Origin of the sequence: Azospirillum sp. BE72, assembly GCF_031455875.1 — a bacterium.
Lineage (GTDB): Bacteria > Pseudomonadota > Alphaproteobacteria > Azospirillales > Azospirillaceae > Azospirillum.
This window is the reverse complement of sequence record NZ_JAVDTO010000014.1, coordinates 57,672-173,014: the sequence shown is the minus strand read 5'-3', so window position 1 is coordinate 173,014 and position 115,343 is coordinate 57,672. Positions and strand designations below refer to the sequence as shown.

Below are 115,343 nucleotides of genomic sequence, written 5' to 3'. Positions count from 1 at the left end.
CGCGCTCTGCACCGCCGGCTTCGGCGCAGCCACGGCGGCAACCGGCTTCTTCAACACGCGCAGCGCCACGGCCGTCACGATTGTGCCGACCACCAGGGCGACGACATAGCCCAGCAGATGCGTGACCGCGTTCGGGATGGGCAGCACGAAGATGCCGCCATGGGGAACCTTCAGCTCCGCCCCGATCACCATGGAGATGGCACCGGTCAGCGAGGCGCCGATCATCAGCGCCGGAATGACGCGCAGCGGGTCGCGGGCGGCGAAGGGGATTGCACCCTCGGTGATGAAGGCGATGCCCAGAACGGCGGCGGCATTGCCGGCCTCGCGCTCTTCGGCGGTGAAGCGGTCGGCGAACAGCTTGGTGGCCAGCGCCAGCCCCAGCGGCGGGACCATGCCGGCGGCCATGGCGGCGGCCATCGGGGTGTAGACCTGGGACGCGATCAGGCCGGTGGAAAAGGCATAGGCTGCCTTGTTGACCGGACCGCCCATGTCGAAGGCCATCATCGCGCCGATCAGCAGGCCAAGCAGGATGGCGCTGCTTCCCTGCATGCCCTTCAGCCAGGCGCTCATCCAGGCCAGGGCTTCGGCGACGGGGGTGCCGACGACGTAGATCATCAGCAGGCCGGTCAGCAGCGAGCCCAGCAGCGGCAGGATCAGAACCGGCTTCAAGCCTTCCAGATTGCGGTGCAGCTTGATGTGCCGGTTGAGGAAGGCGGTGCCGTAGCCGGCGATGAAACCGGCGACGATGCCGCCCAGGAAGCCGGCGCCGATGCTGCCGGCCAGGATGCCGCCCACCATGCCGGGGGCAATGCCGGGCCGGTCGGCGATGGAATAGGCGATGTAGCCGGCCAGCGCCGGAACCATCAGGGCGAAGGCCCCCTTGGCGCCGATCTGGAACAGGGCATAGCCCAGCGTCCCGGCGTTGGATTCCTCATAGACGTAGATGCCGCCCAGCGCGAAGGCCAGCGCGATCAGCAGGCCGCCCGTCACCACGAAGGGCAGCATGAAGGACACGCCGGTCATCAGGTGCTTGTAGGGGCCGGTGCGCTGGCCCGACCGCTCCGCCTTGCCGGCGGCGACCGCATCGGCCAGCGGAACGGCCCCGCCCGCCGCACCGCCGGGGGCGCCATGCAACTTGGCCTCGGCCAGGGCACGGGTGACCAGCGCCTTGCCGTCGTTGATGGCGGGCTTGGTGCCGCTCAGGAACACGCGCTTGCCGGCGAAGCGGGACAGGTCGATCTGGGTATCGGCGGCGATCAGGACGATGTCGGCGTCGCGGATCTCCTCGTCGGTCAGCGTGTCGCGCGCCCCGACGGACCCCTGCGTCTCCACCCGGACCTTATGGCCCAGCGCAGTGGCCGCCTGCTGGATGCCCTCCGCCGCCATGAAGGTGTGGGCGATGCCGGTCGGGCAGGAGGTGATGGCGACGATCCGGCGCGGTCCCGCGGCGGACACCGCCGCAGACGCGGCGCCCAGCGCCCGTTCCAGCACCGCCGCCGGGCCGGCCAGCACCTCGTCGAGCGAGGCGGCGCTGCGCTTCAGCGCGGCGAAACGCCCCTCGTCGAGGTCGCCGCTGCCGACCAGGATGACGCCATCAGCCTTGGACGGCGCCGCGGGGTCGAGCGGGGACTGGATGCCGAGGCTGGTGCGGATCTCCACCTGGATGCCATGGCCCAGCGAGGCCGCGGCCTTGCGCAGGGCTTCGGCCGCCAGAACGGCCTGGGTGGTGAGATCGCCCGCCGCGATCACGGCCAACAGGTTCGCCATCGTTTCCTCCTGGCGGGTTCGATCCCGCCCCTGTCACTGTGTTGAGTCCACTGTGTTGAGTTTCGTCCAATGCCATCCGGCGGCAGAAATCAATCGGGCGACGTCAGCGCCACCTGTGCGGCCAGCGACCGCACCGTCGCCGGATCGGGCAGATTCGGGCCGAAACAGCCCAGCTTGGCGGCGGCGAAGGCCACCGACAGGCGCGCCACATCCTCCAGTCCGCCATTCATCTGGAAGGCGGCGATCAGCCCGGCAACCATCGCGTCGCCTGCCCCGACGGTGCTCAGCGCCGTCACCGGCGGCAGACGCCCGTGCAGCGCGCGCTCGCCGCTGACGAACAGCGCGCCGTCCGCCCCCAGCGAGACCACCACCACCGCCACGCCGCGCCGCTGCAGGCCGCGCGCCGCCTCCAGCAGGTCCGCGTCGGTCGGCAGCGCCCGCCCGGCCCAATCCTCCAGCTCGTGGCGGTTCGGCTTGATGCAGTGGGGCAGCGCACCGGTGGACGCCAGCGCCGCCGTCAACGGCGCCCCGCTGCTGTCCAGCACCACGCGGGCGCCGGCCGCCGTGAAATCGGCGGTCAGCCCGGCATAGGCGTCGGCCGGCAATCCGTCGGGCAGGCTGCCGGCCAGCAGGACCGGCGTCCCCGGCTCCAGCAGTCCCAGCACCGTCTCGCGCACCCGGCCGAGAGCGCCGGCATCGGCGCTCAGGCCCGGCAGGTTGATGTCGGTGGTGTCGTTTGCCGCGAGATCGGCGATCTTGATGTTGACGCGCGTCTCTCCCGGCAGCCGCAGGAAGGCGTCGGCGATGCCCTTGGCCTGGAACATCGCCTCGAACGGCGCAGAGTTTCCGCTGCCCAGCAGGCCGGTGGCGATCACCGGCGTTCCCCAGTCGGCAAGGCAGCTGGCGACGTTCACGCCCTTGCCGCCGGCGTTGTGGCGCACCGCCTTGGCCCGGTGAACGCTGCCGGGCTTCAGCGCCTCCACCGTGATGGTCTGGTCGATGGCCGGATTCAGCGTGACGGTGACGACGGGTTTCGTCATGACGCACCTCCCTCCAGCGCCCGCACCTCGTCGGAGGATTCGCAGTCCAGCGCGCGCCGGGCGAGATCCTGCAGACCGGCAAGGTCGCTGTCGCGCAGCCGGTCCTTGACGCCGGGGATGTCGCGCGGGGTCATCGACAGCTCGCGCACACCCAGCCCCGCCAGCAGGGCGGCACCGAACGGGTCGCCGGCGATGCCGCCGCAGACGCCGACCCAGCGGCCATGCTTCTCGGCCCCGTCCACCGTCATGCGGATCAGGCGCAGCACCGACGGATGCAGGCTGTCGGCCTCCGCCGCCAGTTCGGGATGCTGGCGGTCGATGGCCAGCGCGTACTGCGTCAGGTCGTTGGTGCCGATGGAGAAGAAATCGACATGGCGGGCGAGCACGTCGGCCTGGATCGCCGCGGCCGGCACCTCCACCATGATGCCCAGCGGCACCGCCGGCGCGTCCAGCTCCGCCCGGATGCGGTCGCAGACGGCGCGCAGGGTCTCGATCTCGCGCAGGGTGGTGATCATCGGAAACATGATCAGCAGCGCGCCCTCGCGGGCGTGCTTGGCAGCGCGGTAGAGGGCGCGCAGCTGCGGTTCCAGCAATTCCGGATGACGCAGAAGCAGGCGGGCGCCGCGCACGCCGAGGAAGGGGTTCTCCTCATGCGGCAGATGCAGGTGCGGCACCTGCTTGTCGCCGCCGATGTCGAGCGCGCGGACGATCAGCGGACGGCCGTCCAGCGCCTCCAGCATGGCGCGGTAGGTCTCGTACTGCTCCTCCTCGCTGGGGGCGTCGCCGCGCTCCAGGAACAGGAACTCGGTGCGCATCAGGCCGACGCCCTCGGCACCCTGGGACAGGGCCATGGCCACCTGATCGGGCCGGTTGACGTTGGCGCCGATCTCCACCGTGTGGCCGTCACGGGTGCGGGCGGGCAGGCCGCGCCGCTCCTCCTGCTGGGTCTTCCTGACGCGTTGCTCCTCGATCCAGCCATGGGCGGCGGCGAGGTCGGCTTCCGACGGGTCCAGGTACAGGCGGCCGGACTGGCCGTCGAGGATGGCTGTGGTGCCGTTGGCAAGCCCGGTCACCGCAGCGCCGCCCGCCACCATCGCCGGCAGGCCCAGAGTGCGCGCCAGGATCGCGGTGTGGGAGGTCGGGCCGCCCTGCGCCGTCGCCAGCCCGATGACGCGGCCCATGTCGAGCGCCGCGGTGTCGGACGGCGACAGGTCGTCGGCGATCAGGATGCAGGAGCTGTCCGGCAGGTCGCGGATCGAGCCGCCGCGCAGGTCGGGGTCGATGCGGGTCAGCACCCGGCGGCCGACGTCGCGCAGGTCGGCGGCGCGGGCGGCCAACACCGGGTTGGGGTTGGCGGCCAGCGTCGCAGCGCTGCGTTCCACCGCCTCGTTCCACGACCAGCCGGGGCCGTGCCCCTCCACCATCAGCTGGCAGGCCAGCGTGATCAGGTCGGTGTCGTTCAGCAGCTCCGCCTGTGCCGCGAAAATCCCGGCCTCGGCAGGCCCAAGGCGGCGGGCGGTGTCGTCGGCCAGCGCCTTCAACTGCTGGCGGGTCAGGTTCAGCGCCTCGTGCAGGCGGTTGCCGCCCTCCAGCAGCGGGGCCGGGCGGTCGGGCACGGTCAAATCGGCCTTCGGCATGACATGCACCGGACCGATGGCAAGGCCGGGGCTGGCGCCGATGCCGGCGACCACGGGCATCTCGCGCCCTGTCGCGGCCGGCGGGGTCCAGCCCTGCACCACCGCCTTCGCCTTGCGCGCCGCGGCGGCGGCGTCCGCTTTCTCGCGCGCGCTCAGGCCCGTGATGGTCGCGCGCAGGCGGTTCAGCACCGCGCGCGCATCCGGGCCGTCGGCGGAGACGGTGATGCGGTCGCCGGGCCGCAGGCCCAGTTGCAGCAGGGCAACCAGCGTCTTGCCGTCGGCCACCTCGCCGCCATGGCGGATGCGGACGCGGCCGGCGGCGGCGCGGGCGGTCTCCACCCAGGTGGCGGCGGGGCGGGCATGCAGACCGGTCGGGTAATCGACCACCCACTCGAAGGTCTCGGCGAGGTCGCCCGCCTCCGACGCGGGAGCGGCAGGCATCGCGGACTCGTCCGACAATGCTGCGACCAGATCGGCCGGATCGGTGGTGGTGAACAGCGCGCCCAGCCGCTGCTCGTCCTGCATCAGGCGGGTCAGGCGGCGCAGGATGGCGATGTGGGCATCGGACTGCGCGGCGATCGCCACGACCAGCCGGGCCGTTTGCCCCTCGTTCCAGACCACGCCGTCCGGCACCTGCAGGATGGCGATGCCGTTGCGGCGGACCAGATTGCGATCGTCCACCATGCCGTGCGGGATGGCGACGCCATGGCCGAGGAAGGTGTTCGCCACCGTCTCCCGCCGGATCATGCTGTCGGCATAGGCGGGATCGATGCAGCCCGCGGCGATCAGAAGCTGCGCCGCCTCGCGGATCGCCGCCTCCTTCCCGGCCGGGGCGGCGCCCAGGCGGACCAGATCCGGGGGAAGGCTAAGGGGGTGCGTGTCGGTGGCCATGGCGACCGTCTCCTCCGCATGTTCTTGTGTGGTCTCTTGAGAGCGAGTGAAAACGATTACAGTCCGGCTGTCAACGCTTGTTGCGTTGCAGCATATAGACTTTTCCGGATGAGCGGCTTGTCAGCCGCACGAAAATGGGGGATGTTCAGTCGAAGGCACTGGAAACGTTTTCAGTAAGCTCGCCAAAACTTGCCGCGCTCTGGTCATCACCAGCCGGCGCCGCTAAGGTTGCCCCCTCATTCGGGGGCATCCGCCACACGATCGGTCTGCACATGAGCGTCTCGGGAAAAACCGCCAGCATCAAGGATGTGGCCCTGGCCGCCGGGGTATCGGTCGCCACCGTGTCGCGCGTGCTCGGCAACGGCCCGGTCAGCGAAGCGCTGCGCAAGCGGGTAGAAGACGCGGTGCGCGCCACCGGCTACCGCCCCAACCTGTCGGCGCGGCGGCTGCGCTCCCAGCATTCGCAGACCATCGGGCTGGTGGTGTCGGACATCCGCAACCCCTTCTTCACCGCCGTCAGCCGCGCGGTGGAGGATGCGGCCTACCGCGCCGGCATGCGCGTCATCCTGTGCAACAGCGACGAGAACCCGGAGCGCGAGGAGCTGTACCTCCGCCTGATGCAGGAGGAGCGGATCACCGGCCTGATCTTCGCCCCCACCCGCAGCACGCTGGACCGGCTCGACGGGCTCGACCTGGATTTCCCCGTCGTGCTGATCGACCGCAACGCGCCGACCGGGCGGCACGACGCGGTGGTGCTCGACAATCCGCGCGCCGCGGCGATGCTGGTCGAGCATCTGCATGCCCAGGGCTATCGCCGCATCGCCGGCCTGTTCGGCAACACCAGCACCACCGGCCAGGAGCGTCACGACGGCTATCGCGCCGCCATGGCCGCCCGCGGCCTGACCCCCGCCGCGCGTTTCCTCGCCCCCTATGCGGACGCGGCGGAGGAGGCGGTGGTTGACTGGATGGCCGAATCAGACCGGCCGGAAGCCTTCGTCGTCAGCAACAGCCTGTTCCTGATGGGCGTGGTGAAGGCCGCCCGGCGCCTCGGCCTGTCGATCCCGGACGGGCTCGCGGTCGCCGGCTTCGACAACGAACCCTGGACCGAACTGGTCGGCCCCGGCCTGACCGTGATCGAGCAGCCGGTGCAGGACATCGGCCGGTCCGCCATGGCCCTGCTGTTCGAACGGCTGGAGGCGCCGGACCGCCCCAGCCGCCGCCTCGTCCTTGGCGGCACCTGCATCGTGCGCGGGTCCACCGCCGCCAGGATGGCTCCCGTGATGAACCCCCGGCTGACCGACGCGGACTGAGCGTCCGCTCGTTACTGCCCATCGGCACTTCGGACATGGATCGAAGGTTCCATTTCACCGCCCTCCCAACCCCTGGGGCGGAGCGCGGCGGCGCGCTTGCTTCACCGGCTGTGCGCAGCAGGCGCAGGTCCGGGGTAATCCCTCCGCTTTGAAATTGGTGTCATCGATAATCGAGATCCGAAAGATACGTCGGGACTCCGGTAAATCCCCAACGAACGCCCAATAAAAAATACCCTTGCGGTGTGTTGGAAGAACAGTTCCGAAAGCGGCGTTGACCATCGCCGCGGTCTCCTATTACCGTTCGGTGTGCAAATGCGAAAGAACAAACCCGCTCAAGACTGAATAACGCTGTCGGAGAGAGTTTGTTTCTTCACGAGAAAATATTCGAGATCAGCGGATTTTTTGTTGGCTATGCCAGCAATGTTCGCGCAGGACCCGGCGTGACCGGTTCCTTGACTGAACTTCCGGGCCACCGAAAGGGATGAACCGTCCACCGCATGTGCCCATCGCCGCAGCCTCTGGGGAGGGGCCGGCGCCAAATCCCGGACAAGAGCCGCGACGCCGCCGGGATGACGCGGGACCGACGCTTCAGGGGACACCAACGGGGGTGAGAGCGTAATGCAAAATGGTTCCACCGGTCAGTCTGCGGCGGCAGAACCGGCCCGGCGCAGCTTTGCGCGGGATGGCGTCGCCACCATTCTCGTCACCGCCGCCACGATGGGACTGGGCCTGCTGACGGGCGTCCTGGTCGCCCGCACGCTGGGACCGGACGGCCGGGGGGCGCTGACCGCGGTGCTCACCACGGCGCAGTTGCTGGGCTGGCTGTTCGGCATGGGCTGCGGCAAGGCGGTGACCTATGCGCTGTCCCGTGACCCGTCGGCCGGCGGGCGGCTGCTGACCACCTGGACGCTGATGCTGCTGCCGGTCGCTGCGGCGGCGGTGCTGGCGGGCTACCTGCTGCTGCCGACCCTGCTGGCGGCCCAGCCGGCTGAGACGCTGGAGCTGGCCCGCCTCTATCTGCCGATGATCGCGCTGGCTCTGCTGTCGGAACTGACGATGGGGCTGGTCCTCGGCGACCAGGATTTCCGCAGCTTCAACGCGCTGAACTTCCTCCAGCCGGCTGGGGTCGCCGTCTCCTATGCCGTGCTGTGGGCCATCGGCCTGTTCACGGTCGAGACCGCGGTGATCGCCCAGGCGGCGATGAGCACGCTGGTGCTGGTCGCGGCCCTGCTGCTCCTGCTGCGGCGCCACGGCCTCGGCCGGCCCGACCTTGCGCTCGGCCGCAGCACCGCCTGGTACGCGATGCGCACCCACGGCGACGTGGTGGGGGGCGTCATCACCCAGCGGCTGGACCTGCTGATCATCCCGGCCTTCCTGCCGGCGGCGCAGGTCGGTCTCTATGCGCTGGCGACCAGCCTGTCCTGGCTGATCGTCAACCTGTCGAGCGCGCTCGCCACCGTGGTGATGCCGGCGGCCACCCGGCGCGGCCGGTCGGGACGCGATCTGGTCCTGAACAGCCTGCAGGCGACCTTCGCCGTCGGCGGGGTGCTGGGGGGCGGGCTGTTCCTGTTCGCCGACATCGCCATCGGGCTGGTCTACGGCCCCTCCTTTGCCGACAGCGCGCTGCCGCTGCGGCTGCTGCTGCCGGGCGCGGTGCTCTATGCCGCGGCGTCGATCCTGCTGAACGGCCTCTATGCCGAGAACCGGCCCTTCACCGCCACCCTGGCCAACCTGCTGGGCATGGCGGTCACGGTGGGCGGCCTGCTGCTGTTCCTGCGCAACGGCGGGATCCTGGCGGCGGCGATCGTGTCCACCGTCGCCTATGCGCTGGTGTTCGTCGCCGCGGCAGCGCTCTACCGGCGGGCCACCGGCCTGCCCTGGCGGGCCTTCCTGCCGGACCCGGCACTGCTCGCCTCGCTGCCACGCCACCTGCTGAACAAGCCGCCGCCGGCCGCCGCCACCGCGGCCGGGCCAACTGGCAAATAGCCCGGCCGGCAAACAACCCGGCGAAAAGCCTGAACCCGGAATTTGAGGAAACCCACAATGCGACTGTCGCTCTTGACGCCCGAATATCCGCCCGGCGAAAAGCTCGGCGGTATCGCCACCCACACCCACACGATGGCGCGCGCACTGACCCGGCTGGGCCATGCGGTGCAGGTGGTGACGCCGTGGAAGGCAGGCGGTCCGGCGGCGGGCACCGCGATCGAGGACGGGGTGACGGTCCAGCGCGTCGATCCCGGCCCGCGGATTCAGCCGATGCTTGACCGCTTCCGCACCAACCGCCGTCTGGCCGACGCCGTGCGCTCCTTCAATCCCGACGTGGTCCATGCGGCGGAGTTCGATGCCGACGCCTGGTGGCTCACCCGTTTCAGCACCATCCCGGTGGTGACGCGGCTCGCCACCCCGACCGGCCTGGTGGTGGACACCAACACCGGCAGCTGGGGCCCGCACACCCACCTGCTGAACGCGCTGGAGCGCGACCAGACCAAGCGCAGCGCCGCGATCTACGCCTCCACCCGCGCCATCGCCCGCCGGGTCGCCGACTACTGGCACATCGCGCCGGAGCTGATCCAAGTCATCCCCAACAGCATCGACCTCGCCGCGGTGAAGGCCGCCGGGGCCGGCCAGCCGCCCATTCCCCTGCCGGGGCGCTTCATCGCCTTCTTCGGCCGCCTGGAAGGGCGCAAGGGCATCGCCGCCCTCGGCCGCGCCGTCCCCGCCGTGCTGGCCGCCAACCCCGACCTGCATCTGGTGATGGTGGGCGGCGAGGACCCGGCGAGCGCCGCCGTCATCGACCAGTTCCGCCGCGACGTGGCCCCGGTCGCCGACCGCGTTCACTTCACCGGCGCCCTGCCGCGCGAAGACGCGCTGGCCGTGGTGGCGCGGGCGGAACTGGCCGTCGTGCCGTCGCTATGGGAGAGCTTCGGCTTCGTCGTGGTGGAGGCGATGGCGCTGGGCGTGCCGGTGGTGGCCAGCGACTGCGGCGGCTTCCCCGAGATCATCGAGAACGGCCGCTCCGGCTGGCTGGTCCCGCCGGGCGAAGCGGCCCCGCTGCGCGACATGCTGATCGCCCGGCTGGCCGACCCCGCCGGCCTGAAGGCGGCGGCCGATGCCGGGCTGGAGCGCGCCAAGGTCTTCGATGTGGACACGGTGGCCGCACAGGTCGCCGCCCTGCTGGAGCATGCCAAGGCGGAGCGCACGCAGGCAGCCAACTCCGGCATCTACAACAACGGCTACCGCCGCCATTTCCGCCCCGATCACCCGACCACCCCCTTCTACCGCATCTATGACGAGAAACGGCGAGCGGTGGCGGCGGAGCTGGAGCGGGCGCCGCGGATGCGCATCCTCGACGTCGGCGGCGGCTATGGCCGCATCACCGGCCCCTTCGCCGAGCGCCACGACGTGACCCTGGTCGACATCTCGCACGAGATGCTGGCCGAGGCGAAGGAGCGGTTCCCTGCCCTGGCGGTGCAGCAGGCCGACGCCCGCAAGCTGCCCTTCCCCGACGACAGCTTCGACCTCGTCATCGCCATGGACCTGCTCTGCCACCTGCCGGACCTTGAGGCCGGCGTGCGCGAACTGAAGCGGGTGGTCAAGCCCGGCGGACGCATCGCCTGCGACACCACCAACGCCAACCCGCTGTGGGTGATCGCCTATCCCCGCTACTACCGCTGGCGGCCGGACCGGCTGCTGGCGACCATGCGCTGCCACGGCGTCCTGCCGGAATGGAAGGCGCTGGTGCGCCACCACTGGGCGCCGGAGATGCGCAAGGCCATCGCCGCCACCGGCCTGACCCTGCAAAAGACCGATCATTTCGGACCGCCGGGTGTGGCGAAATGGCACCTGTGGTGGTGCAAGCGCGGCGGCAACGGGCCGGAGGGACGCGCATCGTGACGAAACCGCCCCTGCTCCTCTTCCTCGCCCATGGCGGCGACCCGCACCGCGTCGCCATGGCGCCGGTGCTGGCCGCCGCAGCGGACCGCGCCGGCTGGGCCTTCGACCTCTATTACGACGGGCGCCGCAGCGGCCGCCATTTCGGCGGCTGGGAGGACGGCAACCGCACCGAGGCGACCGGCACCGGCAGCCTGATGGCCGGCGGGCGGCACCTGGATCACGCGCTGTGGCTGACCACCCGCTACCGCGTCGTGGCGCTGGGCGATCCCGCCTCGCCGCTATGGCCGGTGGTGGAGGCCGGCGGCGAATGCGCCCTGCGCAGCACCGACCCCGCCGCCCTCTACGAGGCCGCCTTCCGCCTGCTGGAGCAGCCGCTGCCCGCCGAGGTCGCGGTGCTGGACATGGCGCCGCAGACCCCGCTCGGCATCGTCGCCGCACCCTTCCTTTACCCGCGCCTACTGGCCGAACCGCGCCTGGGCATCGACGCCAGCGCCGACGCGGGCCTGCGCGAGCGGCTGGAGGCCTTGGGCGCACGTCGCTTCGTCGGCCTCTGCGTCGACCCGGTGCGCGCCCGCCACTTCCCCGGCGGCCTCGACGCCGTGGAAGGCAAGGTGGCCGGCGAAAGCTATGCCAGCTTCAGCGCCGGCCTCGCCCACCGCCATGCTGATTGGGGACGCGGCACCCTGCTGGGCGACCCGGACCTGATCGCGGCGCAGCTGCCGCTGGCGGCGGCCAAGCGCCTGCTGCCGCTCTACGGCCGGCCGCAGACCGACGTGATCGACCGCGCGGCGGACCTGATCCGCGCCGGGGCCGACCCGGTCTATGGCCGGCAGTTCGACGACCACGACTTCTTCGCGCTGGGCCGGCTCGGTCGCGGTCTTCAGATCGTCGATCCCGACCCGCCCTTCGCCAGCGCCGCCGCGGTGCCGCTGCGCATCCCGGAGCCGCCGCAGCCTTTCACCGATTACGAGCCCGACGACGCCACGCTGCGCCGTTGGGCGGCGGAAGGGCGGGTGCTGACCACGCTGGTGCTGTGGTCGGGCATGATCCGCGAGCTTCACTGCATCCCGCGCATCCTCGATCTGGTGGCGGCGACCGGCCTGCGCTGCGGCCTCGTGGTCACGGTCGACAGCCTGACCCAGTCCAGCCCCGCCGACCTCGCCCTGCTGGCGGTGCCTGAGGAGCGCGGCGGCGTGCTGGGCCGGGTGGAGCTTCTGCTGGGCAGCACCGGCCGCGGCGTCTGCGCCGAAGGCGAAATGCAGGCCGAAGAACTCGCCCGCCTGCTGGCCGATGCGCGGGCAGAGGTGGCGACCATGCTGCCGTCCGGCCTGATGCCGCGGGGCTGGTGGCCGCTGGTCGACTCCCCCCTGGTGCCCGGCAGCACGCCGCGCCTGCATTGGGAGGAAGGCCGCCCGGTCCTGCGCATCTCCCCCCGCCCCCGCCCGTCGGAAACGCCGGCCTCCAGTGCGGAGAATGCCGAGACCGGAGCCGCCGCGCCGCGCAGCGCGCCCACCGCTCCCCGAACCGCCGCCCCGGCGCTGGACGCCCGGCGGATGATCGGCAACGCGCTGCGCCGCTACCGGCTCGACCGCTTCTACGAGGCGTGGCGACCCTACGACGACGCCCGTCCCGGCCCGGTCCGGCCCGACATCGCCGCCGCCGTGCGGTCCGCCGGCTTCGACTACATGTGGACCAAGGCCGGTTTCGGCAGCGCCGTGCCGGCCCTGGTGGACGGCGACTTCGTCGCCCTGCCCTTCACCGCCGGCGACTGGGACGGCTGGTCGCCCTTCTACACCATCCGCAACACCGCCCAGGTCCGCTCTGCCGAACGCCGGCTGACTCGCGGCGGCAAGCCGGGATGGCTGGCGTCCAACATCGATTCCATCCTGTGGATGCTGCCCGGCGAGGTTCTGGAGAAGGGCCGCGCGCTGTTCCAGGTCGCCCAGCTCGTCGCCGGGGGCGGCGGGACCGGCAAGCTGGTCAACGTCACGCCCAACACCGTCGCCCGCTACGCCCGCATCCTGGCGGAGGCGGAGGCGAAGACGGGAGAGCGGGCCGCCGGACATCCCAGACAGGTTCCGCCGCCCGTCCAGCCGTCCGGCACGTCCGGAGCCGCGCACGACATCGCCGCATCCAACGCTGCCGCATCCAACGCCGCATCCGCCAAAACCGCAAAGGACCCGGCCGAGGTCGGCTGAGCCGCCGCCCGTCCCACCCATCGGTCTTTCCCGCGCACAGTCAGTCGAGATAGAGGAGTTCAGCCCATGGAAGCACCGGAACACCGCCTGCCATCCGGCGCGGCCGGTTTCGCCTCCGGTCTGGTCGCACCGCCGGTCGGTTCGGGCGCCGACAAGGTCGACGTCAAGCGGCTGGCTCAGACCCTCTGGCGCCAGAAATGGCTGATCCTGGGCATCACCGCGGTCCTATGGCTGCCGGCGGTTCTTCTGATCAACTCCATGACGCCGCTCTACAGCGCCTCCACCGTGGTGGTGATCGACCCGCACCCGAACCGGGTCATCAACATCCCCTCGGTGTCGGAGCCGATGGGCATCTATCAGGACACCGTCAACACCGAGGTCGAGATCCTGCGGTCCCGCGATCTCGCCCGCCGGGTGGTGGAGGCGCTGAACCTCGGGCAGGAACCGGAGTATGCGGCGACCGCCGACAAGCCCGGCCCGCTCACCCCGCTGCTGGAGGACGGCCGCGCCCTGCTGATCGACGTGGCCGGCGCCCTGCCGGAGCCGCTGTCCGCCATGCTGACGCCACCGCCCCGCCCCGCCGCCCCCACCGGCGACGCGGCCGAGGTGGAAAGCGCCCGCCTGATCGACGCCTTCCAGAAGAACCTGCGGGTCAGCCCCGGCGTGCAGTCGCGCGCGATCCGCATCACGGTGGAGGCCAAAGACCCGCAGTTGGCCGCCCGCGCCGCCAATGCGGTGGCCGACGCCTATATCGCCATCCAGGTGGAGGCGAAGCGCAACGCCACCCAGCGCGCCAGCGAATGGCTGCAGAGCCGGCTGGACGAACTGCGCCAGGACATGACCGCCACCGGCCGCGCCGCGGTCGACGCGATGCGGTCGGAAACCGGCATGGTGAAGGGCCGCGACGCCCCGCTGGTGAACGAGGAGATGTCGGCCCTCAACGCCCAACTGGCGGAGGCGCGGTCCGCCCACGCCAACGCCCAGGCCCGGCTGCGCCAGTTGCAGGCCGTTCGCCCCGGCAACCCGGAATCGCTGGTCGGCGCCGACATCGGCGGCGATCCGCTGATCACCGGCCTGCGCCAGCGCCAGGCGGCGCTCAGCGCCCAACTGGCGGAGTTGCGCGCCCAATATGGCGACCGTCATCCGGCGCTGACCCGTCCGGCCGCCGAACTGCGCGACCTGAACGCGTCGCTCGCCACCGAAGTCGACCGCGTGGTCCGCGGCCTGCGCGGCGAGGTGGAGCAGCAGGTCGCCAGAATCCAGGACCTCAGCCGGCGGCTGGAAGGCCTGCGCACCGAATCCTTCGACACCCTCCAGGCCGACGTCCGTCTGCGCGAACTGCAGCGGCAGGCCGATGCCTCCGACGACAATTACCGCCGCGCCGTCAACCGCCTGAAGGAGACACAGGTGCTCCAGGCGCTGGAGATGACGCCGGACGTGCGCATCGTGTCATCGTCCTCAGTGCCGACGGGTCCGGTCGGGCCGGGCAAGACGGTGCTGGCCGGGCTGGCCGCGGTCGTCTGCGGCGCCATCGCCACCGGCATCGCACTGGTGCGCACCATGGGCCAGCGCGGCGTCTACAGCTCCCATCAGGTGGAGGCCCTGCTGGGCCTGCCGGCGGTCGGCATCGTGCCGCTGCTGGGCCGGGCCAAGCGGGGACGCGGCGCAAACTCCACCCGCGAGGCCGCCCGCGACCCCTATGCGGAGACCGGCAGCGGCGATTTCGCCGAAGCGGTCTGGCGGCTCTGCGCCCGGCTGCGGCTGGTCCGCACCGGTGCCGAAACGGCCACCGCCAAGGGCGGCGAGGTCATCATGCTGACCTCTTCCGTCGCGGGCGAGGGCAAGACGACGATGGCGGTGGCGCTGTCCGCCTTCCTGGCCGAAGCCGGCCGCCGCGTGGTGGTGGTCGATTGCGACACCCGCCGGCCCAACGTCCACCGCCTGCTGGGCAACGGCCGGCCGCCCAAGGGCCTGACCGACCTGCTGGACGGCGACGCCACGCTGGATCAGGTGGTGCATCTGGACGAGCGCCGCCGGGTGGCGGTGATCGCCGCCGGCCGGCCGGTGGACCGGCCGCAGACCCTCCTCGGTTCCCAAGCGATGCTGTCGCTGCTGGTCGAACTGTCCGAACGCTACGACGTGATCGTGCTCGACACGCCGCCGGTGCTGTCGGTGTCCGACGCGCTGATCCTGGCGCCGCTGGCCGACCGCATCCTCTATGTCGTGCGCTGGGCGCGCACCGCCTCCAGCCTCGCCGGCGCCGGCATCAAGCAGGTCCGGCAGGTCGGCGGACGGGTCAGCGGGGCGGTGCTGTCGATGGTCAACGCCCGCGAACACGCGAACCTCGAATATGGCGCCCGCCCGCCCAGCGGCCGCTCCTACCGCCTGCGCCGCATCGCCTGAGCGGCCGGTTTCCAGCCTTTCGTGAAGGCCTGCCCCTTGCCGGAGAACCCACCATGAAAGTCGCGATCGTCCATTACTGGCTCGTCGGGATGCGCGGGGGTGAGAAGGTTATCGAAGCCCTGTGCGAGCTGTATCCGGAGGCCGACGTCTTCACCCACGTCTATCGGCCGGAGCGCATCTCTCCGGTCATCCGCAGCCACCGGGTCACCACCACCTTCATCGACCGGCTGCCGATGGCCCACCGGATGTACCAGAAATACCTGCCGCTGATGCCGCTGGCGCTGGAACAGCTCGACCTCAGCGCCTACGACCTGGTGATCAGCAGCGAATCCGGCCCGGCCAAGGGCGTGCTGACGCGGCCCGACGCGCTGCATGTCTGCTACTGCCACACGCCGATGCGCTATGTGTGGAGCGGCTATCACGACTATCTGTCGTCGGCGGGCCCGGTCATCCGGCCGCTGATGCCCTACGCCATCCACCGCCTGCGGCAGTGGGATCTGGCGACCGCCGCGCGGGTCGACCGCTTCATCGCGAACTCCGAGACGGTGGCCCAGCGCATCTGGCGGGTCTACCGCCGCGACTCCACCGTCATCAACCCGCCGGTGGAGACCCGCCGCTTCGCAACCGCCCAGCCGCCCGGCGACCATTACCTGTTCGTCAGCCAGCTGGTGTCCTACAAGCGCGCCGACGTGGCGATCGAGGCCTTCAACCGCATGGGCCGCAAGCTGGTCGTCGTCGGCGAGGGCGAGGAGTTCCGCCGGCTGAAGCAGATGGCCGGACCGACGGTGGAACTCCTCGGCCACTGCTCCGCCGAGGAGCTGGACCGGCAATATGCCGCCTGCCGCGCCCTGGTCTTCACCGCCAACGAGGATTTCGGCATCGTGCCAGTGGAGGCGATGGCCGCCGGCCGGCCGGTGATCGCCCTGAACCGCGGCGGCGCCACGGAAACGGTGAAGGACGGCCTGTCCGGCCTGTTCTTCGACCAGCAGACGCCCGAAGCGCTGATCGAGGCGGTGGAGCGGTTCGAGGCGCAGGAACGCCGCTTCAACCCAGCCGTCATCCAGGCCTATGCCGCCCGCTTCGACCGGGCCGTGTTCAAGACGCGGCTGCGCGAGACCGTCGACAGCTGGATGAACGGCGAGGAACCGTCGCTGGCCCCGGCACGGGCCGCTGTCCACGGCGCCCGCGGGCGGGAGCTGGCCCCGGCATGAGCGAGACCATGAGCACCACGGCCATTTCCCGTCCCAGCGCCCTGGTCCCTATCGACCCCGACGCGACCGAGCGCCTCGGCGTCACCGTGATCGTCCCGACCTACCGCCGGCCGGACCAGCTGGCCGGGTGCCTCGACGGGCTGGTCCGGCAGACCCTGGCGCCCGCCCAGGTGATCGTCACGGTGCGCGACACCGACCCCGCTTCCGCCGAGGTCGCCCGCCGCTACGAGGGCGCGCTGGCGATGCAGGTCGTCGAGATCGAGGTGCCGGGACAGGTTGCGGCCATCAACCGCGGCATGGACCATGCCCGCGCCGACATCGTCGCCATCACCGACGACGACGCGGTCCCCCATCCAGACTGGGTGGAGCGCATCGAGGCCTGGTACCGCACCGATCCCAGGATCGGCGGCGTCGGCGGACGCGACCATGTTTATCACGACGGCGTGCCGGAAACCGGCGAGAGGCGGATCGTCGGCCGGCTGCAATGGTTCGGCCGCGTCATCGGCAACCACCATCTGGGCGTCGGCCCGGCGCAGGACGTCGATGTCCTGAAGGGTGCCAACTGGAGCTTCCGCCGAGCCGCCATCACCGACGAACGGCTGAACACCCGGCTGCGCGGCAGCGGCGCCCAGGTCCGCAACGAGGTGGATTTCTGCCTACGGCTGTCCCGCCGCGGCTGGCGGCTGGTCTACGATCCGCTGGTGGCGGTCGACCATTTCCCGGCTGTCCGCTTCGACATCGACCAGCGCGGATCCGACCATTTCCACCCGCTGGCGCAGGAGAACGCGACCTACAACGACACCATCGCCCTGATGGCCCATTTCACCCCGGCCAACCGCATGGTCTTCGCCGCCTGGGCCTTCCTGGTCGGGACCTGCGAGTTTCCCGGAGCGGTGCAATGGGCGCGGCTCGCCCTGCGCGGCGACCGGCATGCCGGGGCGAAGCTGGGCGCCACCCTGCGCGGCCGGCTGGCCGGGATGCGCGATTGGCGGGAGTCGCCGGCATGACCTTCGCCACTGCCGGCGCCGCCGCGGGGATCGACCAGCCCCGGCTGGGCCACCACCAGGGTGGGGACGGCCTGCCGTCCGTCGCCAGGATGGCCCCCGCCCTTTTCTGGTTCGTGGTGGCGATACCGGTGCTGATGGGCAAGGCCGGCCTGCTGGAGATCATCTTTCCGATCGGCGCGCTCGCCACCGGCGCCCTGCTGGTGACGCGCGACCCCGCCCGCTTCGCCGCCTTCACATGGTGGCTGTGGTTCCTGACGCCGGAGGTGCGCCGGCTGGTCGACTATCAGGCGGGGTGGAGCGTGATCAGCCCAGTCATGGTGACGCCCTTCGCGGTCGGCGCCATGACCTGTCTGGTGATCGCGCAGTATCTGCCGATGCTGCGCTACCGCGCCTATTTCGGCTTCGTGCCGGTGATGATCGGGCTGTTCTACGCCTACGTCAACGGCGTCACCCAGGCGGGCATGGCGGCGGCGACCTTCGCGCTGCTGAACTGGCTGGTGCCGGTGGCGCTTGGCCTCTATGTCGCCCTGCACTGGCCGATCTATCCGCAGATCCGCGACGCGGTGCTGCGCGCCTTCGTGCTGGGGATGACGCTGGTCGGCGGCTACGGGCTGATCCAATATTTCGTCATGCCGCCCTGGGACGCGCGCTGGCTGATCAATGTCGGCATGACCAACCAGGGCCTGCCGCTGCCGATGCAGGTGCGGGTGTTCAGCACGCTGAACTCCTCCGGCCCGTTGGCCTTCCTGCTGGTGACCGGGTTGGCCGTGCTTCCGGCGGCCCGCGGTATCCTGGTGCCGATCGCCGGCGCCCTGGCGCTGGGGTCGCTTCTGCTCAGCCTCGTCCGCGCCGCGTGGCTGGCGGGGCTGTTCGTCTTCGTCTGGCTGCTGCTGACCATGCCCGGACGACACCGGCTGCGGCTGGTGGCGGTCGGCTGCGGGCTGGTGCTGTGCTCCCTGCCGCTGCTCAGCGTGCCGATGGTCAATCAGGCCATCGTCAAACGGTTCGACACGCTGAACTCGATGGAGAACGACCGCAGCTATCAGGAGCGGCAGGAGTTCTACGGCCGCTTCCTGATCCAGGCGCTGACGGAGGTGCGCGGTGCCGGGCTCGGCACCGTCGACACCGCGACCAAGCTGACCAACGAGGACGGCCATCTGGGGGCCATGGCCTATTTCGACAGCGGCATCCTGCGCGTGCCCTACGAACTGGGCTGGCCCGGCACGCTGGGCTATGTCGCGGGCATCGTCACGCTGATGGTCGGGCTGTTGCGCCGGGGCGGCGCCCCGCCGGATCCCTTCGCCCGCTGTGCCGAGACCGCCGCACTGACGATCCTCGGCTGCATGGTGTTCGAACACACGCTGGTGAAGGTCACGGGCGTCGGCTTCTGGTTCTTCCTGGGCATGGGCATGGCCGCGAAGAATTACGGGCTCGCCAGCCTGCAACCCGCCCCGCAACCGGCGGCACTCCCAGGCGAACCGCGCCCCGAGGACATGCGCTCCAAGGACGACCGCCCCGAGGAAGAGCGCCAGGAGGACAATCGATGGACGGAAGCCTGACCTTCCCCGCGGAGATGCGGGAGGCCAGCGTGCTCCAGCTCGGGCTGGGCTGGTTCCCGGAAACCCATGGCGGGGCGGAGAACATGTTCTACCACCTCGCCCGCCACCTGCCGCAGCAGGGCATCGCGTTCTCCGGGCTGGTGCTCGGCAACACCTCCGCCACGCTGGACAACGGCGCCCGCATCGACAGCTTCGCCCCGCCGACCGCCTCGCTGCCGCGCCGCGTGGCGGCGGCGCGCACCGCCATCGCCGCGGCGCTGCGCCGGCAGGCCCCCGACCTCGTCGCCTCCCATTTCGCGCTGAACACGGTGGGGGCGCTGCCCGCCCTGCGCAACCGCCCGCTGGTCGTCCATTTCCACGGCCCTTGGGCGCTGGAAAGCGCCGCGGAAGGGGCCGGCGCCCTGTCGGTGCGGCTGAAGTTCCTGGTGGAGCGGCTGGTGTATCACCGCGCCACCCGCTTCGTCGTGCTGTCCCGCTCCTTCGGCACCATCCTGGCCGAGCGCTACGGCGTGCCGCCCGACCGCATCCACCGGGTGCCGGGCGGGGTCGAGGCGGACCGCTACGACCTTCCCGACAGCCGGCAGCAGGCGCGGGCGCGTCTTGGCTGGCCGCAGGGACGTCCCGTGATCCTGACGGTCCGCCGTCTGGTGAAGCGCATGGGGCTGACCGCCCTGGTGGATTCCATGGTGGAACTGCGCCGCCGGGTGCCCGACGCGCTGCTGGTCGTCGCCGGCCGCGGCCCGGAAGCGGCGGCGCTGCAGGACCGCATCGGCGCGCTTGGGCTGGAGGAGCATGTGCGTCTGCTCGGTTTCGTCCCCGACGCGCAGCTGCCGCTGGCCTATCGCGCCGCCGACCTGTGCGTGATGCCGTCGCAGGCGCTGGAGGGCTTCGGCATCACCGCTCTGGAATCGCTGGCCTCCGGCACGCCGGTGCTGGTCACCCCCGTCGGCGGCCTGCCGGAGGTGGTGGAGGGTTTGGACGGCGACCTCGTGCTGGCGGGGACCGACGCGCGCGCCATCGGCATCGGACTGGCGGAGGCGCTGACCGGCGTCCGCCGGCTGCCCGACGCCGACGCCTGCCGGTCGCTGGTGCGCACCCGCTTCGACTGGCCGGTGATCGCCGCCCGCACCGCCGCCGTCTACCGCGACGCCCTGTAATGAGCACCATCGTCATACTCTGCGACCATGCCCATCCCAGCGGCGGGCTGGCCAAGGTCGCCATCGCCGGGGCGGTCGGGCTGGCGCGGCGCGGCCATCGGGTGCATGTCTTCTCCGCCGTGCCGCCCATCGACCCCGCCCTGCTGATCGACGGCATCACCGTCCATTGCCTGGAACAGCCGGACCTGAAGGGCAACGCCGACCGCGTGCAGGCGGCGCTCCGCGGCATCTGGAACCGGGAGTCGGCCCGCGCGCTCGACGAGTTGCTTGCCCGCTGCCCGGCCAACGATACGGTGATCCACATCCATGGCTGGGCCAAGGCGCTGTCGCCCAGCGTCTTTCCGGTCTGCCGCCGCTCCGGCCTGCCGGTGCTGCTGACCCTGCACGACTATTTCCCGCTCTGTCCGAACGGCGCCTTCTTCGTCTTTCCCGAGGGCGTCAACTGCCCGCACCGGGCGCTGTCCGCCGGCTGCCTCGCGACGGACTGCGACGCCCGCGCCCGGCATCACAAATGGTGGCGGGCGGCCCGGCATGCGGCGGGCGCACTGGCCGGCGGCTTCACCGGCGGCATGGCGTTGGTGACGCTCAGCGACCGCCAGCGCGCGGTGATCGCGCCACATCTGCCCCCCGGCACCGTCACCCTGCCCATCCCCAACCCGGTGGAGGTGGCGGACGAGATTCGTGACCGCGGCCCCGCTCCCGTCGCGGACAGCCGCCATGTGCTGTTCGTCGGCCGCCTGTCGCGCGAGAAGGGCGCCGCCCTGCTGGCCGAGGCGGCGGCGCAGGCCGGAGTTCCGGCCCGTTTCGTCGGCGACGGCGACGAGACCGAGGCGGTCCGCCGCTTGAACCCGGAGGCCGAGCTGGCCGGCTGGCTGCCGCCCGGCGCGGTGCTGGAGGAGGTCCGGCGGGCACGGGCGTTGGTGGTGCCGTCGCTGTGGTACGAAACCTTCGGGCTGGCCGCCTACGAGGCGCTTGCCAACGGCGTTCCCGTGATCGTCAGCGACAATTGTGCGGCGGCGGAGGCGGTGCGGCCGGGCGGGAACGGTTTCCTGTTCCGCAGCGGCGACGTCGCCGACCTCGCCCACTGTCTGCGCCTGCTCTCCCATGATGGCGAGGTGGCGCGGATGGGCCGCGCCGCCTATGCCGACTATTGGCGGGCACCCTTCACGCTCGACCGCCATCTCGACCGTGTGGAGGAGGTCTACCGCGCCGCCCTCAGCGGCGGACTGGCTGCGATGGCCCGGCTCGACACCAGCCCGCCGCTGGGCGCGGCGCGGGCCTGCGCCCCATGACGCCCCCTCCCCCGCTTGTCCCCCCCATCGGCAGGCGCATCGGCAGGCGCCTGCTGCTGGCCGCGGCGCTCGCCTTTCCCGCCGCCGCGCAGGCAGCACAGGACAAACCGTTGCGCCCCCGTCCCGATCCGTCGCCGTCAACCGATCCCGCCCTGTCGATCCGCGACCGCGGCGCCATCGGCGACGGGCGCAGCCATCCGCTGTCCGAACGCTACAAGAGCTTGGAGGCGGCGCGGCGCGTCCATCCGCATGTCCGCTCGCTCGACCAGGAATGCGACTGGGCCGCCCTGCAGGGTGCCGTGCTGGAGCTGTCGCGGTCGGGCCATGGCGGGACGGTGATGGTGCCGCCCGGCCATTACCGGCTGGACGGTGAGATCGTCCTGCCCAACCTCGACGGTTATGACGAGGCCTTCAACGAGGTGGAGATCGTCGGTGCCGGCATGCGCGCCTCGCTGCTGTCCTGGCCGGAGGATCTCGGCCCCGGCCGCTTCGGCATCCGGGCGGGAAGCCGGCTGGCGGCTCGTGACGGCACTTTGACCGACAACGACGGCTACCAGCGCAGCCGCATCGCCCATCTCAGCCTGCAGGGACCGAAGCCCGGCAACCGGCCGGGCGACCCGCCGCCGGGCATGGGCGGGGTGGCCCTGACCTCCCGCTTCGTGTTGGAACGGGTGGGGGTGTTCGGCTTCCGCGCCGGGGTGGATGTCTGGCGCGACCATTCCTCTCTGATCTCCTGCCAGCTGACCAAGAACCACATCGGCGCCTATTGGTCGGCGGGGACGGAGAGCTTCGGCGATCATCTGTTCCTCGACACCGACCTTGCCGGCAACACGCTGGCCTCCATCGCCGTGGCGCCGGAGAACGGCATCGACCATTCCAGCTTCATCTCCTGCCATTTCGGCTTCTCGCCCTACGGCATCCTGGCGGAGGATGGAGCTCCGAAGCGCACCTTCCTGTCGAACAACAAGTTCCTGGACTGCGCCTTCGAGGCCTGCGGCAACGGCTGGATCCATGGGCCCCTGGCGGAGATGTACGGCAACAGCCTGATCGGCTGCAGCGGTTCGCTCCTGCCCCGATACCGGCTGGCGAAACAGCCGACGGCCGGCCTGATCGTGGTGCGCTCGCTGGAGCGTAACCGGTTCACCGGCGGCACCGCCAGCTTCGGCGACGGCACCAACGACCGCGCCGCCGACATCCAGACCGCCGCCATCGTCGCCGCCAGCGCCGTCGGCAACCGGTTCGACGATGCCGACCGCCTGATCCGCCTCGGCCGCGACGGGCTCGCCCCCGCCTTGTCGGTCACCGGAACCTGCCGCGCCAACCGGTTCGAGGCGCAGGACTGTTCCGGCGAGTTCCGCAAGGTCGGCACCGGCGGCGTCGATGCCGGCAATCTGGTGCAGCGCGACTATGACCGCGTCCGCCGCCTGGAACCGGACCGCCCGGCCGACGGCGTCGCCCTCACCTCCGCCTCTGCCGGGGGTGTCGTCCCCATCGCCACCACCGGCGCCGCCCCGGTCGGCAAGACCCGCGGCGCCATCCGCATGGGAACCGTCCTGCGCCCCGCCGGCGCCATGCCGCACCGGGTGGACCCGGGGCCCGGTTCCGCCGCACCGGTGGGCATCGCCGTGGTGGACGCACCGGCGGGCAGCGACAGCGTGATGGTCGACCTGCGGCTGGAAGTCAGGTGAGGCGGTCGTCCCTTAGGACGTCGATCTGACCAGCGTGCCGCTCAACCCCACTCCACTGGCAAGCGGCCCCATCGCTTCCAGAAGATCCACATACTGGCCCGCCGTCACCGGCCAGTCGTGGCGTTCGGCGATGCGGCGGCCGGCTTCCCCCATGCGGCGGCGCTCCTCCGGATCGGCGGCCAGACGGCGCATCGCGCCCACCAGCGCGTCCTGCGCATCCGGGTCGTCCAGCACGACGGCCGCGCCGTCCTCCAGCAGCCAGCTGGCGCCGGCAAGCCGCGTGGTGACGACCGGCAGGCCGCTCGCCGCCGCCTCCAGCAGGACCAGCCCGAACGGCTCGTAGCGGGTCGGGAAGACGAACAAGTCGGCCGCCCGCATCAGCGCCGCCACGTCGCGCCGGTGGCCGAGGAAGCGCACGCGGTCCTCCACCCCCAGTGACCGCGCCATCGCCGGAAAAGGTCCGCCGCGCTCGTCTCCCACCACTGCCAGCGACAGGTCCGGCACCTCGGCCAGGGCGCGCAGGATGCCATCCAGATTCTTGCGGTCGCTGCGGGCGTCGCCGACGAACAGCGCCACCGGACGGCTGGGCGGCAGTCCGAACACGGCCGGGTCAGGCGTGCCGGGCCGGAATTCCGCCACGTCGACGCCGTTGTCGATCACCGCCAGCCGGGCCGGGTCGATGCCGTCCCGGCGCAGCTCCTCCGCCACCGTGCGCGACACCGCCACCAGCCGGCCGGCGCGGCGGAAACTCCAGCGCTCGAAGCCGACATTCAGCAGCGTGTAGAGCGCCCGGTACAGCGACAGCGGCGACAGACCCTTGCGCACGGGATGGGTGGGCGAGCGCATCCAGGCCGAATGGACGAAATGCACGGCGTTGACGTCCGACCGCGCCCAGCTGACGAAGCCGTTCACCACCACACGGTCGATCCCCGCCCGCCTTGCCCGCGCCAGCGCGCGGCTCGCCCGCCAGGCGAACAACTGGTCTTTTGCCAGCTGCGTCGGCACCCCGCCGCCGTCGACCGGCACCCAGCGCAAGCTGGGATGGCGCGCCAGTTCGTCGGCAACCTCCGTCGCGATGGCGACCACCTCGTGCCCGCGGCGCAGAAGCTCCTCCACGACGACGGCATTCACCCGGCCCTGCCCGTCATGACGGACGATCTTCTGCGTGACGACGGCAATGCGCATCGCGCTTCCCCTGCTCGGCTGTATCGACGGTATCGGCGGCGGTTCACCCCGGAGTGGACCACGGAGCCGCCGCGCACACCAAACAAACGAAAGAGACCAATTGCGCTCAACAGGCGTAAGTCTGCCGTCACGCGACCCAAGTCTTTCAACAGTCGAAGAAATCGCCCAGACCAAATCGATATTTTCGGAAGAGTCAAAGATGAGTCAAAGACATGTCCCATCTTTGACTCTCCAAACTGTGGCGATGACCTGTCAAGACTCCCGAACGAACAGGGTAACTCAATCGATACAGTTAGCCCGATCTTGTACTTGCTTAATCTTTGGTTAATGGGAGTCGTGCCGATGGCGATCACCGGGTCCAATCTCATCGATGTCACCTTCGCGATCGACGCGTGGGGTCAGGAAGCCGGCGGCGTCTGGCCGCATCTGGCGCTGAAGCTGGACGGCGCGACCATCGGACAGGCGACGGTGAGCAGCGCCAGCGCCGGGCGCTACACCATCAGCGCCAAGGTCGCCGCCGGGACCGCGCACAACCTGCAGCTCGTCTACGACAATGACGGGATGGCGGGCGGCGCCGATCGCAACCTGTTCGTCCGCGCCGTCTCCGTGAACGGCGCCCCGATCGCCATGACCGACCCGTCGGTGACCTACGACAAGGGCGCGGTCGACGGCCGCGACGTTGTGAAGGGTCAGGAAGCGATGTATTGGGGCGGCGCGCTGAACGTCCCGCTGCCGGCGGCCCTGTTCCCGGCGCCGGATGCGGTCACCGCCGAGCCCGCCGCGACCAAGGCCTTCAGCGTCGTCGTCAACGCCTGGGGCAAGAGCGCCGGCGGCGTGCCGCCGCACTTCAAGCTGCTAGCCGACGGCAAGGTGGTGGGCGAGGCGAAGGTGTCCGCCACCGCGCAGACCGCCTACAAGTTCACGGTCGACCTCGACCCGGCGCTCGCGCACAAGATCCAGGTCCAGTACGACAACGACGCCGTCGTCAACGGCCAGGACCGCAGCCTGTATGTCGGCTCCGTCGTGGTGAACGGCCACAGCGTCTCCTCCACCGCCGCCGGGGTCACCTATGACCGCGGCGCGCTGGACGGCAAGGACGTCGTCGCCGGCCAGCAGGGGCTGTGGTGGAACGGCACGCTGAGCGTCCCCGTCACCAAGGCGATGCTGGGCGGCACCACGACCGCGCCCGTCACGCCGCCCCCCACCACGACGCTGCCGAAGAACGAGCATACCGCCAGTGCCGGGGTCAGCAGCGACCGCCCGCCGCTGAAGTCGGACGTGTCCGCCATCTCCTGGGGCGCGGACCGCGGGCTGGCGCCGCAGCACCTGTTCTGGGAATCGGTGCCGGACTATGCCAGCTCCACCCACCTGAAGGAGACGCGCGACGTCGCCGCCGACCATCTGGCCGACGGGGTGATGCCGCTGATCGGCCTGCAGCTGTGGGAGGACACCTTCGAATACTCGCAGACCGGCGGCGAGTTCGCCAATCTCGGCGGACACAAGGCCTGGGTCTCCTGGGTCAAGGCGCACCAGCAATATCTGGGGCGCGACGCCGACGGCAACATCCTCAATTCCGACAGCGGCAACCCCTATGGCTGGGGCTATGTCAGCCCGCTGATGCCGCTGGATGCCAAGGACGCGCCGGCCGGCTGGACCGGCGGCACCGCCCATTACGGCGACTGGATGGCCGACAAGCTGGGCCGCCTGTCCGCCCTGACCGGCACCCGCGGCTATGAGCTTGCCGACTTCTTCGACGGCAGCCCGCATTCCGGCGTGATGGACTTCTTCAACACGCGGATGATCGCGGAATTCAGCGCCAAGACCGGCATCAAGGTCTCCGGCACCACCTTGGCGCAGCAGGCCGACTACATCGTCGCCAACCATCCGACCAAGTGGCTGGACTATTTCGTCGACGGCTGGGCCGACAGCTGGAAGGCGCTGGACGAGGCGATCGTCAAAAACACCGGCAAGGCGGCATGGCTGACCACGCAGGTGTCCTTCACCCCGGCGGCGATGCGCGAATTCGCAGGCGTCGACGCCCGGGTGATCGCCGAGAAGATGAACGAGGACGACATCCTGTTCAACGTGCAGACGCTCGAGCGCTTCACGATGCAGCACAAGCAGGCGCCGGCCTCCTACGAGCAGGCGATGCTGGGCATCCACGCCGCCCGCGCGCCGGACGCCCATTTCGGCCATATGATGTCCTCGTCGGAGGATGATTACTGGGGTGCGGTCAACAGCCTCTACACCGGCGTCACCGGCACGGCGCGCGAGGAGCTGGGCTGGGGCCGCCTGGAGCAGACCTGGCTGCAGAGCGGCTGGACGATGATCGCCGACGACCAGGGCGGCGTGCGCCGCGCGGCGGAACAGTGGTCGCGCAGCTATCACGATTGGGGCGAGGTGAAGCAGCCCTGGCTGGACATGCTGCGTGACATCGTGCCGACCCGCCCCTTCGGTCCGGCGCTCTATTACAGCGCCAATGCCGAAAAGGCGATGAACGCGCTGGAACCGGCCGGCAACTCCATCGGCAACGCCTATCTGGGCGAGCTGCTGACGCCGATCACCAAGCTGCACGATGCCGGCGTGACCTTCGGCTATTACGTCAGCGACGCGGCCCTGCCGGCGATGACCAAGGCCAGCGCGCCCAGCGCCTGGATCATCCCGCAGGCGACCTACAACGGCAAGAACCTGTTCAGCGATGCCGAGATCGCCGCATTGAAGGCCAAGGCCCCGGTGCTGATCGGCGACGAGGCGCTGACCTACAAGCACCCGCTGACCTTCACCGACAAGGATCCGGACGCCCAGATCACCGGCTACGGCTTCTACGACCAGAAGGACCGGCTGATCGTGGTCGCGTCCGACCGGGTGGACTTCAACGACACCGCCGCACGCAAGTCGGTGGCGACCCATGTGGAACTGCAGCTGGCCAACGGCCACTACACAGTCCAGGACCTGATCCACAACACCAGCCAGAGCTTCGACGTGGTGAACGGCATGGGCAGCTTCGACACCACCATCGACCGCTGGGACACCGGCGTCTACGCCATCACCCAGGACATGGTGGCGTAAGAGGGCGCCATAAGGCTGAACCGGACGGTTCGGGATGGGGACGGGGGCTCGCTTCGGCGGGGCTCCGTCCCGGCTTTTTTTCCGGCGCCCGAATTTTCCGGCTGGCGGCGGCTGTTTAAGAGTCTATATTATCTTCGCAGATGGGCGGTAATGGAACGGCCCTCAAAGTCGCGGTTTCTAATTGAAATTGCTTTTTAAAAATGTTCCTCTTGCAATACAGACGCGTTCTTTCAGCCAGTTTGTCTATGCCCCCTCTCCACAAGTCGTCATCCACTGGCGCTCCGCGCGACTTGACGGGGTTATCACTTCCCATATCCGGTGCAAAAAAGCCCCATTACTGTTCGCCTTCCAGGGCCGGGCTTCTCCTGCCGGGATGAAACTCTCTCCCTCTGAACCTAGAAGCCTTCCAAAAGTGATGAAGACAATGCCGTGAGTGCCGGATCATAGTTTGATCCAAATTCGATCGGACGAACACGCACCCACCGATACAACGTGCATCGTCCATCGATTTCGCACATCGCGCCGGTTCAGTGCGGCGGCAGTCGACGGAGCAATCGCGACGGCTCGAACGGGGAGCCGAAGGCAAATCGCCGGACAGAGAAACCGGCAGCCTAAATCGCCGCACCGCCCTTGCCACCCTACCGTACAGCGTCGGGGGGAGGAGCCCTTGCGGTCCGGCCGCGCGATGATGCTGCCCGCCATATCGTCCATTCCTGGGGGAGACGGACATGCCCGATCGCATTCGTGTGATTGTCCACAATCAAAGCCGATTGCTGCGTGAATCCATCCTGAACATCCTGGATGATTGCTTCGAGGTCATCGATCCGCAAAGCCGGCTTGCCACGGGGCTGTCCCCGAAGACAGCATGGAACGGGCGGGCGAACGGAGCGGGCGACCGCTATGCCGGCGGATTCTCCGCCGGCGGGGCGGTGGTCACGCTGGAACCGCCGGCGGGCGACAGCGGCACCGGGCGGGCCGGCGAACGGACTGCGGACATCGTGCTGTTCGATCTCGCCTCGTTGAAGACCGACGCCTGGAACTTCCGCAGCTGGTACGGCGAGGACGCCAAGCTGGCGATGATCGCGGACGAGTTCTCGGCCCACCACATGCGGATGGCGCTGCGTTTCGGCGTGCGCGGCTATCTCCTGAACCGGATGGCGCCGGCCGCCTTCGTCCTGGCCCTGCGCCTGATCCATGCCGGCGAACCGGTGGTGCCGGAGGAATGCTTCGACTATTTCTCGCCCACGGCACTCCGCCGCGGCGGCGAGGACGGGTCGGCGGCCCAGCATGAATCCGAACTTCTGGGCTATCCCGGCCTCTACCCGCGCCATGCACGCATCCTGAAACTGATCATGGACGGATGCAGCAACAAGGAGATCGCGCGCGAAATGCTGATGACCGAGGATCTGGTCAAGCTGCACGTGCGCCACATCATGCAGACCATCAACGTCCGCAACCGCACCCAGGCCGCCCTGTGGGCCGCCCAGAGCGGCATCATCCAGGAGATGGAGTATTTCCTGGAGCGGACCGTACCCTAGGACCCGCTCCTTCGAAGCGTAACCTTGCGGGTTGGGGGCGCGTCGGCTATGCACCCTGCATGAGCGCCGACGCCTTTCCCGAATCCATCCGCCCCCATGCCGCCCCGCCCTCGGCATCCGAGGTGCGCCGTGCCACCGGCGTCGGCGCCATCGCCATCCTGCTGTGGTCGACGGCGGCACTGCTTACCTCGCTGTCCAGCGCCATGCCGCCGCTGCAACTGGTGGCGGTCACCTTCGGGCTGGCCTTCCTGACCGGCAGCACCATCGCGGCGGTGCGCGGACGCAGCGTGCTGGGCGCGATGCGCCAGCCGCTGCCGGTCTGGCTGGTCGGGGTCGGCGGTCTGTTCGGCTACCATGCCTGCCTGTTCCTGGCCTTCCACCTCGCGCCGACGTCGGCCGTCGAGGTCAATCTGCTGAATTACCTCTGGCCGCTGTGCATCGTGCTGTTCTCCGCCCTGTTGCCCGGAGAAAGGCTGAAGCCCGGCCACGTCGCAGGTGCGCTGTGCGGGCTGGCCGGCACGGCGCTGATCGTGTCGGGGCGCGGCGGCGGTCTGCACCTGGATGGCGGCAATCTGGCCGCCTACGGCGCGGCCCTGGCGGCGGCGCTGATCTGGGGCGCCTATTCGGTGCTGTCGCGCCGCTTCGGCTCCGTCCCGACCGAGGCGGTGAGCGGCTTCTGTCTCGTCACCGCTCTGCTGGGCCTGACCGGGCACCTGCTGTTCGAGGAGGCGACCGTCTGGCCGCAGGAGATGCTTGGCTGGCTCGTCCTGCTGGCGCTCGGCATCGGACCGGACGGGCTGGCCTTCTTCGTCTGGGATCACGGGATGAAGCGCGGCGACATACGGGCGCTGGGCGTGCTGTCCTATGCCGTGCCGCCGGCCTCCACCCTGCTGCTGATCCTGTTCGGTCAGGCGAGCGGCGGCTGGACGGTCTGGGCCGCCTGCGCGCTGATCGCCGGCGGGGCGGTGATGGCCAGCTGGGACATGATCCGCGGCAAGTGACCTACCCGACCGGCCGGTCCCCCCGCGCCTCCGCCAGCAGCCATTGCCGGAAGGCGGCGAAGGGCGGGTGGTTGGCCTTGCCGCGGGGGTGGACCAGGTAATAGGCCCGCGCGCTGCGGTGGGGCCGGTCGATGGCCGGGACCAGGGTGCCGTCTTCCAGCTCGGCGCGGACCAGCAGGGTCGGCAGCAGCGCGACGCCCAGCCCGGCCTCCGCCGCCTGGGCGGTCGTGGCGAATTGTTCGAACACCATGCCGGCACCGGGACGGGGCGCGAGGCCCTGGGCCGACAGCCACTCGTTCCAGGCATCGGCGCGGGTGCTGGTGTGCAGCAGCGGCAGCGACGGCAGGTCCGCCGGCTCCGTGACCGGATGCGCCTCAAGGAACCTGGGGGAGCAGACCGGCAGCACCTCCTCGTCCAGCAGATGGTCGCAGACGGCGTCGGGCCAGTCGCCGAACCCGTAATGGATGGCGGCGTCCAGGTCGTGCAGACGGAAGTCGAAGGGCGCCAGCTTGGTGGTGAAGTGGATGGTCACCTGCGGGTGCGCCGCCTGGAAGGCCGGCAGCCGCGGCACCAGCCAGCGCGTGCCGAAGGTCGGCAGGATGGCGAGGTTCAGCACGCCGCCCTTGGGCGCCGCGATGGTCCGCACGGTGGCCGCCGCGATCTGGCGCAGCGCGTCGCGGATCGGATCGGCATAGAGCGCGCCGGTCGGGGTCAGGCTCACCCGCTGGCCCTTGCGGGTGAACAGCGCGGTGCCGATCTGCTCCTCCAGCGCCTTGACCTGCCGGCTGACGGCGCCTTGCGTCAGCGACAGCTCCGCCGCCGCCGCGGTGAAGCTGCCGGTGCGGGCCGCCGCCTCGAAGGCGGTCAGCATGCTCATGGAGGGGAGAAGGCGGCGCTGCAGATCCATGACCGCTTCATTACCAAAGCTCATGACGGCAGGAAAGAAAGTCGTTTGCGCCCTGGCGTGCGGCACGGCACGGTCGGTATCCTGGAGATATCCGGAAAATTCCCATAGGCAGGGCGGGGCGGCATCGCGATGAAGACCGGTGGTCAGTTGATCGTCGAAGCGCTGGAGGCGCAGGGCGTGCGGCGGGTGTTCGGCGTTCCGGGCGAGAGTTATCTCGCCGTGCTGGACGCCCTGCACGACAGCCCGATCGAGATGGTCGTCGCCCGCCACGAAGGCGGCGCGGCGATGATGGCGGAAGCGCAGGCGAAGCTGACCGGCCGTCCCGGCGTCTGCCTCGTCACCCGCGGCCCCGGCGCCACCAACGCCGCCTCCGGCATCCACGTCGCCCAGCAGGACGAGACGCCGCTGGTCGTGCTGGTCGGCCAGATCGAGCGCGGCATGCGCGGCCGCGACGCCTTCCAGGAGGTCGATTACGGCAAGCTGTTCGGCGGCATGTGCAAGTGGGTCGCCGAGATCGACAGCGCCGACCGCGTGCCGGAAATGATCTCCCGCGCCTTCCACACCGCGATGGCTGGCCGGCCCGGTCCGGTGGTGCTGGCCCTGCCGGAAGACACGCTGACCGAGACCGCCGACGTCGCCGCCGCCCCGCGGGCGGAGCCGGTCGACAGCGCCCCCACCCCCGCCCAGCTGGCCGCCTTTGGCGATCTGCTGGGCAAGGCGGAACGGCCGCTTCTGGTCGTCGGCGGTTCCCGCTGGACGGAGGAGTCGGTCGCGGCGCTGCAAGTCTTCGCTGAGAAGCTGTCGCTGCCGGTGGCGGTCACCTTCCGCCGCCAGATGCTGTTCGACCATTGCCACCCCCTCTATGCCGGCGACATCGGGCTGGGCATCAACCCGAAGCTGGCGGCGCTGGTCAGGGACAGCGACCTGCTGATCCTGCTGGGCGACCGCTTCTCCGAAGTGCCGTCGCAAGCTTACGAACTGCTGGGCATCCCCGATCCCGGCAAGACGGTGGTCCACATCCACCCGGGTGCCGAGGAAATCGGCCGCGTCTATCGCCCGGCACTCGGCATGGTCGCCACGCCGGCCGCCTTCCTTGAGGCGACGGCCGGCGTGCCCGTGACGGGCAAGCCCGGCTGGGCCGCCCGCGCCGAAGCAGCGCACGCCGCCTACCTGGCCTGGAGCACCCCGCCCGACTCCCTTCCCGGCGACGTGCAGATGGGCCGCATCATGGCTTGGCTGGACGAGCGGCTTGAGCATGACGCCGTCTTCACCAACGGCGCCGGCAACTACGCCACCTGGATTCACCGCTTCCACCGCTTCCGCCGCTTCGGCACCCAGGTGGCGCCCGTCTGCGGCTCCATGGGCTACGGCCTGCCCGCCGCCATCGCCGCCAAGCTGCAGCACCGCACCCGCGACGTTCTGTGCTTCGCCGGCGACGGCTGTTTCCAGATGACGGGGCTGGAGTTCGGCACCGCCGTGCAGGAAGGCGCCGCCGTGATCGTGCTGCTGGTCGACAACGGCATGTACGGCACCATCCGCATGCACCAGGAGCGCGAGTATCCCGGCCGCGTATCCGGCACGATGCTGAAGAACCCGGATTTCGCCGCCTTCGCCCGCGCCTATGGCGGCCATGGCGAGACGGTGGAGACCACCGACCAGTTCGCCCCGGCCTTCGAGCGCGCCCGCGCGTCCGGCCTGCCGGCGATCATCCACATCAAGCTCGACCCCGAAGCCCTAACCCCGAGCCGGACGCTGTCCGAAATCCGTGCGGCGGGCAAGGGGAAGTGATTTAAGGAACCCTGCCCTCTCCCGTCCCGGGAGAGGGAGGGGCCCCACGAAGTGGGGAGGGTGAGGGGCCGGACAAGAATTGAGAACCGCAAGGTTCCTTGGATCGCCCCTCACCCTTCCCACCGCTTCGCGGCGGGCCCCTTCCCTCTCCCGGGACGGGAGAGGGACCATCTAACGCCTCGCTTTTTTATCCAAGGAGCCACCCGGTGCAGCACAGCGATATCCTCTCCCGTTTCGGCCTGACCTCCAGCGGAGCCGGGCTGACCGCCCGGTCGCCGGTGGACGGCGCCACGCTCGCCACGGTGGCGGAGACCGCGCCGTCGCAGGTGTCGGACATCGTCGCCAACGCCGCCCGCGCCTTCGAGGCGTGGCGCTCGGTTCCGGCCCCGCGCCGCGGCGAGCTGGTCCGCCTGCTGGGCGAGGAGCTGCGCGCCGCCAAGGAGGATCTCGGCCGTCTGGTTTCGCTGGAAGCCGGCAAGATCTACCAGGAAGGCCTGGGCGAAGTGCAGGAGATGATCGACATCTGCGACTTCGCCGTCGGCCTGTCGCGCCAGCTCTACGGCCTGACCATCGCGTCGGAGCGTCCGGGCCACTCCATGCGCGAGACGTGGCACCCGGCCGGTCCCTGCCTCGTCATCTCCGCCTTCAACTTCCCGGTGGCGGTGTGGTCGTGGAACGCGGCGCTGGCGTTGGTCTGCGGCGACCCGGTCGTCTGGAAGCCGTCGGAGAAGACCCCGCTGACCGCCGCCGCCTGCCAGATGATCTTCGACCGCGCCGTCGCCCGCTTCGGCGATGCGCCGGCCAACCTGTCCCAGGTCGTCCAGGGCGGCCGTGAGATCGGCGAGGCTCTGGTCGCCCACCCCGGCTTCCCCATCGTCTCGGCCACCGGTTCCACCCGCATGGGCCGCGAAGTCGCCAAGGTGGTGGCGGAGCGCTTCGGCCGCTCGATCCTGGAGCTGGGCGGCAACAACGCCATGATCGTGGCGCCGTCGGCCGACCTCGACATGGCACTCCGCGCCATCCTGTTCTCCGCCGTCGGCACCTGCGGCCAGCGCTGCACCACGCTGCGCCGGCTGATCGTCCACCGCTCGGTCAAGGACCAGCTGCTGCCGCGCCTGAAGGCGGCCTACGCTTCCGTGTCGATCGGCAGCCCGCTGGAGTCCGGCGTGCTGATGGGACCGCTGGTCGATGCCGACGCCTTCAAGGCGATGCAGCGCGCGCTGGAGTCGGCGAAGGCCGAGGGCGGCACGGTGACCGGCGGCGAGCGCACGCTGACCGACCGCTTCCCCGATGCCTATTACGTCACCCCGGCCATCGTCGAGATGCCGGCCCAGACCGACGTGGTCCGGCACGAGACCTTCGCGCCGATCCTCTATGTCATGACCTACGACACGCTGGACGAGGCCATCGCGCTGCAGAACGGGGTGCCGCAGGGCCTGTCCTCCTGCATCTTCTCCACCGACGTCCGTGAGACGGAGCGCTTCCTGTCGGCCGGCGGGTCCGACTGCGGCATCGCCAACGTCAACATCGGTCCCAGCGGTGCGGAGATCGGCGGCGCCTTCGGCGGCGAGAAGGAGACCGGCGGCGGCCGCGAATCCGGCTCCGACGCCTGGAAGGCCTACATGCGCCGCCAGACCGCGACGGTGAACTACTCCTCGGCGCTGCCGCTTGCCCAGGGCATCAAGTTCGAGATCATGGGCTGATCGTATCTGTCCCGCGGCGTCATCGCCCCTTGCGACCGGCACCGCCCGGCGCGACACTTCCGCCATGAACGGTCGGGAGCAAGGGGCGATGGCGGACGCGGCAGCTCATACGCTTCTGGCGCGCCTGCAGGCCCTGCGGGCGGCGCCGGAACCGCTGGCGGCGCTGCTGGCCGATCTGCGCGGGATCGAGCATGGCGGCGATCCGCGCTTTGCCATGACACTCGACCATTATCTGGAAAGCTGGCTGGGCAGCCAGCCGCGCGAGGTGTTCCGGCTTGCCGGTCCCCGCCTGCTGATCCTCGCCCCGGCCGAGGCCGCCCCGCTGCTCGATGCGGGGGCCAGGGCGCTGGCGCACACCCTGTTGTCGCACGGCTTCGGCACGCTCCACACCGACCGCTACGATATGGCGACGGAAGGCGAGCGCCTGTTCGCCGACCTGTTTCCCAACGACGGCACCGCAGCCCTGCGCGAAGCGGCCGAACACGCCCCGACCGCGGCGCTCGCCCATCTGCTGGAGGTGGAGCGGGTCCTGCACGGCGCCGACATCGACAGCATTGTGCGCGAACAGCCGGTCTGGTCCTTTGCCGACAGCCTCGCCGATGGCCGCCCGGCGGTGGTTACCACCGAACTGGCCATATCGCTGGAGGAGCTGGAATCGCGGCTTTCCCTGTCGCTGCGCCGCGATTCCTGGCTGCGCCACGAGGTGGCGGTGCGGCTCGACCGCGGGCTGTTGCGCCATATCGCCCGCGATCGCAGCCGCGATCCCCGCCCCTTCGCCATCGACCTGCACACCGCCACCGCGCTGGACGACGGCTTCGACGAATTGGCACGCGCCATTCCGGCGGAGATGCGCGCGCGGATCACCGCGGAGCTTCCCTGCTGGGAACTTTCGCTGGCCCCGGCGCGGGTGGTCGCGGCGGCCGGACGGTTGGCCGACGCCGGCTTCGCGGTGGCGTTGGACCATGTGCCGATGGCGGCGCTGGCCGGGCTGGAACTCGGCGGGCTGGAGCCAGCTTTCATCAAGACACAATGGATTCGCGGAGCCTCCGGCGCCGCCGATCTGCTGACCGCCGCCGTAGAGCGTTTCGGCGCCGGGCGGCTGGTCCTCTGGCGCTGCGACGAGCCGGCGGCGCTGGAAACCGGCCACGCAGCCGGGGTCGCCCTGTTCCAGGGCCGCGCGGCGGACGCCGCCTCTGTCGCACCCTGGCATCCGAGCGAAAGCGTGCCGCGCCCCGTGGCGGAGGAACCGGAAGAGCCTGCCCCATCCGAAACAGCACAACCCACCCAGCCCCCACCCCCGGGCCTGCTCGGCCGCCTGTTCGGGCGCGGCTGACCGCCGCAGGACGTTTAGAAAGCCCCTCTCCCCTTGCGGGAGAGGGGCTTTTTCACAAAGCCAACTTCAACCCAGCCCCCACCGCCCCCCGGTTGACAGCCGGTCATTACGGGTTCCTAATAGTTAAAATGCCAATGAACGATGAAGGCGTCGGATGTCCATCCAAACGCCCGGCCAAGCTCCCGCCAAGCCCGCACCCTCTGCGGCGCCCTCCGGTTCCGCCCGCCTGCTGAATGCGACGGCCATCGGCCTTTTCGGTGCGGTCGGCCTGCTGTCCTACATCGGCCTCGGCCATGGGATGGAGGCTCTGTGGAACCCGACCGGCGCCGTCATCATCGCCGGCGGCATCGCCGTTTCCGCCCTGATGGCCTTCCGGGCGAGCGAGCTGCGCGCCGCCCTCGCCGCCCTCCGCACCATCTTCCGGGACGACGAGTCCATCGCCACCGACATCGCGGAACTGGTTGCCTTCGCCCGGCTCTACCAGCGCGGCCAGATCCAGCGGGCGGAGGAGCAGGGGACCAGGGCCGGCAGCCCGTTCCTGCGGCTGGGGCTTCAGCTGATCGCGGACGGCACGCCGGTCAACGATATCCTGCATGTGATGAACTGGCGCATCCAGAAGCTGATCGAACGGGAATCGGTGCAATCGCGCCTGTTCCGCACGCTGGCCGGCCTCGCACCCGCCTTCGGGCTGCTGGCGACGCTGGTCGGACTGATCGGCATGATGGCGCAGCTGGGCACCGCCACCATCGCCCAGGTGGGCGAGCACATGTCGGTCGCGCTGGTGGCGACGCTCTATGGCGTCGTGCTGGCCAACCTCGTCTTCAAGCCGATCGCCATCAAGCTGGAACAGCGCACCGCCCGGCGGGTGGCGATGCTGAACGTGCTGCTGGAGGGCATCATCCTGGTGCGGCTCGGCCGCTCGCCGACGGTGATCGCCGACGCGCTGGCCGAGTTCGTGCGCGAGCGCGGGGACGAACTCCATGGCACCTCGTGACGACAGGCCCGCGAACGGCGGTCCCACGCCGGATGACGCGGGGGATCTCGCCTCTCCGACCTGGGCGACCAGCTTTGGGGATGGTGGCGGGGCCGGCAACGGCATGCCGCAGGCCGGCGCGGAGGAGGATCAGGAGATCTGGCTGCTCAGCTACTCCGATCTGGTCACGCTGCTGCTGTCGGTGTTCGTCATGCTGCTGGCGATCACCAGCCTGAAGGACCAGCTGCCGACCACGCCCCAGCCGGAAACTCCGGCATTGTCGCAGCCGGCCACGCTTCCCGCACCCCGGCCGCTCCCGCCCCTCTTCGACGAACCGGCCCCGCAAGCCGAGCCTGCGCCGGCAGCCGATGCCGCGCCGCCCGATCCGCGGCCGCGCCTGGACGACGGCGAGGTGGCGGTGACGGCGCCCGACCGGGTGGCGGAGCGCTGGCGCGAGACGCTGGCGGGATTGGGCGTGCCGCGCAGCGTGGCGGTCGACGTGCGGCAGAACCGGGTCGGCATCGTCATCGGCGAAGGCATCCTCTTCGCTCCCGGACAGGCGGAGCTGACGCCGGGCGGCGACGGGCTGCTGCGCCGGCTGGCCCCGACGCTGGCGGCCACCCGTGGCGACATCGTGGTGGAGGGGCATACCGATCCCACACCGATCGGCAACCGCCGCTTCCCCTCCAACTGGGAGCTGTCGGGCGGCCGGGCGGCCAGCGTGGTGCGGCGGCTGATCGAGCTGGGGGTTGCGCCGGACCGGCTGTCGGCAGTGGGCTTCGCCGATACCAGGCCGCTCTCCACCGGCAGCGATCCGGCATCGATGGCGCGCAACCGCCGCGTCGCCATCACCATCCAGGCCGACGGCCTTCCGGAGGACATCCCGGCGGGACAGGAGCCAGGCCGGGCGATTCCATAGGGGCAGGGTTTGATTTGACGCAATGCCGCAACGCAACGAAGGGGGCTATGCTGGGATCCGGTGGTCGATCTGGTTGACGCATTGCCCTCCACCCCCCACGGCGCCGCCCCACGGGAGAAATCCACGGGAGCATCCAGGCGCCCCTTCCCCCGCCCGCCGGGGGAAGGCCGGGTGGGGCCTCGATGCAGTAGCACCGCCGCAGCAGTGCCGGGGCACTGCCGTAACCGCCACCATCCTGCACGGTTCCCGTTCCGCCCAATCGGCCGGAGTGACCATGTCCGTTCAAACCTCCGCGCGACCGTCCGCCGATCCACCTGCCGCCCCGGAATCCGACTCGGCTCCGGGCCGGGTCGTCGCGGTCCGTGGCTCCGTCATCGACATCCGCTTTCCCGAAACGGCACTGCCGCCGCTGTTCGACGCGGTGGAAATCCTGTGGGACGGTCCCGAGCGGCTGGTGGCGGAGGTACAGAGCCATCTCGACGCCGCCACCGTCCGCGCCATCGCGTTGCAGGGCACCTCCGGCCTGCGGCGGGGCACGCCGGCCCGCTCCACCGGCGGCCCGCTGACCGCCCCGGTGGGCGAGGCGGTGCTGGGGCGGCTGATCGACGTCATGGGGCTGGCGCGCGACGACGGTCCGGAACTGCCGCCCGACACGCCGCGCGCGCCGATCCACCGCCCTCCGCCTCCGCTGGCCCGGCGCAGCCCGCGCCGCGACCTGATGGAGACAGGCATCAAGGTGATCGACCTGCTGGCCCCGCTGGCCCGCGGCGGCAAGGCCGCGATGTTCGGCGGCGCCGGGGTCGGCAAGACCGTGCTGGTGATGGAGCTGATCCGCAAGATGGTGGAGCGCCACACCGGCATCTCCGTCTTCGCCGGCATCGGCGAGCGCTCCCGCGAGGGGCAGGAGTTGTGGGAGGAGATGAAGCGCTCCGGCGTGCTCGACCGCACCGCGCTCGTCTTCGGACAGATGAACGAGCCGCCGGGCGCCCGCTGGCGCGTCGGCCTGACCGCGCTGACCATCGCCGAGCATTTCCGCGACGAGGAACGGCGCGACGTGCTCCTGCTGATGGACAACATCTTCCGCTTCGTCCAGGCCGGCGCGGAAGTGTCGGGGCTGCTGGGCCGCCTGCCGTCGCGCGTCGGCTACCAGCCCACCCTGGCCAGCGAGATCGCCGAGCTTGAAGAGCGGGTGGCCTCCACCCCCGGCGCGGTGGTGACGGCGATCCAGGCGGTCTATGTCCCGGCCGACGACTTCACCGATCCCGCGGTGGCGGAGCTGTTCAGCCATCTCGACAGCTCCATCGTGCTGTCGCGCGCCATGGCGGCGGAGGGGCTCTATCCGGCGGTGGATCCGCTGAGTTCCACTTCCAGCCTGCTCGACCCGCTGGTGGTGGGGGAGGCGCATTACCGGCTGGCGGAGGATGTGCGCAAGACCATCGCCCATTACCGCGAACTGCAGGACGTCATCGCATTGCTGGGCATGGAGGAGCTGAGCGCCGCCGACCGTCTGGCCGTGCGCCGCGCCCGCCGCCTGCAGCGCTTCCTGACCCAGCCCTTCCTGGTGACCGAGTCCTTCACCGGCCATGGCGGCGTCAGCGTGCCGCTGGAGGAGACGCTGAAGGGCTGCCGCGCCATCCTGGACGGCGAGGGCGACGACTGGGCCGAAAGCGCCTTCTTCATGACCGGCACCCTGGATCAGGTGCGCGAGCGCGACCGCGCCGGGAGGGTGGGATGAGCGAAAATCCGGGGACATCCCCCTCCCCCGCCCAGCGGGGGAGGGTCGGGGTGGGGGCAAGCGCCGGCGCGGCCGAAAACATCCAAGCTGTGGCACCCCCTCACCCTAACCCTCTCCCCGGGGGGGAGAGGGGACTCAAGCGTGCGCGAGAGTTGTCCCTCATCGTCACCGCCCCCACCTCCGTCGCCGCGCAGCTCACCGGCCTCCGTCACCTCCGGGCGGAGGATGCCAGCGGCGCCTTCGGCATCTGGCCCGGCCATGCCGACCTGCTGACCGCCCTGGCGATCTCCGTCATCAGCTGGCGCGACGCCGACGGGCGGGAGGGGCATTGCGCCGTGCGCGGCGGGGTGCTGACCATCCGCGACGGCGCCCGGATCGCCGTGGCGACGCGCGAGGCGGCGGTCGGCGACGACCTGCACGCCCTGGAACGCGACGTGCTCGCCCGCTTCCGCCGCGACCGGGAGGAGGAGGGGGAGGCGCGCAGCGGCGCCCGCCGCATGCATCTGGCCGCGATCCGCCATATCCTGGCCTATCTGCGTCCCGACCGCCGGCCCTCCGGCCCCTTCGCCCCCACTCCCGACGGCGGGGAGGAGGCGCCATGAGCGACGACAAGAATCCGCTTCCCGGCAGCGTCCGCCGCCGCCGCGAACGGCGGGAGCGCTGGGCCCGCGAGGGCGAACGGCCGATGGGCCGCAACCTCGCCCTGATCGGCGCGCTGGGCTGGCTGGTGATCGTGCCGACGCTGGCCGGCCTGTTCGCCGGGCGCTGGCTCGACGAACGGGCGGGCGGCGGGATTTTCTGGACGGCGGCGCTGCTGTTCGCGGGCGTGGTGCTTGGCGGATGGCTCGCCTGGAACCGTATCGAGCAGGAGCGTTGACGTGATGACCGCCCCCTATCTTCTTCCCATCCTGACCGGGGCGCTGGCAGGGCTGGCGTTGGGAATCCTGTTCTTCCGCGGTCTGGCGGCGACCGCCCGGCTCTATGTGTCGGGCGGTATCCAGCGCGCGGTTCCGCTCTATCTGCTGCGGCTGGCATGCGCCACCGCCGGCTTCACCATCGCCGCCCTGTGGGGTGGGGCGGAAGCGCTGCTGGCGATGCTGGCCGGATTCCAACTCGCCCGCAGCCTCGTGGTCCGGCGCGAAAAGCGGGCGGAGGCGGGAACGCCATGACGGACTCGCCCCTGACGACGCCGGTTGTGTTTCTGCTGGGTCCGGTCCCGGTCACGCTGCCGGTCGTCGTCACCTGGGGACTGATGGCGGCGATGGCGCTGGGCTCCGTCCTGGCGACGCGGCGCCTGCGGGTGGAGCGGCCCGGCCGCGTCCAGACCGTGCTGGAGCTGGTGGTTGAGACCCTGCGCCGGCAGATCGCCGAGACGATGCAGGCCGACGCCACGCCCTTCCTGCCGCTCCTGGGCACGCTGTTCCTCTATCTGGCGGTCGCCAACCTGTCCGGGCTGGTGCCGGGGCTGAAGGCGCCGACCGCCTTTCTGGAGACGGCGGCGGCGCTGGCGCTGGTCGTTCTGCTGGCGTCGCAGGCGCTGGGCATCCGCCGGCGCGGCCTGTGGCCCTACCTGAAGGGCTTCGCCCACCCCACCCCGCTGCTGCTGCCGTTGAACATCCTGTCGGAACTGACGCGCGCCTTCTCGCTGTCGGTCCGACTGTTCGGCAACGTGATGAGCGGGGAATTCGTCATCGCCATCGTGCTGTCGCTGGCCGGCCTGTTCGTGCCGGTGCCGCTGATGGCGCTGGAACTGCTGCTGGGCCTCGTGCAGGCGTACATCTTCACCGTGCTGGCCGCGGTCTTCATCGGCGGCGCGGTCGGAACCATAGAAAAGGGATAGGAATCATGGATGTCCATTCGATCAGCATCCTCGGTGCCGCGCTGGCCGTCTCGGTCGGGGCCATCGGGCCGGCCCTGGCGGAGGGACGCGCCGTCGCCGCCGCGATGGAGGCCATCGCCCGCCAGCCGGAAGCCGCCAACACCCTGTCGCGCACCCTGTTCGTCGGTCTGGCGATGATCGAGACGATGGCGATCTACTGCCTCGTCGTGGCGCTGCTGCTGCTGTTCGCCAACCCCTTCGCCTGACCGCGGCAATTCCGGAGCCCGTCATGCATATCGACGGTTGGACGATTCTGCTCCAGGCGGTCAATTTCCTGATCCTGGTCTGGCTTCTGCGCCGCTTCCTCTACCGCCCCGTCCTGGCGGTGATCGCCGAGCGGCAGGCCGCCACCGAGCGAGTCCGCACCGAGGCGGAGGCCGCGCGCCAAGCCGCCGAAGCCGCACGCCGAAGCCTGGAGGACCAGCGCGCAACCCTGCCGGCCGAGCGCGACCGCCTGATCGCCGCCGCCCGCGCCGAGGCGGAGTCCGAACGCGCCGCCCTGCTCGACCGGGCGCGGGGCGAGGCCGACCATGCGCTGGAGGAGGCGCGCGCCCGGCTGGCCGAGGAGCGGGCGCAGGCGCTGGGCGCCTTGCAACGCCACGCCGCCGATCTCGGCACCCAGCTGGCGACCCGCCTGCTGCGCGACGCTCCGGCACGCGCCCTGACCCGCCCCCTGCTGGAGGAGGCCTGCGCGGCGGTGGAGTCGCTGACTGCCGCCCAGCGTCATGCCCTGGCGGACGGGGCAGAGTCGGTGCCGGTGCCGGTGCGTCTCGCCGCGGCCGGCCCGCTGCCGGACGAGGACGCCGCCCATGCCCGCGATCGGCTGGCGGCGGCATTGGACCGGCCGGTGGCGCTGGATCTCACCGAGGATCCGTCGCTGATCGCCGGGGTGGAGCTGCATTTCGCCCACAGCGTCGTCCGCCGCAGCTGGAAACAGACGCTGGCCGAGGCGAAGGAGGAGATGACCCGTCATGACTCCGCAAGAACCGATGCCGACCCCGTCGCTTGAGGACGCGCTCGACGCCTGGATGCCGGGCGCACTGCGCCGAGTGGACGGGCTGGATACCACTGCGCGGCTGGAATCGGTCGGGCGGGTGGAGTCGGTCGGCGACGGCATCGCCCATGTCTCCGGCCTGCCCGATGTGCGGGTGGACGAGTTGCTGCTGTTCCCCGGCGGGGTCGCCGGGCTCGCCATGGATCTGGATGACCGGATCGGCTGCGTCCTGCTGGGCGACGCCACGCGGGTCGCCGCCGGCGGCACCGTCCACGGGACCGGAACGGTCCTGCGCGTGCCGGTCGGCGATAGGCTGATGGGGCGGGTGGTCGATCCGCTCGGCACCCCGCTGGACGACGGTCCGCCCATCGAGGCCGACGGGTGGGAGCCGGTGGAACGCCCCGCCCCGACCATCGCCGAGCGCGCGGCGGTGTCAGAACCGCTGCTGACCGGCACCGCGGTGATCGACGCCATGTTTCCGCTCGGCCGCGGCCAGCGCGAGCTGCTGATCGGCGACCGCGCCACCGGCAAGACCGCCATCGCGGTGGACGCCATCCTCAACCAGACCGACGGCGACGTGTTCTGCGTCTATGTCGCCATCGGGCAGAAGGCGTCCGGCGTGCGTGCGGCGATCGAGGCGGTGCGCCAGGGCGGCGCCGCGGCGCGCACCCTGTTCGTCATCGCCGCCGCCGATTCCGCCCCCGGCCTGCAATGGCTGGCGCCCTATGCCGGCTTCACCATGGCCGAGCATTTCCGCGACAGCGGCCGCCACGCCCTGGTGATCGTCGACGACCTGACCAAGCATGCGGCGGTCCACCGGCAGCTCTCGCTCCTGCTGCGCCGCCCGCCGGGGCGGGAGGCCTATCCGGGCGACGTCTTCTACCTGCACAGCCGCCTGCTGGAACGGGCGGCCAAGCTGACGCCCGCCAAGGGCGGCGGGTCGCTGACCGCGCTGCCCATCGCCGAGACGCAGGGCGGCAACCTGTCTGCCTACATCCCGACCAACCTGATCTCCATCACCGACGGACAGGTCTGCCTCGACGCCAAGCTGTTCTACGAGGGACAGAAGCCGGCGGTGGACATCGGCCGCAGCGTGTCGCGCGTCGGCGGCAAGGCCCAGCCGCCGGCCCTGCGCACCCTGGCGGAACCGCTGCGGCTCGACTACGCCCAGTTCCTGGAGCTGGAGGTCTTCACCCGCTTCGGCGGACTGGTGGACGAGCGGACGCGCAAGGCGGTGGAGCATGGCCGGCGCATGCGGACCCTGCTGGCGCAACGGCACCTGTCGCCCCGCCCGCTGGCGGTCCAGGCGGCGCAGCTTCTGGCACTGGCCGACGGCACGCTGGACGGGCTGCCGCTGGAGGCGATGCCGCGTTTCCAGGCGGCACTGGCGGGTCTTGTCGCCGCCCACCCGCCGCGGATCGGCGAGACGCTGGACGACGCCACCAAGGCGGCGCTGCGCGACCTGATTGCGCAAGCTGCATCGGGCTTGACCGGAGCGGCACCATGACCGAACGGCTGGCGGAGGTCGAGGCACGGCGGGCCAGCGTGCAGGATCTGGAGGCGGTGACCGACGTCATGCGCTCGCTCGCCGCCATGCGGCTGCAACAGGCGCTCGGCACGCTGGCCGGCACCCGCGCCTATGCCGAGGTGATCGCCGGGGCGCTGGCCCAGGCCGCGGCCTTGCTGGACGATGCGCCGCCGCAATGGCCCGTCAACGGACACGGCCATTGCGCGTGGGTGCTGTTCGCGCCGGAGCACGGCTTCGTCGGCGCCTTCGCCGAAAAGCTGGTCGATGCGGCGCTGGCGGCACCGCCGGGCTGCGCATTGTGGGTGGCGGGGTCGCGCGGCGCCGCCCTGCTGGAGGAACGCGGCCGTCCGCCGGCCTGGAGCACGGCGATGGCGACCAACACCGACGCCGTCACCACCACCGCGCGGCGCATCGCCGAGGCGCTCTACCTCGCGGCGGCGGACGGGCGGCTGGGCCGGGTGGAGCTGCTCTACGGCCGGACAAATGCAGGCGCGCCGCCGGAACTGGTGCGCCGCCCCCTGCTGCCGCTCGGCCTGCCGCATGACGGCGCCCGGACGGTGCCGCCGCTGATCAACATGCCGCCCCGCGACCTGATCGCCCGGCTGGTGGACGAGTATGTCTTCGCCCTGCTGGCCGACGCCGCGATGGAGAGCTTCGCCGCCGAGAACGCCGCGCGCCTCTCCACCATGATGACGGCCCGCCACAACATCGAAACCACGCTGGACGAACTGACCGCCACGGCGCGCCACCTGCGCCAGGAACAGGTTACGAATGAACTGATCGAACTGGTGTCGGGAGCCGAGGCGATGGGGTGAGGAAAATGCCCTCTCCCGCTAGAATCCCTTCTCCCCCCTGGGGAGAAGGTTAGGATGAGGGGGTTCGGCGCAGCCGAAGAAATCCTCGAAGCGGTCCCCCCTCACCCCGACCCTCTCCCCGCTTTCGGCGGACCGGAGGTCGGCCTGTCGCGTCAGCGCAAACGAAGTTTGCGCGTGAGCGGGGGGAGAGGGAGGTTTGGGCGGGTTTCGCAAACGCCACCAGCAGTTCCGCCGCCACCAGGGCCGCGATCACCTCCGGCCGCTTGTCGCCGGTCAGCGCCGCACCGATGGGGCAGGTCAGCTCCTCCAGCGCGTGCACGTCCCGCCCGCGCGCCCTGAACCAGCGTTCGAACTTCGCGCGTTTCGTCGCCGAACCGATCATGCCGACATAAGCGGCGTCGCCCCGGCGCAGCGCCGCCTCGGCGATCTCGAAGTCCAGCGCGTGGCTGTGGGTCAGCACCAGATAACCGGCCCCGGCCGGTGCCCCCGCCAGCGGATCGAGCGGGCTGTCGGTCAGGATGCGCTCCACGCCCGCGGGTATCGTCTCGGGGAACTCCTGCGCCCGGCCGTCGATCCACTGCAGGCGCAGCGGCAGCGGGGCGAAGGCCGTCGCCATGGCCCGTCCGACATGCCCGGCCCCGAACAGCAGCAGGGTCGGCCGCGCGTCCAGCGCCCGGCGCTCCCGTTCCTGCAACGCGGCCACGGTGCCGCCGTCGGCCCGCTCCAGCCGCAGCACGACATGCCCGCCGCAGCACTGGCCGGTCGCCGGCCCCAGGGCCAGGTCGAGCGTCTCGGCGGCGGTGCCGTCCTCCAGCATCCGCCGCGCGGTGGCGATGGCGGTCCATTCCAGCCGTCCGCCGCCTACGGTGCCGGCGCAGGCCCCCCGCCCCACCAGCATGCCGGCCCCCTCCTCCCGCGGGGTGGAGCCGCGCGCCTCGGCGACAGTGACGAGCACGGCGGGGGCGCCTTGGGACAGCCAGTCGGAGAGGGTGATGGAGAGGGAGGTCATTGTTGGGGCGAAGCCGCCGCCCGCTCCCGCAGCGCCGCGATGCACGTCAACACCCGCTCCGGCGTGGCCGGCGCGTCCAGCTTCGGACACACCCGGTGCCCGGCGACGCTCGCCACCGCGTCGGACAGTGCGTGGAACACCGACATGCCCAGCATGAATGGCGGCTCGCCCACCGCCTTGGAGCGGAAGATGGTGTCCTCGCGGTTCGGCGCATTCTCCAGCAGCGCGACGTTGAAGATGCGGGGGCGGTCAGAGCAGGCCGGGATTTTGTAGGTGCTGGGCGCGTGGGTGCGCAGGCGGCCCTGCCCGTCCCACCACAGTTCCTCCATGGTCAGCCAGCCCATGCCCTGGACGAAGCCGCCTTCGATCTGCCCCCTGTCGATTGCCGGGTTCAGCGAGCGGCCGCAGTCATGCAGGATGTCCACCCGGTCGACGACATACTCGCCGGTCAGCGTGTCCACCGTCACCTCGGCGCAGGCCGCGCCATAAGCGAAGTAATAGAAAGGCGTGCCGCGCCCCGCCGCGCGGTCCCAATGGATCTTCGGCGTCTTGTAGAAGCCGGTGGCCGACAGTTGCACCCGCGCCATATAGGCGGCACGCACCAGATCGGCAAAGCTCATGTCCTGGTCGCCGACCACCACCCGGTTGCGCTCGAACCGCACCGCTTCCGGCGCGACGCCCCACTTGTCCGCCGCGAAGGCGACCAGCCTCTCCCTGATGGTGCGGGCCGCCGCCTGCGCCGCCTTGCCGTTCAGGTCGGAGCCCGACGACGCCGCGGTGGCGGACGTGTTGGGCACCTTGCCGGTGCTGGTGGCGGTCGCGCGGATGGTGGAGATGTCGACCTGGAACTCCTCCGCCACCACCTGGGCGACCTTGGTGTAGAGCCCCTGCCCCATTTCGATCCCGCCATGGTTCAGCTGGATGCTGCCGTCGGTGTAGACATGGACCAGCGCGCCGGCCTGATTGTAATGGCTGGCGGTGAAGGAGATACCGAACTTCACCGGCGTCAGCGCCAGCCCCTTGCGCAGGATGCGGCTCTTGGCGTTGAAGGCGCGGATCTCCTCCCGCCGCGCCCAATAGCCGCTGCTGTCCTCAAGCTGCGCGATCAACTCCGGCAGGATGTTGTCGGTGACGGTCTGGTGATAGGGCGTCAGGTTGCGGCCGTCCCTCTCGGGATCGCTGCCGTAGAAGTTCCGCTTGCGGATCTCCAGCGGGTCCTTGCCCAGCGCGAAGGCGATCTCGTCGATCACCCGCTCCGCCGCGACCATGCCCTGCGGGCCGCCGAAGCCGCGGAAGGCGGTGTTGGACACCGTGTTGGTCTTCAGCGGCAGCGATTCCAGCCGCGCCGCCGGATAGAAATAGCCGTTGTCGGCATGGAACAGCGCACGGTCGGTCACCGGCCCCGACAGGTCGGCGGCATAGCCGGCCCGTGCGGCGAACAGCATGTCCACGCCCTGGATCATCCCGCTGTCGTCGAAGCCGACGCGATAGTCGATCTCGAAATCATGGCGCTTGCCGGTGATCTGGAAATCGTCGTCGCGGTCGGGGCGCAGCTTGGCGGCGCGGCCGGTGCACCTGGCGACCAGGGCGGTGCAGGCGGCGAACAGGTTCGATTGCGTCTCCTTGCCGCCGAAGCCGCCGCCCATCCGCCGCACCTCCACCGTCACCGCGGCGTCCGGCACGTCCAGAATATGGGCGACGATGTGCTGCACCTCCGTCGGGTGCTGGGTGGAGACATGGATCAGCACCTCCTGGTCCTCGCCCGGCACCGCCATGGCGATCTGGCTTTCCAGATAGAAATGCTCCTGCCCGCCGATGGCGAGCCTTCCCTCCACGCGATGCTCAGCCTCGGCCAGCGCCGCATCGGCGTCGCCGACCCGCAGCGTCATCGGCGGAGTGACCAGCGTCCGCTCGCCGTCGCGGGCGGCGGCGATGGTGAGGACGGCGGGCAGTTCCTCATACTCGACCACCGCCAGCTTGGCGGCGCGGCGGGCCTGATCGCGGGTTTCGGCGGCGACGGCGAAGATCGGCTGGCCGACATGCTCGACCAGGGTCGAGGCGAACAGCGGCTCGTCATGCTTGCCCATGCAGCCGATGTCGTTCACCCCCGGCACGTCCTCGGCGGTGAAGACCGCCACCACGCCGGGAGCCTGCCTGACCGGCGACAGGTCGATGGAGCGGATGCGCGCATGCGCCCGGCTGCTGAGGCCAAGATAGACATGCAGCAACCCGGCCGGCTCGGCGATGTCGTCGACATAGACCGCTTCGCCGCTGACATGCTTGTGCGCGCTTTCATGCCGGCGGGAGTCATGGACGGCACCCTGGATGCGGTCCGGAGTGGCGGCGGGCGCGATGGGAGTCGTGACGTCAGGCGCCATGGAATCAGGCATGTGCAAGCCTCCGGTCGCCGACCAGGCGGGTGTCCGCCGCCGGGTCGCTGGTCTCGACATACAGCTTCATCAGCAAATTCTCGGCCACCATGGAGCGATAGCCCGCGCTGGCCCGCCAATCGCTCAGCGGCGTGTAGTCGCCGGCCAATGCGTCCATCGCCTGGGTCACGGTTTCTTCGGTCCAATGGCGGCCCAGCAGCACCGCTTCGGCCCCGCTGGCGCGTTTGGGCGTGCCGGCCATGCCGCCAAAGGCGATGCGGATGTCGGCCACCCTACCCTCGCCGTCCAGCGTCAGGCGGAAGGCGCCGCAGACGGCAGAGATGTCCTGGTCGAAGCGCTTGGCGATCTTGTAGGCACGGAACCGCACGCCCGCCGCCGGTTTGGGCAGGATCACCGCCTCGACGAATTCACCCTCGCGGCGGTCCTGCTTGCCGTATTCGATGAAGAAATCCTCCAGCGGCAGCTCGCGCGTCTCGCCGCCGCGGCGCAGCCGCAGGGTGGCGCCGCAGGCGATCAGCGCCGGCGGCGTGTCGCCGATGGGGGAGCCGTTGGCGATGTTGCCGCCGATGGTGCCCATGTTGCGCACCTGCTCCGCCCCGATGCGGCGGATCAGTTCGCCAAAATCAGGATAGAGCGCGGCGATCCGCTCTGCCGCGTCGCTGTAGGTCACGCCGGCCCCGATCACCAGCGCGTCGCCGCGATCCTCGATCCGCCGCAGGTCGCGGACCCGGCCGGTGTAGATCACCGTCGCCAGCACGCGCTGGAACTTGGTCACCCACAGCCCGACATCGGTCGCCCCCGCCACGATGGTGGCACCGGGATTGTCGAGCAGGAGTTGCGCCAGTTGCGGCACGGTGGCCGGCGCCAGGAAGCGGCGCCCACCGGCGCCGACGCTGAGGATTTCCTCGTCCCGCAGCGCCTTCAGCTTCTCCGCCATGGCATCCCGGTCGGCGAAATGGTCGGCATTCCGGTCGCCGATCCCGTACATGGCGTGGGCGGCGCGGACGATCGGCTCATAGCCGGTGCAGCGGCACAGGTTGCCGGCCAACGCGTCGTCGATCCGCTGCCCGTCGGGTCGGTCCTCGTTCAGGTAGAGCGCCAGCAGCGACATGACGAAGCCCGGCGTGCAGAATCCGCATTGCGAACCATGGCAATCGACCATCGCCTGCTGCACCGGATGCAGCGCGCCGTCCGGTCCCTTCAGATGCTCCACCGTCAGCAGCCGGCAGCCGTCCAGCGTGGCGAGGAAGCGGATGCAGGCGTTCACCGCCTCGTAACGCAGCGTGTCGCCGTCCAGCCGCCCGACCACCACCGTGCAGGCGCCGCAATCGCCCTCCGCACAGCCTTCCTTGGTGCCGACCCGCCGTTCCGACAGCCGCAGCCAGTCCAGCACCGTCAGGGTCGGATCGACCGCATCGATCTCCCGAAGCTCGTCGCCGAGATAGAAGCGGAGGCGCTGGCGCATGGCTGCTCCCGATGAACTGGTGACGATGTGACGCAGTATTTCACCGACGTCGACTCTGTCACCAGATCGGCAGCGCGGGAAAGAGTTTCAAATGATTTGCGAAGGAGCGGTTGGGGTTTGCCCTCTCACGCACTCCCCTCCGGCGTCATCGTCGCCAATCCGCCATCCGTCCGCACCGACGCCAGCGTCAGCGCATGCCAGTAGAGGTCCAGCAGCGCCGCCGGCATGCCGCCCTGCTCATGCCCTTCCATCGGCAGGACGGCGGCGGCGTGGGCCAGCGCCGCGGTGGCGGCGTTCGGGCTGCGCGACACCGCGTCGCCCAGCAGCCCCAGCGTCTGGCCCAGTGCCGCCGCGTCGAAGCGCAGAAGCGCCGGCGGCACGGTGATCTGCGCCTCTCCCCCGCGCAGCCGGCCGACGGCGATGTAGACATGCAGCAGGTCCGGCCGCTCCTCCGGCCGCAGCAGGGCGGCGACGATGCGGTTGCCGGTCAGCGGTCCGGTGCCGTCGAACTCGTACATGGTGGCGCGCTCGCCCTGGCGGGTGGCGGCGAGGCCGGCGAGGCGGGCGGTCAGCGGCTCCCCGGCCCGGCGGGCGGCCTCGTCGAACAGGGCGGGATGGCTGCCGCCCTCGCTCAGCACCACCAGCGGCGCGTCGGTCGCCGCGGCGGCAGCCAGCAGCCGGGCCACAACGGCGAAGGGGTCGCTTCCCACTTCATCCGGTCCGGTTTCCAGCAGGCCGGCGCCACGGCGCAGCATCGCCTCGGCAAAGCTGATGTCGATATCCATGGCCCCAACCTTTCGCTCGTCTCGAAACCCGGCTCGTTTTAGGACGGGGCGCCTCCTCCGCTCAATGGTAACCGAAGCTGCCCGTCACCTTTCCGCGGAACACCCAATAGGAGTAGGCGGTGTAGCCCAGGATCGACGGGATCAGGAAGGCCATGCCGACCAGCAGGAAGACCTGCGTCTCCGGCGGGCTGGCGGCCTCCCAGACGGTGACGCCGGGCGGGATCAGGTGCGGCCACAGGCTGATGGCGAGGCCGAGATAGGACAGGGCGAACAGCGCCATGGACAGCACGAAGGGCGCCACCTCCCGGCTGTTGTCGATGGCCCGCCACAGGGCGAAGGCCAGCACCGCCGTGACGATCGGCACCGGTGACAGGAAGATCATGTTCGGCATGGAGAACCAGCGCTCGGCGATCTGCGGCAGCAGGAAGGGCGTCCACAGGCTGACCGCCGCGACCCCCGCCAGCACCACCAGCATCAGCCGCCGCGCCATGCGATAGCACCAGTCCTGCAGCGGCCCGATGGTCCGCCAGATCAGCCACGTCGCCCCCAGCAGCGCATAGCCCACCACCAGCGCCGCCCCGCAGAACAGCGCGAAGGGGGAGAGCCAATGCAGCATGCCGCCGACGAACTGCCGCCCCTCCACCGGAATGCCCTGGATGAAGGAACCCAGGATCACCCCCTGCGCGAAGGTCGCCAACAGCGATCCGATGAAGAAGGAGCGGTTCCACCAATGCCGGCCCGCCCGCGCCTTGAACCGGAATTCGAACGCCACCCCGCGGAAGATCAACGCGATCAGCATGACCAGCAGCGGGATGTACATCGCCGGCAGAACCACGGCGTAGGCGATGGGAAAGGCGGCGAACAGCCCCGCCCCGCCCAGGACGAGCCAGGTCTCGTTGAAGTCCCAGACCGGCGCCACCGTGTTCATCATGGTGTCGCGGTCCTCCTCCGTCGGTGCGAACGGGTACAGGATGCCGATGCCGAGGTCGAAGCCGTCCATCAGCACATACATGAACACCGCGAAGCCGACGATCCCGACCCAGATCAGGGTCAGAATGCTTCCTTCCGCAATCTCCTGCATGGGGGTCACTCCGCGGGTTCGATGGATTGGTCGGCGGCGGACAGCGGCCGTTTGGGGCTCTGCGCCTCCGGCGGCTGCGGCGCGTCATGCACATGCGTCGGGCCGATGCGCAGCAGGCGGATCAGGTAATAGGTGCCGGCGCCATAGATGATGGTATAGGCGACGACGAAGGACAGCAGCGAGATCAGCGCCGCTTCCGTCGTCAGCGACGGCGTCACAGCATCGGCCGTGCGCAGATGGCCCTGGACGACCCAGGGCTGGCGCCCGATCTCGGTGGTGAACCAGCCGGCCAGGATGGCGATGAAGCCGATGGGCATGCAGCCGACCAGCACGCGGAAGAACCAGTCGCTGCCGTACAGCCGGCCGCGGAAGCGCAGCACCAGATGCACCACCGCCACCGCCAGCATCACGAAGCCGATGGCGACCATCAGGCGGAAGGTCCAGAAGATGATGCGCGGGTCCGGCCGCTCGTCCGCCGGGAACTGCTTCAGGCCGGGGACGCTGCCGTCGAAGTCGTGGGTCAGGATCAGGCTGGACAGCGCCGGGATGCCGATCTCCCAGTGGTTGGTTTCCTTCTCCACGTCGGGAATGCCGAACAGGATCAGCGGCGCGCGCGGTCCGCCCTCCCAGTTGCCTTCCATCGCGGCGATCTTCGCCGGCTGGTGCTCCAGCGTGTTCAACCCATGCTCGTCGCCCAGGAAGATTTGCAAGGGCGCCAGCACGGTGATCAGCGCCAGCGCCATGCTCAGACCCAGCTTCGCATGATCGAAATGGCGGCGCTTCAGAAGGTAGAAGGCGCTGATGCCGGCGACCACGAAGCTGGTCGTCAGGAACATCGCCGTCACCATATGGGCAAGGCGATAGGGGAAGGACGGGTTGAACACCACCTGCCACCAGTCGGTGACGAAATAGCGGCCGTCCCTGATTTCGAAGCCGGCCGGCGTGTGCATCCAGCTGTTGGCCGACAGGATCCAGAACGTGGACAGCAGCGTCCCCAGCGCCACGAGGCAGGCGGCCATCAGGTGGATGCCGCGCGGCACGCGGTCCCGCCCGAACAGCATGATGCCGAGGAAGGCGGCCTCCAGGAAGAAGGCGGTCACCACCTCGTACTGGATCAGCGGGCCCAGGACGTTGCCCACCGTGTCGGACCAGCGGCTCCAGTTGGTGCCGAACTGATAGGACATCACGATGCCGGACACCACGCCCAGGCCGAAGGACAGCGCGAAGATCCGCGTCCAGAATTCCGACAGGCTGCGGTAGATGCCCTTGCCGGTGCCCACCCACAGCGCTTCCAGCAGCGCGATCCAGCAGGCAAGTCCCACCGTAAAACTGGGAAAAAGGATGTGGAAGGAGATCGTGAACGCGAACTGAATCCGCGACAGGATCAATGGATCGAGTTCCATGGCCGCCGCCTCTTTTTGTTTGGGCGCGTGGAAACGCACACGCCGGGCAGGTGCCCGGCGCCGATGTGGCAAGAGGCGATGTAGAGTGAGCGACTGCCGCGGAAAGGGGACTAGTCTTTCAGGCTTAAACCCGACAGCACAAGGGATTGGCGGGACATACGGAGTGATTGGGGCCGGTCAGTGGGGCGGATAGACCGCGGTGATGCCGGAAATGATTGTCTGCGCCGCCAGTGCCGCCAGCACGATGCCCAGCACCCGGCTGACCGTGTGGATCACCGTGCGGCCCAGCAGCCGCCCGACCCGGTCGGCGCCCAGCAGGATCAGCGTCACCCCGCCGATCACCGTCGCCGCCGCCCCCAGCACGCTGACCTGTCCCGCCACCGTGCCCCCGGTGCGGTCCATCAGCAGCAGGATGGAGGTGATGGCGCCCGGCCCGGCGATCAGCGGCACCGCCAGGGGGAAGACCGCGATGTCGTGGGCGTCCTCGTCGGTCATCGCCTCGCCGGTGTCGCGCTCCTTCCGTTCGGAGCGTTTGGCGAACAGCATCTCGAAGGCGATCCAGAACAGCAGCGCCCCGCCGGCGATGCGGAAGGCTGGCATCTCGATCGACAGGGTCTGCAAGACGACCTTGCCGAAATAGGCGAAGAAGACCAGCACAACGAAGGCGATGGCGGTGCCGCGCAGCGCGATGATGCGCTTGTGGCGGTCTTCGAATCCGCGGGTCAGCGCGATGAACAGCGGCACCAGCCCGGGCGGATCGACGACGACGAAAAAGACGACGAGATTGCTGATGTAGTCCGACAAAGCCGGCTCCAGCCTTTTGTGATTGTGGATTGGAAGCACCAAATCATAAGCGTGACCGTGCAAGGTGTCACCCCTGGACCAGGCATATCCCCCTCTCCCCCCCGGGGAGAGGGTCGGGGTGAGGGGGATGCACTGCGTGACTATCCCGAGAATCCTCGCCGCGCGTCCCCCTCACCCTAACCCTCTCCCCGCTTTCGGCGGACCGGAGGTCCGCCTGTCGCGTCAGCGCAAACAGAGTTTGCGCGAGAGCTGGGGGGAGAGGGGACTGCCAGCGCATGGGCGAACGCCTCCACCCCCTGCACGCCCGCCGGGGTCAGCCCGTAGGTGCCGCGCCCCACCCGCTCGAACCAGCCGTAGACATTGCGCAGCAGCATCGGCCCGACATCCTTCGGCGCCCCCGCTTGGCGCAGCGCCGCCACGGTCAGCGGCCCGTCGCGCAGCATGCGGGCGATGCGCAGCGCGTCCTGGCGATAGGCGGTGACGATGGCGACGCGGGTGGAACCGCCGCAGTTGGGATCGCCGACCCGGCGGGCATGCTCCCCCAGCAGCCGGTGGGTGCGCTTCTTGTCCTTGCGCGGACTGTAGGGAACCGGATCGAGCAGCACGGCGACGCGCTGCCCCTCCGCCAACCCCGGATCGACCATCAGCAGGCCGAGCCCCAGCCGCCGGCAGAGCTTCTTCACATCCCCGTCCAGCGGCGACGGCCCGGTGGCCTTGCGCCCCGGCTGCGGCACGGCGAGATAGACGCTGTCGCTGATGGCCAGCCGGTCCACCCCCTGCAGCACGAGGTCGAGCGTGAAGCGCTTTTTCAACTCGACGATCACCGGCGGCTCGCCCCCCCGCATGGCGACGAGGTCGCAGCCGTGGATCTCCGCCTTCACGTCATAGCCCTGGGCTTCCAGGAAAGCCTTCACGGGCGCGTAGAGGTCGGTTTCGGCGGTGACGGTCAAAAGTCGCCTGTCAGCACATCGATGGCGCGGCGGATGTCGGAATGGGCATCGGATGCGGAAGCGACGACAGTGCCGATCTGCGTAACGGGCAAAGCGACGATCTGCGGCGTCGCGACGACAAATGCCTCGTTGCCGACCATGATCGACGGCATGATTTTGGGAATTGCGGTTTCAACTTCGGACGACCGGATCAACGGAACCACAACACGGGTTCTGTCGATACCGACATAATCACCCTGAACGATCAAGAGATAGGGAATGGGGTGATTCTTCTTTCCCTTCGCCGCCGGGTTGAGACAGACGTCCAGAAATCTCATTCGAAATTCCGGTACTCTTCACCAAAAAGGCCCAGTCGGTCCACCAACGCATCGTAGGCGGCAAACGCCGCCCGATTGTCCTCCATCCATTTCTTCTTTTCGGCTTCGATGGCAGACACACGCGATGCATTTTCCAGCCTATCGGAAACGGGAGGCTCATTCTTTTTGGCTGGATCGATCCTGGACATCGAACGGCTCCCGATCATGCATCACTGAGCTAAGAATAGTGCCGCGGCTCCAGCCTGTCCAGTTCAGGGCCGTCGCAATCAGGAGCGGGAAGGACCTGCGCCCTTCCCGCTTCCGCTCGTCAAGCCGCCGCCTTCTGCTTGCGCAGAATGCCCAGGATGTCCGACGCCGCCTTCGGGATGTTGGTGCCCGGCCCGTAGATGGCCGCGGCCCCCGCCTTGTAAAGGAAGTCGTAATCCTGCGGCGGGATCACGCCGCCGCACACGACGAGGATGTCGCCGGCGCCCTGTTTGCGCAGTTCCTCGATCAGCTGCGGCACCAGCGTCTTGTGGCCGGCGGCCTGGGACGACACGCCGATGACGTGGACGTCGTTCTCCACCGCCTGACGAGCCGCCTCGTCCGGGGTCTGGAACAGCGGGCCGATGTCGACGTCGAAGCCGATGTCGGCGAAGCTGGTGGCGATCACCTTGGCGCCGCGGTCGTGGCCGTCCTGGCCCATCTTCACCACCAGGATGCGCGGCCGGCGGCCCTCCTCGGCGGCGAAGGATGCCACCTCCTCCTGGATCTTCTTGAAGCCCTCGTCGCCCTCATAGGCCGAGCCGTAGACGCCCGAGACCGAGCGGATGACCGCGACATGGCGGGTGAAGGCCTTCTCCAGCGCGTCGGAAATCTCGCCGACGGTGGCGCGGGCGCGGGTGGCCTCCACCGACAGGGCCAGCAGGTTGCCGGTCTTCTCGGTGGCCGCCTTGGTCAGCGCGGCCAGCGCCTCCTGGCATTTGGACTCGTCGCGGGTGGCACGGATCTGCTTGAGCCGCGCGATCTGCGCCTCGCGGACGGCGGTGTTGTCGATGTCCAGCACGTCCACCCCCTCGGGGTTTTCCGGACGGTACTTGTTGACGCCGACGATCACCTCCTCGCCGCGGTCGATGGCGGCCTGACGGCGGGCGGCGGCCTCCTCGATCAGCAGCTTGGGCATGCCGCTCTCGACCGCCTTGGTCATGCCGCCCATCTCCTCGACGCGGCCGATCAGCTCCAGCGCGGCGTTGGCGAGGCTGTGGGTCAGATGCTCGATGTAGAAGGAGCCGCCGAGCGGGTCGACCACCTTGGTGACGCCGGCCTCCTCCGCGATGATCAGCTGGGTGTTGCGGGCGATGCGGGCGGAGAATTTGGTCGGCAGTCCCAGCGCTTCGTCGAAGGCGTTGGTGTGCAGCGACTGGGTGCCGCCCAGCACCGCCGCCATCGCCTCGATGGTGGTGCGGATGACGTTGTTGTAGGGGTCCTGCTCGGTCAGCGAGACGCCTGAGGTCTGGCAGTGGGTGCGCAGCGCCAGGGAACGCGCGTCCTTCGGCTGGAACTTCTCCTGCATCAGGGAGGACCACAGCAGGCGCGCGGCGCGCAGCTTGGCGATCTCCATGAAGAAATTCATGCCGATGGAGAAGAAGAAGGACAGGCGCGGCGCGAACTTGTCGACCGGCAGGCCCTTCGACATCGCCGCCCGCACATATTCCAGACCGTCGGCGATGGTGAAGGCCAGCTCCTGCACCGCCGTCGCCCCCGCCTCCTGCATGTGGTAGCCGGAGATCGAGATCGAGTTGAACTTCGGCATGTGCTGGGATGTGTACTCGATGATGTCGGCGATGATCCGCATCGAGGGTTCGGGCGGGTAGATATAGGTGTTGCGGACCATGAACTCCTTGAGGATGTCGTTCTGGATGGTCCCGCTCAGCTTGTCCTGAGAAACGCCCTGCTCCTCCGCCGCGACGATGTAGCCGGCCAGGATCGGCAGCACCGCGCCGTTCATCGTCATCGACACCGACATCTTGTCGAGCGGGATGTCGGCGAACAGGACCTTCATGTCCTCGACGCTGTCGATCGCCACGCCGGCCTTGCCGACATCGCCGACGACGCGCGGATGGTCGCTGTCATAGCCGCGGTGGGTGGCGAGGTCGAAGGCCACCGACAGGCCCATCTGGCCGGCCTTGAGGTTGGCCTTGTAGAAGGCGTTCGACTCCTCAGCGGTGGAGAAGCCGGCATATTGCCGGATGGTCCAGGGCTTCACCGCGTACATCGTGGCGCGCGGGCCGCGGGTGAAGGGCGGGAAGCCGGGCAGCGTGTCCAGCTCCAGCCCTTCCAGGTCGGCGGCGGTGTAGAGCGCCTTGACGTCCAGCCCTTCCGGGGTCTTCCAGACCAGCTTGGAGATATCGCCGTCGGCGCCGAGATCCTTGGCGGCCAGCTTGTCCCAATCGGCAAGGGTCTTCTTCGGGAACTCGGTCATCGACGCCTCCTGAGGGCTTCTTATGGGCGCAGGTAATGTTGGCAGTGCGTTTCCTCCCGAAACCCCTCTCCACCCTCGGCGGACCGGCGGTCCGTCCGACAGGTGGAGAGGGGTTGGGGGTACGCTTCCTCTCGGTACTGTTCTTCTTATTATACGGTTACGCGAATTCCACGATCTTCTGATCGACCGCCAGGCTGCTGCCCGGGGCTGCGTGGATTTTCGCGACCGTTCCGTCCTGCGCGGCGCGCAGAATGTTTTCCATCTTCATGGCCTCGACCACGGCCAGCACCTCGCCGGCCTTGACCTCCTGGCCTTCCGTCACCGCCAGCGACACCAACAGGCCCGGCATCGGCGACAGAAGGAACTTCGACATGTCCGGCGGCGCCTTCACCGGCATCAGGGCGTCGAGCTTCGCCGCCTTCGGGGTCAGCACCTTGACGATGGCCTGCGAGCCGCTGTGATGCAGGCGATAGCCGACGCCGACGCGGTCGACCTGGACGCAGACATGGTTGCCGTTCACCGTGCCGCGGAACAGCGGTTCGCCCAGTTGCCAGTCGCTCCACACCGTGTGGTGCTTGCCGTCGATGTCGACGGTGTAGCCGATACGCTGCGGGCTGCCTTCAGCCGGATGCAGGTGCACCGGATGCCGGGTGCCGTCCAGCACCACCACCCAGTCGTCGCGCACTTTGGCCTTGTTGCCAGCCATCTTGCCCGAGATCTGGATGTCGCGGTCGTTCAGGCTGCGGTGGATCACCGCGGCGACCGCGATCAGCACCGCCGGGTCTTCCGGCGGCAGGTCCGAGGCGTGGAAGCCGGTCGGGTATTCCTCGGCGATGAAGTTGGTGGTCAGCCGCCCGTCGACGAAGCGCTGGTTCGCCATCAGCGAGGCCAGGAACGGGATGTTGTGGCTGACGCCGCGGATGTAATACTGGTCCAGCGCCTCGCGCATGCCGGCGATCGCCGCGTCGCGCGTCGAACCCCAGGTGCAGAGCTTGGCGATCATCGGATCGTAGTACATCGAGATCTCGCCGCCCTCGAACACGCCGGTGTCGACGCGGACATGCGGATCGGCGGCCGGCGGCCGGTAATGGGTGAGACGGCCGGTCGAGGGCAGGAAGTTGCGGAAGGGATCCTCGGCATAGACGCGCGCCTCGACGGCCCAACCGTTCAGTTGCACGTCCTCCTGGCGGATCGTCAGCTTCTCGCCGTAGGCGACGCGGATCATCAGTTCGACGAGGTCCAGGCCGGTGATCAGCTCGGTGACCGGGTGTTCGACCTGGAGACGGGTGTTCATCTCCAGGAAGTAGAAGTTGCGCTCGGCATCGACGATGAACTCGACCGTGCCGGCCGACTTGTACTGCACCGCGTTGGCCAGAGCCACCGCCTGCTCGCCCATCGCCTTGCGGGTGGCGGCGTCGAGGAACGGGCTCGGCGCCTCCTCGATGACCTTCTGGTGGCGGCGCTGGATCGAGCATTCGCGCTCGTGCAGGTACAGACAGGTGCCCTGCCCGTCTGCCAGCAGCTGGATTTCGATATGGCGCGGCTGCTGGATGTACTTCTCGACGAAGACGCGGTCGTCGGCGAAGCTGGAGCGCGCCTCGTTGGTGGCCGAGCGGAAGCCCTCGCGCGCCTCCTCGTCGTTCCAGGCCACGCGCATGCCCTTGCCGCCGCCGCCGGCCGACGCCTTGATCATCACCGGATAGCCGATGTCGCGGGCGATCATCACCGCCTCTTCATCGTCGGCGATGACGCCGAGATAGCCGGGGACGGTGGAGACGCCGGCTTCCTTCGCCAGCTTCTTGGACTCGATCTTGTCGCCCATGGCCTGGATGGCGTGGGCGTCCGGACCGATGAAGGCGATGCCGGCGGCCGCCAGCGCCTCCTGGAACTCGCGCTTCTCCGACAGGAAGCCATAGCCGGGGTGGACGGCCTGGGCGCCGGTCTTCTTGCAGGCATCCACGATCTTATCGATCAGCAGATAGCTCTGGGCGGACGGCGCGGCTCCGATGTGGACGGCCTCGTCGGCCATCTCGACATGAAGCGCGTTCTTGTCGGCGTCGGAATAGACCGCGACGGTCTTGATGCCCATGCGGCGTGCCGTGCGGATGACGCGGCAGGCGATCTCGCCACGGTTGGCGATGAGGATCTTCTCGAACATGCTGCCGGCCCTCACAGCGGAATGTTGTCGTGCTTGCGCCAGGGGTTCTGGAGCTGCTTGTTCTTGAGCATGGACAGCGCCTTCGTGATGCGGCGGCGGGTGCCGTGCGGCATGATGACGTCGTCGATGTAACCGCGCGACGCGGCGACGAAGGGATTGGCGAACTTCTGCTTGTACTCTTCCGTACGCGCCTCGATCTTCTCGGCGTCGCCGATGTCGCTGCGGAAGATGATTTCCACCGCACCCTTGGCGCCCATCACCGCGATTTCCGCGGACGGCCACGCATAGTTCACGTCGCCGCGCAGATGCTTGGACGACATCACGTCGTACGCGCCGCCGTACGCCTTGCGGGTGATGACCGTCACCTTCGGCACGGTGGCCTCGGCGTACGCGTACAGCAGCTTGGCGCCGTGCTTGATGATGCCGCCATACTCCTGGCTGGTGCCGGGCATGAATCCGGGGACGTCGACCAGGGTCAGGATCGGGATTTCGAAGGCGTCGCAGAAGCGCACGAAGCGCGCGGCCTTCTTGGAACTGTCGATGTCCAGGCAGCCGGCCAGCACCATCGGCTGGTTGGCGACGATGCCGACCGTGGAGCCGTTCATGCGGGCGAAGCCGATGATGATGTTCTTGGCGTATTCCGGTTGCAGTTCGAAGAAATCGCCCTCGTCCACGATCTTGAGGATCAGTTCCTTCATGTCGTAGGGCTTGTTCGGATTCTCCGGCACCAGCGTGTCGAGCGAGAAGTCCTCGCGGTCGAGCGGATCGACGCAGGGGCGGACCGGTGCCTTCTCACGGTTCGACGAGGGCAGGAAGTCGACGAAGCGGCGCAGCTGCAGCAGCGCCTCGACATCGTTCTCGAAAGCCAGATCGGCCACGCCCGACTTGGTGGAGTGGGTGACGGCGCCGCCCAGTTCTTCCGCGGTCACGACCTCGTGGGTGACGGTCTTCACCACGTCGGGGCCGGTGACGAACATGTAGGAGCTGTCCTTCACCATGAAGATGAAGTCGGTCATGGCCGGCGAATACACCGCGCCGCCGGCGCACGGCCCCATGATCAGCGAGATCTGCGGGATGACGCCCGACGCGTCGACGTTGCGCTGGAACACCTCGGCATAGCCGCCGAGCGAGGCGACACCCTCCTGGATGCGGGCGCCGCCCGAATCGTTCAGCCCGATCACCGGCGCGCCAACCTTCAGCGCCTGGTCCATGATCTTGCAGATCTTCTCGGCATGCGCCTCCGACAGCGCGCCGCCGAAGACCGTGAAGTCCTGGCTGAAGACGAAGACGAGGCGGCCGTTGACGGTGCCGTGGCCGGTCACCACGCCGTCGCCCGGGACCTTCTGGTTCTCCATGCCGAAGTCGATGCAGCGATGTTCGACGAACATGTCGAACTCCTCGAACGACCCTTCGTCGAGGAACAGCTCGATCCGCTCGCGCGCGGTCAGCTTGCCTTTGGCGTGCTGGCCGGCGATGCGCTTCTCACCGCCGCCCAGCCGCGCCGCGGCGCGCTTGGACTCCAACTTGGCCAGAATGTCTTGCATCGGGCGTTCCCATATCTTTGGCGTCGCAGTGACGGTCCCCGCTCCGGCGTCGAGCGACGCAATCATTCACCGGAACGCCGCGGATTATTCACAAACTTCGCAGCGCTTCAAACAGCCTCTTTGCAAAAACGTGCGAAGTTGCGAAGCCCTTTGCAAATGCGGCTTTACGCTTGCTAAGATTGCGAAGAACGGCGGATTTCCAAGGCCGTCCGGTGGGCGGGATTTTATACGCATGCAAAAGAAGCTATTCCTTGGCTACAAGCTGCGCCGCCTGCGCGAACAGCGCAGCCTGACCCAGGCGTCGCTGGCCAAGACTCTGGAGCTTTCTCCCAGCTATCTCAACCAGTTGGAGAACAACCAGCGTCCGCTGACCCTGCCGGTCCTGATGCGGATCGCCGCCACCTTCGAGCTGGAACTGTCCGCCTTCCTGGAGGATGAGGACAGCCGGCTGGTCTCCGACCTGCGCGAGGCGCTGGCCGATCCGCTCTTCGCCGGGGCGCCGCTGACCGCGGGCGAACTGCGCAGCGTGGTGGGCTCAAGCCCCGAACTGGCCCGCCGGGTGCTCAGCCTGCATCAGGCCTATCAGAAGCTGCATGAGCGGGTGCAATCGCTGGCCGACAGCCTGTCCAACCGCGAACCCAGCAGTCAGGAGGGCGACAGCTTCGCCGGCCCGCAGTTCCCCTACGAGGAGGTGCGGGACTATTTCCACTACTGCAACAACTACATCGGCCCGCTGGACGAGGCAGCGGAGCGGCTGTGGGACTCCGAGAAAATCCATTCAGGGTCGCTGCTGAACGAATTGGCGGCCTATCTGAAGCGACGGCACGACGTGCGGGTGAAGATCGTCGCCGACGAGGCGGGGGAGACCGCCATGCGCAGCTACGATTCCTCCACCGGCACGCTGCGCCTGTCCGCCTTGCTGACCAGTTCCAGCCGCGCCTTCCACATGGCGAACCAGATCGCGTTGCTGGAATTCGGCGACCAGATCGACGAGCTGGTGGAGCAGGCGAAATTCTCCAGCGAGGACGCCCGGTCGATCTGCCGGGTCGGGCTCGCCAACTATTTCGCCGGTGCGCTGGTGATGCCCTACCGTGCCTTCGCCGCCCAGGCCCGCGCGCTGCGCCACGATGTGGAACAGCTGCAAAGCCGCTTCTCCGCCAGCTTCGAGCAGGTCTGCCACCGGCTGTCCACCCTGCAGCGGCCGGGCGCCCGCGGTCTGCCCTTCTATTTCGTGCGGGTCGACATGGCCGGCAACATCACCAAGCGCCATTCCGCCACCCGTTTCCACTTCGCCCGTTTCGGCGGCGCCTGCCCGCTGTGGAACGTGCACGAGGCCTTCGCCCAGCCCGGCAAGATCCTGGTGCAGTTCGCCCAGATGCCCGACCGCACCACCTACATCAGCATCGCCCGCACGGTGACCAAGCGCGGCGGCGCCTATCTCAAGCCGTCGCGCCAGTTCGCCGTCGGGCTGGGCTGCGAGGCCAGCCACGCGCCGGAGTTGGTCTATGCCGCCGGCATCGACATCACCGACGTCAAGGCCGCGGTGCCGATCGGCGTCAACTGCCGCCTGTGCGAGCGCACCGATTGCCAGCAGCGCGCCTTCCCGCCGATCGGCAGTGAGTTGCGGGTGAACGAGCACCACCGCAGCTTCGTCCCCTACCTCTTCAACCCGCCGGATGCTCCACTCCGCTGACCGGACCACCGGAAGGAGAGCCCAGTTGGCCCGCCGCTTGCTGAGAACGGGTCGCAAGATCGGAAAAGCTGTGCCGATGGGCATGTCCGGCCCCGATCTCTGCAAGCTGCGTTGCATTTTGCCAATGGCGGGTCATGGACGGTGACAATCTGCATCACGCCCCCGGCGGGAGGGTGACGGCCTTCGCCCCGGAGGCGCTGGCCCGCATGCTGTCGGTATCGGCCGCGGCACTGGCCCAGGCGCGCAATGTCGCGCTGGACGTCAGCGTGCTGAACGGCACGCCGCCGCGGCTGGTCGGCGATGCCGGGACCGTGGGTGCGCTCTGCACAGCACTCGCCGCGAGCGCCATCGCCAGCACCGATCCGGGATCCGGCCGGCTGGAGGTCCGCCTGTCGGCCCTGCCGGTGGGGGAGGAGCGGGTGACCCTGCGGGCGGAACTGGCCGGCCGCTTCGACCCCGATGGCGGCCCAAGTGGCGGCGATCGCTTCTGCCACGAACTCGCCCGCCGTCTGCTGGCGGCCCTGGGGGCACAGATGGGCATGGACCATGGGGTGGACGGCATGCGGCGGGTGACGCTGGACATGCCGGTCGCCCTGCCCTCCCGCACCACCGATGCCGACCGGCTGATGAACTGGGCCCGCTCGCGCGGCGGCCGGCTTCTGGTGGTGGACGACAGCGCCACCAACCGGATGGTGGTGGCCGGGCTGCTGGCCAAGGCAGGATTTTCGGTCGAGACCGCCACCGGCGGGGCTGAGGCCGTGGAGGCCGTCGCCCAGGCGCCGGTGCCGCCCGAAGCGGTGCTGATGGATGTCGCCATGCCGGATATGGACGGGGTGACGGCTACAACCACCATCCGCTCGCTGGGCGACGAGCGAGCCCGCATCCCGATCATCGCCGTCACCGCCAACGCCCAGCCGGAGGACCGCGTCCGCTGCCTCGCCGCCGGGATGAACGACTACCTGACCAAGCCGGTCCGCCGCGCCGATCTGCTCGGCGCGCTGGAACGCTGGCTGGCGCCGCTGCAGGCGTGAGAGTTTAAAAGGACGAATCCGGCTCCTTCAGGAACGCCTCCTCCTCCGGGGTGCTTGGGCGACCGAGGACGGCGTTGCGATGGGGGAAGCGGCCGAAGCGCTGGATGATCTCGCGGTGACGCAGGGCATAGCGCACCGTGGTCTCGTCGCCCACCCGCTCGGTGAACAGCGCGACCGACCGCTCCTGGCTCGCGAGGTCCTCGTGATGCTCATAGGGCAGGTAGAGGAAGATCCGCTCGTCCGTGGTGCATTCCAGATCGAAGCCATTGGCCACGGCATGGTCGCTCACGCCCCGCGCCTTGGCATCGGTGGCGAAGGCGCGCGGATCGTCGCGGAACATGTTGCGCGGCACCTGGTCGAGCAGGATGCACAGCGCGATGCAGCCGTCGACATCCTCCATCCAATGGTTGTAGTCGCCGCGGGCCGCCTCCTCGTGATGGGGGCCGAGCGTGTCGGCGACCGCCCGGTCGAAGCTTGCCGATTTGCGGAACCAATAGGGCTTCATCGCCTCGTCGAACCAGAAATCGACGATCTCGTCGATCAGCTTGTCCACCATCCGTCTTCTCCGCAATAGGTCCGCCGCCCGGACGACCCGTTCCCCAAAAGAAACAGGGCGCCCGAAGGGGCGCCCTGTCCAGTCTCAATCGCCTCACCGAACCGTCAGGCTCAGTGCAGCGTGCTCCACAGCTTGCGCTTGGTGGCATACATCAGGCCGGCCAGCACCAGCAGGAACAGGATGACCTTGACGCCCATCTGCTTGCGAGCATCCAGGTGCGGTTCCGCGGCGAAGGTCAGGAAGGTCGCCACGTCGTGCGCCTGTTGCTCCACCGTCGCCTTGGTGCCGTCGGCGAAGGTGACGCCGTCGGGCTGCAGGATGTTCGGCATGCCGACCTGATGGCCGGGGAACACCTTGTTGTAGTTCATGCCGTCCATCAGCTTGACGTCGGCCGGCGGCTCCTCGAAGCCGGTGAGGAAGGCGTAGAGGTAATCCTCGCCGCCGACGCGGGCCTTCGCCATCAGCGACAGGTCCGGCGGAAGGGCGCCGTTGTTCGACGCACGGGCTGCCTGATCGTTGGCGAAGGGCGACGGGAAGCGGTCGGCCGGGACGGCCGGACGCATGAACATCTCGCCCGCATCGTTCGGGCCGGCCTGCACCTCATAGCCGGCGGCGATCGCCTTCAGCTCGTCCTCGCTGAAGCCGATGCCGGCCAGGGTGCGGATCGGGACCAGACGCATGGAATGGCAGGCGGCGCAGACTTCCTTGTAGACCTGGAAGCCACGCTGGGCCGACGCCTTGTCGATGGTCCCGAAGATGCCGCTGTGCGGCCAGCTCTGCTTGGGGATATGCACGCCTTCCGCGGCCTGCGCGGCCCCGGCGATGCCGAGAGCCAGCGCCGCCGAGAGGATAGCAGTCTTCAACGCGCGCATCAGGCCTTCTCCATCGGCTTGGCATGGGCGCCGGCGGCGATGCCGCCCCCGCCCTTCAGAACGGACTCGGCGATGCTGTTGGGGAGCGGACTCGGCCGTTCCAGCTTGCCCAGCACCGGCAGCAGGACCAGGAAGTGGAAGAAGTAGTAGGCGGTGCCGATACGGGCGATGATCAGCCAGGCGCCTTCGGCCGGCATAGCGCCGGCATAGCCGAGAACCAGCGCGTCGAGGGCGAGGATCCAGAAGAACTGGCGGTAGATCGGCCGGAACTTGCAGCTGCGGACCTTGGAACGGTCGAGCCACGGCAGGAAGGCCAGCAGCGCGATCGAGCCGAACATCGCCAGCACGCCGCCCAGCTTGTCCGGGATCGCGCGCAGCATGGCGTAGAAGGGCAGGAAGTACCATTCCGGCACGATGTGCGCCGGGGTCACCAGCGGGTTGGCCGGGATGTAGTTGTCCGGATGGCCCATGTAGTTCGGCATGAAGAACACGAACGACGCGTAGATGATCAGGAAGATCACCACGGCGAAGCCGTCCTTGACCGTGACGTACGGGTTGAACGGGACGGTGTCCTGCGGGCCCTTCGGATCGATGCCCAGCGGGTTGTTCGAGCCGCAGACATGCAGCGCCGCGGTGTGCAGGATCACCAGACCCAGCAGCACGAAGGGCAGCAGGAAGTGCAGCGCGAAGAAGCGGTTCAGCGTCGGGTTGTCGACCGAGAAGCCGCCCCACAGCAGGGTCACGATCGGGTCGCCGACGATCGGGAATGCCGAGAACAGGTTCGTGATGACGGTGGCGCCCCAGAAGCTCATCTGGCCCCAGGGCAGCACGTAGCCCATGAAGGCGGTGCCCATCATGACGAGGAAGATGATGACGCCCAGGATCCACAGGATTTCGCGCGGGGCCTTGTAGGAGCCGTAATAGAGGCCGCGGAACATGTGGATGTAGACGGCGATGAAGAACATCGACGCGCCGTTGGCGTGCACGTAGCGGATCAGCCAGCCGTAATTCACGTCGCGCATGATGCGCTCGACCGAATCGAAGGCCAGCGAGGTGTGGGACGAGTACTGCATCGCCAGGAACAGGCCCGTGGCGATCATGATCACCAGCATGATGCCGGCGATGGCACCGAACGCCCACAGATAGTTGACGTTCCGCGGCATCGGGTAGTGGTTGTACTCGTGATCCAGCATCGTGAAGATCGGCAGGCGGCTGTCGATCCAGTTCACGACCGGATTCTTGAACTTGGTGGCTTGAACCTGAGCCATCTCGGGGTCTCCAGAACCGTTGCGCCGCTTAACCGAGCCGGATCTTGGTATCGCCCGTGAAGGCGTACGTCGGAAGGACAAGGTTTGCGGGGGCCGGGCCCTTGCGGATGCGCCCAGCGGTGTCGTAGTGCGAGCCGTGGCAGGGGCAGAACCACCCGCCATACTCGCCGCGCGGATCGGTGACCTTCTGGCCCAGCGGAACGCAGCCCAGATGCGTGCAGATGCCGATGACGATCAGCCATTCCGGCTTCTGCACGCGGGCATCGTCGGCGGCGGGATCGCGCAGGTCGCCCAGGTTGACCTGCTTGGCAGCCTCGATCTCCTCGGCAGTGCGGTGGCGGACAAAGACAGGCTTTCCGCGCCAGGTGACCGTGATCGCCTGCCCCGCGGCGACCGGAGCCAGATCAACGTCGATGGAGGCAAGCGCCAGGGTGTCGGCCGCCGGATTCAGGCTGTCGATGAAGGGCCAAGCCGCCGAGGCCGCCCCGACGACGCCGACCGCACCGGTGGCAAGATACAGAAAATCGCGGCGGGAACCCCCCTCGCCGCTGGAGGCCGCGTGGCCACCCGTCCCGGGCGGATGCGTGGTCTGAGCCATAAGCCTGTTTCTCCTCAAGGCATGCCCGACGCCCTTTGCCCGCGCCGGACGACCGATGGACCATTTTTATGCATGACACGGCAAGCCCGCCCGCCGAAGGAAAAACCCTCAGGCATGCCGCATCGGTCCGGAGTGGGTATCTCCAGCTTCTGCGCTGCGGTATACCGTCGCGTCGACATCTTGAAAAGTCCTTGGCCGGGAGACAATTTGTCGCGTGTGTCGGGGCTGGACTATTTGTATGCAAAACAAACACTTCGAGGCAAGGCCCGCGTTGCGCCTTGTGCTGTTCGAACCCGACATTCCACAGAATGCCGGCACCCTGATGCGACTCGCAGCCGGGCTGGGGGTGGCGCTCGACCTGATCGAGCCATGCGGATTCGTGCTGGACGACCGCCGGCTGCGCCGCGCCGGGATGGATTATCTGGACCATCTCGACTGGATCCGGCACAGCTCCTGGGCCGCCTACCGCGCGGCGCCGCAGACCGGGCGGCTGGTGCTGCTGACCACGCGGGCGGCGATCCCCTACACCGGCTTCCGCTTCGCCCCCGGCGACCGTATCCTGGTCGGCCGCGAGAGCGCCGGGGTGCCCGACGAGGTGCATGACGCCGCCGACGCCCGTCTGGTGATCCCGATGGTTCCGCCCGCCCGCTCCTTGAACGTTGCGGTCAGCGCGGCGATGGTGTTGGGTGAAGCCCTGCGGCAGACCGCCGCACAAGAGACGCGGCAGACCGCCGGACAGGAAACGCCATGACCGCCGACTCCAGCCTCATCGAAGACCGCAAGGTGCGCGCCGCATCCTGGTTCCGGGAGCTGCGCGACCGCATATGCGCCGCCTTCGAGGCGCTGGAGGACGAGCTGACCGGCACCCATGCCGACCTGCCCCCCGGCCGGTTCGAGCGCAAGAGCTGGTCCCGCCCCGACCATGGCGGCGGCGAGGGCGGCGGCGGCACCATGTCGGTGATGAAGGGCCGGGTGTTCGAGAAGGTCGGGGTCAACATCTCGACCGTGCACGGCATTTTCAGCCCGGAATTCCGCGCCAACATCCCCGGTGCGGCCGAGACCGGCGAGTTCTGGGCTGCGGGCATCAGCCTGGTGGCGCACATGCGCTCGCCCCTGGTGCCGGCCACGCACATGAACACGCGCCACATCGTGACCACCCAGGGTTGGTTCGGCGGCGGGGCCGACCTGACGCCGATGATCCCCGACGACCAGGACACCGCCGACTTCCATGCCGGCCTGCGCGCCGCCTGCGACCGCCACGACCCGGACTATTATCCGCGCTACAAGGAGTGGTGCGACCGCTATTTCTTCCTGCCGCATCGCGGCGAGGCGCGCGGAGTCGGCGGCATCTTCTTCGATAACCTCGACTCGGGCGACTGGGAGGCGGACTTCGCCTTCACCCGCGACGTCGGCACCGCCTTCCTCGACAGCTACACCGCCCTGGTGCGCCGGCACATGAACCGGCCCTGGACGGCGGAGCAGCGCGAGCACCAGCTGATCCGCCGCGGCCGCTATGTGGAGTTCAACCTGCTCTACGACCGCGGCACCACCTTCGGCCTGAAGACCGGCGGCAACACCGAAGCGATCCTGATGAGCCTGCCGCCCGAGGTGAAGTGGCCGTGATCTAGCGGCGCTGAGCCAACTGAACCCAGGGCGCCCAGGCCTGCCGCACCATCTCGCCCCACAGCCGCATCGGCGCCATCCACATCTCGGCCATGCCGGCGGCGGACGCCATCGGGTTGGCGCCAAGCTGGTGGGCGCCCGGCTTTCCGCCGACGGGACCGGCCAGTAGCAGCGGGTTCATCAGCGCAGGCGCGAGCAGGCCGGCGACGGCATCGAAGGACGGGGTGGCGCGGAACTGGATGGCGATCACCTCCGCCCCATCCTCCCCCGCCTCGCGGTGGCGGATCTGGATCTCCAGGTTCGGCAGATGGGCGGTCAGAGTCGTCTCGTCCGGCTTGCTGTCCATGCTCGCGGCTCCGTTTTTGGATCTGGCGGTGCGAGGATAGAGTTTTTGCAACTGCGAAGAAACCCTCTCCGAAGGAGGTAGCGGCAACCAACGCCCGTTCCGGCCGTTGATGGCCGTATGGACAGCACCATCCCTCCGTCCGATATGGACACCCCTTCGCCCGAACAGGAAGCCGCCTGCGCCGGGCTGACCTACAGTTCCGACGACACCCCCGGCATCCGTCGGCGTCGCTACGGCAAGGGCTTCCGCTTCCTCTGGCCCGACGGCACCCAGGTGACGGAGGAGGACACGTTGGCACGCATCCGCAAACTGGCGATCCCGCCCGCCTACCGCGACGTCTGGATCTGCCCCGATCCCGACGGCCACCTGCAGGCCACCGGCCGCGACGCCAAGGGGCGCAAGCAGTACCGCTACCACCGCCGCTGGACCGAACTGCGCGAGGGCACCAAGTTCGGCCGCATGCTGGATTTCTGCCGCGCATTGCCGGCCCTGCGCGAGCGGGTGTCCGCCGATCTCGGCCGGCGCGGCCTGTCGCGGGAGAAGGTGCTGGCCGCCGTGGTCAGGCTGCTGGAGACCACGCTGATCCGCGTCGGCAACGAAACCTATGCCCGAGAGAACCAGAGCTACGGCCTGACCACGTTGCGTGACGGCCACACGGAAATCGAGGGGTCGGAGGTCCGCTTCTCCTTCAAGGGCAAGTCGGGCAAGGAATGGAACGTCGCGCTGCGCGACCGCCGGCTTGCCCGCGTCGTCGCCGCCTGCCGCGACGTGGCCGGCGACGAGCTGTTCCAGTATCTGGATTCGGACGGCCAGCGCCATGCCGTGACGTCGGGCGACGTCAACGCCTACCTGCGCGAGGCCACCGGCGCCGATTTCACCGCCAAGGATTTCCGCACCTGGGCCGGCACCGTGCTGGCGGCGATGGCGCTCAGCGAGTTCGAGGCGTTCGACAGCGCGACCGGCGCCAAGCGAAACGTCACCCGCGCCATCGAACAGGTCGCCACCCGCCTGGGCAACACCCCCAGCGTCTGCCGCAAGAGCTACGTCCATCCCGAGATCCTGGACGCCTATCTGGAAGGCGACCTGCTGGAGTCGCTGAAGCGCGAGGTTGAGGCGGAACTGCGCGACGAGCTGGCCGGCTTGACTGGAGAGGAGGCCGCCGTGCTCGCCTTCCTGCGTGAAAGGCTGGAGCGGGAGACGGCGGCGCGGGCGCGGGAGGGGGCGCGGAGGAAGAGGTAGGGGGGCTTGGGAGGTGTCGGCTTGCGAATGCCCCCACCCCAACCCTCCCCCGCTGGGCGGGGGAGGGGATAAGCGCTTGTTCGGAAATGCAGCGGCAGTCCCTCCCCCGCCCAGCGGGGGAGGTTAGGTGGGGGCAATCGCCGCAGCACTCCCCCCTCAAACCGCCTCAACCGCCTCCGTCACCGGCAGCAGCCGACGCACCGCCAGGCACACCAGATCCCCGGCGACCGCACCCTCCGCGGCATGGGCCTGGACGCTGCGCAGCACGAACTCGGCACGGTCGCGGGCCGACATGCCGCGGCTGTGGGCCAAGGCGGCGGCAAGGCGATCCTCGCCGAAGGGTTCGCGCTGACCGTCGACGGACTGCAGCACGCCGTCGGTGCATAGGAACAGCGTTTCGTCCTGGTTCAGCACCACCGTCGCCTCGGTGTAGGGAGCCCCGCGGCGAATGCCCAGCGCCGGGCCGCCGGCGGCGGACAGGAACTCCACCCCGCCCTCGGCGGTGATGCGGCAGGCGCCGCGGTGCCCGGCGGCGGCATGGACCAGCGTACCGGCCATCCGGTCGTAGATGGCGACGAAGGCGGTAGCGAAGCCGTTGAAGGGGCTCTCGCCGCACAGCCGCTCGTTGGCGCCGGTCAGAATCGCGGCGGGGCCGACGCCGGGGCGGGCGGTCTCCCGGATGGCGGCGCGCACCATCAGCATCAGGAAGGCCGCCGGCACGCCGCCGCCCGATACCCCGGCGGCGACCAGCAGGCTGTGACGCTCGTCCAACTCGACCACGTCGTAGAAATCGCCGCTGACGGCGTGGCCCGGCACCAGCGTGCCGAAGAACTGGCTGTCGCGGCCGACCGGCAGTTGGCGCGGCAGCAGGTTGGCCTGCACGTCGCGGGCGGCGCGCTGCTCCTCCTCGATCAGCTGTTCGGCGGCGGCCAGCTTCTCGCTCTTGGTCTCCAGCTCCGCCCCGCGCATGACCAGCTGGGCGTCCAGGGTCTCCTCGCGCGCCGTCGCTTCCATCGCCATGCGGCGGAAGACGCGCGACAGCCGGCCGAATTCGTCGTCGCGGTCCGCCGCCTCGTTCAGGCTGAGGGGGTTGAAGCGTCCGGCCTCCACCGCCTTGACCGCCTCGCTCAGCCGTTCCACCGGCGCCATCTGGTCGCGGGCGAAGCGGATGCTGAGATAGACGCCCAGCGCCAGCACGAAGACGCCGACCAGCCCGCCGATCTTCAGCTGCCGGCCCAGCATCGCCCCCGGTTCGGAGTAGGGAACCCGCACGGCCGCAACCGCCGGCAGGCCGGCCGCGGCGGCATTGGCCCCAGCGTTGGCAGCCGCATAGCGGATGGGCGCCAGCGCCAGCAGCCCGTCGCCCGACACGCGGACGGTCACGTCGCCGGCGGTCGCCGCCGCCTTGGCCGCGGCGGTGTCGGCATCGGACAGCGGACCGCCCGCCCCGTTGGCCAGCACGGCGCCGCGCGCCAGCACCCGGCCGTCGCGGTCGAGCAGCCAGGCCGCCTCCACCGCGCGGGTGGCGATCAGGCCGTCGATCGCTCCCTCGGCGCCCGATTTGCGCAGCAGGTCGCCCAGGCGCCGCATGTCGGCACCGACCTGGACGATGCGCGGCTTGTCGACGCCGGCCACACCGGCGAACTTCATCAGCCGCCCGCTCTCCATCGCCGGTTCCGACGCCAGCGACGCGGGCGAGCGGTTCAGCAGGCCGCTGTAGGCGCCGTGGCGCGGCCCGCCCTTGGCATCCTGGCCGAAGACCGGATCGGGACCGGGCACATTGTGCAGATAGGCTCGGCCGCGGTTGTCGGTGATCCACATCTCGTCCGGGCCGCCCGACTCGGCGATCTGCTTCAGCCGGTCGTTGATGGCCTTGGGCGGCAGCTTCGCCGTTTCCGCCAGCGCCACCAGATGGGCGGTCAGCGTCGCTTCCGACAGCAGCCGTTCGGACAGCATGGCATCGACCTCCCGCGGGAGGTCGCCGGCCTGGGCGGCGCCACGGGCGAGCAGGCCGGCGGTCAGCCGCGCCTCCGCCTCGATCCGCTCGGTCAGGGCCGCGCGCGTGGTGAATGCCATCGTCGTGGTGACCACCACCACCGCCAGCAGCACCAGACCGGTGACCAGCAGGATCAAACGCTGTTGGAACGTCATGGGATTGCGCCCGCCCCCTCTGGCTGAAGCAAATGGCCGAAGCCATGGCCGATGGGACCGCTTCTACCGGTCCGGGGCACGCAAGTCCAGTTGCCGGGCCGCCGCACCGGTCATGGCCACGCCGGCCGTGCGCGGCGTAAGGCGGCCGTGCGCGCAAGAATCGACCGCAGGCGCGACATTATCTCTTTCGTAACCACATGGTCCGTAAGACGGAAGGACCGCGGACGGTGTCCCGCCGCGGTCCCATGGTGTTTCAAACCCGCCGCCACTCAACCGCCACCACTCGACCGGTGCATGCCCATGCCGCTCAACGTTCTGGAAGTCGCCGTCTATGCGATGGTCCTCACCGCCAGCCAGCCCAGCTCCTTCGAGTGCGTGGCCGTGAAGCCGGAGGGCGTCAACTGCACCAACGGCCTGTCGGCGAAGCAGGACGGGCCGAACCTGCTGTTCAGCACCGGCATCCAGGTGATCAAGGACAATCAGGGGCGGGTGCGGCTCAGCAACGGGCTGCAGACGCGCTTCGACAGCTCCGCCTGGGTGGAATTCCAGGACACCGGCAAGAAGCCGGTGGTCAGCGTCCGCAAGACCGGCCCGCTGCGCTTCAAATTCTCCAACGGCTTCCAATGCGAGGCGATGGGCAACCCGGAAGACATGGCCCGCTGCCACAAGCCCTGACGGCTTTCCCTACCGGTTGATGCCGCGGCGCTCCATCTCGTCCTCTATGGCGCGGCGGTTCTGACGGATCTGACGCTGCTCCTCGCCGAGCCGGTCATACTGGTTGCGCAGGTCGCGGTCGGAATAGTCGCCATAGGCACCGGCGCGGCGGTTGCCCGACGAATTGCCGGAAGACCCTTCATAGCGGCGCCCGTCGCGGTTCAACTCACGATCCTCGGTCGTGCGGTCCTGCGAATTGCTGTTCGGGTTTACGGCCCGGTTCAACTGATCGAGCGCCCCGCCCCACCCGCCTTGCGACTGGCCGTTCTGCGATTGGCCGCTCTGGGCCAGGGCCGGTGACGAAAGGGCCAGGACGGCGGCGGCCGCCAGGATGATTGTACGCATCGGACGAACTCCCTCATGCGGTTGTCGTTTCCATCTGACAACCGCCGGGGAGCCGATCCGTCACGCCGCCAGCGGATCCGGTCCCAAAGCCCCCCGTCCATGCCGCGCGTCAAGATCCAGCTCCGGCCCCTTCGGCACGATGCCGGTGGGGTTGATGGTGGCGTGGCTGCCGTAATAATGCTGCTTGATGTGGTCGAAATTCACCGTCTCCGCCACGCCCGGCACCTGATAGAGGTCGCGGAGATAACCCGACAGGTGGGGATAGTCGGCGATCCGCCGCTTGTTGCACTTGAAATGCCCGACATAGACCGCATCGAAGCGGACCAGCGTGGTGAACAGGCGCCAATCGGCTTCGGTCAGCCGGTTGCCGACCAGCCAGCGCCGGGCCGCCAGCTCGGCGTCGATGCTGTCCAGCGCCGCGAACAGCGCGTCGAAAGCGGCCTCGTACTTGTCCTGGGAGGTCGCGAAGCCGGCCTTGTAGACGCCGTTGTTGACGGCGTCATAGACGAAGGCGTTGACGCGGTCGATCTCCTCCACCAGGTCCGGCGGGCAGAAGTCGGTGCGCACGTCGGTGAAGGCGTCGAACTCGCGGTTGAGCATGCGGATGATCTCCGCAGACTCGTTGTTCACGATGCTGCCGGTCTTCCTGTCCCACAGGACCGGAACGGTCACCCGGCCGCTGTAGCCGGGCTTGGCCTGCAGATACACCTCGTAGAGGCGGCGGGCGCCGGTCACCGGTTCCGGCTCCGCGAAGGTCCAGCCTTCCGACAGCATCAGCGGATCGACCACGCTGACGCCGACCACCTCGTCCAGCCGCTTCAGCTTGCGGAAGATCAGCGTGCGGTGCGCCCAGGGGCAGGCCAGCGACACCATCAGGTGATAGCGCCCGGCCTCCGCCGGATAGGGGGTGGAGCCGTCGGCCGACACCCGGTCGCGGAACTGCGCCTCCGTCCGGACGAACGCGCCGCCGGACTTCTTGGTGTCGTACCACTGGTCTTGCCATTGTCCGTCGATCAGCAGGCCCACGGCTCCCTCCCCTTCGTCAGCGTCTGTGGTTCATCAACCGTGCAGCTTCGCCGTGATCTCGGCGACATGGCGGCCCTGGAAGCGGGCGCCGTCCAGTTCGACCGCACTCGGGCGGCGCGAGCCGTCGCCGTCGGCGATGGTGCTGGCGCCGTAGGGCGAGTTGCCCATCACTTCCGAAACGCCCATCTGGCCCTGGAAGGAATAAGGCAGGCCGACGATCACCAACCCCAGATGCAGAAGCACGGTGTGGGTGCTGAGGATGGTGCTTTCCTGCCCGCCATGCTGGGTGGCTGTGGAGGTGAAGACGCTGCCGACCTTGCCGACGAGCGCGCCCTTGGCCCACAGGCCGCCGGTCTGGTCGAGGAAGTTCTTCATCTGCGAGGCCATGTTGCCGTAGCGGGTCGGCGTGCCGATGACGATGGCGTCATACTGGGCAAGCTCGTCCACCGTGGCGACGGGGATGTCGCTCTCGTCTTTGTAATGGGCGGACTGGCGGACGGCCTCCGGCACCAGTTCGGGCACGCGCTTCACCGCCACCTCGGTCCCGGCGACGGAGCGGGCGCCTTCGGCCACCGCCTGCGCCATCTCCGACACATGGCCCCAGCTGCTGTAATAGAGGACCAGAACCTTCGCCATTGTCGCCACTCCCTGTTTCGTTGGGTGATCGTGTCGCCGCGACCGGTTCCGGCCCGGCGGTGACATCAGAAATAGGACGCGGCGACGTTTCCGGTAATGCCGGATCTTGGCACCTCATTGTTTCCGGGTGTACAACAATGCCATGGATCGCCTCGACGACATGCTCGCCTTCATCAAGGTGGTGGACACCAAGAGCTTCACCGCCGCCGCCGACCGGCTCAATTTGTCGAAGTCGGTGGTCTCCCGCCGCATTGGCGAGCTGGAGAACAGGCTCGGCGCGCGGCTGCTGAACCGCACCACCCGCAAGCTCAGCCTGACCGAGGTGGGTCAGGCCTATTACGAGCGCTGCACCCGCATCCTCGCCGACCTGGAGGAGGCGGAGCAGGCGGTCGCCGACCTGCACGCCGCCCCGCGCGGCCGGCTGCGGCTGAACGCGCCGGTCAGCTTCGGCATCTTGCATCTGGCCCCAGCGGTGGCGGAATTCCTGGAACGCTATCCGGCCATCGAAATCGACATGGATTTGAACGACCGCACGGTCGATCTGATCGATGAGGGGTACGATCTGGCGGTCCGCATCGGGCGGCTGCGCGACAGCTCGCTGATCGCCCGGCGGCTGGCTCCGGCCCGAATCGCGCTGTGCGCCAGCCCGGCCTATCTGCAGAAGCACGGGGTGCCGGAAGCGCCGGACGATCTCGCCCGGCACAGCTGCCTGATCTACACCAACGTGCCGACGCCCGACGTCTGGCAGTTCACGGTGGACGGGGAGACGCGCAACGTCCGGATCTCGGGCCCGATCCGCAGCAACAACGGCGACCTGCTGCGCGAGGCGGCGATGTCCGGCGTCGGCTTCATCATGTCGCCGACCTTCCTGTGCGGACAGGCGCTGACGCGCGGCGAACTGGTCAGCGTGCTGCACCGGCACATCCCGACGGAACTGTCGGTCAACGCGGTCTATCCGCAGAACCGCCACCTATCGCCGAAGGTGCGGGTGTTCGTCGATTTCCTGGTCCAGCGCTTCGGCCCGCGCCCCTATTGGGACTGCGCGCTGCTCGACACGCTGCCGGAGGAGATGAGGCCGCAGGAGACCGGCTGACGCGGTTAGGACGGCGCCCCTTATGACGGCCCCCCTTATGACGGCGAGTTCGGCCGGCGGCGGGAGCGCAGGTTCAGCGCGGTGATGAAGTTCGGCTGCTGGCCGACCACGGGACCCTGGGGAACCGGCTTCTTCGGGGCGGTCGACAGGAAGCCGCCGACCCGGCCGCGCAGCTCGACCGCATGGTGCGCCGCCTCGTCCGCGCTTTCCGCCACCTGACGGCGCACCGACGGGTCCAGCGTGTTGAAGGCGCGGGAGGCGAATTCGAAGGCCGGCTGCGACTTGGTGGCGATCACCTGACGCAGAGCCTTGGACACCAGCACCGTGTCGAGACCGCCCGGCCCCTCCACCCCGTCCAGCACGTCGGCGAGGATGCCGATGGCCTGGATCGTGCCGTTGTCGTCCAGGGAAAGGTCGTGAGCGTCCATACGGGTCTTCCGATCGTCTCAAGCGGTACGGGTCTCGCCCCTGCGGACACCCGGGTTGCACCTTTGAAATCATAGTGTTTGCACCGGCGTCTGGCAATGGACGCCCGCAGGGGACGGCGGTGAAATCGTTAAGACCCGGCTTGTCCCGACCCCAGCGACACCGGGAACGCGGCCCTCAGTGACGGCCACAGCGCCGGCCAGTCGCCGTCATGCTGCATGCCCGGCACCACCCGCACCGGAGCGCCGACAAGGGTCCCGAAGCCGCGCACCACGTCCGGCGGCACCACCCGGTCGTTGCCACCGGCGATGTGCCATTGCGGCACCACGGCCAGCCGTCCGGTTTCCCGCGCCGGGTCGAGCGACCCCGTCAGCGGCGTCAGCCGCTTCGCCGCCGCCCAGGCCGCAAGGTCGAGCGGCGCCACCACCGTCACCAGCGCAGCCACGTCGTTGCGTCTTGCCGCCAGCAGCGCCGCCGCCACCCCGCCGCCGGAATAGCCGACCAGCACCAACCGGTCCGCCCCGCTCTCCCGCTTCGCCTCGTCCAGCGCGCGACCGAGGGCGCCGATCACCTCCGGCGCAAAGCGGTGGGAGGTCCAGATGCGGGTGGAGCAGGCGGCGTCGGTCGCCACCCCGCCATACTGGCAGGGCCGGCCGAGATAGAGCAGCCGCGGCGCCGGGTCGGTCAGCGCCAGGGACAGCGCCACCGGATTGAAGGGCGTCGGGTCGCGCGACGGCTCGGTCGGGCTGTTCCAGGCATGGCCGTCGCCCTCGATATAGACCACCAGCGGCCCCGCCCCGCCGGAGCGCAGCCAGCCCGCCAGGGTGAAGGGCGCCGCCGCGAAGCGTCGCGGCAGCAGACCGGCGGCCCCGGCGGCCTCGTCCACCGCCGCCACCCGCTCCCGAGGAATTGCGGCGCAGCCGGCAGGCAGCAGCAGCGCGACGGCAAGAACAGCCCGCAAAAGGGAGGTGGCCGGCCTCACCGCTCGGGCAGCCGGGTGGCGAAGGTTGGCGGCAGCAGCCGTTCGACGCAGGCCCCGGCATCGCCGGTGGACAGCGTCTCGACGAAGCGGGCGGCGGCGCTTCGCCCGCAGGGGCTGACGCCCAGCACGTCATGGCCGATTCCGCGGAAGGACATCAGCGTCGCCCGGCGCAGGCTGCGCCCCATCGCCTCGGCCCGCGCCGGGACGGTGAAAGTGTCATAGGCGCCGGTCAGGATCAGCGCCGGCACGTCTGACTCGACCGGCCGGTAGAAGGACCCATCGACAGGCGGCAGGTTCAGCACAGGACAGGCGGCGTCGTAATCGGTCTCCACCGCCTCGGCCACCACATGGGGCCGCAGATCCGCCGCGGCGCGCCGGGCGGCGGCGGCATCGATGCGCGGACGGTTCTCCCGGCACCCCACCGTCAGGTTCAGCCCATAGGCGAGGTTGTCCAGCACGCCCCAGATGGCCGGCGGCACCACCAGCGCCAGGGCCGCCGCATCCTCCAGCCGGTCCGCTCCGCCGATTCGCGCGACAACGCGGTCGAGACGGTCGAGCAGGGCCGGCATCACCACCATCCCGTCCGCGCTGCCCAGCCGCAGAGACAGCACAGTCGCCAGCATCGGCCAGGACAGCTGCAGGTCGCTCTCCCGCCCGGTGCCGGGATGGCGCAGGCGAAGCTCCAGCGGCCGCCGCTCCAGCGCCGCCGCCAGCCGCTCCATCGCCTGTCCCAGCTGCGGGAAGGCGCGGGCGCAATCGGGCTGGGCGGCGCAATCCTCCACCATCCGCCGATGCGCCTGCCGGATGGCGGTCAAGCGGTCGAGGTCGAGCCATGTCGCATCCGGCGCCGCCGGGGAGTTCAGCACGAGGCTGCGCACCGCCGCCCCGTCGGCACGCAGCAGCGCCTGGGCCAACACCCCGCCATAGGAGGTCGCGACGACGTTCCAGCGCTCCACCCCCAGCGCGCCGCGCAGCGCCCGCAGGTCGGCCGCACTCTGCCCGCTGTCGAAATCCTCCAGACGGTAGCCGGCGCGGCGCAGCGGATCCAGGCAGACGACGGCATCCTCCGCCGTCACGCCGCCGAACCAATAGCGCAGCGGATCCAGCGCCGGGCAACGCAAGGAGGGGGCGGACCGGCCGGTGCCGCGCTGGTCCACCAGTACGATGTCGCGGCTGGCGCGCATCGGCGCCAGCATCGCCGCGGTGCCGCGCGGATCGTCGCTGCCGCCCTGCCCCGGCCCGCCGGCCAGAACCACCACAGGGTCGGCTGCCGACGCGCCGCTCAGCGCCGGCAGCACCATCACGAACAGGTCGAGCGGCGGGCTGTCCGACCGCTGCCAGTCCGACGGCACCCGCAGGCTGTGGCAGCGCGGCGCCGGGCCGTCCGGCAGGCCCGCCGGACATGGCACTTCGGCGAGCGCCGGCCGCGGGGCGGGCGCCGGGGTGGGGATAGCGGCCGGAACGGCGCTCGGCATGGCAATGGGCGGCGGCGACTCCGCGATCACGACCGGCGGTGGCCCCTTTGGCGTCCCGGCCAGCCAGTCGATCCCAACCCCGAGGAATCCGCCCGCCAGCGCACAGAGCGCCAATGCGCCGCCGATAACGGCAAGGCGCCGACCGCCGCCGTCCATCGGCCGGTCTACTCGGCCACGGTGGTGAAGAAGGCGGACTGGACGACGACGTTCCCCTTCGCCTCGGCCTTGGCGATGGCCGCGCGCAGGTTCGCCAGATAGCCGCCGGCAGGCTCCACCTCCTCACGCTCCGCCGGGAACAGCGGTTCGCGCGTGACCAGAGCCAGGATCATCGCCGGGCCATAGGGCGGGGCAATGGTGTAGACGCGGTCGCTGGGCGACTTGGCAATCCCCAGCGTGACGGGCCGGCCGGCATCGACGCGGTCGTCGCGGCGCAGGCGCATCGGCACCATGTGGATCGCGTTGCCTTCCATATCGATGTAATCGACGGTCAGGTAGCCGGACATCGCGGGCGTCACCGTGACTTCCAGCTTCTCGCCCTGGCGGTAGACCATCGACGGCCGGTTGAAGCCCAGCCCCAGCGCATCCGCCCCCTGCGCCTCCGCCCGCGCCGGCATGCCGGCGGCACCCAGCGCCTCGCACAGCGGCCAGGGGCGCACGGCGATGCGCGCGTCGATGTCGACACCGCCCGGAAGTCCGGTGATCGCCGCCTTCAGTGCGCCGGCATCGGCGTCGCTGCCGACATAGCCGCCAATGCGCAGGCCCTTGCCCGTCTCCACCGCCCTGACGCCGGCACAGGTGAACCCGGCCGCCGCGGTCTCCACCCTCTTGCGCGCCTCGGCCGGCGTGATCGTCGGCGGTGTCGGTGGCGCGGCAGGAACGGCGGCCGGCACGACCTGGGCAGGTGCGGGAGTCGGGGTCGGTACCGGCGGCGTGACGGTCTGAACCGCCGGGGTGACCGGCAGCGGCGGCACCGGAGCGACGGGAACCTGAGCGACCGCAGGCTTGACCGGATCGGGTGCCGGCGTCTCGGCCTTCACGGGCGCCGCAGCTGTGGGAGAAGCGGGCGCGCCGAGCGGCGCCGTGGTCATGGCAGGCGGCGTGGCGGGCTGAGTGGCGGGAGCCGCAGGAGCGGACGCCTCCTTTACCGGCGCCTGGGCAGTCGCCTGGGTCGCCGTTTGGGCGGGCGGCTGCGACTGGCCAAACAGCAGGAAACCGGCGACGCCGGCCGCCACCAGACCGCCGACACCACCGGCAATCAGCCCGACCGGAGCCTTCTTCGTCTGTCCGTCCGTCGTCTGAGCGGCCTTCGCCGGCCCTCCGGCCTTCACGGTCTGGGCCACCGCCGGCTTCGGCTCCTCCTTCGCCAGGGTCGCGGCCGGGAAGGGAGTGGCGTCGAAAGGCGTGATCTCCGCCGGGCGGCAGGTCAGGGCGCCGACCAGTTCCGTCATCGATTTGGCGCGGTTCTGCGGGTCCGGCTCCAGCATGGAGCACAGGACCCCGCGCAGCGGCTCGGCCAGCGCCGACAGGTCGGGCACCGACATGCGCCGCTCGATCATCGCCTGCGGCGTGCGGCCCATGTCCAGCGGACGGCCGAGCGCCGCCGCGGCCAGCACCAGACCGGCGCTGTAGATGTCGGACTGCGGCCCGACCTGACCGCCGAACAGCCCGAACTGCTCGGGCGAGGCATAGCCGTACTTGCCGGCGAAGGCGTCGCCGATGACGGTCCCCGCCCCGCCGGCGGTCTGCTTGGCGATGCCGAAATCGATGATCTTGGCGTTGGCGATCGCGCGGCCGGGCAGGATGACGTTGTCGGTCGACATGTCGCGGTGGACGATGCCGCGCTGGTGCGCCGCCGCCAGCCCCGAGGCGATGCGGTCGAGCAGGACGGCGACGTCATCCGGGTCGAGCGGCCCGCCCTGCAGCACCTCCTGCAGCGACGGCCCGTCCAGATACTCCATCGACAGCAGGATCCGGCCATACTCGTCGCGGAAGACGCCGTCGTAGGACACCACCGCCTCGTGCCGGATCTCGCGCAGCGCCGCCGCCTCGCGCCGCAGCAACTCCACCATCTTGGCATCCTGCGCCAGTTCCGGCCGGATCACCTTCACCGCATGCCAGGTGTTCATGTCGACATGGCGGGCGCGGTGCACCTCGCCCATGCCGCCGCGGGCGATCAGTCCGGCCACCTCATAGGTATGGCTCAGCAGGGTGCCCGGCCCGATCGGCGCCGGCGCCGCCCGTCCTCCCGAAGTCTCGACACCGGAGACGGACGCCGCGGTTATCGAAGTCGAAGTGACCGAAGATGCGGTCACCGGCGGTTGGGGAAGCGCGGTGGCGGCGACCGGCGGCGTGGTCAGCCTCGTCGCCTCGGCATCCACCCCCCGGTCTGCGATCCCGGTCGCCGCCGGCAGAATGGCGGTCGGCTCGTGGCTGTCGGCGGGACGGTCGTCAGGAGTGCCGTCAGAGGTGCCGTTGGGGATCTGGGCCATGGCGGGATACGGTCCGGTTCAAGAAGTGGCAGGCGGTGCGGAAGGATCGGGCGGCAGGGGATCAGTGGCGGATCAGTGGCGGATCAGTCGGGCTTTCCACCCTCTGGGGCACCGCCGGAGTCACCACGCACGAAGCGGTCGTATTCGCGGGCGATGGCGTCGCCGATCACCCGGTCGAAATCCTCTTCCAACTCGACCACCAGATCCTTGTAGAGCGTCTCGTACTGGTCCCAGTAGCGCGCCTTGCGCGCCGCCGGGACGATGCTGTCGAGAAGCCGCGTCTCCAGCCGCTGGCTGAGCGCGCCGGGGTCGAACTTGGCGACCACCTGCTTCAGCGCGGTCTGCAGCGCCGCGGCATAGGCGAGGTGGTGGACCTGCACGTCGCTCGCCGCCTCGCGCACCGCGTCGGCCATCGGCAGGAAGCCGCGCAGACGCGGGTTGGCCAGCACCGACACCGCCTCGTCCAGCGTCTCGCACCGCTTCAGCGGGTTCTCCCCCGCCGGGCGGAAGCTGGTCTGCTCCAGATGGAACTCGTCCTTGAAGCGGGAGCGCGCCCGCAGCGACGCATGCAGCGCCCCAAGGCTGACGCGCAACGCCTCGCCCAGGCTGCGCATCATCGCAGTCGGGTCCGGCAGCCCATCCGCCGGCAGCGGCGCGCCGAACCCCTCATAGAAGGCGGCGACCGCGGCACCCGCATCGGCGGCGGGCGCGACGACGGGAACGGAAGCCGCTACGGGTGCGACCGCCACGGGCGGCGGAACCGGCACGACATGAGGCGCGGCATGGAACGCGGCCTGGGGAACGATGACGGAGTCGTCGGGCAGCGGAATCGGCTCGGCCGCCCGGGCGACCGGCGCGGGCTCCGCCGGCAGCGGATCGGCCGCCGGATCGGGCAGCGTCTCGTCGATGTTCCAATCTTCCGGCAACGGCTGGGCCGTCTTCGCCGCGGCGGGGAAGGCCGGGTCCGAAAAGGCCGGTGCCGCCGGCTGCGGCGTGCCGAGGAGGTCGTCGTCCCAATCGTCGGGGATGCCGCCGCCCGACGGCTGCGGTGCGGCGGCCGGCGGCTGGTAGGAGACGCCGATCGACAGCGACTGGTTCAGCGGGTCGGAATGGTCGTCCACGGTGCCGAACCGCCAGTCCTCCGCCCGCTCGCGCGCGGCGGCACCGCTGCTGGAGGCGGTCCAGGCATCGAAAGGCGCATCCTCCGACCGCAGCGGCTGGTGTTCGAAGGGCCGGTGTTCGACGGAACGGGCCGCAGGGTCGGCGAACAGTTCGTCGAACTGGTCCGGTGCCGCGGCAGGGGCCGGCGGCGGAGCGAAGGGATCGGGGGCGAAGGGATCGGGCGCGCTATCCGTCCCGCCCAGCCGGAAAGCGCCCGAAATCTCGGTGAAGCTGGGGGCGGACAGCGTTTCCACCGTCGCCTCGATGATGAAGCGGCCGATGCGGATGCGGTCGCCCGACCTGAGATCCGCCGGGACGCTGCGGCCGAGCGGCCGGTCGGAGCCGTTGAGGAAGACGCCGTTGGTGCTGGTGTCGATCACCCGGTACCCAGCCGCGGTCTTCTCGAAGACGCAGTGCTGGCGCGACAGCAGCAGGTCCGGGTCTGGAAGGATCCAGCCATTCTCGACCCCGCGCCCGACGGTGAGGTCGCCGCCATGCAGCGTCTTCTCGGCATTGCCGCCCAGCGACGCCCGATGGTCCGAAACGATCCTCAGCCTCAGCATTCCACGCTCTCCACCCCGCTGCCAATCCCTCTGCCCCGGCGGTCAGCCGCCGATCACGACCGTCGGCGCCCCGGTCACGATCACCCCGCCATGGGCGGTCTGGTCGCCCAACCGCGCCGCCGGCCGTCCGCCGACGATCACCGTCGCCGACCCCTTCACGATCACGTCGGGCGGGCCGACGCAGACGCACATGTCCGTCACCACCGCGGCCGGCAGGAATTCGATCAGGACCGCGGGCACGCCGGGGCTGACGATGGGGCCGCCGACATGCGGGACCGGGCCGGTCGTCATCGGGCAGGTGTGCATGTCGGTCAGGCGGGCGGCGGGCGGCATGGGCGGTCTCCTCCGGCCTTGGGATCAGCGGACGCGGAGCGCATCGGCGCCCGGAGTGGTCCGCAGCGGGATTTCGACGCGGCGCAGGTCGCCGTTGACCGACTCGAACAGGACGAGCGCATCGGCGCCCGCATCCTCCATCATGAACCGGACGCCGGGGCCGAACAATGCGGCGCGCTGGGCCTCGTCGCTGATCGGCAGGAAGCTGCCCAGCACCGCCGGATCATAGAAGCGGAACAGATAGGCCGCCCCACCCTCGCCGTTGACGATGGTGAATTTGCGGAAATGGCGCCGCACCGCGTCGATGTCGCCATCGGCCTGCACCAGGATGCCCCAGCCGCGTCCCCAGCCCTCCCCCACCAGCCAGTCGGCGACGGCGCTGCCGCGGGTCAGCCGGACCAGATAGGGCGCCACCTCCGCCAGCTCGCTCGCCGTGTCGCCCTGGTAGAGGGAGCGCATGTCGGCCTCCTCCTCCCGCGCCAGCAGGCCGGGATAGAGGCCGGGATCGCGCGCAGCGTCGACGATCATGTAGAGGCCGCCGGTCTCCCCCTGCGGCCACAAATGATGGGCAAGGCGGGCGACCACCTCCTGCGGCGACCGGCGCGGGGAAAGCTCTATCATCGCCTTGTTCGTGCCCGGATTCATGTCTGACAGATCTCGCACAGCGGCGTGTTGGACGCTGCGGCGCTGCGCATCACCATGGCCTGGGCCGCGGTCTTCGGGGTGTGACTTTGCGCCGGGCGCGGCAGCTTGGCCTTCGGCGGGGCCGGGATCGTCCCGCCCTTGTCCTTGTCGGCCGGCGAGGGCTTGTCCGGCTTGGCCGGCGAGGCGCTCAGCCCGTTGGCCGCACCGCCGCTGTTGATCAGCACCATGGTGCCGTTCATGGCGATGCCGGCCGGGCTCAGCGTGATGAAGTTGCCGCCGACCTTCAACGTCAGCGAGGCCCCGGCCTCCAGGCACAGGTTCGCCCCGGCATTGACGGCATAGTTGGTGCCGATCTTGTCGTGCAGGTCGACGCCGACCGTGCGCGACACGCCGCCGCCGATGGATTCCACATGGTCGCCGTCCACCGTTGCGTGATGGTTCTTGCCCACCCACTCCCACAGGCCGCCGGCGACGTTCACATGCTGGCCCGACGCCACCGAGCTGCGGCTGTCATGGCCGATGCGCAGGTCGTAGTCGCGCTGGGCATGGACGAAGACCTGCTCCTTGCCCGCCTTGTCCTCGAACCGGATTTCGTTGAAGCCGCGCCCGCCGGGCGAGCTGCGCGTCTTGATGCCGGAGCGCGTCTTGTGTTCGGGCAGGGCGTAGGTCGGCAGCGCGTCGGCGTTGTTGACGACGCCGATCACCATCGGCCGGTCGGGATCGCCGTCGACGAAATCGACCAGCACCTCCATACCGATGCGCGGCACCGTCTGCATGCCCCACTGGTGGCCGGCCCAGCTCTGCGCCACCCGGATCCAGCAGGAGCTTTTCTCGTCCGACCGGCCGCGGCGGTCCCAATGGAACTGCACCATGATGCGGCCGAACTTGTCGGTGTAGATCTCCTCCCCCGCCGGGCCGACGACGAAGGCGGTCTGGATGCCGCGCACCGACGGCTTCGGCGTGCGCCGCGCCGGCCGCACCACCGCCTTCGCCGGCAAGGCGCGGAAGTTGTTGCCGTAGGAGGCCTTGCGCTTGTCGCCGGGCAGGAAGCCCTCGTTGCAGGCGTCGAACTCAAGCTCCGCCACCACGACGGGCTGGTTGTTCTCCGCCGCCGTCGGGTGGTCGGTCAGGGCGAAGGTCATGCCGGGATGCAGGCTGCGGCAGGCGCCGACACCGCGCACTCCCTCCAGCCCGCGCTCCTCCGTCTCCATCCGGCGGCGGGCGAGCGCCGAACCGGCGTCGCGCGTGGCATAGCGGCCGGGATATTCGAACAGCTCGTACTTGGTCGAAACCGGCACCTTGGCGACCGACGCCTCGCCGCTGTCCAGCGCGGTGCGCGGCGCCTGGAAATCGTAGTCCTTGGTCGCCCAGCGGCCCGACGCGATGGAATAGACCCGCTCCCACCGCTCGATCTGGTCGGCATACTGGCCGCTGGGGTTGAAGCGCAGGGTGGCCGGCGACAGCTTGGCATAGCCGGCGGCGCTGTCGGACAGGATCAGCTTGTGGCGGTCGCGCTCATGCGCGAAGTAGTAATAGATGCCCTCTTCTTCCAGCAGCCGGCTGATGAAGTCGAAGTAGGTCTCGTTGTACTGGACGCAATATTCCCGCGGCTGGTAATTGCCGCTCAGGCTGCGGAATTCGAAGTTGGAGAAGCCGAATTCCTGGAAGATCGTCTCGACGATCTTCGGCACCGCCATCGGCCCGCCGCCGCCCAGGCTGTGGAAGATGCGGCAATCGCTGGTGTAGGACAGCAGCGACAGCCAGGGCACCACCTCGATCGTGTAATAGCGCTGGTCGCGCCCCACCGGCACGCCGACGCCGAGCGAGCGCGCGATGCCGTTGACGTAGTGGCGCTCGCCGTCCAGCTGGCGGAAGCCGATGTTGACGCTGTTGCCGACGATGGTCTCGGCCGCCAGCGGCTCGATGGGGCCGAGTGCGTCGATGCGGTAGAGGAAGGGGCTGGACAGCGCCTCGCGCCCCTGCACCCGCTCCACCAGCAGCACGTCGGGTCCGGCCGGCGTTTCCAGCGACAGCAGACGGTCGTCCTGAACGAACTGCATCACGCCTCCTCCTCGGCACGGCCGGTCAGGAAATCGACGAAGTTCGCGGCCGGCGGCAGGCCGGCGCTGGCGAAGCCCTGCTCCGCCACGCCCTCCCCGCCCAGCGTCCACCAACGGGCGCCGGTGGAAGGCGCCTCACCCAACGGCCGCGGCACCGACAGCGCAGCGACGGAGCCGACGAAGGCCTCAACGTCCAGCGTGTGGGTCAGGACGGACAGCGCCAGCTCCTCCGCCGCCTCGAACCATGCGGCGTCATTTTCGGCCCCGGCGGCACTCTGGCCGGGCGCGAGAAGGGCGACCAGCGCCAGCGGGAACTGCCGCCCGGCCTTGTCGACGCTGGGCATCATCACGCCGGCTGCCGCCTGCGGCCCGCAGACCCCGGCCTCCAGCGTGAAGCGCCAGATCGGCGCATTGAGGTAGCGGTCCATCCACCCCTCGCCCAGCACCGCGCGGCTGGCCTGCAACCCGTCCAGCAGCCAATCGTGCCATGGGTCGGCGAAGCTGCGCGGCAGCCCGCGCAGCAGGAAGTCGCCCCGCGCCGGCAGCTTGCCGAAGCAGCCGGTATTGCCCATCACAGGCTGTCCGGGCATCGGAAGTCCTTGAGGTCGCGGATCGAGAAGGGATTGACCGCACTGGTCATCCGCACGTCGAAGCTGGCCGACTTGCCCGCGGCGCCGAAGCTCAGCGGGATGCGGTCGGGCACCGATCCCTTGCGGCCCCGGTTGGCGTCCAGCGTGCGGAACCACGCCCAGCTTCCGGTGCGCTGGGTCATCTCCGGCGGTTCGGTCGGCTGGCCGGTGAAGGTGACGCGCAGGTCGCCCGCCCCGCCCGGCTTCGGCCATTGCAGCCCCTGCGCCAGCGTGGCGTTGCGGGCAAAGGTCATGCGCTGGCCGTCGATGTCCAGATCCACCTGCTCCACCCCGGCGCCGAGATAGGTCGGGCGCAGCTCGAAGCGCAGTGAGGGCACCCGGCCGCCGTCGGGGAAGAAGGCGTCGCGGATCATCGCGGCATGCTGGAAGGCCGGCAGCACCGAGGACGGAATGCCGAGATCGGCGGCCGACGGCTGCCAGCGCCAGGGCTCCTTCGTCGTATCGACGAAGGGACGCAGCCGGTTGGTGAAGAAGGCGTCGATCAGCCCGCTTGGCGCGAACAGCCGGGCGAAGTCGTCCATGCCGACATCGGCCGAGGCGCCCTTGACGAAGGGATAGCGGTTGTCGAGCGCGCGGCGGCACCAGGGAAGCACCGTGCTCTGCCATTCCGCGTTGATCTGCGACCGCGCGCCGCTCAGCGTCCGCGCCGTGCCCTGCTCCACCAGCTCCTCGGTCCAGCGGCGCACCGGCTGCGGGTAATAGGCCACGTCGGTGGCGAGCTTCTGGAACACCTCGCCGCCCCCATTCGCCGCCAGATCGAACAGCTTCTGCCCGTTGCCGGAGCCCAGCGACAGCCGCGCCAGCACGGCATGCACGCCCTCCAGCTGACGCAGCAGTTCTTCCAGACGGGCATTGCCACTGTTGCGGGTGAAGTCGTTCAGCGGGCGGAAGCGGTCGTCCACCATCTGCGTGACCAGCTTGGCGACGCCGCTGTCGGCGACCGCCGCGGCCACGGCGGCCACTGCCGGGGCGGCGCCGGCCGGCGCCTCCGGCACGCGCTGCAAGGTCGTCTCGATCGCCACCGCCGCCAGCAGCTTCTGCAGGGGGGAGCTGCGGCCGGACAGGATGTTGACCTCCTCGCCCAGCGCCTGCGGATTGGCCGCCGGCACCAGCGTGATGTCGTTCAGCAGAGCATCCCAGCGGCCGGCATAGTCGCGCAGGTACAGCGTCAGAGCCGCCGTCTCCAGCTCCGGCCCGGCTTCCTCGCCGCGGGGCGGGCCCAGCAGCCAGCTGAGGTCGCGCACCGACCGCGCCGCGCCGGGCAGGCCCGGCAGCATCACGGTGGTGAAGCCCTGCTGGGTGTAGAAGCCCGGAATGCCGTCGCTGAACCGCGCGCCGGAGGAGCGGCGGAACACCCGGTCGCCTTCCGGCCCGGCCTGCTCGGTCGGGCGCCATTCCTGCAGCTTGCGCGCCGCCTCGCCGTCGCGGATGGCGGCATAGGCTCGGGCGGCCAGCGGCGTGCGGGCCAGCACCTCACGCGACTGCCGGATCAGCTCGGCGTCCAGGTTCACTTTCGGAAGGCCGGCGGGCGCGCCGAGCCCGGCATCGATGTGGCCGAGAAGCGCCTTGGTTTCGTCCTCGCCCGGCGGCGGCGAGACGCGGCGCAGCCAGCCGGCGGTCCAGGCCTTCACCTCCTCGCCGTTGACCGGCCCGGCGCCGCCCAGCGTCAGGTAGAGGCGCAGCAGCGCCTCGACCGCCGGAGCGTCGTCGGCGATCAGCCGGTCGCGCAGGTCGCGCTGCACCCGAACCAGCAGGCGCGGCACCAGCAGCCCGTTGACCGCGCGGCGGTACAGCGCGTCGCCGGCCTCCTCCAGCTTGTCGCCCTGGTAGAGCCCGAAATCGAGCGCCAGCTTCTGCTTCAGCGCCAGCGTGTCGTGGCCGGCCGGCAGGGCGCGCAATTCGTTCAGCACGGGCAGCACGCGGCGGAGGTCGTCGTCGGCGACCGTGCCGGCGGCGAGCGCCTCCGCCTTCGGGCGGTAGGCGTCGACCGCCTGCTGTTCGCGGTCGATCAGCCCGGCATTGCCGAGATAGCCGGCGACCCAGGCGGCGGTGGCCGTGACCGTCACCAGCCCGAACAGGCTGTAGGCGATGCGCGGAACCCAGATGCGCCGACGCTCCGCCGCCGGGTCGAAACCGACCAGATTGGCCTCGCGGAACACCAGATCGTTCAGCAGCCCGCCGAGGAAATAGCTGCGCTGCTGCCCGGCGGCGACGGCACCGCCGCGGAAGGGCGCCGCCGGCAGGCCGAAGCTCTCAGCCAGCCCGCCGATCAGCCGGTCGATCTGCGTGCCTTCCTGGGTGCCGCTGGTGAAATAGATGCCGCGCAGCCGCAGCGCCGGCTCATACCGGTTGGCCTTGAAGGCGGCGGACACGAAGTCGAGCAGCGGCTCCTTCAGCGAGGCCAACTGCGACGGGAAGGCGAAGATGGCGCCGCGGCGCTCCTGCGCATGCTCCTGCTGGATGCGGTCGACGGCGCGGGCGGACAGCCGGCCGGCGATGCCGTCCAACTCGCTGCCCAGCGTCGCCATGCCGGCATCGCCAAGCTCGCTTTCGGCCGCCGGCAGGGTAACGCCGACGATCTGCCGGCGCTCGTCCCGGTTCAGGTCGTGGAAGAACTCGTTGAAGCCGGCGATCAGGTCGGCTTTGGTCAGCAGCAGATAGACAGGCGCCTTGATCTTCAGGGTTTCGTACAGCTCGCGCAGGCGGCGGCGGATGGCGGCGGCATGCTGCGCCCGCTCCTCCGGCCCGGCGGCGGCGAGGTCGGGCACCGCCATCGCCACCAGCACGCCGTTGATCGGCTGGCGCGACCGCGAATCCTTCAGCAGCTTCAGGAAGGCGCCCCAACCGGTCTGGTCGACCGCCTCGTGGCTGTCCTGAGTGGTGTAGCGGCCGGCGGTGTCGAGGAAGATGGCCTCGTCGGCGAACCACCAGTCGCATTGCCGGGTGCCGCCGATGCCCTTCAGCGGCTTGGCCCCGGTCTGTTCGGCCAGCGGGAAGTTCAGGCCGCTCTTCAGCAGCGCCGTGGTCTTGCCGGCGCCCGGCGGGCCGATGATGACGTACCAGGGGGTGCTGTAGAGATAGCCGTCGCCCAGTCCCCGCTGCTTGCGTCCGGCCTTCAGCAGGGCGAGGGAGTCGGCGAAGGTCTTGCGCAGCCCGGCGACCTCGTCGGCCTGGTCCATCGCCGCCATGCGGGCCGCGTCGCTGCCGCCGGTCAGCTCCGCCGTCATCCGCTCTTCGGCCTTGGCGTCGCGGCGCTTCAGCAGGATCAGCACGACGGCCAGGATCGGGAAGGGCACGGCGGCGGCCACGGCCAGCCAGGGCATCTCCAGCCCGGCCAGCGGCGCCAGCAGCGCGATCAGCGCCGCCGCGATCGCCGCACCGATGAAGCCCAGCACTGCGCGGGAGAGCAAGATGGCGGTCAGCCGACTCATTCCGATACCCCTGTCCCTGATCTTATGCTGCCGCTGGCACCGCCCCTGTGCGGGGCGGCTCCGCTCACTTCTTGAGGATGATGTCGATCCGGCGGTTCGCCGCCCGGCCTTCGGGGGTGTCGTTGGACGCCACCGGCTCAGTATCGGCCTTGCCCTCCGCCTTCAGGCGGGACTTGTCGGTGAAGAGCGGGTCGAACTCCGCCATCACCGATTCGGCGCGGGCCTTCGACAGGTGCCAGTTCGACGGGAAGCGCAGGCGCCCGCCGCCGGTCATCGGCACATTGTCGGTGTGGCCGGTGATCAGCACCGCGCCCGGCTCCTCCGCCACCGCGCGTCCGACGCGCAGTACCGATCCCCGCACCTTGTCGTTCAGGCTGGCGCTGCCGCTGGCGAACAGGTTGCTGCCGCGCATGCGCACCGTGATCGACAGCGCGTCCTCCGTCACCTCGACCAGCCCTTCGGCGATCTCCGGCTCCAGGAACTTGCGCACGCGCTGGACCTGGGTGGTCTGCGGCGGGGGCGGCGGGGCGATCTGCGGCGGCGGCGGGGCGGCTTCGGCCAGCTTGACCGGGGCCGGCGCCTCGATCACCACGCCGCCATGCGGCGGCAGGCCGCCCATGCCGGCGAACAGCCGGTCCGACGCCCCGTTCAGCAGGAAGCTCAAGCCCAGGAACAGCAGCAGCAGGAACAGCGCCGTGCCGGCCCCGGCCACCCAGACCGGCAGCGAGCTGCGCGGCGGACGATAGTCCATAGCCAGCGCCGCCGCGTTCGGGCAGAGGATGCGGTCGGCGTATCCGCGATGCTTGACCAGGATGTTGTAGACGTCCTCGCGGATGCGGGCATGCTCGCTGTCCTGGCGCCCGGCGACGCGGTACCGGCCGCGGAAGCCCAGCGACAGGCAGAGATACATCAGCTCCAGCAGGTCGCCGTATTTGCCCGGATCCTGCCGGGCGGAGGCGAGGCGTTCATAGAACTGGTCGCCGCCGACGACGTTCTTGTGGAACATGCTGGTGACGTTCTGGCGCGTCCAGGAACTCTGGCTGCCCCATTGCGAGTTCAGCACGATGTCGTCGATCAGGGCGCAGAGCGCGTAATGCGCGGTCGCCTGGGTCGCGGCGTCCATGCCGGACTTGGTCACCCAATGCTGGAAGTCGCGCAGGGCCGAGATCACGCGCTGGCGCAGCGATTCCAGGTCCGGAACACCGGTCACATCGTTCAGCCGCGCCGCCAGCAGCAGCACCGGCGAGGCGGCGGCGGCCAGCGGCGAACGGGCGGCGAAGATGCCGGCCAGCGCCGGTCCCGGAACGCCGACGGCCTCCACCCGCGCCGCGGCGGGCGGCTCCCCGCCGCCGGGAGCACCGGATGCGCGCCGGCCACCCGGCGTCGGCATCAGGACCGTACGTTCCGTTTCCGGTCCGGGCATGCCGCCAAACTGATCGCCGCCTTGCATGTCCACCCCAATCCGCGCGCCGTCCCGAAAGAGGTCCGGCCCCTGTTTTGCAAACACTGTGAACGAACTAACCGAACTTTATCTAGCCATTTCTGGCCGGCAAATCCGTGGTAGGCGCGGCGGATGGCCGTGCCGCCGCCCCTGCCCCGGCCCGAGTGCCCGCTCAGGGTTGACCGGGTTGCGGCGCCGCCAGCGGGAAGGGGTTCAGTTCGTTGCCGCCGGTCTTGAAGATTGCGGACTGGCTCCACTTCTTCTCGCGCGCCAGACGCGGCACCGCGCGGTTCACATACTGGCCGAGCGTCAGGTTGTAGATCGCCTCGTCCCCCGGCAGCAGGGCCTTGCCCTTCAGCCCCTCCAGCACCGCATGGGCGAAAATGCCGTTGCGGCCGTCATAGCTGTCGAGCGCCTCCTCCTGCTCCGACGAGGCGGCCAGCAGATAGCGCTGCCCCATGTCCTGGTACAGCTTGTCGACCGTGCCCGCCGACACCGCGCCGGAATGGCAGGTGTCGAGCATCACCAGCACGTTGCGGGCGGAAATCGCGCTGACCAGCCGGTTCAGCTCCTTCTCCGACAGCCCCTGCTCGCTGATCGCCTGCGGGGTGGCGGCGGTCACGTTCTGGGTGATGAAGTGGTAGAGCTTGACCGACGGATCCTTCGGCGACGGCACGATCACGCCATGGCCGGCGAGATAGAGAACGACGGTGTCCTCCTCCCGCGCGTTGGCGGCGAGGTCCTCCAGACCGGCGATGACGGCGTCGCGGCTCGCCTGCTCGTCATAAAGCGCCTTCGACAGAGCCAGCGACTGCTCCCGGTCGTAGCCGGCGGGAACCCGGCCGGTCAGCGTCTCGGCGAAGGAGGAGGCGTCGGCGCGGGCGAAGCGCAGTTGCGTGCCCTCCGGCCGGTATTTGTCGATGCCGACGACGAAGGTGATCAGCCGCGGCTTGGCCGGTGCGGCGCGCTCCGTCACGCCATCAGCCGCCTTGCCGCCTGCCATTGCCGCGTCGGCCGTCACTGCCGGCTTGGGCAGCACGAAATCGACCAGCGGCGAGCGTTCATAGATCGCGTCCGTGCCGTTGTAGGCGCGGATCTGCACGCGGTTGCTGCCGGGATCGAGGCGGACGGTGCTGACGCGCTCCTCCGGCGGCGGGGGCTGGTCCTTGGCGGCGTCCGCCGGCGTGACGCCGGCCGCGGGCTGGGCTTGAACGGCTGGCTGCGGGGCCGGCTGAGGAACAGGCGCCGGCTCCTTGGCGCGGGCGAAGGCGCGGGACTTGTCCTGGCCGCTGACGTTCCGGCCGTTGCGGAACAGGTCGACCGAGCCGATGCCGCCACCGGTGTCGGCCAGCCGGTAGCGCAGCCGCACCGACCCGACCCCCTCGGGCAGCGTGACCGACAGGCGCGGCTCCTCCGCCGCGACGTCAAGCTCCGGTCCCTGCGGCGCGGGCTTGGCGACTGCCTGGGGCACCGCCTGCGGGGCGGGCGCCGGCTCCTTGGCGCGCGCGAAGGCGCGGCTGACCGGCGTCATGTCGAGCGGATGACAGGTTTCCGCAGCCGTGGGAACCGTGAGGGCGGCAGGCGCCGCCGGGGCGGGAGCGGCAGGAGCGGAAGCCGCCGCTTCCGTGGCCCCGGTGCCGAGCGCCAGACCGCGGCTGGCGGCGGGTACGGTGCAATAGTCCAGCAGGGTCACCTGCGGGCGGCGCTGGGTCAGCAGGCGGATGTCGCCGATGGCGGACAGGCGCGCGGCGATCTCCGCCTGGCCGGTCTGCTGCAGCTTGCCGCGCACCAGCTCGGGAGCGTTGAAGACGCGGTAGACCTGCTTGAACTCGACCCACTGGCTGCCCTTCTTCTTCGGGTCGTTCAGGTGGAAGCCGACCAGGGTCTCGCCGCCGCTTTCGGAATGGTCGAAGAAGGCCTCCGGCGTCCACAGGACCCAGCGGCGGCCGTCGCGGTGCGGGAATAGCGCCGCCAATTCCTCCAGCGGACGGGATCCTCCGGACAGCGCGTACCAGCGCAGCGTGCCGTCGCCCAGCGCCGCCACGGCGACACGCCCGTCGGCCGACGCGACGACGCCCCACACCGCCGCCGGCACCTCGGCGCGGGCCAACTCGGCCCCGGCGGAATCGAGCAGGCGCAGGCTGAACTCCCCGCCCAGCAGGACGCGGCGCTGCCGGCCCAGGACCGTGACGCTGCGCGCCCATTCGCCGCTGTCCAGCTTCACCGGCTGGCCGTTGACCTTGGGCGTGCGGGTGTTGCGCCAGTCGGAAACGCCGATCCCCGGCCCTTCCGCCGCCGGCCGGGCGAGGCCGGGCAGCGCGTCCGGCGCCGGGGTCAGGCTGCGGGCCAGCACGTCGAAGCGCATCGGCCGCTGGCCGCCCTGCTCCATCCCGAATTCCAGCACCAGACCGTCGTCGGACAGGCCGAAGCGGCCGAGATGGATGTCGCGATAGTCGGCGACGTCGCCCATGCGGGCGAACTGCAGCCGGCCGGCCGGGTCGATCACGCCCCATCCCGGATCGGCGGCGGCGAAAGCGACCCCGCCGCCCGGCAGGGCCAACAGATGGGTCACGGAATCGCGCGCGGCGGGCGTGTCGGTGTAGGCCCCCTTGCCGGCATCGGCCCAGCGCCGCACCACGTTGCGCTTGCCGTCCACCGTCGCGGTGCCGGCGGCGACCAGCGCCGTGCCGTCCCAGGCGACCGCGGCGAAGCTGCCGCCGGTGACGCCAGTGGCCTTGGCGCTGTGGCGCGTCTTCAGGTCGGCGGCGGCCAGCACGTCGACCTGCGCCTGATCGGCATAGCCGACCGCAAGCAGCGCCCCGTCCGGCGAGAAGGCGACCGAATAGGGCATGCCCTTGCCCGGCTTGCGCTTGGCCTTCGGCTTGAAGGCGGTGTCGTAGAGACGGACGTTGCCGTCGAAGGACGCGGTGGCGAGCCGCCCATCGGGCGCGAAGGCGAGCGCCGACACCCGCGCCTCATAGGCGGTGTCCTCGGCGACCAGCTTGAAACTGGCGCTGTCCCACACGCGGATGCCGGCGTTGCCGCCGAAGGCCCCGGCGACGAAGCGCCCATCGGGCGAGAAGGCGAGATCGTTCAGCACCTGCGGCTGTCCCGGAAGCCGGGCCTTCAGCCGCTGCGCCTTGACGTCGAACAGGTAGAGCGTGACGCCGTCGCCCCAGCTCGACCCGGTGTTGCCGGCGGCGACCGCCAGCGACCCGTCTGCCGACAGGGCCACGGCATAGAGCGCGCCCTCGTCCCCCGCCTCCATCGGCACGCGCAGCGCGCCCAGCGGCTCCCCGCCGTCGCGCGCCCACAGACGCAGGGACTTGTCGTTGGAAACGGTGGCGATCAGCCGGCCCTGGGCGTCGCTCGCCAGCCGGTTGACGCGGGCGGTGTGGCCGCCGGTCTCGATCCGCAGGAACGCCCCAGTGGACGCATCGCCCGCCAGCGCCGGCCGGGCCGCGAAGAACCCCGCCACACCGCAGATGAGCGCGCCCAGCAGGACGACGGGAAGAGCGCCGCGCCGCAGGCGCGCGTTCAGGCGAGAAAGACAGCCGGCCATCATCCGTTCCGCTTGCACTGGTGTCGTCCGGCGGCGGTCCCGCGCATCCTCCGCGAAAGACCGCCGCCGGTCAGGTCATCAGACCGCGCCGATCAGGCGGCGTCCAGCGTCGCTTCCTTTTGCGCGATTTGCTGGATGCTGCTGGTGGTGGCGTTGATGCGCTCCGACGTCTCGAAGGCGGTGTTGGTGCGCTCGACCACCTGGGCGGCCTGGGTGGTGGCCGTCTGCTTCGCCGGCTTCTTCTTGGTCTGGGCCTTGACCGCGGTCTTGGTGCGGATCTTCTCGGCCGAACCCGGCTCGATGTTGTCGGCGGCGATCAGATACTCGTCGCGGCGCTTGACGATGTTCTGGTTGATGCTGCTGGCGATGGCGTAATCCTTGTCCAGCTGGCCGCGGATCAGGGCCAGGCGCTGCTCGGCCTCCGGCTTGCCGATGCGCTTGGCCTTGTAGTCGGCCTTGACGCGCGCGATCTCGGCGCGGCGGCAGTTCACCAGCTGGTCGAGAGCGACCTGGGTGCGGTTCAGGTTCTGGTTCTCGGTATCCAGGTCGGTCATCACGCCCAGGATCGCCTGATCGCGGCCCTGCTGCGACTTGGAGTTCCAGTAGCCGCCCAGCGAGCCCAGCGCCGCACCGGCGGCGGCGCCGATCAGCGCGCTCTTCATGTTGCCGCCGGCCAGCGCACCGGTCAGCGCACCCACGCCGGCGCCGATGGCGGCACCCTTCAGCATGTCCTCGGCATAGTAGTTGCCGGTCGAATCGAGCGCGACGCGGTACTGGTAGCAGGCGTCGCTGCCATCGTTGGCGCCGATGCGATCCGTCTGCGTGGTCACGCAGCCGCTGAGCGCCATGGCGACGATGGTGAGCGAGACGAGGCTTGCCTTGGCACGGTTGCTTCGCATGACCTGGATTCCCGTTTGCTTTTCTGTTCAAGACATATTTCGATCAGATCCAGAACTCCGGGCCATCCGCACCACCCCCACAGTGGGCGCACGCCGTCGCCGATCAGGACCCGCCGCCACGCTGCCACAGCAACAACTGTAACGGAAGGGGGCATTACTACCAATTCGTGCGGCCTTTTATCCAATTTTTTAGCCTGTAGCCTTTGGGGCACGGCTACCCAGGAGAAGTATGATGTTCGGACTCGGGGAGGTATGATGTTTGGAAGAATGCGGCGCTGGACGGTGGCGGCGAATGTCTTGGCCGGCCTGTCCGCGGGGTTTGCCGCCGGGACGGTTCTGACGGTGGCCGCAAGCCCGGCGCGGGCGGAAATCGCGGCGCTGGTGATCGGAATCGACCGCTACACGCGGATCAACCCGCTGCAGGGCGCCGTCAACGACGCACGCGACATCAGCGCCGCGCTGAAAGGCCTTGGCGTCAGGAAACTGCGCCTGTTCATCGACGGCGAGGCGGAACGCAGCCGGATCATATCGGCATGGCGGGAACTGATCGCCGAGACCTCCCCCGACTCGACACTGGTGCTGACCTTCGCCGGCCATGGCGCGCAGCAACCGGAACGTGTGCCCGGCAGCGAGGTCGACGGCATGGACGAGTTCCTGGTGCTGGCGGACTTCGCCCCGCGCGGTCCCGGCACCGCCCAGCGCCTGACTGACGACGAGATCGCCGTGCTGCTGAAGGAAGCGGCCCCGCGCCGGGTGATCTTCGTCTCCGATTCCTGCCATTCCGGCACCATGACCCGCGGCTTCGACGACCGCGCCGGCATGCTCGGCACGCGGGCGGCGAGGATCGACGGGGCGCTGGTCGACCGCATCGAGGACGACGCCCTGCCCCCGCCCACCCGCGCCGCCCTGCAGGCGGAGGCGGACGACCAGCCGAACGTCACCTTCTTCGCCGCCGTCGCCGAACATGAGCTGGCGCCCGAGGTGATGATCGACCGCAAGCCGCGCGGCGCGCTCAGCTGGGCCTTCGCCAACGCGTTGCGCGGGCAGGCCGACCGCGACGGCGACGGCATCGTCACCAAGGGTGAGCTGGAGACGCACATCCGCGGCGCCGTCCGCATGGCTCTGGAAGGCAAGCAGCATCCGCAGGTCCAGCCGCGCGGCCGTGGCGAGCTTCCGCTGATCGACCCGGTCGCCACCAAGCCGAAGCCGCCGTCCCTGCTGCCCGCAGCGGGCCCGATCCCGCTGCGCATCCTGGGCAAGCCGGCGGCGGTGAAGGGTCTGGCCGCCGGCCTCTCCGGCATCGAGATTGCCGGCAAGAACGATCCCGCCCTGGTCTGGGACAGCGCCACCGGCGAGGTGGTCAGCTCGATGGGCGACGTGCTGGCCAGCATCGCCGGCGATCCGATGTCCCCGGAAACCCGGCGGCGGGTGCAGGGGGTGGTCGACAAATGGTCGCTGGTGGTGCGGCTGAAGGCGGCGGCGCAGGACCGCTCGCTGGCCCTGGCGCTGGAGCCGGGCGACCGCAATTACCGGCAGGGGGAGACGGTCTCGCTCGACATCCGCGGCAACGCAGGGACCTATTTCACCCTGATCAACCTCGCCGCCGACGGGACGGTCAACTACCTCTACCCGCTGGCGGAGCGCAGCGACCCGGCGCAAATCCCGAAGGGCGGCCCCTACCGGCTGGCGCTGACGGTGGAGCCGCCCTTCGGCGCCGACCATTTCCTCGCCATCGCCTCGCCCAAGCCGATGGCGGCCCTGCAGCGGGACCTCGCCGCGCTCGACGGCAAGCCGGCCGCCGCGGAGGTCGCCACCCTGCTGACCCGCCACCTGACCGGCCAGCCGGTGGAATTCGGCATCCACGGCGTCTACAGCACGGGGCGGTGACCTTCACCCCCGCAATGCCGCGCGGCGGTCCGCCCGCATCAGGGCGGCGCCGCGCTCGGCGATCATCACCGTCGGCGTGTTGGTGTTGCCCGAGGTCAGGGTCGGCATCACCGAGGCGTCGATCACCCGCAGGCCGCGCACCCCGCGCACCCGCATCTCGGCATCGGTCACGGCGGTGGCGTCGTCCCTGCCGCCCATCCGGCAGGTGCCGACGGGATGGAAGATAGTGGTGCCAATGTCGCCCGCGGCCTGCGCCAGCTCCTCCTCGGTCTGGAAGCTGGGGCCGGGCTTGTATTCCTGCGGATGATAGGGGGCGAGCGCCGGCTGCGCGACGATGCGGCGGGTCAGCGCCAGCGCCTTCGCCGCCTTCGCCCGGTCGGCCGGATCGGACAGGTAGCAGGGCGCGATGGCCGGATTCTCGCGATGATCGGCCGAGGTGATCCGCGTCCAGCCGCGCGACGCCGGGCGCAGGTCGCAGACGCTGGCGGTGAAGGCTGGGAAGGCGTGCAGCGGATCGCCGAACTTCTCCAGCGACAGCGGCTGCACATGGTATTCCAGGTCGGCCGTCGCCATCTCCGCCGAGGATTTGGCGAATACGCCGAGCTGGCTGGGCGCCATGGTCAGCGGCCCCTTGCGGAACAAGGCGTATTCCAGCCCCATCATCGCCTTGCCGAACAGGCTGCCGGCCCGCTTGTTCAGCGTCAGGACCCCATCGACCTTGTAGATCATGCGCAACTGCAGATGGTCCTGCAGGTTGGCGCCGACATCCGGCGCGTCCAGCACCACCGGAATCCCGAGGGCCTTCAGATGCTCCGCCGGGCCGATGCCGGAGCGCTGGAGGATCGCCGGGCTGCCGATGGATCCTGCGGCCAGCACCGTCTCGATCCTGGAGGTCGCCCGCGCCGGCTCGCCCTTGACGGTGAAGCGGACGCCGGTGACGCGGCCGTCGGCGATCTCCACCTTGTCGATGGCCGCCTCGATGGCGAGTTTCAGGTTCGGGCGGTCGAGCGCCGGGCGCAGGAATGCCTTGGCCGCGCTCCAGCGGATGCCGCCCTTCTGGTTCACCTCGAAGCTGCCGACGCCGAAATTGTCGCCGCGGTTGAAATCGTCGGAGCGCGGGATGCCGGCCTGATGCGCCGCTTCGGCGAAGCGGTCCAGCAGGTCCCAGCGCAGCCGCTGCCGCTCCACCCGCCATTCGCCGCCGACGCCGTGCATCTCGTCGGCGCCGCGCCAATAATCCTCGCTGCCCTTGAAGACCGGCAGCACCTCCCTCCAACTCCAGCGGGAATCCCCGGTGATGGCGGCCCATTCGTCGTAATCGCGCGCCTGCCCGCGCATGGCGATCATGCCGTTGATCGACGAACAGCCGCCCAGCACCTTGCCGCGGGCGTAGTGGATGCTGCGGCCGTTCAGCCCGGCCTCCGCCTCCGTCTTGAAGCACCAGTCGGTGCGCGGGTTGCCAATGCAGAACAGATAGCCGGCGGGGATGTGCAGCCACACCCAGCTGTCCTTGCCGCCCGCCTCCAGCAGCAGGACCGAGACGTCCGGATCGGCCGACAGCCGGTTGGCCAGCACGCAGCCGGCCGTGCCGCCGCCCGCTATGATGTAGTCGAAGCTGCCGAAATCGAGCACGTCCGCCATCGCTTCCCTCCCGGGGGATTTATCGATTTGTCAGACATATTAGATTGCTGACCCATCGAACGATCCAGCGAAATTTTGCTCTGCCCGGCGCTTTTGCTCACTTCCGGTTCACCAGCGCCACGCCGCAGACCGCCACCGCCATGCCGGCCAGCGCCGCGACGCCCAGTTTCTCGCCGAACAGGATCCAGGCGACCAGCGCGGTGACAGGCGGGGTCAGGTAGAACAGGCTGGCGACCTTGGCCGCGGCCCCGCGGCGGATCAGGGCGAACAGCAGGAAGATGGCGCCGACCGACAGCACGAAGCTGAGCCACAGCAGGGCGAACAGGAACTCCCCCGTCCATTGCACCTGCATGGTTTCGAACATAGGCGCGGCGACGGCCAGCACCAGCGCGGTGGCGGCATACTGGATGGCGGTGCCGCTGCGCAGGTCCATCCCGCCGCCGTGGCGCTTCTGGTAGAGCGTGCCGAGCGTGATGCCGACCAGCGCCGCGACGGCATAGCCGATGCCGATCAGATGCTCCGCATCGACCGACAGCTTCTCCCGCACCACCAGCCCGACGCCGGCAAGGCCCAGCAGCAGCCCCGCCCATTGCCGGCCGCTCACGCGTTCGCCCAGCAGCGGGCCGGACAGCGCGGCGGTCAGCAGCGGCTGGATGCCGACGACCAGCGCAGTGACGCCGGCCGGCAGCCCATGGGCGATGGCGAGGAAGACGCCGCTGAGATAGACGCCGTGCACCAGCAGCCCGGCCAGCGCAATGCGTCCGGCGGTCGCCCAGTCCTTCGGCCAGGGCGCGCGGCTCGCCAGCGCCACCAGCGCCAGCACCGCCGCGACCAACCCCAGCCGGATCAGCAGGAAGGTCAGCGGCTCCGCATAGGGAAGCCCGTATTTCGCCCCGATGAAGCCGGTGCTCCACAGCAGCACGAAAAGACCCGGCATCAGGCGCAGCCAGGTCTGGCCGCCGCCCGTCGCGGTCTCGCCCATGAAAAAATCCCTTCCCTGCGGTCAGCCTACCGCCGGGACGGCCGGGGACGACTGGGTCGGCTGCCGGCGCGCCTCGGCGACCGCCTGGATGTGGGATCGCAGATCCGCGTCCTTCTGCACCAGCCGGCGGAAATCCTTCTCATCCAACACCAGCAATTGGCAATAGCCAAGCGCCCGCACGTCTGCATTGCGCCGCTGGCGGGTCAGCAGCGCCATCTCGCCGAAGAAGTCGCCGGTGCCCAGCTTCACCGGCTCCGCCAGATTGGGCACCAGCACCTCGACCGCGCCGGACGCGATGAAGAACATGGCGTCGCCGCGGTCGCCCTTGCGCACGATGTTCTCGCCCGGCAGGGCCAACTGCGCCCGCAGCAGCGTGGCGATGGTCGTCACCCGTTCGGCCGGGAGATCGGCGAACAGCGGCACCCGGCGCACCAGCTCCGCCACGTCGAAGCGGACGTCCAGCCTGGGCAACCGCTCCAGCACCCGGCGGCGCTGCTCCAGGTCGCGCTCCAGGTCGGTCAGCACCTCCTGGCTGATGATCGATTCGGCGTACAGGGTCCGGTAGTCGGCATGCTCCAGCCGCAGGGCGGCGCGGCCGACGTAGCGGCTCTGCAGCACCACGGCATAGTCGGGATACTGCAGCTTCAGGGCGGACAGCGCCTGCTCGACGATGCCCAGCCGGCCGACCAGCATGCCTTCCAGTTCGAACGCCACCTCCTGTCCCAGCACGCGGGCCAGACGGTCGCGGGTGAAGGCCAGCAGCTCGCGCAGGACGGTGCGCACGGCGACCAGCACCTCGAACCGCATCGACAGGCGCCGCGCCAGCGGCCGGTGGATGCCGAAGCGGCGCTGCAGCCAGCTGGCCCCCCGCATCCAGGGCGAGAAGGCGATGAAGGGTTCCTCGAAGGCGCGGTAGCCGTTGCGGCCCTGGGCCTTGACGGCGTCCAGCAGCCGGCCGCTGCGCCCGGCCAGCATCTCCATCACCGCGCGCGACACCACCCCTTCGGAAAAGTGGGCGTAATAGAGTTCTTCCTCGCGGTTCACCAGGATGACGAGGCCGATGGTGATGCGGTCCTCGTCGGTCAGCTTCGCCTCGTCCCGGCTGTCCTCGTCGATCTTCTTCAGCCGCTCCTCGTAGCGGGCGATCATCACGTCCTTGACGGCGCCGTCGACCTCATAGGTCTGGGCGACGGCGGCGACGCGGTCGCGGATGCTGTCGGTGGACAGAGCCAGTGCCCGGTTGCGCATGGCGCGCTCCACCGGCGTCAGTTCGTCCAGCTTCAGCACGCGGATCAGCCAGCGCAGCGTGGTGCCGTTGACGAACAGCGTGACGAAGACGAAGCCGGTGACCATCACCGCGACGAAGCTCTGGACACGGTCCGGCACGCGGAAATTCTCGGTCACCGCCAGCGCCAGCGTCAGCGACACCGCCCCGCGCAGCCCGCCCCACAGCATCACCGTCTTGTAGGAATTGCTGACCTTCTGCGCCAGACCGGCCCAGGACAGCACCGGCAGCAGGCCGAACAGCACGACGGCCCGCGCCGCGAAGGCGGCGGCGACCACCACCAGGACCAGCCCGACCTCGGCCCAGCCGGCATCGGCCATCAGGCGCGGCACCAGGATGGCGGTCAGCAGGAAGATCATGGAGTTGGCCCAGAAGCCCAACTGCTGCCAGACATGCTCCATGGCGCCCCAGGTGGCGGGGGAGATGCGGGTGCGTCCGACCGAGCCGATGACCAGGGCCGAGGCCACCACCGCCACCACGCCCGACGAGCCGACATAATGCTCCGCCATCACATAGGACAGGTAGGCCAGCGCCACCGTCAGCGTGATCTCCGCCATCGGCTGGTTGCGCATCGGCTCCACCAGCATGCAGACGATGCGGCCGCAGATATAGCCGGTGATGACGCCGCCGGCGAAGTCGCGCAGGAAGTCCAGCGCCGCCGCCCCTGCCCCGCCATGGGAGGTTCGCGTCAGCATCTCCAGCAGCAGGGTGAACAGCGCGATGGCCGCGGCGTCGTTCAGCAGGCTCTCGCCCTCGACCAGCGTGGTCAGCCGCCGTGGCGCGCCCAGGTCGCGGAAGATGCCGATGACCGCCGCCGGATCGGTGGAGGCGACGATGGCCCCCAGCAGCAGGCAGGCGACCAGCCCCAGCGAGGTGAACAGGCTGACCGCATAGCCGACGGCGAAGGTGCAGACGAAGACCGCCACCACCGCCATCAGCAGGATCGGCCCCAGATCGTCGAACAGCCGCCGCACATCGACCGCCAGCGCCGTTTCGAACAGCAGGATCGGCAGGAAGACGTGCAGCAGGATGTCGGACGAGACGTCCAGCTCGGCCAGCGAATTCAGGAAATCGTGGAACGGGTCCTTGCCCGGCCCGGCGAAGGTCTGGATCACCGCGCCCAGCGCCACCCCGACGCCCGCCAGCAGCACCGTGTAGGGCACCTGGAAGCGGGCGGCCAGCGGCGGCAGGAAGCTGACCAGGGCGAGAAGCCCGGCAACGCCGAGGACTTGGATGACGATGTCGTGCATGTTCCCACGGGGGCGGCTGCGGCGTGGGCTGCACGGTATCGCCGCACTGTGGCCGGAGCAAGACCGGGAACCACGGAGTCCTGCGGCAAAAATGGTCCCGGACGGAGGGTCCCCTTCTACTGAAAGCGGCGATGTGGTCTGCTGACAGAGCCCCTCTCCCCTCGCGGGAGAGGGGTTGGGGTGAGGGGCGCACCTTGATTTCCACCGGCCTTTAGCCGGCCACACCCCTCATCCCAACCCTTCTCCCGCAAGGGGAGAAGGGCTTCCTAGCCCGAATCTCACCGCGGCGGCGGCGCCGCGATGCCGCGCGACTGCAGATACTGCCGGCAGCGCCGCTGCCAGTCCGAAAGCGGCGAGGACGGGTCGAGGACGGCGTGGAAGATGTAGTCGGCCGCCGTATCCTCCGACACCGGCGACCGGTGCAGAGCGTCGGCGTTCCGGCCCAGCAGATAGGCCACGACGTGGAACTGGTTCATGCGGGCCAGCACCAGCGTCACCGTGCTGCCGCTCTCGTCGGTCGCCTCGATGTCGGCACCGGCGTCCAGCAGGATGCGGACGGCATCGGCGTTGCGGCGCAGGCCGGCATTGACCAGCACCGGCTCGCCGATGGAGTTGCGGGCGTTGGGATCGCCGCCGAAGGCAAGCAGCAGGCGCAGCCAGTCGGTATCGGTGCCCGATGCCACCATGGTCAGCGCCGATTCCCCGTCGCGGGCGCGACGGTTGGGATCGGCCCCGGCCTCCAGCAGGGCCTTTGCCCCGGGCTTGCTGTTGCTGGCGATGGCGAACAGCAGCGGCGTCATCCCCTCCGTTCCGCCCGCGTTCGGGTCGGCGCCCGCGGCGGCGAGCTGGCGCACGGCGGCGGCGTCCCCCCGTCCGGCGGCGTCGGCCAGCCTGGCCGTGGCGGCATCGGGGAAGAAGTGGCTGGCGGGCGGCAGAGCGGCCATGGCGGACCTCGCGGCGAATAGGGTGGGAAGGAGCGTCCAGCCTGCTGCGGCCAGCGCCACCAGGATCAACAGCCGGCGGAAAAAGGCAATGCCCGGCTTGGGGCGCGCGGTGGCACCCTCACCGGTGCAGGGCGGCACGCAACTGCCCCTCGTCCGCGCGCTTCTGTTTTTCCAGCGCGTTGATCGGATAGGCCATGCCGTGCTTGGTGACGGAATCGGCGGCGACGCCCTTGACATACTCCATGCCCTTCTTGCCCGCGGCGGCACCCTGGAAGGCGTTGCCGTGCTCGTCGACCGCCTCCAGCGGCACATTCCTGCCGATGCTGGTCGGCATCGGCCCGACCGCGTTCTGCGCGGTGGTCAACACCTCGCCGCCGACCTGATAGTTGGTGACCTTGCTGGCATTGGCGCGCGACTTGCCGAAGGCGGCGACCGTATCATCCTTCAGGCCAGCCGTGTTGAAGGTGGTGCAGGGCACGTCGGCCACCACCGCACCCGCGGTCGCCAGCCCGCCGCCCAGCGAATGGCCCGCCATCTCCAGCCGCGGCCCCACCTTGCTCTTCACCTTCTGCGCCGCCTGGATCGCCCGCTCGTAATAGTCGGAGCGCAGGCCGATGCCCTGCTGCAGGTTGTTGACCCAGTCCTCCTTGGCGGTGAAGGTGGTTCCCTTCGGCACCAGAACGACCTGCGGGGGCGACCCGAACACCTTGGGGTCCGCCACATACAGCTCCGCCCGGAATCCCGACGCGGTGCCGGGGTTCAGGTCGCTGGGGACGAGGCCGTATTTGCGCAGCTCCGCCGGGTCGTCGCTCAGCCGGGTCCAGCCCGGCGGCGGGGTCTTGGGCGACTCCGGGCCGTTCTCGTGGTGATAGACGTCGGCTGCCAGCCGGGCGCGCTCCACCGCCTTGTTGTCGCGGGCGAAGCGTTCCGTCACCTCCGGCAGGACCTTCTTCTCGCGCGCCTCCTTGATCAGCGCCTGCCGTTCGGCGACGCGCTTGGCCTTGGCGTCGATCTCCGCCTGGGAACAGGGAATGGTCGGGTTCTTGGCGGGAACGGGGGCGTTGCGGCGGAAATGATTCGCCAGATCGTCGGTCAGCGTCTGGCCGGCGGCCTTGGCGCCGCGCTTGGCCGCTCCGCCGAAGTCGCCCTCCAGCACCGCCGCCCCGGTCTCCTTCAGCCCGGCCTTGACGGTGTCGGCCGCCATCCGGCCGCCGGTGCGCAGGGTCTGGTAGGTCGCCTTGGCCTTCGCCGTGGCGCTTCCGGCCATGTCGGTCAGCGTGGACAGGATCGGCATGGCGTCAGTCCCGCTGCGACAGGGCGGCGATCATGGCGTCCACCCACTCGGTCAGCCACTCCGCCTTCCGGTCGGCGGTCATCGCCGGATCGGCCAGCACCTCGCGCGCCGCCGGGCTGTCCTCGTCGAAGCGGTCGCCGGCCAGCGCCGCGGTGACGATGTAGCAGGCGGCCTGCCAGCGCGTGGTCAGGCCATAGCCTTCGGCCCGCGCCAGCTGGTCCCGTCCGAAAGCGAGGAAGCGGTCGGCCGGCACCGGATCGGCGTCCGGGAACCGGTCGGCGAGGTAGCGATGCACCGCGCGGATCAGATCCTCTTCCCCCAGCCGGTCCATCTGGGCCTGCGACAGAACGAACACGGTGCACCCCGATCGATTGCGTTATCAGGGTATGATAGAGGTGCAATCATTGACAGAGAAGCGGCAACGCCGGGTTTTCAAGGCTGAATTGGCCCGGGAGAGTACAACCCGAGGCTCGGGTCCTGGAACCGGGACACGCGGTCGATTACCATGGCTTCGGCTTTGCCCGAATCGGAGATAGGGGACGTGAGAATGGCGACGGTCAGGGGTCTGCGGCCGGTGTTTGCCGGATTGGCGCTGTTTCTGGCATTCGGCGGCGTGGCCGCGGCCACCGAACCGACCGCCGCCCCCACCACGACGGAGGATTTCATCCGGGCCCTGCGGCCGGACACGCCGCCGTCCGACGAGAAGCCCAGAACCCGCGGCCTCGCGCTCGGCACCGGTGGCGCTGCGGAACCGGCGGCACCCCCGTCACCATCGGCGCCCGCCCCCACCGCCGCAAAGCCGAAGGCCGCACCCAGGATCAGCTTCCAGGTGGAGTTCGCCTTCAACTCGGCGGAACTGACGCCGAAGGCCGCCGGCATCCTCGACGAGCTGGGCCGCGCCCTGACCTCGCCGGATCTCGCCGCCTACCGCTTCCAGCTGACCGGCCACACCGACGGCGTCGGCAATCCCGATTACAACCTCGCCCTGTCGAAGCGGCGGGCCGCCTCGGTGCGCGACTACCTGACCCGGAGCTTCGGCGTATCGCCTGGCCGGCTCGTGGCGATCGGCCGCGGGTCCCAGCAACTGCTCGACCCCGCCAACCCGGCCAGCGACGCCAACCGCCGGGTCGAGATCGTCAATCTCGGCTCCTGACCTCCGGGCGCCCGGCAGCGGGGCAATGGCGGCTCAGCGCCAGCCGCCGTCCCGCGTCAGCCCGGCCAGGATGTCGCGCAGGATGGCATGCGCCGCGCGGGCGGCGACCGGCATCGGCCGGCCGGCGGCGTGGGCCAGCAGGATGGTGCGGTCGATCTGCGGATCGACGATGGGCAGGCCGGTCAGGCGGTCCGCCACCGCGCCATAGCGGGCCACCCGCTCCGACAGCACGGTATAGCCGCAGCCTTCCGCCACCAGCGCCTTGATCTGTTCCAGCGCGTCGATCTCCATGGCGACGGTAACGCGGGCGCGGGCCAGCACTGCCGCATGCTCCACCTCCTCGCGCACGCCGTGCGGGCGGCCGGGCAGGATCAGCGGCAGGGCCAGCGCCTCGGCGAAGGGGATGGAGCGGCGCCCGCGCAGCAGCGGGTCGTCCGCCGGTCCGACGAGATGCAGGCTTTCCCGCGCCACCAGCTCCGTCTCCAGCCCATTCATCTCCTCGGCGCCGAACACCAGCGCCAGATCGAGCTGCCCCGACAGCACCCATTCCAGCATATGGCCGGACAGCCCTTCCACCACCCGCAGCCGGATCTGCGGATGGGCGCGGCGCACCGCCAGCGCCAGCGGCACGGTCAGCACCGGCCCCAGCGAGGTCGGGATGCCGACCGTGGCCGGACCAGCGGGCACCGCTTCCACCGCGCGCACCTCGTCGCGCAGCCCGTCCATCGATCCGATCAGCGCCGCCGCCCGCTGCGCCAGCCGCCGCCCGCTTTCGGTCGGCACCACGCCGCGCGCCGTGCGCAGAACCAGCTGGCAACCGAAATCCTCCTCCATCCGCTTCAGATGCAGGCTGAGCGCCGGCTGCGCCACCCGCAGCGCCTCCGCCGCGCGGGAGATCGAGCCATGCTCGACGATGCCCAGGAAATAGCGAAGCTGCCGCACGTCCATTCCGCCGGAACCTATATTAGCCATACCGTGACACTATGAAAGCGGCTGCGGGGATCGCATGTCAATATGGCTTCGGTTCCTGACAGCTGGCGCGTTTTCCGCTTGAGAGCCCCCTCTTGATCACCGCATTTCCGTTAACCATTTACCCAACAGGCGTCGGGCGGTCGCGCATTTCGCGGACCGCGGAGATGCCGTTCCGCGCCGGATGACTGGGCGGAAGACCTTGGAAACGGAGTGCCGGATGGACTTCGGTCAATTCACCGATCGTGCGCGCAGCGTCATTCAGGCCGCGCAGATTGCCGCCCTTGCCGAGCGGCATCAACAGCTTCTCCCCGAACATCTGCTGAAGGCCCTGATCGACGACACCAGCGGTGTGGCGGCGCGTCTGGTGCGCGACACCGGCGGCGATCCCGACCTGCTGAAGTCCGCGACCGAGGACCAGCTGTCCCGCGCGCCGGTCCAGCCTGGCGCCAGCGAAGGCCCGCAGCCGCTCTACATGTCGCCGGCGCTGGCCGCCGTGCTGCAGGGCGCCGTCGCCTCGGCGCGCAACGGCGGCGACCGCTTCGTCACCGCCGAACGGCTGCTGGAGAGCCTCGCCCGCCAGAGCGGCCCGCTGCGCGCGCTGTTCCGCCGCGCCGGCGTCGATGCCGACGCGCTGGCCGCCGCCGCCGATGCCCAGCGCAAGGACCATCCCGCCGACGCGGAGACCGAGACGACGGCCGGCGAGGCGCTGGCCCGCTACACCCGCGACCTGACCGAAGAGGCGCGGCAGGGCCGGCTCGACCCGGTCATTGGCCGTGACGACGAAATCCGCCGCACCATCCAGGTCCTGGCCCGCCGTACCAAGAACAACCCCGTCCTGATCGGCGAACCCGGCGTCGGCAAGACCGCCGTGGTCGAGGGGCTGGCCCAGCGCCTGGCCTCCGGCGACGTGCCGGAAGGGCTGAAGGACCGGCGCGTTCTGGCGCTCGACCTCACCGCGCTCCTGGCCGGTGCCAAGTTCCGCGGCGAGTTCGAGGAGCGGCTGAAGTCGGTCCTGAGCGAGGTGCAGGAGGCCAACGGCCGCATCATCCTGTTCATCGACGAACTGCACACCCTGATCGGCGCCGGCCGCACCGATGGGGCGATGGACGCCGCCAACATGCTGAAGCCCGCGCTGGCGCGCGGCGAGCTGCGCTGCGTCGGCGCCACCACGCCGGACGAGTACCGCAAATACATCGAGAAGGATGCGGCGCTGGCCCGCCGCTTCCAGCCGGTGACGGTGGACGAGCCGTCGGTGGACGACGCGGTGTCGATCCTGCGCGGCATCAAGGGCAAGTACGAGGTCCATCACGGCGTGCGCATCGCCGACGCGGCAGTGGTCGCGGCGGTGAGCCTGTCATCGCGCTACATCGGCGACCGCCGGCTGCCCGACAAGGCCATCGACCTCGTCGACGAGGCGGCGAGCCGCCTGCGCATGGCGATCGACAGCAAGCCGGAGGCGCTCGACGCCGTCGACCGCCGGGTCGCCCAGCTGAAGATCGAGCGCGAGGCGCTGAAGGCAGAGCCGGACGCCGCCTCGCAGGAACGCCTCCACGTCTTGGAGGGCGAACTGGTGGAGGCGGAAGCCCGTCAGTCCTCGATGGAAGAGGAATGGCGTGCCTCGCAGTCCCGCCGCACCGAGGGCCGCCGCCTGAAGGAGGAGCTTGACCAGGCCCGCACGAAGCTGGAGCGTGCCCAGCGCGACGGCGACTGGGCCAAGGCCGGCGAGCTGGCCTACGGCGTTGTGCCCGACCTGGAGAAGCGTCTGGCCGAGGCCGAATCGCGCGCCAGCACCGAGCGTGACGAGGTGACGGCCAAGGACATCGGCGCCGTCGTCACCCGCTGGACCGGCATCCCGGTCGAACGGATGCTGGAAGGCGAGCGCCAACGGCTGAAGGGCATGGAGGACAAGCTGGCGGAGCGCGTCGTCGGCCAGAAGGAAGCGGTGCGCGCGGTGTCCAAGGCGGTGCGGCGGGCCCGCGCCGGGCTGAAGGACCCCAGCCGCCCGACCGGCTCCTTCCTGTTCCTGGGCCCCACCGGCGTCGGCAAGACCGAGCTTGCCAAGGCGCTGGCCGCCTTCCTGTTCGACGACGAGACGGCGATCACCCGGCTCGACATGTCGGAGTATATGGAGAAGCACGCGGTCAGCCGCATGATCGGCTCGCCGCCGGGCTATGTCGGCTATGACGACGGCGGATCGCTGGCCGAACGCATCCGGCGCCGGCCCTATCAGGTCGTGCTGCTGGACGAGGTGGAGAAGGCGCATCCCGACGTGCTGAACGTCCTGCTGCAGGCGCTCGACGACGGGCGGCTGACGGATGGGCAGGGCCGCACCGCCGACTTCCGCCACGCCATCCTCATCATGACCTCCAACCTGGGGGCCGAGGCGCTGAGCGCCTTGGGCGACGACGAGGATATGGCCGGCGCGACGGTGGAGGTGATGGACGCGGTGCGCAAGGCCTTCCGGCCGGAGTTCCTCAACCGGCTGGACGATGTCCTGATCTTCCGCCGGCTGGGCCGGGACCAGATGTCGCGGATCGTCGACATCCAGCTCGCCCGCGTCAACGAGCGGCTGGCGGAGCGCGGCGTCACCCTGGCGGCGGATGCGGCGGCCAAGCGGCGGCTGGGCGATCTGGGCTGGGATCCGGCCTTCGGCGCCCGTCCGCTGAAGCGCGCCATCCAGGGCCTTGTCGAGGACCCGATCGCCGAGCGCCTGCTCGACGAGGAGGTGGAGGGCAAGACCACCATGACCCTGTCGGTGGTCGACGGCCGGCTGGCGCTGGACGGCGTGGTGGTCGAGGAGGACCGCGCGCACGGCTTCAAGGCGCCGGAACGTCCGCCGCTGGGCTTCGCCCTGCCGCCGGTGGCGAGTTCCACCAACGGACGGGAGGCGTCGGTCCACTGACCTGCCCCCGGCAATAAGGAAAAATCGGCGGTGACGGAAAAGGCCCCGGATGCATCGCGTCCGGGGCCTTTTCCATGGCCGGATGATGGTCGGACGGATCAGACCAGCACGGCGCCCTTCACCTTGCCCACCCGCCTGAAATGCTGATTGTTGCTGAGATGATGGTGGAGGAAGGACGGGTTGTAGTAGCGCGCCTCCATGCCGAAGACCGCCTGCATGTTCTGCAGCGGGAAGCTGCCCTGGACCGCGATGTTCGACTGCTCCATCGCCACCAGATAGCAATAAACCACATGGCCGGAGCAGAAGAACGCCTCCCGCCCGCCGGCCATCAGCTGGTCGAGCAGGGTGTTGATGCGGTCGGTGGACTGCACCGCACCCCCGCGGCCGAGCGACTTGACGGCGCCGCCGATGGTGTAGGGCATCTGGGTGCCGCCTTGGGCAAAGCCGCCGCCGACGATGCCCTGCCGCATCATGATGGCGGTCTGCGCCGCTCCTTCGCCGATGCCGGGGGTGGTGCAACGGAAGACGTCATAGCTGTAGTTGGCGTTCTTGGTCAGCAGGTTGTTTTCCTGCAGCCCGTCACCGTCCATCTCGATGATGGTCGTGGGCGAACTCGCGATGCCGGCATGGATGAAGTCCGACTTTCCCCGGCTGAACAGCTGGCCGATCTTGATGGCGATGCCGGTGGCGCCCAGGCCGTGCCGATGCTTGATCATGATGTCGCCGGCCTTCACGGCCCCGATCACCGCGTTGGAACGCGCTCGTGTCATGCCCTGTCTCCCTGTAACGAACCGTGCGCCGACATCCGCGGTCGCTTGCGGCCCTGTTCCGCAAACCCACTATACGAAATAACGGGGGGTCGGCGAAAGAAGTACCACCACACGAACAATCAGCTTTTCATCGGACAGCGGGGACGGATGCCCAAACTATTATCGACTTTGATTACCTGATCTCCTGCAGGCGCTGTTTTCGTGAAATTTCTTCAGCCTTGAATGGCATTCGCGCCAGACGATCAACCATGGCAGGGCGGTTCCTCACTGCCCAGGCCGCCGGATGGCTCCTGCACGACGACCGTCCGGCGTGACCATGCGTCCTGATTCGGCACCCCGGCAGCATGCGGGGTGCCATCGGGCCTGCGGGTCTGCTAAATCTCCGCCACCGCCCCAAGCACGGGCGGTGCCGCAACAGCCTGGGGGCAGACATGGCCGCGACGATCCCACCTTATCTGTCGACCTTCTCGCTCGCCGGACAGGTGGCGCTCGTCACCGGATCGGGCCGCGGCCTGGGGCTGGAGATCGCGCGGGCGCTGGCCGGGTCCGGCGCGCATGTGCTGCTGAACGGCCGCGACGCCGCGACGCTGGAGGCGCGGGTGGCCGAAATCGAAGCGGCCGGCGGGATCGCTTCGGCCCTGGCTTTCGACGTGTCGGACCGGGCGGCGGTGCGCGATGCCTTCGCCCGGATCGACCGGGACCATGGGCGCCTCGACGTCCTGGTCCAGAATGTCGGGCAGCGCAACCGCAAGCCGCTGGCCGAGTTGACCGATGACGAGATCGTCGCTCTTCTCGACGTTGATCTGGCATCCAGCCTGATCCTGGCACGGGAGGCGGCGCGCCTGATGCTGCCGCGGGGCCAGGGCCGTCTGATCGCCATCACTTCGGTCGCCGGGCAGATCTCGCGGGCCAACGACAGCGTCTATGCCTCGGCGAAGGCGGGGCTGAACGGCATGGTCCGGGCATTGGCCGCCGAATACGGTCCGCATGGCCTGACCAGCAACGCCATCGCGCCGGGCTTTTTCGCAACCGAAACGAATGCGGCCATCGCCGCCGATCCCGAACACGGGGCCTATTTCGCCAACCGCACGCCGTTGCGCCGCTGGGGCCGGCCGGAGGAGATCGCCGGGGCGGCGGTGTTCCTGGCGTCGGCCGCGGCGTCCTATGTCAACGGCCATGTCTTGGTCGTGGACGGCGGCGCCACCATCTTGATGTGAGCCGCCGGCCGATTGCCCCCGCCATGCTGACCATTCCCATCTCCTGCGGCGACCCCGCCGCCCTGTTCCGCCCCTTGGCCGCCGAGCCCTGGGCGATGCTGCTCGACAGCGCGGCGCCCCATCCGCAGAATGGGCGCTTTTCCTATATCGTTGCTGAACCGTTCCAAACGGTCGAATCCATCGGCGGACGGGCGCTGGTCGACGGAGCGCCGGTGCCCGGCAGCCCCTTCGACGCGCTGGAACGGGCGCTGGCAGCATATCCCCTGCCCTCCGCCGGCCCGGTTCCCTTCACCGGCGGGGCGGTGGGCTTTATCGGTTACGAAGCCGGAACGGCTTTGGAAGGGCTACGCTCCCGCCATGGCAATCCGGGCGGCCAGCCGGACATGGCCTTCGGCCTCTACGACGTCGTCGCCGCCTTCGACCGCGAGACGCGGAGCGCCTGGGTAATCGCCGCCCGGCCGGAGGCGGAGGAGCGCGCCCGCCGCATGGCCGCGCGGCTATCCGTTCCGCCACCGGAACAATCGGCCGGGCCGGCGCCCGTGCGCTGGCGGTCTGAACTGGTGCGCCCCGACTATCTCGACCGGGTCGGCCGGGTGCTGGAGTATATCCGCGCCGGCGACATCTATCAGGCGAACTTCACCCAGCGATTCCTGGCCGACGTGGACGGGACGCTCGACGCCTATGCGCTGTACGAGCGTCTGCGCCGCCTCAGCCCAGCGCCCTTCGCCGCCTTCCTGAACTGCGGTCCCCGGCTGCGGCTGGCAGGCGCCTCGCCCGAGCGCTTCATCCGGCTGCGCGCCGACCGGACCATCGAGACGCGGCCGATCAAGGGCACCCGCCCGCGCCATGCCGATCCGGCGGCCGATGCCGCCGCCGCCGCGGAGCTGTCGGCCAGCATCAAGGACCGGGCGGAAAACCTGATGATCACCGACTTGCTGCGCAACGATCTGGCGCGCGTGTCGGAGGTCGGAAGCGTCAAGGTGCCGGTGCTGTTCGGGCTGGAGAGCTTCGCCAGCGTCCACCATCTGGTGTCCGTCGTCACCTCCCGGCTGCTGCCGGGGCTGGGTCCGGTCGATCTGCTGCGCGCCGCCTGCCCCGGTGGATCGATCACCGGCGCGCCGAAGATCCGCGCCATGCAGATCATCGACGAGCTGGAGGTCGCCCGCCGCGGCGCCTATTGCGGCTCGGTCGCCTGGATCGGCTTCGACGGCGCCATGGACAGCAACATCGTCATCCGAACCCTGTCGGTGACGCAGGACCATGTCATCGCCCAGGCCGGCGGCGGCATCGTCGCCGATTCCGATCCGGCGGCGGAACACGAAGAGATGCTGGTCAAGGCCCGCGCCCAGCTGCGCGCGGCGGGAGACCCGGCAGTGGAGGGAATGGCATGACCATCTGGCTGAACGGGCAGCTGATGCCGGCTGCGGAGGCGCGGATCGACCCGGCCGACCGCGGCTTCACCCTGGGCGACGGGCTGTTCGAGACGATCCGCATCAAGGACGGCGCACCGCGCCACCTGCCCCGCCATCTCGCCCGGCTCACCGCCGGCGCCGCCCTGCTGCGCCTGCCGCTGCCCTACGACACTGCGACCCTGTCGGAGGCGATGGCGGCGCTGATCGGGGCAACCGGCCTCCAGGATGGCGTGCTGCGCCTGACCCTGTCGCGCGGCACCGGCGCCCGCGGGGTGCTGCCGCCGCCGGACGCCCGCCCGACCGTAATGATGACGGTCGCTCCCGCCGCCAATATGACGGCGCCGGTCGCCGCCGTGATCGCCCGCAGCACCCGCCGCAACGAGCATTCGCCCTTGTCACGGCTGAAGTCGCTGAACTACCTGGATTCCATCCTGGCCCGGCAGGAAGCGGCGGAGCGCGGCGCCGACGAGGCGCTGTTGCTGAACGGCGCCGGACGGCTGGCGGAATCCAGCATCGCCAACCTGTTCCTGTCGGTCGGCGGCCGGTTGCTGACCCCGCCGGTCGCCGACGGTGCCCTTCCCGGCATCCGCCGCGCCCTGATCCTGGAGCGCCATGGCGCGGAGGAATCGCCGCTCACCCCCGACGACCTCGCCCGCGCCGACGAGGCGATCCTGACCAACAGCCTCGGCCTGCGCCCGCTGCTGTCGGTGGACGGCATTCCGGTCGGAATCGGGTCCGCCGGCCCGGTTCTCGCCCGGCTGCTGGCCGATCCGGACCTTTAAGCAACCAAGGGACTGTCATGATCGAAACGGTGAGCTATCCCGAACTGACGGCCATCGGCTTCATGGTCGAGGCGAGCAGGGAGGATTTGCCGGCGGCGGTATCGGCGGCGTGGGAGCGCCTGTTCGCCGCCGACAGCGGGGCGACCTCCTTCGCGGCGGTGTCGCTGCCGGAGGAGAACGGGCTGCAGCGCGAACTGGTCGGTTTCCTCGCGGCCAGGGCGACCGAGATTCCGCCGGGCATGGTCCGTATCGACCTCGACGCAGGCCGTTACCTGCGGCTCATCCATGATGGCCCGGTCTCCGCCATCCCGGACGGTTTCGCCCGGCTGCAGGCCCATGCCGCGGCGAACGGCCTGAAGGTAAGCGGCATCGCGCTCGACTTCGGCCATCGTCCGGGCCTGCCCGACGGCCGTCACGAACTGCATCTGGCGCTCGCGGCACAGCTGCCGGCGCTGGGGTGAGGAAGAATCCCCTCTCCCCGGGGGGAGAGGGGGAATCGCGCCCGCTCCCCGTTTACTTCAAAAACGGCAGGTTCAGCCCCTGCTCCTTCGCGCAGTCGATGGCGATGTCATAGCCGGCGTCGGCGTGGCGCATCACGCCGGTGGCCGGGTCGTTCCACAACACGCGCTCCACCCGCTTGGCGGCGGCGTCGCTGCCGTCGCAGACGATGACCATGCCGGAATGCTGGGAGAAGCCCATGCCGACGCCGCCGCCATGGTGCAGGCTGACCCAGGTCGCCCCGCTGGCGGTGTTCAG

At 69.8% G+C, this 115,343-nt stretch carries 91 protein-coding genes (2 of these 91 cut by a window edge); 42 read left to right on the top strand and 49 right to left on the bottom strand.

From position 1 onward, the window contains the following. From J2Y49_RS25425 to ptsP, 3 genes are all read right to left on the bottom strand, one after another. Positions 1 to 1,767: the 5' portion of a fructose-specific PTS transporter subunit EIIC gene (locus J2Y49_RS25425; RefSeq protein ID WP_310117941.1), read on the bottom strand. Its footprint begins 15 nt before the window's first position; the window shows 1,767 of its 1,782 coding nt (coding positions 1–1,767); it begins with the start codon at positions 1,765 to 1,767; the stop codon falls past the left edge of the window. Between the two features lie 89 nt (positions 1,768 to 1,856). Further along, entirely contained in the window at positions 1,857 to 2,807 is a 951-nt protein-coding gene (gene pfkB, locus J2Y49_RS25420; RefSeq protein ID WP_310117940.1) for a 1-phosphofructokinase, read from the bottom strand. After that, complete coding sequence (gene ptsP, locus J2Y49_RS25415) at positions 2,804 to 5,335, bottom strand: phosphoenolpyruvate--protein phosphotransferase (RefSeq protein WP_310117939.1); 2,532 nt, start codon at positions 5,333 to 5,335, stop codon at positions 2,804 to 2,806. Before ptsP ends, pfkB begins: the two co-directional genes overlap by 4 nt. A 272-nt stretch (positions 5,336 to 5,607) precedes the next feature. Here ptsP and J2Y49_RS25410 point away from each other — a divergent pair, with 272 nt between their 5' ends. The 11 genes from J2Y49_RS25410 to J2Y49_RS25360 all read left to right on the top strand — a co-directional run bounded on the left by J2Y49_RS25410 (position 5,608) and on the right by J2Y49_RS25360 (position 23,054). Next, positions 5,608 to 6,645 (top strand): LacI family DNA-binding transcriptional regulator, encoded by a 1,038-nt coding sequence (locus J2Y49_RS25410; protein ID WP_310117938.1) that lies wholly within the window; start codon positions 5,608 to 5,610, stop codon positions 6,643 to 6,645. 618 nt (positions 6,646 to 7,263) lie between these two features. After that, positions 7,264 to 8,631 carry an oligosaccharide flippase family protein gene (locus J2Y49_RS25405; protein ID WP_310117936.1) on the top strand — a complete coding sequence of 456 codons (1,368 nt, stop codon included), beginning with the start codon at positions 7,264 to 7,266 and terminating at the stop codon, positions 8,629 to 8,631. 57 nt (positions 8,632 to 8,688) lie between these two features. Continuing rightward, the gene (locus J2Y49_RS25400) at positions 8,689 to 10,539 is read left to right on the top strand and encodes a glycosyltransferase (protein ID WP_310117935.1); all 1,851 of its coding nucleotides are present in this window, start codon (positions 8,689 to 8,691) and stop codon (positions 10,537 to 10,539) included. Continuing rightward, positions 10,536 to 12,737: a hypothetical protein gene (locus J2Y49_RS25395; protein ID WP_310117933.1), complete on the top strand. Its 2,202-nt coding sequence runs from the start codon at positions 10,536 to 10,538 to the stop codon at positions 12,735 to 12,737. Before J2Y49_RS25400 ends, J2Y49_RS25395 begins: the two co-directional genes overlap by 4 nt. Before the next feature lie 66 nt (positions 12,738 to 12,803). Further along, entirely contained in the window at positions 12,804 to 15,140 is a 2,337-nt protein-coding gene (locus J2Y49_RS25390) for a Wzz/FepE/Etk N-terminal domain-containing protein (RefSeq protein ID WP_310117931.1), read from the top strand. A 53-nt stretch (positions 15,141 to 15,193) separates the two neighbouring features. Continuing rightward, positions 15,194 to 16,351: a glycosyltransferase gene (locus J2Y49_RS25385; protein ID WP_310117929.1), complete on the top strand. Its 1,158-nt coding sequence runs from the start codon at positions 15,194 to 15,196 to the stop codon at positions 16,349 to 16,351. Beyond that, positions 16,348 to 17,358, top strand: coding sequence for a glycosyltransferase (locus tag J2Y49_RS25380; protein WP_310117927.1), 1,011 nt, complete (start codon positions 16,348 to 16,350; stop codon positions 17,356 to 17,358). The genes J2Y49_RS25385 and J2Y49_RS25380 overlap by 4 nt, the downstream gene beginning before the upstream one ends. Beyond that, the gene (locus J2Y49_RS25375) at positions 17,355 to 18,917 is read left to right on the top strand and encodes an O-antigen ligase family protein (RefSeq protein ID WP_310117925.1); all 1,563 of its coding nucleotides are present in this window, start codon (positions 17,355 to 17,357) and stop codon (positions 18,915 to 18,917) included. Before J2Y49_RS25380 ends, J2Y49_RS25375 begins: the two co-directional genes overlap by 4 nt. Beyond that, complete coding sequence (locus J2Y49_RS25370) at positions 18,902 to 20,074, top strand: glycosyltransferase family 4 protein (protein ID WP_310117924.1); 1,173 nt, start codon at positions 18,902 to 18,904, stop codon at positions 20,072 to 20,074. Before J2Y49_RS25375 ends, J2Y49_RS25370 begins: the two co-directional genes overlap by 16 nt. Then, the gene (locus J2Y49_RS25365; protein WP_310117923.1) at positions 20,074 to 21,366 is read left to right on the top strand and encodes a glycosyltransferase family 4 protein; all 1,293 of its coding nucleotides are present in this window, start codon (positions 20,074 to 20,076) and stop codon (positions 21,364 to 21,366) included. The genes J2Y49_RS25370 and J2Y49_RS25365 overlap by 1 nt, the downstream gene beginning before the upstream one ends. Next, positions 21,363 to 23,054 carry a hypothetical protein gene (locus J2Y49_RS25360; protein WP_310117922.1) on the top strand — a complete coding sequence of 564 codons (1,692 nt, stop codon included), beginning with the start codon at positions 21,363 to 21,365 and terminating at the stop codon, positions 23,052 to 23,054. Before J2Y49_RS25365 ends, J2Y49_RS25360 begins: the two co-directional genes overlap by 4 nt. Positions 23,055 to 23,066: 12 nt before the next feature. Here the strand turns inward: J2Y49_RS25360 and J2Y49_RS25355 are convergent, their stop codons facing one another. Beyond that, a complete protein-coding gene (locus J2Y49_RS25355) occupies positions 23,067 to 24,239 on the bottom strand; it encodes a glycosyltransferase family 4 protein (RefSeq protein ID WP_310117921.1) in 1,173 nt (390 codons plus the stop codon). Positions 24,240 to 24,581: 342 nt separating this feature from the next. On the opposite strand from J2Y49_RS25355, the gene J2Y49_RS25350 reads away from it, so the two are divergent. The 3 genes from J2Y49_RS25350 (at position 24,582) to J2Y49_RS25340 (ending at position 29,847) form a co-directional block, all read left to right on the top strand. Next, complete coding sequence (locus J2Y49_RS25350; protein ID WP_310117919.1) at positions 24,582 to 27,308, top strand: carbohydrate-binding domain-containing protein; 2,727 nt, start codon at positions 24,582 to 24,584, stop codon at positions 27,306 to 27,308. A 728-nt stretch (positions 27,309 to 28,036) separates the two neighbouring features. Next, on the top strand, positions 28,037 to 28,846 hold the full coding sequence (locus J2Y49_RS25345; protein WP_310117917.1) for a response regulator transcription factor: 810 nt from the start codon (positions 28,037 to 28,039) through the stop codon (positions 28,844 to 28,846). 59 nt (positions 28,847 to 28,905) lie between these two features. Beyond that, positions 28,906 to 29,847: an EamA family transporter gene (locus J2Y49_RS25340; protein ID WP_310117915.1), complete on the top strand. Its 942-nt coding sequence runs from the start codon at positions 28,906 to 28,908 to the stop codon at positions 29,845 to 29,847. 1 nt (position 29,848) lies between these two features. On the opposite strand, the gene gcvA is transcribed toward J2Y49_RS25340, so the two are convergent. Next, positions 29,849 to 30,754: a transcriptional regulator GcvA gene (gene gcvA / locus J2Y49_RS25335; protein WP_310117914.1), complete on the bottom strand. Its 906-nt coding sequence runs from the start codon at positions 30,752 to 30,754 to the stop codon at positions 29,849 to 29,851. A gap of 129 nt (positions 30,755 to 30,883) precedes the next feature. Here gcvA and J2Y49_RS25330 point away from each other — a divergent pair, with 129 nt between their 5' ends. From J2Y49_RS25330 to J2Y49_RS25265, 14 genes are all read left to right on the top strand, one after another. Further along, positions 30,884 to 32,542, top strand: a complete 1,659-nt coding sequence (locus tag J2Y49_RS25330) for a thiamine pyrophosphate-binding protein (protein WP_310117913.1) — start codon at positions 30,884 to 30,886, stop codon at positions 32,540 to 32,542. Positions 32,543 to 32,748: 206 nt separating this feature from the next. Then, a complete protein-coding gene (locus tag J2Y49_RS25325; RefSeq protein ID WP_310117911.1) occupies positions 32,749 to 34,245 on the top strand; it encodes an aldehyde dehydrogenase family protein in 1,497 nt (498 codons plus the stop codon). Between the two features lie 88 nt (positions 34,246 to 34,333). Then, complete coding sequence (locus tag J2Y49_RS25320) at positions 34,334 to 35,578, top strand: hypothetical protein (protein ID WP_310117909.1); 1,245 nt, start codon at positions 34,334 to 34,336, stop codon at positions 35,576 to 35,578. A gap of 154 nt (positions 35,579 to 35,732) precedes the next feature. Continuing rightward, positions 35,733 to 36,572: a MotA/TolQ/ExbB proton channel family protein gene (locus J2Y49_RS25315; RefSeq protein ID WP_310117908.1), complete on the top strand. Its 840-nt coding sequence runs from the start codon at positions 35,733 to 35,735 to the stop codon at positions 36,570 to 36,572. Continuing rightward, the gene (locus J2Y49_RS25310) at positions 36,559 to 37,470 is read left to right on the top strand and encodes an OmpA family protein (RefSeq protein ID WP_310117906.1); all 912 of its coding nucleotides are present in this window, start codon (positions 36,559 to 36,561) and stop codon (positions 37,468 to 37,470) included. Before J2Y49_RS25315 ends, J2Y49_RS25310 begins: the two co-directional genes overlap by 14 nt. A gap of 274 nt (positions 37,471 to 37,744) precedes the next feature. Next, a complete protein-coding gene (gene atpD / locus J2Y49_RS25305) occupies positions 37,745 to 39,205 on the top strand; it encodes a F0F1 ATP synthase subunit beta (protein WP_310117905.1) in 1,461 nt (486 codons plus the stop codon). 152 nt (positions 39,206 to 39,357) lie between these two features. Beyond that, on the top strand, positions 39,358 to 39,807 hold the full coding sequence (locus J2Y49_RS25300; protein ID WP_310117902.1) for a F0F1 ATP synthase subunit epsilon: 450 nt from the start codon (positions 39,358 to 39,360) through the stop codon (positions 39,805 to 39,807). Next, positions 39,804 to 40,082 carry an AtpZ/AtpI family protein gene (locus J2Y49_RS25295; protein ID WP_310117900.1) on the top strand — a complete coding sequence of 93 codons (279 nt, stop codon included), beginning with the start codon at positions 39,804 to 39,806 and terminating at the stop codon, positions 40,080 to 40,082. The genes J2Y49_RS25300 and J2Y49_RS25295 overlap by 4 nt, the downstream gene beginning before the upstream one ends. A gap of 4 nt (positions 40,083 to 40,086) precedes the next feature. Next, positions 40,087 to 40,374 (top strand): ATP synthase subunit I, encoded by a 288-nt coding sequence (locus J2Y49_RS25290; RefSeq protein ID WP_310117898.1) that lies wholly within the window; start codon positions 40,087 to 40,089, stop codon positions 40,372 to 40,374. After that, the gene (locus J2Y49_RS25285) at positions 40,371 to 41,045 is read left to right on the top strand and encodes a F0F1 ATP synthase subunit A (RefSeq protein WP_310117896.1); all 675 of its coding nucleotides are present in this window, start codon (positions 40,371 to 40,373) and stop codon (positions 41,043 to 41,045) included. Before J2Y49_RS25290 ends, J2Y49_RS25285 begins: the two co-directional genes overlap by 4 nt. Positions 41,046 to 41,050: 5 nt before the next feature. Further along, complete coding sequence (locus J2Y49_RS25280; protein WP_014249776.1) at positions 41,051 to 41,290, top strand: F0F1 ATP synthase subunit C; 240 nt, start codon at positions 41,051 to 41,053, stop codon at positions 41,288 to 41,290. A gap of 23 nt (positions 41,291 to 41,313) precedes the next feature. Beyond that, the gene (locus J2Y49_RS25275) at positions 41,314 to 42,093 is read left to right on the top strand and encodes a hypothetical protein (RefSeq protein WP_310117892.1); all 780 of its coding nucleotides are present in this window, start codon (positions 41,314 to 41,316) and stop codon (positions 42,091 to 42,093) included. Next, positions 42,056 to 43,585: a F0F1 ATP synthase subunit alpha gene (locus J2Y49_RS25270; protein WP_310117890.1), complete on the top strand. Its 1,530-nt coding sequence runs from the start codon at positions 42,056 to 42,058 to the stop codon at positions 43,583 to 43,585. Before J2Y49_RS25275 ends, J2Y49_RS25270 begins: the two co-directional genes overlap by 38 nt. After that, on the top strand, positions 43,582 to 44,421 hold the full coding sequence (locus J2Y49_RS25265; RefSeq protein WP_310117889.1) for a FoF1 ATP synthase subunit gamma: 840 nt from the start codon (positions 43,582 to 43,584) through the stop codon (positions 44,419 to 44,421). The genes J2Y49_RS25270 and J2Y49_RS25265 overlap by 4 nt, the downstream gene beginning before the upstream one ends. 49 nt (positions 44,422 to 44,470) lie before the next feature. Here the strand turns inward: J2Y49_RS25265 and xdhC are convergent, their stop codons facing one another. The 13 genes from xdhC to J2Y49_RS25200 all read right to left on the bottom strand — a co-directional run bounded on the left by xdhC (position 44,471) and on the right by J2Y49_RS25200 (position 60,788). Next, positions 44,471 to 45,430 carry a xanthine dehydrogenase accessory protein XdhC gene (xdhC, locus tag J2Y49_RS25260; RefSeq protein ID WP_310117887.1) on the bottom strand — a complete coding sequence of 320 codons (960 nt, stop codon included), beginning with the start codon at positions 45,428 to 45,430 and terminating at the stop codon, positions 44,471 to 44,473. Then, positions 45,427 to 47,820, bottom strand: a complete 2,394-nt coding sequence (xdhB, locus tag J2Y49_RS25255; protein WP_310117886.1) for a xanthine dehydrogenase molybdopterin binding subunit — start codon at positions 47,818 to 47,820, stop codon at positions 45,427 to 45,429. The genes xdhC and xdhB overlap by 4 nt, the downstream gene beginning before the upstream one ends. After that, the gene (gene xdhA / locus J2Y49_RS25250; RefSeq protein WP_310117884.1) at positions 47,813 to 49,285 is read right to left on the bottom strand and encodes a xanthine dehydrogenase small subunit; all 1,473 of its coding nucleotides are present in this window, start codon (positions 49,283 to 49,285) and stop codon (positions 47,813 to 47,815) included. Before xdhA ends, xdhB begins: the two co-directional genes overlap by 8 nt. A gap of 125 nt (positions 49,286 to 49,410) precedes the next feature. Further along, a complete protein-coding gene (locus J2Y49_RS25245; RefSeq protein ID WP_310117881.1) occupies positions 49,411 to 50,070 on the bottom strand; it encodes a hypothetical protein in 660 nt (219 codons plus the stop codon). A 61-nt stretch (positions 50,071 to 50,131) separates the two neighbouring features. Then, a complete protein-coding gene (cydB, locus tag J2Y49_RS25240) occupies positions 50,132 to 51,151 on the bottom strand; it encodes a cytochrome d ubiquinol oxidase subunit II (RefSeq protein WP_310117879.1) in 1,020 nt (339 codons plus the stop codon). 5 nt (positions 51,152 to 51,156) lie between these two features. Beyond that, on the bottom strand, positions 51,157 to 52,554 hold the full coding sequence (locus tag J2Y49_RS25235; protein WP_310117877.1) for a cytochrome ubiquinol oxidase subunit I: 1,398 nt from the start codon (positions 52,552 to 52,554) through the stop codon (positions 51,157 to 51,159). 177 nt (positions 52,555 to 52,731) lie between these two features. Beyond that, complete coding sequence (locus tag J2Y49_RS25230; protein WP_310117876.1) at positions 52,732 to 53,358, bottom strand: MarC family protein; 627 nt, start codon at positions 53,356 to 53,358, stop codon at positions 52,732 to 52,734. Between the two features lie 176 nt (positions 53,359 to 53,534). Then, positions 53,535 to 54,308, bottom strand: coding sequence for a DUF2161 family putative PD-(D/E)XK-type phosphodiesterase (locus J2Y49_RS25225; RefSeq protein ID WP_310117874.1), 774 nt, complete (start codon positions 54,306 to 54,308; stop codon positions 53,535 to 53,537). Next, positions 54,305 to 54,625, bottom strand: coding sequence for a CcdB family protein (locus J2Y49_RS25220; protein WP_310117873.1), 321 nt, complete (start codon positions 54,623 to 54,625; stop codon positions 54,305 to 54,307). Before J2Y49_RS25220 ends, J2Y49_RS25225 begins: the two co-directional genes overlap by 4 nt. After that, positions 54,622 to 54,813, bottom strand: coding sequence for a type II toxin-antitoxin system CcdA family antitoxin (locus tag J2Y49_RS25215; protein ID WP_310117871.1), 192 nt, complete (start codon positions 54,811 to 54,813; stop codon positions 54,622 to 54,624). Before J2Y49_RS25215 ends, J2Y49_RS25220 begins: the two co-directional genes overlap by 4 nt. A gap of 119 nt (positions 54,814 to 54,932) precedes the next feature. Further along, complete coding sequence (scpA, locus tag J2Y49_RS25210; protein WP_310117870.1) at positions 54,933 to 57,086, bottom strand: methylmalonyl-CoA mutase; 2,154 nt, start codon at positions 57,084 to 57,086, stop codon at positions 54,933 to 54,935. 157 nt (positions 57,087 to 57,243) lie between these two features. Then, positions 57,244 to 59,244 carry an acetyl/propionyl/methylcrotonyl-CoA carboxylase subunit alpha gene (locus J2Y49_RS25205; RefSeq protein WP_310117869.1) on the bottom strand — a complete coding sequence of 667 codons (2,001 nt, stop codon included), beginning with the start codon at positions 59,242 to 59,244 and terminating at the stop codon, positions 57,244 to 57,246. Between the two features lie 11 nt (positions 59,245 to 59,255). Beyond that, positions 59,256 to 60,788 carry an acyl-CoA carboxylase subunit beta gene (locus J2Y49_RS25200; protein WP_310117867.1) on the bottom strand — a complete coding sequence of 511 codons (1,533 nt, stop codon included), beginning with the start codon at positions 60,786 to 60,788 and terminating at the stop codon, positions 59,256 to 59,258. Positions 60,789 to 61,020: 232 nt separating this feature from the next. Between J2Y49_RS25200 and J2Y49_RS25195 the strand changes: the two genes are divergently transcribed. Together J2Y49_RS25195 and J2Y49_RS25190 are read left to right on the top strand one after the other, a co-directional pair. Further along, positions 61,021 to 62,481, top strand: a complete 1,461-nt coding sequence (locus tag J2Y49_RS25195) for a short-chain fatty acyl-CoA regulator family protein (protein ID WP_310117866.1) — start codon at positions 61,021 to 61,023, stop codon at positions 62,479 to 62,481. A 134-nt stretch (positions 62,482 to 62,615) separates the two neighbouring features. Next, positions 62,616 to 63,512 (top strand): response regulator, encoded by an 897-nt coding sequence (locus J2Y49_RS25190; protein WP_310117865.1) that lies wholly within the window; start codon positions 62,616 to 62,618, stop codon positions 63,510 to 63,512. A gap of 4 nt (positions 63,513 to 63,516) precedes the next feature. On the opposite strand, the gene J2Y49_RS25185 is transcribed toward J2Y49_RS25190, so the two are convergent. From J2Y49_RS25185 to petA, 4 genes are all read right to left on the bottom strand, one after another. After that, on the bottom strand, positions 63,517 to 64,068 hold the full coding sequence (locus J2Y49_RS25185) for a DUF924 family protein (protein ID WP_310117863.1): 552 nt from the start codon (positions 64,066 to 64,068) through the stop codon (positions 63,517 to 63,519). A gap of 110 nt (positions 64,069 to 64,178) precedes the next feature. Further along, positions 64,179 to 64,940: a cytochrome c1 gene (locus J2Y49_RS25180; protein WP_310117861.1), complete on the bottom strand. Its 762-nt coding sequence runs from the start codon at positions 64,938 to 64,940 to the stop codon at positions 64,179 to 64,181. After that, the gene (locus J2Y49_RS25175; RefSeq protein ID WP_194912881.1) at positions 64,940 to 66,208 is read right to left on the bottom strand and encodes a cytochrome b N-terminal domain-containing protein; all 1,269 of its coding nucleotides are present in this window, start codon (positions 66,206 to 66,208) and stop codon (positions 64,940 to 64,942) included. Before J2Y49_RS25175 ends, J2Y49_RS25180 begins: the two co-directional genes overlap by 1 nt. Positions 66,209 to 66,236: 28 nt before the next feature. Further along, the gene (petA, locus tag J2Y49_RS25170) at positions 66,237 to 66,806 is read right to left on the bottom strand and encodes a ubiquinol-cytochrome c reductase iron-sulfur subunit (RefSeq protein WP_149226747.1); all 570 of its coding nucleotides are present in this window, start codon (positions 66,804 to 66,806) and stop codon (positions 66,237 to 66,239) included. Positions 66,807 to 67,077: 271 nt separating this feature from the next. Here petA and J2Y49_RS25165 point away from each other — a divergent pair, with 271 nt between their 5' ends. Together J2Y49_RS25165 and hemF are read left to right on the top strand one after the other, a co-directional pair. Continuing rightward, complete coding sequence (locus tag J2Y49_RS25165; RefSeq protein WP_310118003.1) at positions 67,078 to 67,557, top strand: tRNA (cytidine(34)-2'-O)-methyltransferase; 480 nt, start codon at positions 67,078 to 67,080, stop codon at positions 67,555 to 67,557. Then, complete coding sequence (gene hemF / locus J2Y49_RS25160) at positions 67,554 to 68,429, top strand: oxygen-dependent coproporphyrinogen oxidase (RefSeq protein WP_310117857.1); 876 nt, start codon at positions 67,554 to 67,556, stop codon at positions 68,427 to 68,429. Before J2Y49_RS25165 ends, hemF begins: the two co-directional genes overlap by 4 nt. Position 68,430: 1 nt before the next feature. On the opposite strand, the gene J2Y49_RS25155 is transcribed toward hemF, so the two are convergent. Next, on the bottom strand, positions 68,431 to 68,775 hold the full coding sequence (locus tag J2Y49_RS25155) for a hypothetical protein (RefSeq protein WP_310117856.1): 345 nt from the start codon (positions 68,773 to 68,775) through the stop codon (positions 68,431 to 68,433). 117 nt (positions 68,776 to 68,892) lie between these two features. Here J2Y49_RS25155 and J2Y49_RS25150 point away from each other — a divergent pair, with 117 nt between their 5' ends. Continuing rightward, positions 68,893 to 70,014 (top strand): DNA topoisomerase IB, encoded by a 1,122-nt coding sequence (locus J2Y49_RS25150; protein ID WP_310117855.1) that lies wholly within the window; start codon positions 68,893 to 68,895, stop codon positions 70,012 to 70,014. A gap of 156 nt (positions 70,015 to 70,170) precedes the next feature. On the opposite strand, the gene J2Y49_RS25145 is transcribed toward J2Y49_RS25150, so the two are convergent. Then, positions 70,171 to 72,165, bottom strand: a complete 1,995-nt coding sequence (locus J2Y49_RS25145) for a SpoIIE family protein phosphatase (RefSeq protein WP_310117854.1) — start codon at positions 72,163 to 72,165, stop codon at positions 70,171 to 70,173. Between the two features lie 300 nt (positions 72,166 to 72,465). Here J2Y49_RS25145 and J2Y49_RS25140 point away from each other — a divergent pair, with 300 nt between their 5' ends. Then, a complete protein-coding gene (locus J2Y49_RS25140) occupies positions 72,466 to 72,840 on the top strand; it encodes a hypothetical protein (RefSeq protein WP_149226757.1) in 375 nt (124 codons plus the stop codon). A 9-nt stretch (positions 72,841 to 72,849) separates the two neighbouring features. Here the strand turns inward: J2Y49_RS25140 and J2Y49_RS25135 are convergent, their stop codons facing one another. From J2Y49_RS25135 to wrbA, 3 genes are read right to left on the bottom strand one after another with little or no spacing between them, the layout of a single operon-like run. Next, a complete protein-coding gene (locus tag J2Y49_RS25135) occupies positions 72,850 to 73,224 on the bottom strand; it encodes a hypothetical protein (protein WP_310117852.1) in 375 nt (124 codons plus the stop codon). 60 nt (positions 73,225 to 73,284) lie between these two features. Further along, a complete protein-coding gene (locus J2Y49_RS25130) occupies positions 73,285 to 74,250 on the bottom strand; it encodes a glutathione S-transferase family protein (RefSeq protein ID WP_310117850.1) in 966 nt (321 codons plus the stop codon). Positions 74,251 to 74,283: 33 nt separating this feature from the next. Further along, on the bottom strand, positions 74,284 to 74,886 hold the full coding sequence (wrbA, locus tag J2Y49_RS25125; RefSeq protein WP_310117849.1) for an NAD(P)H:quinone oxidoreductase: 603 nt from the start codon (positions 74,884 to 74,886) through the stop codon (positions 74,284 to 74,286). 142 nt (positions 74,887 to 75,028) lie between these two features. On the opposite strand from wrbA, the gene J2Y49_RS25120 reads away from it, so the two are divergent. Further along, positions 75,029 to 75,979 carry a LysR family transcriptional regulator gene (locus J2Y49_RS25120; protein WP_310117847.1) on the top strand — a complete coding sequence of 317 codons (951 nt, stop codon included), beginning with the start codon at positions 75,029 to 75,031 and terminating at the stop codon, positions 75,977 to 75,979. A gap of 35 nt (positions 75,980 to 76,014) precedes the next feature. On the opposite strand, the gene J2Y49_RS25115 is transcribed toward J2Y49_RS25120, so the two are convergent. The 13 genes from J2Y49_RS25115 to J2Y49_RS25055 form a co-directional block, all read right to left on the bottom strand. Beyond that, complete coding sequence (locus J2Y49_RS25115) at positions 76,015 to 76,407, bottom strand: hypothetical protein (protein ID WP_108549148.1); 393 nt, start codon at positions 76,405 to 76,407, stop codon at positions 76,015 to 76,017. Positions 76,408 to 76,535: 128 nt separating this feature from the next. Next, positions 76,536 to 77,366 (bottom strand): alpha/beta hydrolase, encoded by an 831-nt coding sequence (locus J2Y49_RS25110; protein WP_310117845.1) that lies wholly within the window; start codon positions 77,364 to 77,366, stop codon positions 76,536 to 76,538. A gap of 17 nt (positions 77,367 to 77,383) precedes the next feature. Beyond that, positions 77,384 to 79,018: an alpha/beta fold hydrolase gene (locus J2Y49_RS25105; RefSeq protein WP_310117843.1), complete on the bottom strand. Its 1,635-nt coding sequence runs from the start codon at positions 79,016 to 79,018 to the stop codon at positions 77,384 to 77,386. A gap of 8 nt (positions 79,019 to 79,026) precedes the next feature. Beyond that, positions 79,027 to 81,351: a serine/threonine-protein kinase gene (locus tag J2Y49_RS25100; protein ID WP_310117841.1), complete on the bottom strand. Its 2,325-nt coding sequence runs from the start codon at positions 81,349 to 81,351 to the stop codon at positions 79,027 to 79,029. A gap of 83 nt (positions 81,352 to 81,434) precedes the next feature. Then, complete coding sequence (tagH, locus tag J2Y49_RS25095; RefSeq protein ID WP_310117839.1) at positions 81,435 to 83,075, bottom strand: type VI secretion system-associated FHA domain protein TagH; 1,641 nt, start codon at positions 83,073 to 83,075, stop codon at positions 81,435 to 81,437. Positions 83,076 to 83,117: 42 nt separating this feature from the next. Continuing rightward, on the bottom strand, positions 83,118 to 83,408 hold the full coding sequence (locus J2Y49_RS25090; protein ID WP_149226775.1) for a PAAR domain-containing protein: 291 nt from the start codon (positions 83,406 to 83,408) through the stop codon (positions 83,118 to 83,120). Between the two features lie 24 nt (positions 83,409 to 83,432). Continuing rightward, positions 83,433 to 84,029, bottom strand: a complete 597-nt coding sequence (locus J2Y49_RS25085) for a DUF4123 domain-containing protein (RefSeq protein WP_310117837.1) — start codon at positions 84,027 to 84,029, stop codon at positions 83,433 to 83,435. 20 nt (positions 84,030 to 84,049) lie between these two features. Then, complete coding sequence (locus J2Y49_RS25080; RefSeq protein WP_310117835.1) at positions 84,050 to 86,113, bottom strand: type VI secretion system tip protein TssI/VgrG; 2,064 nt, start codon at positions 86,111 to 86,113, stop codon at positions 84,050 to 84,052. Beyond that, positions 86,113 to 86,703, bottom strand: a complete 591-nt coding sequence (tagF, locus tag J2Y49_RS25075; protein WP_310117833.1) for a type VI secretion system-associated protein TagF — start codon at positions 86,701 to 86,703, stop codon at positions 86,113 to 86,115. The genes J2Y49_RS25080 and tagF overlap by 1 nt, the downstream gene beginning before the upstream one ends. Next, on the bottom strand, positions 86,685 to 90,194 hold the full coding sequence (gene tssM / locus J2Y49_RS25070; RefSeq protein ID WP_310117831.1) for a type VI secretion system membrane subunit TssM: 3,510 nt from the start codon (positions 90,192 to 90,194) through the stop codon (positions 86,685 to 86,687). The genes tagF and tssM overlap by 19 nt, the downstream gene beginning before the upstream one ends. A gap of 64 nt (positions 90,195 to 90,258) precedes the next feature. Next, the gene (gene tssL, locus J2Y49_RS25065) at positions 90,259 to 91,584 is read right to left on the bottom strand and encodes a type VI secretion system protein TssL, long form (RefSeq protein ID WP_310117829.1); all 1,326 of its coding nucleotides are present in this window, start codon (positions 91,582 to 91,584) and stop codon (positions 90,259 to 90,261) included. Positions 91,585 to 91,807: 223 nt separating this feature from the next. Then, a complete protein-coding gene (locus J2Y49_RS25060; protein WP_310117828.1) occupies positions 91,808 to 95,197 on the bottom strand; it encodes a caspase family protein in 3,390 nt (1,129 codons plus the stop codon). 92 nt (positions 95,198 to 95,289) lie between these two features. Further along, positions 95,290 to 96,096, bottom strand: a complete 807-nt coding sequence (locus J2Y49_RS25055) for a YMGG-like glycine zipper-containing protein (RefSeq protein WP_310117826.1) — start codon at positions 96,094 to 96,096, stop codon at positions 95,290 to 95,292. Positions 96,097 to 96,348: 252 nt separating this feature from the next. Between J2Y49_RS25055 and J2Y49_RS25050 the strand changes: the two genes are divergently transcribed. Continuing rightward, on the top strand, positions 96,349 to 97,983 hold the full coding sequence (locus J2Y49_RS25050) for a caspase family protein (RefSeq protein ID WP_310117824.1): 1,635 nt from the start codon (positions 96,349 to 96,351) through the stop codon (positions 97,981 to 97,983). A 3-nt stretch (positions 97,984 to 97,986) separates the two neighbouring features. Here J2Y49_RS25050 and J2Y49_RS25045 read toward each other — a convergent pair whose 3' ends face one another. The 6 genes from J2Y49_RS25045 to J2Y49_RS25020 all read right to left on the bottom strand — a co-directional run bounded on the left by J2Y49_RS25045 (position 97,987) and on the right by J2Y49_RS25020 (position 105,734). Continuing rightward, positions 97,987 to 99,624, bottom strand: coding sequence for a GMC family oxidoreductase N-terminal domain-containing protein (locus J2Y49_RS25045; protein WP_310117821.1), 1,638 nt, complete (start codon positions 99,622 to 99,624; stop codon positions 97,987 to 97,989). A gap of 97 nt (positions 99,625 to 99,721) precedes the next feature. Then, positions 99,722 to 100,606 carry a DMT family transporter gene (locus tag J2Y49_RS25040; protein ID WP_310117819.1) on the bottom strand — a complete coding sequence of 295 codons (885 nt, stop codon included), beginning with the start codon at positions 100,604 to 100,606 and terminating at the stop codon, positions 99,722 to 99,724. A 21-nt stretch (positions 100,607 to 100,627) separates the two neighbouring features. Then, positions 100,628 to 103,141 carry a cation:proton antiporter gene (locus J2Y49_RS25035; protein ID WP_310117817.1) on the bottom strand — a complete coding sequence of 838 codons (2,514 nt, stop codon included), beginning with the start codon at positions 103,139 to 103,141 and terminating at the stop codon, positions 100,628 to 100,630. A 278-nt stretch (positions 103,142 to 103,419) separates the two neighbouring features. Beyond that, a complete protein-coding gene (locus J2Y49_RS25030) occupies positions 103,420 to 104,223 on the bottom strand; it encodes an ankyrin repeat domain-containing protein (RefSeq protein WP_310117814.1) in 804 nt (267 codons plus the stop codon). Further along, positions 104,204 to 105,379 (bottom strand): phospholipase, encoded by a 1,176-nt coding sequence (locus tag J2Y49_RS25025; RefSeq protein WP_310117813.1) that lies wholly within the window; start codon positions 105,377 to 105,379, stop codon positions 104,204 to 104,206. Before J2Y49_RS25025 ends, J2Y49_RS25030 begins: the two co-directional genes overlap by 20 nt. Positions 105,380 to 105,383: 4 nt before the next feature. Beyond that, complete coding sequence (locus J2Y49_RS25020) at positions 105,384 to 105,734, bottom strand: hypothetical protein (protein ID WP_310117811.1); 351 nt, start codon at positions 105,732 to 105,734, stop codon at positions 105,384 to 105,386. Positions 105,735 to 105,926: 192 nt separating this feature from the next. Here J2Y49_RS25020 and J2Y49_RS25015 point away from each other — a divergent pair, with 192 nt between their 5' ends. Next, positions 105,927 to 106,532, top strand: coding sequence for an OmpA family protein (locus J2Y49_RS25015; RefSeq protein ID WP_310117809.1), 606 nt, complete (start codon positions 105,927 to 105,929; stop codon positions 106,530 to 106,532). Between the two features lie 33 nt (positions 106,533 to 106,565). On the opposite strand, the gene J2Y49_RS25010 is transcribed toward J2Y49_RS25015, so the two are convergent. Further along, entirely contained in the window at positions 106,566 to 107,480 is a 915-nt protein-coding gene (locus J2Y49_RS25010) for a LysR substrate-binding domain-containing protein (RefSeq protein WP_310117807.1), read from the bottom strand. A gap of 241 nt (positions 107,481 to 107,721) precedes the next feature. Here J2Y49_RS25010 and clpB point away from each other — a divergent pair, with 241 nt between their 5' ends. Then, positions 107,722 to 110,406 carry an ATP-dependent chaperone ClpB gene (gene clpB, locus J2Y49_RS25005; RefSeq protein WP_310117806.1) on the top strand — a complete coding sequence of 895 codons (2,685 nt, stop codon included), beginning with the start codon at positions 107,722 to 107,724 and terminating at the stop codon, positions 110,404 to 110,406. Positions 110,407 to 110,504: 98 nt separating this feature from the next. On the opposite strand, the gene J2Y49_RS25000 is transcribed toward clpB, so the two are convergent. Beyond that, a complete protein-coding gene (locus tag J2Y49_RS25000) occupies positions 110,505 to 111,176 on the bottom strand; it encodes a hypothetical protein (RefSeq protein WP_310117805.1) in 672 nt (223 codons plus the stop codon). 431 nt (positions 111,177 to 111,607) lie between these two features. Here J2Y49_RS25000 and J2Y49_RS24995 point away from each other — a divergent pair, with 431 nt between their 5' ends. The 4 genes from J2Y49_RS24995 to J2Y49_RS24980 are packed head-to-tail and all read left to right on the top strand — an operon-like array spanning position 111,608 to position 115,048. Next, complete coding sequence (locus J2Y49_RS24995) at positions 111,608 to 112,393, top strand: SDR family oxidoreductase (protein WP_310117804.1); 786 nt, start codon at positions 111,608 to 111,610, stop codon at positions 112,391 to 112,393. A gap of 23 nt (positions 112,394 to 112,416) precedes the next feature. Further along, a complete protein-coding gene (gene pabB / locus J2Y49_RS24990; RefSeq protein ID WP_310117802.1) occupies positions 112,417 to 113,784 on the top strand; it encodes an aminodeoxychorismate synthase component I in 1,368 nt (455 codons plus the stop codon). Continuing rightward, positions 113,781 to 114,587, top strand: a complete 807-nt coding sequence (locus tag J2Y49_RS24985; protein ID WP_310117800.1) for an aminotransferase class IV — start codon at positions 113,781 to 113,783, stop codon at positions 114,585 to 114,587. Before pabB ends, J2Y49_RS24985 begins: the two co-directional genes overlap by 4 nt. Positions 114,588 to 114,604: 17 nt before the next feature. Then, positions 114,605 to 115,048: a hypothetical protein gene (locus J2Y49_RS24980; protein WP_310117798.1), complete on the top strand. Its 444-nt coding sequence runs from the start codon at positions 114,605 to 114,607 to the stop codon at positions 115,046 to 115,048. Positions 115,049 to 115,100: 52 nt separating this feature from the next. Here J2Y49_RS24980 and hutU read toward each other — a convergent pair whose 3' ends face one another. Then, positions 115,101 to 115,343 carry the final stretch of a urocanate hydratase gene (hutU, locus tag J2Y49_RS24975; protein ID WP_310117796.1) on the bottom strand. The gene runs 1,440 nt beyond the window's last position, so only the last 243 of its 1,683 coding nucleotides appear in the window; its start codon lies off the right edge, out of view — the gene reads right to left on this strand; the stop codon is at positions 115,101 to 115,103.

Bases quoted from the DNA above. Each gene is read 5' to 3' on its own strand.
- J2Y49_RS25100 (WP_310117841.1), bottom strand. From the start codon at position 81,351: ATGGCCCAGATCCCCAACGGCACCTCTGACGGCACTCCTGACGACCGT.
- J2Y49_RS25035 (WP_310117817.1), bottom strand. From the start codon at position 103,141: ATGCACGACATCGTCATCCAAGTCCTCGGCGTTGCCGGGCTTCTCGCC.
- J2Y49_RS24995 (WP_310117804.1), top strand. From the start codon at position 111,608: ATGGCCGCGACGATCCCACCTTATCTGTCGACCTTCTCGCTCGCCGGA.
- wrbA (WP_310117849.1), bottom strand. From the start codon at position 74,886: ATGGCGAAGGTTCTGGTCCTCTATTACAGCAGCTGGGGCCATGTGTCG.
- cydB (WP_310117879.1), bottom strand. From the start codon at position 51,151: ATGCAGGAGATTGCGGAAGGAAGCATTCTGACCCTGATCTGGGTCGGG.
- J2Y49_RS25295 (WP_310117900.1), top strand. From the start codon at position 39,804: ATGAGCGACGACAAGAATCCGCTTCCCGGCAGCGTCCGCCGCCGCCGC.
- J2Y49_RS25135 (WP_310117852.1), bottom strand. From the start codon at position 73,224: ATGCGTACAATCATCCTGGCGGCCGCCGCCGTCCTGGCCCTTTCGTCA.
- hemF (WP_310117857.1), top strand. From the start codon at position 67,554: ATGACCGCCGACTCCAGCCTCATCGAAGACCGCAAGGTGCGCGCCGCA.
- J2Y49_RS25175 (WP_194912881.1), bottom strand. From the start codon at position 66,208: ATGGCTCAGGTTCAAGCCACCAAGTTCAAGAATCCGGTCGTGAACTGG.
- J2Y49_RS25275 (WP_310117892.1), top strand. From the start codon at position 41,314: ATGCATATCGACGGTTGGACGATTCTGCTCCAGGCGGTCAATTTCCTG.
- J2Y49_RS25090 (WP_149226775.1), bottom strand. From the start codon at position 83,408: ATGCCGCCCGCCGCCCGCCTGACCGACATGCACACCTGCCCGATGACG.
- J2Y49_RS24980 (WP_310117798.1), top strand. From the start codon at position 114,605: ATGATCGAAACGGTGAGCTATCCCGAACTGACGGCCATCGGCTTCATG.
- J2Y49_RS25380 (WP_310117927.1), top strand. From the start codon at position 16,348: ATGAGCGAGACCATGAGCACCACGGCCATTTCCCGTCCCAGCGCCCTG.
- atpD (WP_310117905.1), top strand. From the start codon at position 37,745: ATGTCCGTTCAAACCTCCGCGCGACCGTCCGCCGATCCACCTGCCGCC.
- J2Y49_RS25265 (WP_310117889.1), top strand. From the start codon at position 43,582: ATGACCGAACGGCTGGCGGAGGTCGAGGCACGGCGGGCCAGCGTGCAG.
- J2Y49_RS25105 (WP_310117843.1), bottom strand. From the start codon at position 79,018: ATGGACGGCGGCGGTCGGCGCCTTGCCGTTATCGGCGGCGCATTGGCG.
- ptsP (WP_310117939.1), bottom strand. From the start codon at position 5,335: ATGGCCACCGACACGCACCCCCTTAGCCTTCCCCCGGATCTGGTCCGC.
- J2Y49_RS25185 (WP_310117863.1), bottom strand. From the start codon at position 64,068: ATGGTGGACAAGCTGATCGACGAGATCGTCGATTTCTGGTTCGACGAG.
- J2Y49_RS25190 (WP_310117865.1), top strand. From the start codon at position 62,616: ATGGACGGTGACAATCTGCATCACGCCCCCGGCGGGAGGGTGACGGCC.
- J2Y49_RS25085 (WP_310117837.1), bottom strand. From the start codon at position 84,029: ATGATAGAGCTTTCCCCGCGCCGGTCGCCGCAGGAGGTGGTCGCCCGC.
- J2Y49_RS25385 (WP_310117929.1), top strand. From the start codon at position 15,194: ATGAAAGTCGCGATCGTCCATTACTGGCTCGTCGGGATGCGCGGGGGT.
- gcvA (WP_310117914.1), bottom strand. From the start codon at position 30,754: ATGGATCTGCAGCGCCGCCTTCTCCCCTCCATGAGCATGCTGACCGCC.
- J2Y49_RS25355 (WP_310117921.1), bottom strand. From the start codon at position 24,239: ATGCGCATTGCCGTCGTCACGCAGAAGATCGTCCGTCATGACGGGCAG.
- J2Y49_RS25060 (WP_310117828.1), bottom strand. From the start codon at position 95,197: ATGGCCGGCTGTCTTTCTCGCCTGAACGCGCGCCTGCGGCGCGGCGCT.
- xdhA (WP_310117884.1), bottom strand. From the start codon at position 49,285: ATGCGCCAGCGCCTCCGCTTCTATCTCGGCGACGAGCTTCGGGAGATC.
- xdhC (WP_310117887.1), bottom strand. From the start codon at position 45,430: ATGACCTCCCTCTCCATCACCCTCTCCGACTGGCTGTCCCAAGGCGCC.
- J2Y49_RS25205 (WP_310117869.1), bottom strand. From the start codon at position 59,244: ATGTTCGAGAAGATCCTCATCGCCAACCGTGGCGAGATCGCCTGCCGC.
- clpB (WP_310117806.1), top strand. From the start codon at position 107,722: ATGGACTTCGGTCAATTCACCGATCGTGCGCGCAGCGTCATTCAGGCC.
- petA (WP_149226747.1), bottom strand. From the start codon at position 66,806: ATGGCTCAGACCACGCATCCGCCCGGGACGGGTGGCCACGCGGCCTCC.
- J2Y49_RS25365 (WP_310117923.1), top strand. From the start codon at position 20,074: ATGAGCACCATCGTCATACTCTGCGACCATGCCCATCCCAGCGGCGGG.
- J2Y49_RS25040 (WP_310117819.1), bottom strand. From the start codon at position 100,606: ATGGGCGAGACCGCGACGGGCGGCGGCCAGACCTGGCTGCGCCTGATG.
- J2Y49_RS25045 (WP_310117821.1), bottom strand. From the start codon at position 99,624: ATGGCGGACGTGCTCGATTTCGGCAGCTTCGACTACATCATAGCGGGC.
- J2Y49_RS25055 (WP_310117826.1), bottom strand. From the start codon at position 96,096: ATGCGAAGCAACCGTGCCAAGGCAAGCCTCGTCTCGCTCACCATCGTC.
- J2Y49_RS25280 (WP_014249776.1), top strand. From the start codon at position 41,051: ATGGATGTCCATTCGATCAGCATCCTCGGTGCCGCGCTGGCCGTCTCG.
- J2Y49_RS25115 (WP_108549148.1), bottom strand. From the start codon at position 76,407: ATGGACGCTCACGACCTTTCCCTGGACGACAACGGCACGATCCAGGCC.
- J2Y49_RS25285 (WP_310117896.1), top strand. From the start codon at position 40,371: ATGACGGACTCGCCCCTGACGACGCCGGTTGTGTTTCTGCTGGGTCCG.
- J2Y49_RS25180 (WP_310117861.1), bottom strand. From the start codon at position 64,940: ATGCGCGCGTTGAAGACTGCTATCCTCTCGGCGGCGCTGGCTCTCGGC.
- J2Y49_RS25320 (WP_310117909.1), top strand. From the start codon at position 34,334: ATGGCGGACGCGGCAGCTCATACGCTTCTGGCGCGCCTGCAGGCCCTG.
- J2Y49_RS25405 (WP_310117936.1), top strand. From the start codon at position 7,264: ATGCAAAATGGTTCCACCGGTCAGTCTGCGGCGGCAGAACCGGCCCGG.
- J2Y49_RS25410 (WP_310117938.1), top strand. From the start codon at position 5,608: ATGAGCGTCTCGGGAAAAACCGCCAGCATCAAGGATGTGGCCCTGGCC.
- J2Y49_RS25270 (WP_310117890.1), top strand. From the start codon at position 42,056: ATGACTCCGCAAGAACCGATGCCGACCCCGTCGCTTGAGGACGCGCTC.
- J2Y49_RS25345 (WP_310117917.1), top strand. From the start codon at position 28,037: ATGCCCGATCGCATTCGTGTGATTGTCCACAATCAAAGCCGATTGCTG.
- J2Y49_RS24985 (WP_310117800.1), top strand. From the start codon at position 113,781: ATGACCATCTGGCTGAACGGGCAGCTGATGCCGGCTGCGGAGGCGCGG.
- J2Y49_RS25340 (WP_310117915.1), top strand. From the start codon at position 28,906: ATGAGCGCCGACGCCTTTCCCGAATCCATCCGCCCCCATGCCGCCCCG.
- J2Y49_RS25350 (WP_310117919.1), top strand. From the start codon at position 24,582: ATGGCGATCACCGGGTCCAATCTCATCGATGTCACCTTCGCGATCGAC.
- J2Y49_RS25315 (WP_310117908.1), top strand. From the start codon at position 35,733: ATGTCCATCCAAACGCCCGGCCAAGCTCCCGCCAAGCCCGCACCCTCT.
- J2Y49_RS25400 (WP_310117935.1), top strand. From the start codon at position 8,689: ATGCGACTGTCGCTCTTGACGCCCGAATATCCGCCCGGCGAAAAGCTC.
- J2Y49_RS25370 (WP_310117924.1), top strand. From the start codon at position 18,902: ATGGACGGAAGCCTGACCTTCCCCGCGGAGATGCGGGAGGCCAGCGTG.
- tssL (WP_310117829.1), bottom strand. From the start codon at position 91,584: ATGCCGACGCCGGGTGGCCGGCGCGCATCCGGTGCTCCCGGCGGCGGG.
- pfkB (WP_310117940.1), bottom strand. From the start codon at position 2,807: ATGACGAAACCCGTCGTCACCGTCACGCTGAATCCGGCCATCGACCAG.
- pabB (WP_310117802.1), top strand. From the start codon at position 112,417: ATGCTGACCATTCCCATCTCCTGCGGCGACCCCGCCGCCCTGTTCCGC.
- J2Y49_RS25140 (WP_149226757.1), top strand. From the start codon at position 72,466: ATGCCGCTCAACGTTCTGGAAGTCGCCGTCTATGCGATGGTCCTCACC.
- J2Y49_RS25010 (WP_310117807.1), bottom strand. From the start codon at position 107,480: ATGGACGTGCGGCAGCTTCGCTATTTCCTGGGCATCGTCGAGCATGGC.
- J2Y49_RS25080 (WP_310117835.1), bottom strand. From the start codon at position 86,113: ATGCAGTTCGTTCAGGACGACCGTCTGCTGTCGCTGGAAACGCCGGCC.
- J2Y49_RS25120 (WP_310117847.1), top strand. From the start codon at position 75,029: ATGGATCGCCTCGACGACATGCTCGCCTTCATCAAGGTGGTGGACACC.
- tagF (WP_310117833.1), bottom strand. From the start codon at position 86,703: ATGCCCGGACAGCCTGTGATGGGCAATACCGGCTGCTTCGGCAAGCTG.
- J2Y49_RS25245 (WP_310117881.1), bottom strand. From the start codon at position 50,070: ATGGATATCGACATCAGCTTTGCCGAGGCGATGCTGCGCCGTGGCGCC.
- J2Y49_RS25150 (WP_310117855.1), top strand. From the start codon at position 68,893: ATGGACAGCACCATCCCTCCGTCCGATATGGACACCCCTTCGCCCGAA.
- tagH (WP_310117839.1), bottom strand. From the start codon at position 83,075: ATGCTGAGGCTGAGGATCGTTTCGGACCATCGGGCGTCGCTGGGCGGC.
- tssM (WP_310117831.1), bottom strand. From the start codon at position 90,194: ATGAGTCGGCTGACCGCCATCTTGCTCTCCCGCGCAGTGCTGGGCTTC.
- J2Y49_RS25330 (WP_310117913.1), top strand. From the start codon at position 30,884: ATGAAGACCGGTGGTCAGTTGATCGTCGAAGCGCTGGAGGCGCAGGGC.
- J2Y49_RS25215 (WP_310117871.1), bottom strand. From the start codon at position 54,813: ATGTCCAGGATCGATCCAGCCAAAAAGAATGAGCCTCCCGTTTCCGAT.
- J2Y49_RS25360 (WP_310117922.1), top strand. From the start codon at position 21,363: ATGACGCCCCCTCCCCCGCTTGTCCCCCCCATCGGCAGGCGCATCGGC.
- J2Y49_RS25145 (WP_310117854.1), bottom strand. From the start codon at position 72,165: ATGACGTTCCAACAGCGTTTGATCCTGCTGGTCACCGGTCTGGTGCTG.
- J2Y49_RS25200 (WP_310117867.1), bottom strand. From the start codon at position 60,788: ATGCAAGACATTCTGGCCAAGTTGGAGTCCAAGCGCGCCGCGGCGCGG.
- J2Y49_RS25025 (WP_310117813.1), bottom strand. From the start codon at position 105,379: ATGCCGATCCTGTCCACGCTGACCGACATGGCCGGAAGCGCCACGGCG.
- J2Y49_RS25375 (WP_310117925.1), top strand. From the start codon at position 17,355: ATGACCTTCGCCACTGCCGGCGCCGCCGCGGGGATCGACCAGCCCCGG.
- J2Y49_RS25290 (WP_310117898.1), top strand. From the start codon at position 40,087: ATGACCGCCCCCTATCTTCTTCCCATCCTGACCGGGGCGCTGGCAGGG.
- J2Y49_RS25155 (WP_310117856.1), bottom strand. From the start codon at position 68,775: ATGGACAGCAAGCCGGACGAGACGACTCTGACCGCCCATCTGCCGAAC.
- xdhB (WP_310117886.1), bottom strand. From the start codon at position 47,820: ATGCCTGATTCCATGGCGCCTGACGTCACGACTCCCATCGCGCCCGCC.
- J2Y49_RS25220 (WP_310117873.1), bottom strand. From the start codon at position 54,625: ATGAGATTTCTGGACGTCTGTCTCAACCCGGCGGCGAAGGGAAAGAAG.
- J2Y49_RS25390 (WP_310117931.1), top strand. From the start codon at position 12,804: ATGGAAGCACCGGAACACCGCCTGCCATCCGGCGCGGCCGGTTTCGCC.
- J2Y49_RS25195 (WP_310117866.1), top strand. From the start codon at position 61,021: ATGCAAAAGAAGCTATTCCTTGGCTACAAGCTGCGCCGCCTGCGCGAA.
- J2Y49_RS25050 (WP_310117824.1), top strand. From the start codon at position 96,349: ATGATGTTTGGAAGAATGCGGCGCTGGACGGTGGCGGCGAATGTCTTG.
- J2Y49_RS25015 (WP_310117809.1), top strand. From the start codon at position 105,927: ATGGCGACGGTCAGGGGTCTGCGGCCGGTGTTTGCCGGATTGGCGCTG.
- J2Y49_RS25310 (WP_310117906.1), top strand. From the start codon at position 36,559: ATGGCACCTCGTGACGACAGGCCCGCGAACGGCGGTCCCACGCCGGAT.
- J2Y49_RS25235 (WP_310117877.1), bottom strand. From the start codon at position 52,554: ATGGAACTCGATCCATTGATCCTGTCGCGGATTCAGTTCGCGTTCACG.
- J2Y49_RS25000 (WP_310117805.1), bottom strand. From the start codon at position 111,176: ATGACACGAGCGCGTTCCAACGCGGTGATCGGGGCCGTGAAGGCCGGC.
- scpA (WP_310117870.1), bottom strand. From the start codon at position 57,086: ATGACCGAGTTCCCGAAGAAGACCCTTGCCGATTGGGACAAGCTGGCC.